At 73.2% G+C, this 113391-nt stretch carries 99 protein-coding genes, 2 pseudogenes and 1 riboswitch (1 of these 102 only partly in view); of the genes and pseudogenes, 49 read left to right on the plus strand and 52 right to left on the minus strand.

Features of this window, described 5'->3' with window-relative positions; all coding sequences use genetic code 11:
• Nucleotides 1-821 (minus strand): MGDG synthase family glycosyltransferase (locus tag ACWDAK_RS19455; protein WP_427394082.1); only part of this gene is annotated, 821 nt, incomplete at its 3' end.
• Between the two features lie 58 nt (nt 822-879).
• Here ACWDAK_RS19455 and ACWDAK_RS19460 point away from each other — a divergent pair.
• A pseudogene (locus ACWDAK_RS19460) lies at nt 880-1709 on the plus strand (IS5 family transposase).
• An 86-nt stretch (nt 1710-1795) separates the two neighbouring features.
• On the opposite strand, the gene ACWDAK_RS19465 reads toward ACWDAK_RS19460, so the two are convergent.
• Nucleotides 1796-2407, minus strand: a complete 612-nt coding sequence (locus ACWDAK_RS19465) for a class I SAM-dependent methyltransferase (protein WP_344635956.1) — start codon at nt 2405-2407, stop codon at nt 1796-1798.
• A 213-nt stretch (nt 2408-2620) separates the two neighbouring features.
• Nucleotides 2621-3115, minus strand: coding sequence for a hypothetical protein (locus ACWDAK_RS19470; protein WP_344635955.1), 495 nt, complete (start codon nt 3113-3115; stop codon nt 2621-2623).
• Between the two features lie 218 nt (nt 3116-3333).
• Here ACWDAK_RS19470 and ACWDAK_RS19475 point away from each other — a divergent pair, with 218 nt between their 5' ends.
• Nucleotides 3334-3570 (plus strand): LysE family translocator, encoded by a 237-nt coding sequence (locus ACWDAK_RS19475; protein WP_427394083.1) that lies wholly within the window; start codon nt 3334-3336, stop codon nt 3568-3570.
• 68 nt (nt 3571-3638) lie between these two features.
• On the opposite strand, the gene ACWDAK_RS19480 is transcribed toward ACWDAK_RS19475, so the two are convergent.
• The 5 genes from ACWDAK_RS19480 to ACWDAK_RS19500 form a co-directional block, all read right to left on the minus strand.
• Entirely contained in the window at nt 3639-4823 is a 1185-nt protein-coding gene (locus ACWDAK_RS19480; RefSeq protein WP_427394084.1) for an XdhC family protein, read from the minus strand.
• A 110-nt stretch (nt 4824-4933) separates the two neighbouring features.
• Nucleotides 4934-5161 (minus strand): hypothetical protein, encoded by a 228-nt coding sequence (locus ACWDAK_RS19485; protein WP_425557570.1) that lies wholly within the window; start codon nt 5159-5161, stop codon nt 4934-4936.
• 289 nt (nt 5162-5450) lie between these two features.
• Entirely contained in the window at nt 5451-7880 is a 2430-nt protein-coding gene (gene pucD, locus ACWDAK_RS19490; RefSeq protein ID WP_344635952.1) for a xanthine dehydrogenase subunit D, read from the minus strand.
• A complete protein-coding gene (locus ACWDAK_RS19495; RefSeq protein ID WP_344635951.1) occupies nt 7877-8362 on the minus strand; it encodes a (2Fe-2S)-binding protein in 486 nt (161 codons plus the stop codon). Before ACWDAK_RS19495 ends, pucD begins: the two co-directional genes overlap by 4 nt.
• Nucleotides 8359-9246, minus strand: coding sequence for an FAD binding domain-containing protein (locus ACWDAK_RS19500; protein ID WP_344635950.1), 888 nt, complete (start codon nt 9244-9246; stop codon nt 8359-8361). Before ACWDAK_RS19500 ends, ACWDAK_RS19495 begins: the two co-directional genes overlap by 4 nt.
• A gap of 397 nt (nt 9247-9643) precedes the next feature.
• Here ACWDAK_RS19500 and ACWDAK_RS19505 point away from each other — a divergent pair, with 397 nt between their 5' ends.
• The gene (locus tag ACWDAK_RS19505; protein ID WP_427394085.1) at nt 9644-11236 is read left to right on the plus strand and encodes a PucR family transcriptional regulator; all 1593 of its coding nucleotides are present in this window, start codon (nt 9644-9646) and stop codon (nt 11234-11236) included.
• A gap of 48 nt (nt 11237-11284) precedes the next feature.
• On the opposite strand, the gene ACWDAK_RS19510 is transcribed toward ACWDAK_RS19505, so the two are convergent.
• Nucleotides 11285-12331: a glycoside hydrolase family 26 protein gene (locus ACWDAK_RS19510; protein ID WP_427394086.1), complete on the minus strand. Its 1047-nt coding sequence runs from the start codon at nt 12329-12331 to the stop codon at nt 11285-11287.
• Between the two features lie 243 nt (nt 12332-12574).
• Here ACWDAK_RS19510 and ACWDAK_RS19515 point away from each other — a divergent pair, with 243 nt between their 5' ends.
• The 3 genes from ACWDAK_RS19515 to ACWDAK_RS19525 are packed head-to-tail and all read left to right on the plus strand — an operon-like array spanning nt 12575 to nt 16648.
• The gene (locus ACWDAK_RS19515; RefSeq protein ID WP_344635947.1) at nt 12575-13120 is read left to right on the plus strand and encodes a hypothetical protein; all 546 of its coding nucleotides are present in this window, start codon (nt 12575-12577) and stop codon (nt 13118-13120) included.
• A 46-nt stretch (nt 13121-13166) separates the two neighbouring features.
• Complete coding sequence (locus ACWDAK_RS19520) at nt 13167-15377, plus strand: bifunctional polysaccharide deacetylase/glycosyltransferase family 2 protein (protein WP_425557569.1); 2211 nt, start codon at nt 13167-13169, stop codon at nt 15375-15377.
• A gap of 2 nt (nt 15378-15379) precedes the next feature.
• Entirely contained in the window at nt 15380-16648 is a 1269-nt protein-coding gene (locus ACWDAK_RS19525; RefSeq protein WP_427394087.1) for an acyltransferase family protein, read from the plus strand.
• Between the two features lie 111 nt (nt 16649-16759).
• On the opposite strand, the gene ACWDAK_RS19530 is transcribed toward ACWDAK_RS19525, so the two are convergent.
• Entirely contained in the window at nt 16760-17839 is a 1080-nt protein-coding gene (locus ACWDAK_RS19530; protein WP_344635944.1) for an alpha/beta hydrolase, read from the minus strand.
• A 341-nt stretch (nt 17840-18180) separates the two neighbouring features.
• Between ACWDAK_RS19530 and ACWDAK_RS19535 the strand changes: the two genes are divergently transcribed.
• From ACWDAK_RS19535 to ACWDAK_RS19560, 6 genes are all read left to right on the plus strand, one after another.
• A complete protein-coding gene (locus tag ACWDAK_RS19535; protein ID WP_427394088.1) occupies nt 18181-19179 on the plus strand; it encodes a substrate-binding domain-containing protein in 999 nt (332 codons plus the stop codon).
• A complete protein-coding gene (locus tag ACWDAK_RS19540; protein ID WP_344635942.1) occupies nt 19176-20210 on the plus strand; it encodes an ABC transporter permease in 1035 nt (344 codons plus the stop codon). Before ACWDAK_RS19535 ends, ACWDAK_RS19540 begins: the two co-directional genes overlap by 4 nt.
• Complete coding sequence (locus tag ACWDAK_RS19545; RefSeq protein WP_344635941.1) at nt 20207-20986, plus strand: ATP-binding cassette domain-containing protein; 780 nt, start codon at nt 20207-20209, stop codon at nt 20984-20986. The genes ACWDAK_RS19540 and ACWDAK_RS19545 overlap by 4 nt, the downstream gene beginning before the upstream one ends.
• A 5-nt stretch (nt 20987-20991) precedes the next feature.
• Nucleotides 20992-22098, plus strand: coding sequence for an ROK family glucokinase (locus ACWDAK_RS19550; protein ID WP_427394137.1), 1107 nt, complete (start codon nt 20992-20994; stop codon nt 22096-22098).
• A gap of 360 nt (nt 22099-22458) precedes the next feature.
• The gene (locus ACWDAK_RS19555) at nt 22459-23262 is read left to right on the plus strand and encodes an exodeoxyribonuclease III (protein ID WP_427394089.1); all 804 of its coding nucleotides are present in this window, start codon (nt 22459-22461) and stop codon (nt 23260-23262) included.
• A gap of 166 nt (nt 23263-23428) precedes the next feature.
• Nucleotides 23429-24412 (plus strand): hypothetical protein, encoded by a 984-nt coding sequence (locus ACWDAK_RS19560; protein WP_427394090.1) that lies wholly within the window; start codon nt 23429-23431, stop codon nt 24410-24412.
• A gap of 88 nt (nt 24413-24500) precedes the next feature.
• Here the strand turns inward: ACWDAK_RS19560 and ACWDAK_RS19565 are convergent, their stop codons facing one another.
• Complete coding sequence (locus ACWDAK_RS19565; protein ID WP_427394091.1) at nt 24501-25247, minus strand: lysoplasmalogenase; 747 nt, start codon at nt 25245-25247, stop codon at nt 24501-24503.
• Nucleotides 25244-25417, minus strand: coding sequence for a hypothetical protein (locus ACWDAK_RS19570; protein ID WP_427394092.1), 174 nt, complete (start codon nt 25415-25417; stop codon nt 25244-25246). Before ACWDAK_RS19570 ends, ACWDAK_RS19565 begins: the two co-directional genes overlap by 4 nt.
• Nucleotides 25418-25901: 484 nt before the next feature.
• On the opposite strand from ACWDAK_RS19570, the gene ACWDAK_RS19575 reads away from it, so the two are divergent.
• A complete protein-coding gene (locus ACWDAK_RS19575; protein ID WP_427394093.1) occupies nt 25902-27386 on the plus strand; it encodes a DUF2398 family protein in 1485 nt (494 codons plus the stop codon).
• 240 nt (nt 27387-27626) lie between these two features.
• On the opposite strand, the gene ACWDAK_RS19580 is transcribed toward ACWDAK_RS19575, so the two are convergent.
• The 4 genes from ACWDAK_RS19580 to ACWDAK_RS19595 form a co-directional block, all read right to left on the minus strand.
• Nucleotides 27627-27815, minus strand: coding sequence for a hypothetical protein (locus tag ACWDAK_RS19580; RefSeq protein WP_344635934.1), 189 nt, complete (start codon nt 27813-27815; stop codon nt 27627-27629).
• Between the two features lie 35 nt (nt 27816-27850).
• On the minus strand, nt 27851-28351 hold the full coding sequence (locus ACWDAK_RS19585; protein WP_344635933.1) for a hypothetical protein: 501 nt from the start codon (nt 28349-28351) through the stop codon (nt 27851-27853).
• A 373-nt stretch (nt 28352-28724) separates the two neighbouring features.
• The gene (locus ACWDAK_RS19590; protein ID WP_344635932.1) at nt 28725-29096 is read right to left on the minus strand and encodes a MerR family transcriptional regulator; all 372 of its coding nucleotides are present in this window, start codon (nt 29094-29096) and stop codon (nt 28725-28727) included.
• A gap of 65 nt (nt 29097-29161) precedes the next feature.
• The gene (locus ACWDAK_RS19595; RefSeq protein ID WP_427394094.1) at nt 29162-29938 is read right to left on the minus strand and encodes an alpha/beta fold hydrolase; all 777 of its coding nucleotides are present in this window, start codon (nt 29936-29938) and stop codon (nt 29162-29164) included.
• A 235-nt stretch (nt 29939-30173) separates the two neighbouring features.
• On the opposite strand from ACWDAK_RS19595, the gene ACWDAK_RS19600 reads away from it, so the two are divergent.
• Nucleotides 30174-31346, plus strand: coding sequence for a sulfite oxidase (locus ACWDAK_RS19600; RefSeq protein WP_344635930.1), 1173 nt, complete (start codon nt 30174-30176; stop codon nt 31344-31346).
• A 223-nt stretch (nt 31347-31569) separates the two neighbouring features.
• The gene (locus tag ACWDAK_RS19605) at nt 31570-35610 is read left to right on the plus strand and encodes a Pls/PosA family non-ribosomal peptide synthetase (protein WP_427394095.1); all 4041 of its coding nucleotides are present in this window, start codon (nt 31570-31572) and stop codon (nt 35608-35610) included.
• A gap of 116 nt (nt 35611-35726) precedes the next feature.
• Here the strand turns inward: ACWDAK_RS19605 and ACWDAK_RS19610 are convergent, their stop codons facing one another.
• The 4 genes from ACWDAK_RS19610 to ACWDAK_RS19625 all read right to left on the minus strand — a co-directional run bounded on the left by ACWDAK_RS19610 (nt 35727) and on the right by ACWDAK_RS19625 (nt 39734).
• Nucleotides 35727-36344, minus strand: coding sequence for a TetR/AcrR family transcriptional regulator (locus ACWDAK_RS19610; protein WP_344635928.1), 618 nt, complete (start codon nt 36342-36344; stop codon nt 35727-35729).
• A gap of 87 nt (nt 36345-36431) precedes the next feature.
• Nucleotides 36432-37346 carry an acyl-CoA thioesterase gene (locus ACWDAK_RS19615; RefSeq protein ID WP_344635927.1) on the minus strand — a complete coding sequence of 305 codons (915 nt, stop codon included), beginning with the start codon at nt 37344-37346 and terminating at the stop codon, nt 36432-36434.
• Between the two features lie 135 nt (nt 37347-37481).
• The gene (locus tag ACWDAK_RS19620) at nt 37482-38642 is read right to left on the minus strand and encodes an MBL fold metallo-hydrolase (RefSeq protein WP_344635971.1); all 1161 of its coding nucleotides are present in this window, start codon (nt 38640-38642) and stop codon (nt 37482-37484) included.
• A gap of 636 nt (nt 38643-39278) precedes the next feature.
• Nucleotides 39279-39734, minus strand: a complete 456-nt coding sequence (locus tag ACWDAK_RS19625) for a MaoC family dehydratase (RefSeq protein WP_344635926.1) — start codon at nt 39732-39734, stop codon at nt 39279-39281.
• A gap of 672 nt (nt 39735-40406) precedes the next feature.
• Between ACWDAK_RS19625 and ACWDAK_RS19630 the strand changes: the two genes are divergently transcribed.
• The 13 genes from ACWDAK_RS19630 to ACWDAK_RS19690 all read left to right on the plus strand — a co-directional run bounded on the left by ACWDAK_RS19630 (nt 40407) and on the right by ACWDAK_RS19690 (nt 54015).
• A complete protein-coding gene (locus ACWDAK_RS19630; protein WP_427394096.1) occupies nt 40407-41243 on the plus strand; it encodes a hypothetical protein in 837 nt (278 codons plus the stop codon).
• A 320-nt stretch (nt 41244-41563) separates the two neighbouring features.
• Nucleotides 41564-42001 (plus strand): hypothetical protein, encoded by a 438-nt coding sequence (locus ACWDAK_RS19635; protein ID WP_427394097.1) that lies wholly within the window; start codon nt 41564-41566, stop codon nt 41999-42001.
• Nucleotides 41995-42939, plus strand: coding sequence for a hypothetical protein (locus ACWDAK_RS19640; RefSeq protein ID WP_449806484.1), 945 nt, complete (start codon nt 41995-41997; stop codon nt 42937-42939). Before ACWDAK_RS19635 ends, ACWDAK_RS19640 begins: the two co-directional genes overlap by 7 nt.
• 52 nt (nt 42940-42991) lie before the next feature.
• Entirely contained in the window at nt 42992-43822 is an 831-nt protein-coding gene (locus tag ACWDAK_RS19645; protein WP_427394099.1) for an SAF domain-containing protein, read from the plus strand.
• Nucleotides 43822-44973, plus strand: a complete 1152-nt coding sequence (locus ACWDAK_RS19650) for a hypothetical protein (protein ID WP_427394100.1) — start codon at nt 43822-43824, stop codon at nt 44971-44973. The genes ACWDAK_RS19645 and ACWDAK_RS19650 overlap by 1 nt, the downstream gene beginning before the upstream one ends.
• The gene (locus tag ACWDAK_RS19655; protein ID WP_427394101.1) at nt 44963-46567 is read left to right on the plus strand and encodes a CpaF family protein; all 1605 of its coding nucleotides are present in this window, start codon (nt 44963-44965) and stop codon (nt 46565-46567) included. The genes ACWDAK_RS19650 and ACWDAK_RS19655 overlap by 11 nt, the downstream gene beginning before the upstream one ends.
• A complete protein-coding gene (locus tag ACWDAK_RS19660; RefSeq protein WP_344635919.1) occupies nt 46567-47514 on the plus strand; it encodes a type II secretion system F family protein in 948 nt (315 codons plus the stop codon). The genes ACWDAK_RS19655 and ACWDAK_RS19660 overlap by 1 nt, the downstream gene beginning before the upstream one ends.
• Nucleotides 47511-48395 (plus strand): hypothetical protein, encoded by an 885-nt coding sequence (locus tag ACWDAK_RS19665; RefSeq protein ID WP_344635918.1) that lies wholly within the window; start codon nt 47511-47513, stop codon nt 48393-48395. Before ACWDAK_RS19660 ends, ACWDAK_RS19665 begins: the two co-directional genes overlap by 4 nt.
• 32 nt (nt 48396-48427) lie before the next feature.
• On the plus strand, nt 48428-48700 hold the full coding sequence (locus tag ACWDAK_RS19670) for a hypothetical protein (protein ID WP_344635917.1): 273 nt from the start codon (nt 48428-48430) through the stop codon (nt 48698-48700).
• A 218-nt stretch (nt 48701-48918) separates the two neighbouring features.
• Entirely contained in the window at nt 48919-49281 is a 363-nt protein-coding gene (locus ACWDAK_RS19675) for a TadE/TadG family type IV pilus assembly protein (RefSeq protein ID WP_344635916.1), read from the plus strand.
• Nucleotides 49278-49706 carry a TadE family protein gene (locus ACWDAK_RS19680; RefSeq protein WP_344635915.1) on the plus strand — a complete coding sequence of 143 codons (429 nt, stop codon included), beginning with the start codon at nt 49278-49280 and terminating at the stop codon, nt 49704-49706. Before ACWDAK_RS19675 ends, ACWDAK_RS19680 begins: the two co-directional genes overlap by 4 nt.
• A gap of 62 nt (nt 49707-49768) precedes the next feature.
• Nucleotides 49769-50233, plus strand: coding sequence for a hypothetical protein (locus tag ACWDAK_RS19685; RefSeq protein ID WP_427394102.1), 465 nt, complete (start codon nt 49769-49771; stop codon nt 50231-50233).
• Complete coding sequence (locus ACWDAK_RS19690; protein ID WP_427394103.1) at nt 50233-54015, plus strand: LysM peptidoglycan-binding domain-containing protein; 3783 nt, start codon at nt 50233-50235, stop codon at nt 54013-54015. The genes ACWDAK_RS19685 and ACWDAK_RS19690 overlap by 1 nt, the downstream gene beginning before the upstream one ends.
• Before the next feature lie 25 nt (nt 54016-54040).
• On the opposite strand, the gene ACWDAK_RS19695 is transcribed toward ACWDAK_RS19690, so the two are convergent.
• Nucleotides 54041-54691 carry a DUF4232 domain-containing protein gene (locus tag ACWDAK_RS19695; RefSeq protein ID WP_427394104.1) on the minus strand — a complete coding sequence of 217 codons (651 nt, stop codon included), beginning with the start codon at nt 54689-54691 and terminating at the stop codon, nt 54041-54043.
• A gap of 502 nt (nt 54692-55193) precedes the next feature.
• On the opposite strand from ACWDAK_RS19695, the gene ACWDAK_RS19700 reads away from it, so the two are divergent.
• Nucleotides 55194-57146, plus strand: a complete 1953-nt coding sequence (locus tag ACWDAK_RS19700; RefSeq protein ID WP_427394105.1) for a hypothetical protein — start codon at nt 55194-55196, stop codon at nt 57144-57146.
• Between the two features lie 95 nt (nt 57147-57241).
• Here the strand turns inward: ACWDAK_RS19700 and fabG are convergent, their stop codons facing one another.
• The 3 genes from fabG to ACWDAK_RS19715 all read right to left on the minus strand — a co-directional run bounded on the left by fabG (nt 57242) and on the right by ACWDAK_RS19715 (nt 60578).
• Complete coding sequence (gene fabG / locus ACWDAK_RS19705; RefSeq protein WP_344635910.1) at nt 57242-58000, minus strand: 3-oxoacyl-ACP reductase FabG; 759 nt, start codon at nt 57998-58000, stop codon at nt 57242-57244.
• A gap of 114 nt (nt 58001-58114) precedes the next feature.
• Nucleotides 58115-59302: a thiolase family protein gene (locus tag ACWDAK_RS19710; RefSeq protein WP_344635909.1), complete on the minus strand. Its 1188-nt coding sequence runs from the start codon at nt 59300-59302 to the stop codon at nt 58115-58117.
• Between the two features lie 112 nt (nt 59303-59414).
• A complete protein-coding gene (locus ACWDAK_RS19715) occupies nt 59415-60578 on the minus strand; it encodes an acyl-CoA dehydrogenase family protein (RefSeq protein WP_427394106.1) in 1164 nt (387 codons plus the stop codon).
• A gap of 176 nt (nt 60579-60754) precedes the next feature.
• Here ACWDAK_RS19715 and ACWDAK_RS19720 point away from each other — a divergent pair, with 176 nt between their 5' ends.
• Nucleotides 60755-61399: a TetR/AcrR family transcriptional regulator gene (locus ACWDAK_RS19720; protein WP_344635907.1), complete on the plus strand. Its 645-nt coding sequence runs from the start codon at nt 60755-60757 to the stop codon at nt 61397-61399.
• A 46-nt stretch (nt 61400-61445) separates the two neighbouring features.
• Here ACWDAK_RS19720 and ACWDAK_RS19725 read toward each other — a convergent pair whose 3' ends face one another.
• From ACWDAK_RS19725 to ACWDAK_RS19735, 3 genes are all read right to left on the minus strand, one after another.
• A complete protein-coding gene (locus ACWDAK_RS19725) occupies nt 61446-62684 on the minus strand; it encodes a phosphotransferase family protein (RefSeq protein WP_427394107.1) in 1239 nt (412 codons plus the stop codon).
• 40 nt (nt 62685-62724) lie between these two features.
• Nucleotides 62725-63003 (minus strand): hypothetical protein, encoded by a 279-nt coding sequence (locus ACWDAK_RS19730; RefSeq protein ID WP_427394108.1) that lies wholly within the window; start codon nt 63001-63003, stop codon nt 62725-62727.
• A 133-nt stretch (nt 63004-63136) separates the two neighbouring features.
• Nucleotides 63137-63496, minus strand: coding sequence for an ATP-binding protein (locus ACWDAK_RS19735; protein ID WP_427394109.1), 360 nt, complete (start codon nt 63494-63496; stop codon nt 63137-63139).
• Between the two features lie 220 nt (nt 63497-63716).
• On the opposite strand from ACWDAK_RS19735, the gene ACWDAK_RS19740 reads away from it, so the two are divergent.
• A complete protein-coding gene (locus ACWDAK_RS19740; protein ID WP_427394110.1) occupies nt 63717-64544 on the plus strand; it encodes a helix-turn-helix domain-containing protein in 828 nt (275 codons plus the stop codon).
• Nucleotides 64541-64756: a DUF397 domain-containing protein gene (locus tag ACWDAK_RS19745; protein ID WP_427394111.1), complete on the plus strand. Its 216-nt coding sequence runs from the start codon at nt 64541-64543 to the stop codon at nt 64754-64756. The genes ACWDAK_RS19740 and ACWDAK_RS19745 overlap by 4 nt, the downstream gene beginning before the upstream one ends.
• Nucleotides 64757-64915: 159 nt before the next feature.
• Here the strand turns inward: ACWDAK_RS19745 and ACWDAK_RS19750 are convergent, their stop codons facing one another.
• The 6 genes from ACWDAK_RS19750 to ACWDAK_RS19775 all read right to left on the minus strand — a co-directional run bounded on the left by ACWDAK_RS19750 (nt 64916) and on the right by ACWDAK_RS19775 (nt 72641).
• On the minus strand, nt 64916-66340 hold the full coding sequence (locus ACWDAK_RS19750; protein WP_425557573.1) for a sugar porter family MFS transporter: 1425 nt from the start codon (nt 66338-66340) through the stop codon (nt 64916-64918).
• A 152-nt stretch (nt 66341-66492) separates the two neighbouring features.
• A complete protein-coding gene (egtD, locus tag ACWDAK_RS19755) occupies nt 66493-67476 on the minus strand; it encodes an L-histidine N(alpha)-methyltransferase (protein ID WP_427394112.1) in 984 nt (327 codons plus the stop codon).
• A gap of 163 nt (nt 67477-67639) precedes the next feature.
• Nucleotides 67640-68380 carry an ergothioneine biosynthesis protein EgtC gene (egtC, locus tag ACWDAK_RS19760; RefSeq protein WP_344635899.1) on the minus strand — a complete coding sequence of 247 codons (741 nt, stop codon included), beginning with the start codon at nt 68378-68380 and terminating at the stop codon, nt 67640-67642.
• Nucleotides 68380-69726 carry an ergothioneine biosynthesis protein EgtB gene (gene egtB / locus ACWDAK_RS19765; protein ID WP_344635898.1) on the minus strand — a complete coding sequence of 449 codons (1347 nt, stop codon included), beginning with the start codon at nt 69724-69726 and terminating at the stop codon, nt 68380-68382. The genes egtC and egtB overlap by 1 nt, the downstream gene beginning before the upstream one ends.
• Nucleotides 69720-71054: an ergothioneine biosynthesis glutamate--cysteine ligase EgtA gene (gene egtA, locus ACWDAK_RS19770; RefSeq protein WP_427394113.1), complete on the minus strand. Its 1335-nt coding sequence runs from the start codon at nt 71052-71054 to the stop codon at nt 69720-69722. The genes egtB and egtA overlap by 7 nt, the downstream gene beginning before the upstream one ends.
• 390 nt (nt 71055-71444) lie before the next feature.
• Complete coding sequence (locus ACWDAK_RS19775) at nt 71445-72641, minus strand: winged helix DNA-binding domain-containing protein (protein ID WP_427394114.1); 1197 nt, start codon at nt 72639-72641, stop codon at nt 71445-71447.
• A 223-nt stretch (nt 72642-72864) separates the two neighbouring features.
• Here ACWDAK_RS19775 and ACWDAK_RS19780 point away from each other — a divergent pair, with 223 nt between their 5' ends.
• Together ACWDAK_RS19780 and ACWDAK_RS19785 are read left to right on the plus strand one after the other, a co-directional pair.
• Nucleotides 72865-73671, plus strand: a complete 807-nt coding sequence (locus ACWDAK_RS19780; RefSeq protein WP_427394115.1) for an SAM-dependent methyltransferase — start codon at nt 72865-72867, stop codon at nt 73669-73671.
• A complete protein-coding gene (locus tag ACWDAK_RS19785) occupies nt 73668-75824 on the plus strand; it encodes a putative bifunctional diguanylate cyclase/phosphodiesterase (protein WP_344635894.1) in 2157 nt (718 codons plus the stop codon). Before ACWDAK_RS19780 ends, ACWDAK_RS19785 begins: the two co-directional genes overlap by 4 nt.
• A 381-nt stretch (nt 75825-76205) precedes the next feature.
• Here the strand turns inward: ACWDAK_RS19785 and ACWDAK_RS19790 are convergent, their stop codons facing one another.
• Entirely contained in the window at nt 76206-76868 is a 663-nt protein-coding gene (locus ACWDAK_RS19790; protein ID WP_344635893.1) for a GTP cyclohydrolase II, read from the minus strand.
• A gap of 236 nt (nt 76869-77104) precedes the next feature.
• Here ACWDAK_RS19790 and ACWDAK_RS19795 point away from each other — a divergent pair, with 236 nt between their 5' ends.
• Entirely contained in the window at nt 77105-78013 is a 909-nt protein-coding gene (locus ACWDAK_RS19795) for an NADP-dependent oxidoreductase (RefSeq protein ID WP_427394116.1), read from the plus strand.
• A gap of 14 nt (nt 78014-78027) precedes the next feature.
• On the plus strand, nt 78028-78792 hold the full coding sequence (locus ACWDAK_RS19800; RefSeq protein WP_344635891.1) for a VOC family protein: 765 nt from the start codon (nt 78028-78030) through the stop codon (nt 78790-78792).
• 117 nt (nt 78793-78909) lie between these two features.
• Here ACWDAK_RS19800 and lnt read toward each other — a convergent pair whose 3' ends face one another.
• Nucleotides 78910-80445 carry an apolipoprotein N-acyltransferase gene (gene lnt / locus ACWDAK_RS19805; protein ID WP_427394117.1) on the minus strand — a complete coding sequence of 512 codons (1536 nt, stop codon included), beginning with the start codon at nt 80443-80445 and terminating at the stop codon, nt 78910-78912.
• Between the two features lie 183 nt (nt 80446-80628).
• On the minus strand, nt 80629-84360 hold the full coding sequence (gene cobN / locus ACWDAK_RS19810; protein WP_427394118.1) for a cobaltochelatase subunit CobN: 3732 nt from the start codon (nt 84358-84360) through the stop codon (nt 80629-80631).
• A gap of 230 nt (nt 84361-84590) precedes the next feature.
• Nucleotides 84591-84742: riboswitch (cobalamin riboswitch) on the minus strand.
• Nucleotides 84743-84817: 75 nt separating this feature from the next.
• Here cobN and ACWDAK_RS19815 point away from each other — a divergent pair.
• The 4 genes from ACWDAK_RS19815 (at nt 84818) to ACWDAK_RS19830 (ending at nt 89306) form a co-directional block, all read left to right on the plus strand.
• Nucleotides 84818-86059 carry a cobalamin biosynthesis protein CobG gene (locus ACWDAK_RS19815; RefSeq protein ID WP_427394119.1) on the plus strand — a complete coding sequence of 414 codons (1242 nt, stop codon included), beginning with the start codon at nt 84818-84820 and terminating at the stop codon, nt 86057-86059.
• The gene (locus ACWDAK_RS19820; protein ID WP_344635887.1) at nt 86056-86682 is read left to right on the plus strand and encodes a precorrin-8X methylmutase; all 627 of its coding nucleotides are present in this window, start codon (nt 86056-86058) and stop codon (nt 86680-86682) included. Before ACWDAK_RS19815 ends, ACWDAK_RS19820 begins: the two co-directional genes overlap by 4 nt.
• Nucleotides 86679-88238, plus strand: coding sequence for a precorrin-2 C(20)-methyltransferase (locus ACWDAK_RS19825; protein WP_427394120.1), 1560 nt, complete (start codon nt 86679-86681; stop codon nt 88236-88238). The genes ACWDAK_RS19820 and ACWDAK_RS19825 overlap by 4 nt, the downstream gene beginning before the upstream one ends.
• Nucleotides 88239-88400: 162 nt before the next feature.
• The gene (locus tag ACWDAK_RS19830) at nt 88401-89306 is read left to right on the plus strand and encodes a S41 family peptidase (protein WP_427394121.1); all 906 of its coding nucleotides are present in this window, start codon (nt 88401-88403) and stop codon (nt 89304-89306) included.
• Nucleotides 89307-89390: 84 nt separating this feature from the next.
• Here ACWDAK_RS19830 and ACWDAK_RS19835 read toward each other — a convergent pair whose 3' ends face one another.
• Both ACWDAK_RS19835 and ACWDAK_RS19840 read right to left on the minus strand, forming a co-directional pair.
• A complete protein-coding gene (locus ACWDAK_RS19835; RefSeq protein WP_344635884.1) occupies nt 89391-89798 on the minus strand; it encodes a DUF3224 domain-containing protein in 408 nt (135 codons plus the stop codon).
• A gap of 96 nt (nt 89799-89894) precedes the next feature.
• Complete coding sequence (locus ACWDAK_RS19840) at nt 89895-90644, minus strand: cobalt-precorrin-6A reductase (protein WP_427394122.1); 750 nt, start codon at nt 90642-90644, stop codon at nt 89895-89897.
• Nucleotides 90645-90664: 20 nt separating this feature from the next.
• Here ACWDAK_RS19840 and ACWDAK_RS19845 point away from each other — a divergent pair, with 20 nt between their 5' ends.
• The 3 genes and pseudogenes from ACWDAK_RS19845 (at nt 90665) to ACWDAK_RS19855 (ending at nt 92902) form a co-directional block, all read left to right on the plus strand.
• Nucleotides 90665-91810 carry a cobalt-precorrin-5B (C(1))-methyltransferase gene (locus ACWDAK_RS19845; protein ID WP_427394123.1) on the plus strand — a complete coding sequence of 382 codons (1146 nt, stop codon included), beginning with the start codon at nt 90665-90667 and terminating at the stop codon, nt 91808-91810.
• 19 nt (nt 91811-91829) lie between these two features.
• Nucleotides 91830-91985 (plus strand): annotated as a pseudogene (locus ACWDAK_RS19850) (IS30 family transposase); the annotation flags it as partial.
• Nucleotides 91986-92086: 101 nt separating this feature from the next.
• Complete coding sequence (locus ACWDAK_RS19855; RefSeq protein WP_427394124.1) at nt 92087-92902, plus strand: alpha/beta hydrolase family protein; 816 nt, start codon at nt 92087-92089, stop codon at nt 92900-92902.
• Nucleotides 92903-93180: 278 nt separating this feature from the next.
• On the opposite strand, the gene cyaB is transcribed toward ACWDAK_RS19855, so the two are convergent.
• From cyaB to cbiE, 4 genes are all read right to left on the minus strand, one after another.
• Nucleotides 93181-93741 carry a class IV adenylate cyclase gene (gene cyaB / locus ACWDAK_RS19860; RefSeq protein WP_427394125.1) on the minus strand — a complete coding sequence of 187 codons (561 nt, stop codon included), beginning with the start codon at nt 93739-93741 and terminating at the stop codon, nt 93181-93183.
• A 110-nt stretch (nt 93742-93851) separates the two neighbouring features.
• Nucleotides 93852-94370, minus strand: coding sequence for a GNAT family N-acetyltransferase (locus tag ACWDAK_RS19865; RefSeq protein ID WP_344635879.1), 519 nt, complete (start codon nt 94368-94370; stop codon nt 93852-93854).
• A 215-nt stretch (nt 94371-94585) separates the two neighbouring features.
• Nucleotides 94586-95347 (minus strand): precorrin-4 C(11)-methyltransferase, encoded by a 762-nt coding sequence (gene cobM, locus ACWDAK_RS19870; protein ID WP_344635878.1) that lies wholly within the window; start codon nt 95345-95347, stop codon nt 94586-94588.
• Nucleotides 95344-96675 (minus strand): precorrin-6y C5,15-methyltransferase (decarboxylating) subunit CbiE, encoded by a 1332-nt coding sequence (gene cbiE / locus ACWDAK_RS19875; protein WP_427394126.1) that lies wholly within the window; start codon nt 96673-96675, stop codon nt 95344-95346. The genes cobM and cbiE overlap by 4 nt, the downstream gene beginning before the upstream one ends.
• Before the next feature lie 509 nt (nt 96676-97184).
• Between cbiE and ACWDAK_RS19880 the strand changes: the two genes are divergently transcribed.
• Nucleotides 97185-97658, plus strand: coding sequence for a hypothetical protein (locus ACWDAK_RS19880; protein WP_427394127.1), 474 nt, complete (start codon nt 97185-97187; stop codon nt 97656-97658).
• 74 nt (nt 97659-97732) lie between these two features.
• Entirely contained in the window at nt 97733-98758 is a 1026-nt protein-coding gene (locus ACWDAK_RS19885) for a zinc-binding alcohol dehydrogenase family protein (RefSeq protein ID WP_344635876.1), read from the plus strand.
• Between the two features lie 66 nt (nt 98759-98824).
• On the opposite strand, the gene ACWDAK_RS19890 is transcribed toward ACWDAK_RS19885, so the two are convergent.
• Nucleotides 98825-99265: a MarR family winged helix-turn-helix transcriptional regulator gene (locus tag ACWDAK_RS19890; RefSeq protein WP_344635875.1), complete on the minus strand. Its 441-nt coding sequence runs from the start codon at nt 99263-99265 to the stop codon at nt 98825-98827.
• A 151-nt stretch (nt 99266-99416) separates the two neighbouring features.
• On the opposite strand from ACWDAK_RS19890, the gene ACWDAK_RS19895 reads away from it, so the two are divergent.
• The gene (locus ACWDAK_RS19895) at nt 99417-100559 is read left to right on the plus strand and encodes a hypothetical protein (RefSeq protein ID WP_427394128.1); all 1143 of its coding nucleotides are present in this window, start codon (nt 99417-99419) and stop codon (nt 100557-100559) included.
• Between the two features lie 82 nt (nt 100560-100641).
• Here ACWDAK_RS19895 and ACWDAK_RS19900 read toward each other — a convergent pair whose 3' ends face one another.
• Nucleotides 100642-102054, minus strand: a complete 1413-nt coding sequence (locus tag ACWDAK_RS19900) for a sensor histidine kinase (protein ID WP_427394129.1) — start codon at nt 102052-102054, stop codon at nt 100642-100644.
• A 194-nt stretch (nt 102055-102248) separates the two neighbouring features.
• Nucleotides 102249-102926 (minus strand): response regulator transcription factor, encoded by a 678-nt coding sequence (locus ACWDAK_RS19905; RefSeq protein ID WP_344635872.1) that lies wholly within the window; start codon nt 102924-102926, stop codon nt 102249-102251.
• A gap of 140 nt (nt 102927-103066) precedes the next feature.
• Here ACWDAK_RS19905 and ACWDAK_RS19910 point away from each other — a divergent pair, with 140 nt between their 5' ends.
• Nucleotides 103067-103708, plus strand: coding sequence for a hypothetical protein (locus ACWDAK_RS19910; protein WP_427394130.1), 642 nt, complete (start codon nt 103067-103069; stop codon nt 103706-103708).
• A 216-nt stretch (nt 103709-103924) separates the two neighbouring features.
• Here the strand turns inward: ACWDAK_RS19910 and ACWDAK_RS19915 are convergent, their stop codons facing one another.
• A complete protein-coding gene (locus ACWDAK_RS19915; RefSeq protein ID WP_344635870.1) occupies nt 103925-104743 on the minus strand; it encodes an alpha/beta fold hydrolase in 819 nt (272 codons plus the stop codon).
• Nucleotides 104744-104877: 134 nt separating this feature from the next.
• Between ACWDAK_RS19915 and ACWDAK_RS19920 the strand changes: the two genes are divergently transcribed.
• The gene (locus ACWDAK_RS19920; RefSeq protein ID WP_427394131.1) at nt 104878-105480 is read left to right on the plus strand and encodes a TetR/AcrR family transcriptional regulator; all 603 of its coding nucleotides are present in this window, start codon (nt 104878-104880) and stop codon (nt 105478-105480) included.
• On the opposite strand, the gene ACWDAK_RS19925 is transcribed toward ACWDAK_RS19920, so the two are convergent.
• From ACWDAK_RS19925 to ACWDAK_RS19950, 6 genes are all read right to left on the minus strand, one after another.
• On the minus strand, nt 105427-105801 hold the full coding sequence (locus ACWDAK_RS19925) for a hypothetical protein (RefSeq protein ID WP_427394132.1): 375 nt from the start codon (nt 105799-105801) through the stop codon (nt 105427-105429). The genes ACWDAK_RS19920 and ACWDAK_RS19925 overlap by 54 nt on opposite strands.
• Nucleotides 105798-106283 carry a GNAT family N-acetyltransferase gene (locus ACWDAK_RS19930; RefSeq protein WP_427394133.1) on the minus strand — a complete coding sequence of 162 codons (486 nt, stop codon included), beginning with the start codon at nt 106281-106283 and terminating at the stop codon, nt 105798-105800. The genes ACWDAK_RS19925 and ACWDAK_RS19930 overlap by 4 nt, the downstream gene beginning before the upstream one ends.
• A gap of 232 nt (nt 106284-106515) precedes the next feature.
• Nucleotides 106516-107847 carry a bifunctional folylpolyglutamate synthase/dihydrofolate synthase gene (locus ACWDAK_RS19935; RefSeq protein ID WP_427394134.1) on the minus strand — a complete coding sequence of 444 codons (1332 nt, stop codon included), beginning with the start codon at nt 107845-107847 and terminating at the stop codon, nt 106516-106518.
• Between the two features lie 163 nt (nt 107848-108010).
• A complete protein-coding gene (locus ACWDAK_RS19940) occupies nt 108011-109255 on the minus strand; it encodes an MFS transporter (protein ID WP_344635865.1) in 1245 nt (414 codons plus the stop codon).
• Nucleotides 109256-109385: 130 nt separating this feature from the next.
• On the minus strand, nt 109386-111035 hold the full coding sequence (locus tag ACWDAK_RS19945; RefSeq protein ID WP_427394135.1) for a phosphodiester glycosidase family protein: 1650 nt from the start codon (nt 111033-111035) through the stop codon (nt 109386-109388).
• A gap of 132 nt (nt 111036-111167) precedes the next feature.
• A complete protein-coding gene (locus ACWDAK_RS19950; RefSeq protein ID WP_344635863.1) occupies nt 111168-112697 on the minus strand; it encodes an MFS transporter in 1530 nt (509 codons plus the stop codon).
• A gap of 257 nt (nt 112698-112954) precedes the next feature.
• Between ACWDAK_RS19950 and ACWDAK_RS19955 the strand changes: the two genes are divergently transcribed.
• Nucleotides 112955-113391 carry the 5' portion of a TetR-like C-terminal domain-containing protein gene (locus tag ACWDAK_RS19955; protein ID WP_344635862.1) on the plus strand. 178 nt of this gene lie beyond the right edge of the window, so only the first 437 of its 615 coding nucleotides appear in the window; the start codon lies at nt 112955-112957; the stop codon falls past the right edge of the window.

Consider the following 113391-nt stretch of genomic DNA (forward strand, 5'->3'; position numbering starts at 1 on the left):
GCGATCTCCCGGGCGGCGAGTTCCACCTCGCCCACGCCCCAGGAGCCGGCCACCACCAGTGCGACGGGACGGTCGGTGGGCAGGCCGAACCGCAGGCGCTCGCAGAGCCGTTCGTCCGTCGAGGCCGCCGGGCGGAACTCCGGCCCGACCAGCGGGCCGCTGACCAGCACGCCCCGGGCCCGGTGCCCGCGCGCCTGGGCGGCGGCGACCGGATGCAGCGCGAGGTGCAGATCGACGCCTCGTGCCACCCAGAGCGGGTGCACCGACATGTCGGTGAGGAAGGTGACCAGTGGGGCGGCGAGCCGGCCGTGTCGGCGGAGCCGGCCCAGGGCCTGGCTGGCCAGCGGGTAGGTGGACACCACGGCGCCGGTGTCGGGGCCGAGCAGCGTCCGGGTCCGGCGGGCGGCGGCGCGGGCCGCGAGCGCGCTGACCAGCGCCGCTGACCAGCGGTGCCGCTGCAGGCCCTCCAGCAGCCGGCCCCAGGCCCAGGGCGCGACCCGCAGCTCCAGTGCGTAGCTCGCGCGCAGCAGCCGGCCCCAGCCGGGCGGCAGCAGGTCCAGGAAGTCATGGCAGTCCACGGTGAGTCCGAACTGCCGCAGTCGGTCCACCAGTTCGCGGGCCGCGCCGTCGTGGCCGGCGCCGATGCTCGCGGACACCACCGTGACCCGGCCAGGCGGGGTGCGCTCCGCCGCCGACCGGCCGCCGCCCCGCGGGGCGCGCCTGCCGCCGACCAGGGCCAGGTGGCGGACCTCGTCCCCGAGCGCCGCCGCGCCGCCCGCCGTACCGCTCTCGGACGGCTCCGGGGCATGGGACTCGGGCATCTGGGGCTCCTAGGTAGTGTCGTCAAAGTGATCTTGGATAGTGGATCATGGTGCGGTGATACGTCGTCATGAGCTCTCCGATGCCGAGTGGGACCTGGTGCAGCCGCTGCTTCCCAGGCCCGGCACGGGTCGTCCGCGCCTGGACGACCGGACGGTGCTGAACGGGATCGTGTGGAAGTTCCGGACCGGGGTGGCCTGGCGGGATGTGCCGCCGCGGTACGGCTCCTGGGCCACCCTGCACACCCGATTCCGGCGCTGGGCCGAGGACGGAACCTTCGACCGGATGTTGCGGGCCGCGCAAGCGCAGGCGGACGCGGCCGGCGACATCGACTGGCTCGTATCGGTCGACTCCACCGTCGTGCGAGCCCGCCAGAGTGCCGCCGGGGCACGAAAAGGGGGACCCAAAACCAGGCGCTCGGTCGCTCCCGAGGCGGGCTGACCAGCAAACTCCACCTGGCCGTCGACGGACTTGGTCGACCGCTGGCCCTGGTTCTGACCGGCGGGAACACCAACGACTGCACCCAGTTCACCACCGTCATGGACGCGATACGAGTACCCAGAACCGGGCTGGGACGGCCCCGCACCCGTCCCAACCACGTCCTCGGCGACAAGGGCTACAGCTCCAAGGCGATCCGCGTCTGGCTGCGAAAGCGCGGCATCAGCCACACCATCCCCGAGCGGGCCGACCAGATCGCCAACCGCCTGCGGCGCGGAAGCCTCGGCGGTCGACCCGTGGCCTTCGACCGCCAGCTCTACAAGCATCGCAACGTCGTCGAACGCTGCTTCAATCGCCTGAAGCAGTGGCGAGGCCTCGCCACCAGATACGACAAAACCGCCGTCTCGTACCAAGCCGCAGCCACCCTCGCCTCACTCCTCATGTGGGCCTGACCCTTTGAGGACACTGCCTACGGCTACGGCTACGGCTACGGCCGTCCAGCCTACGGTTCGGCCGGGCGGGAACCGCCCGAGCGGCGTCAGGCGGCGATCGGACGCAGCACCGCGTAGTACGCGAACGGCGGACCGTACAGCCGGGCGACCCGCAGCCCGGCTCCCTCCGCCAGGCTGATCAGCGAGGACGGCCGGATCTGATGCCGGTCGAAGAACTCGCCGACCACCAGCCGCCCGAACGGCTTCAGCGCCCGGCGCAGCTCGGCCAGCGAACGCGCCGGATCCGGGATCTCGCCCAGCGCCGTCACCAGGTAAGCCGCATCGAACGAGCCATCCGCAAAAGGAAGTTCATGTGCGTCGGCGCAGTTCGGCACGATGTTGTCGACACCCTGCTCCTTGGCCCGGCGGCCCACATGGTCGAGCATCTCCTGCTGGATGTCCACGATGTCCAGCTGGCCGTTCGGGCCCAGCTGCGGTGCGACGTGCAGCGACTGCAGGCCGGTTCCGGGGCCTATCTCCAGGATCCTCTCGCCCTCCCGGGCCTGCAGCACGTGGTCCAGACGCTTCAGAGTCAGGAACGGCAGCGGCAGGTCGAGCAGCCAGTGCTGAGAGTACGGGTACGGCGCGGAGTCGGTGAACCACCAGGTGGCGACGGCGGCGGCAGCGCCCGCGCCGATCAATGCCCGCGAATGCCTCATAATTCCTCCCCAAATGTCCGATTGAGCCATCGAAGCATCTCTGATGGTCAATCAGTTGTGTTTGTGTGCAATCTGCTTGCGCCAGCGCCGACTTTGTCGGCAGTCGACCCGAGCGGGCCGAACGAACCGCCCGTGGACCGCCGTTGCGGCAGGCCGGGAACTTCCTGAAACGGACCGGACCGCAAGCGCCGATCACGTCACGAGCTCTTCCGTTCAGCGGCCCGGCCGAGGGAAGGTCCGGGTCGCGAGAACCGCGCAGGCCACCGCCAGCGGCAACTCGGCGAAGACCGCCATCAGCACCGCCAGCTTGAAGTCCGAACCCGGGGCAGCCGTCATGGTGTCGAACCAGGCGTCGACCAGCAGCAGGGCCGAGGTCGCGGCGGAGGTCAGGCAGGCCCGGCGGTCGCCGCGCCTGAGGAGCAGTCCGGTGGAGAGCAGGCCGAGCGCCTCAAAGCTGTCCAGACCCGTCCACGTCCAGGCCCAGTGAGAGGCCTGAGCGGTGGCCGGCAGCCCGGCGTGCAGGAAGACCAGCCAGGGAATCATCGCCAGCCCGAGCACGGTGAGGACCGTGGCCGCCCGGCGAAGCAGCAGGGGGAACGTCGAAGCGGCCGCGGCCTTCGGAAGGATCCGCGGGACACCGGAGCCCGAACCGGCGTCCACGCTGACCAGACGGAGCGAATGAACGCCGGTCAGCTGAGTGCTCGCCATGACACCTGACTCCCTCCCGTGCCCGCCCCTCGGGCACAACATCAGCATGTCGTTCGCGCGCGCCCGAGGCAGTAGCGCTCCTATCCGACTTGATGGTGGTGCTAGGTACACCTTCCGCATCCGGCGACACTGCGAGGAGATCCGGCCTGCCTCCGCCGGAACCAGTTGGGGCTGGGGTTCAGCACCTCGCCGGAACACGTCTCGGCCTCGGTCGGGGGGTGTTCTACGTGGCGGTGCTGCCGCAGTTCATCACGGCCGGGGCACCGCACCTCGCGACAGGTGTGCTGCTCACCTGCGTGCACGTGGTCGAGGGGATGCTCTGGTCGGTGGTCCTGGTCGGGTTCGCCCAGGACCTCCGCGGCTGGCTGAGCCGGCCGAGTGCCCGCAAGGTCATGGACCGGATCACCGGGGTGGTGATCCTCGGCTTCCGCGTCCGCCTCGCGTCCGCCGACTGAGGGCGGGTTTGAGGCAACTGTCAGACGCCCCCGGGGAGTTTCGACGCGCAACACTCGGTGGGCTCCCGTCAGGCCGCGTGCGGCCGGGGTACGGACTCGGGGCTGCCGTCAGGGTGGGGCAGGTGGTGGTGGATGGGCCCGGTGCCGGCGGAGAGGGGCAGGCAGCTGCCGCCCCGGCGGTGGGCGACGATCTCGGCGGCGACCGAGACGGCCGTCTCCTCGGGCGTGCGGGCACCGAGGTCCAGCCCGATCGGTGAGCGCAGCCGGGCGATCTCGGCCTCGGTGAGCCCGACCTCGCGCAGCCTGGCGTTGCGGTCCCGGTGCGTGCGCCGCGAGCCCATCGCACCCACGTACCCGACCGGCAGCCGCAGCGCGCGCTCCAGCAGGGGGATGTCGAACTTGGCGTCATGGGTGAGCACGCACAGCACGGTACGTCCGTCGATCCTCTCCAGTTGGGTGTCCAGATAGCGGTGCGGCCAGTCGACCACCACCTCGTCGGCCTCCGGGAAGCGCCGCTCGGTGGCGAAGACCGGCCGGGCGTCGCAGACGGTCACGTGGTACCCGAGGAACTTGCCGATCCGTACCACCGCTGCCGCGAAGTCGATCGCCCCGAACACGATCATCCGGGGCGCGGGCACGTAGGACTCGACGAAGAGGACGGCGACGCCGTGCCGCTCCTCGTCGCAGGGGCGCCCGTCCAGCCCGAGGACGAGCTTCCCGGACCGCCCGGCGTCCAGCATGGCGCGGGCCTCGGCGACCACGGCGCGCTCCAGCGCGGCGGTGGTGGAGGGCGCGGTGGAGAGCGAGCCGTGGTGGGCGTCGGCGGTGACGGCGACGGTGGCACCGTGCAGTCCGGCGGGACCGTCGATCACCCGGGCGAGTGCGACCGGCGTACCGGACGCGATGCATTCGATACCGACGTCCAGCCCGGGATCGGCGCCCGGCACGATCGGCTGGACGAAGACATCCAGGACGCCGCCGCAGGTCAGGCCGACCGCGAAGGCGTCCTCGTCGCTGTATCCGAAGCGTTCGAGGACCGGCCGGCCGGAGGCGAGGGCCTCCTGGCAGAGCTCGTACACCGCGCCCTCGACGCAGCCGCCGGACACCGAGCCGATCGCCTCGCCGGCGGTGTCCACCGCGAGCGCGGCGCCGGGGTCGCGCGGGGCGCTGCCGGAGACCCCGACCACGGTGGCCACGGCGAAGGAGCGCCCGGATGCGTGCCAGCTCCGCAGCTGCTCGGCGATGTCCTGCATGTCCGGGCTCCTCACGGCGGTCGGGGATAAGAGCAGAGGATGGGAACGGATGAGCGGATCACGGATCGCCGTGGCGCGGGAACCCGTCTCCCGCACCACGGCGACTGTTGCTAGTTGACGCCCAGCAGGATCGGGTTGAGCAGGACGATGTAAGCCATCGCCATGAAGGTGGTCAGACCGCCGCGGAGCTCGTTGCCGAAGGTGGAACCGCGGGCGGAGACCCTGAAGTAGGCGTCCAGCGCGTTCTTCGGCGCCCTCGCCGCGGACGACGTGGGGGAGGCGCCGGCGGCGGGTCTGTCGTCCTCGGTGGTACCGGTTTCCGTGGGGATCCGGGTCATGTCCACTCCCAAGTGTCATAGGGGGTTGGGGTGGGCGAGCCGACCTGGCCGCCGGCTGGCGGTGCGGCGCAGGGGGACTGTTCGACTCACGAGGCGCACTCGACGGCGCCTGCGGTGCGAGGTGGTGCGCACCGCTGCGGAACCCCGGCGTGGGAGAGGCAGCGGAGGGTGGGTGTGGCGGGCGCCGCGGGTTCCTGGCGCAGGGTGGTGCCCCCGGGGCTGCTGAGCCGGGCCCGATGTCCCCTCGCCCTGCTCGGGGAAGGGCCTGCCGTCGCCCCGGGGCGGTCGGTCAGAGCGTCCCGGTCAGGTGCTCCGGCCGGACCGGGATCCGGTTGAGCGCCAGGCCGGTCGCATTGCGGATCGCGGCGACGATGGACGGGGTGGCGGAGACGGTGGGGGCCTCGCCGACACCGCGCAGCCCGTACGGCGCGTTCGGGTCCGGGAGCTCCAGGATCTCCACCGGGATCGGCGGGGTGTCCAGGATGGTGGGGATCAAGTAGTCGGTGAAGGAGGCGTTCCGCACCTTCCCGTCCTTGAGGATGATCTCCTCCATGACGGCCAGGCCGAGCGCCTGGGTGCAGCCGCCCTGGATCTGGCCGATGACCGAGAGCGGGTTGAGCGCCTTGCCGACGTCCTGGACGGCGGTCAGCTCCACCACCTTGACCAGGCCGAGCTCCACGTCCACGTCGACCACGGCGCGGTTGGCGCAGAAGGAGTACTGGACGTGGCCGAAGCCCTGTCCGGTCTCCTTGTCGAACGGCTGGGTGGGACGGTGATGGTGCTCCCGGGTGAGGTCGATCGCGTCGTCGCCGAGGAGGTCGACGATGGAGATCAGCGCGCCCCGGGCCTGCGAGACCACCTTGCCGCCGAGCAGCGTCAGGTCCTTGTGGGTCCAGCCGTAGCGACGCCGGCCCTTCTCGAACAGCGCCTGCCTGACCGCCTCGGCGGCCAGCTTCACCGCGCCGCCGGTCATGTACGTCTGGCGCGAGGCGGAGGTGGAGCCGGCCGAGCCGACCTCGGTGTTGGCCGGGTGGATGGTGACGTGCTCCACGCCGAGCTCGGTGCGGACGATCTGGGCGTGCACGGTGACGCCGCCCTGGCCGACCTCGGCCATCGCGGTGTGCACCATGGCGACCGGCTCGCCGCCGATCACCTCCAGCCGCACCCGGGCGGTGGAGTAGTCGTCGAAGCCCTCGGAGAAGCCGACGTTCTTGATGCCGACCGAGTAGCCGACGCCGCGGACGATGCCCTCACCGTGCGAGGTGTTGGACAGCGCGCCCGGCAGTTGCCGGATGTCCAGGTCGTCCAGGTCCAGCGGCGGGGGCAGCGGCATGTCCTTGACCCGGCGCAGCAGTTCGGCGACCGGGGCGGGGGAGTCGATCTGCTGGCCGGTGGGCATGGAGTCGCCCTCGGACACCGCGTTCAGCTGCCGGAACTCGACCGGGTCCATGCCCAGTTCGGCGGCGAGCTTGTCCATCTGGGACTCGTAGCCGAAAGCCGCCTGCACCGCGCCGAAGCCGCGCATCGCGCCGCAGCTCGGGTTGTTGCTGTAGAGGGCGACGGCCTCCATCCGCACGTTCGGGATGACGTACGGGCCGTGGCCCAGCGAGGCGGCGTTGCCGACGACGGCGGGGGAGGCGGAGGCGTACGCGCCGCCGTCCAGCACGATCCGGGCGTCCGCGAAGACCAGCTTGCCGTCCCGGGTGGCACCGTGCTCGTAGTGCATCTTCGCCGGGTGGCGGTGCACATGGCCGAAGAAGGACTCGTCCCGGGAGTAGACGATCTTGACCGGTTTGCCGGTGTGCTGGGCCAGCAGGCAGGCGTGGATCTGCATCGACAGGTCCTCGCGGCCGCCGAAGGCGCCGCCGACACCGGCCAGGGTGAGGCGGACCTTCTCCTGCGGCAGGGCCAGCACGGGCGCCATCTGCTGGCGGTCCACGTGCAGCCACTGGGTGGCGATGTAGAGGTCGATGCCGCCGTCCTCGGCGGGGACGGCGAGGCCGGACTCCGGGCCGAGGAAGGCCTGGTCCTGCATGCCGACCTCGTAGTCACCGCTGACGATGACGTCCGCCATGGCACGGACCTCGTCACTCACGCCGAGTCCCGAGACCAGCTTCTGCGAGTGCACGATGTTGCCGGAGGCGTGCGACTTGTACTCGTGCGGCTCGTGGACGTACCCGTACTTCTCCGGGTGGAGGCACTGCTCCTCGGTGACGATCGGGGTGTGTACCCGGTACTCGACCTTGATCTTCCTCACCGCGCGGCGGGCCGTCTCCGGATGGTCGGCCGCGACCAGCGCGATCGCCTCGCCGTGGTAGCGGACCTTGTCGATGGCCAGGGCCGGCTGGTCCTGGATCTCCAAGCCGTAGTACTTGGAACCCGGGATGTCCTGGTGGGTCAGCACCGCGTAGACGCCGGGGACCTTGAGGGCCTCGGAGACGTCCACGCTCAGGATGTCGGCCCGGGGGTGCGGCGAGCGCAGCGCCATGCCCCAGAGCATGTCCTCGTGCCACAGGTCGGAGGAGTACGCGAACTCGCCCTTGACCTTGAGCGTGCCGTCAGGGCGCAGCGGCGAGCCGCCGATGCCGTCCTTGCTCGCCTGGCGGATGTCCTGGAGGTTCTTCTGACCCTGGATCGTGCGGGTGCTCGGTCCACCCGCCCCTGCTTCGCTCGTGCGGTGGCTTCGCCGGGCGCTGTGCCGAATGATCCGCTCGCTCATGCCCCGGAACCCTTCGCGCACTTGCGGGCGGAGGCGAGCCGCACCGCATCCATGATCTTCTCGTAACCGGTGCAGCGGCACAGGTTGCCCGACAGCGCCTCGCGGATGTCGGCGTCGCTCGGCTGCGGGTCCTGCTCCAGCAGCGCGTCGGTCTGCACCAGCAGCCCCGGGGTGCAGAAGCCGCACTGCACGGCGCCGGCGTCGACGAAGGCCTGCTGGACCAGGCCCAGTTCGCCGTTCTCACCGGTCAGGCCCTCGACGGTGCGGACCTCGCGGTCCTGCACCTGGCCGGCTGCGACCAGGCACGAGCAGACCGGGACGCCGTCCAGGTAGACCGTGCAGGAACCGCACTCGCCCTGCTCGCAGGCGTTCTTCGAGCCCGGCAGGCCGACTCGCTCGCGCAGCACGTACAGCAGGCTCTCGCCCTCCCAGACGTCGTCCGCCTCCACCGGCTTGCCGTTGGCGGTGAAAGTGACCCTCATGCCGCGCTCCTGATCTGCTTGCCGTAGTCGTTCCAGGTCCAGGTGAGGGTGCGGCGGGCCATCACGGCCAGCGCGTGCCGCCGGTAGTCGGCGGTGCCCCGGACGTCGTCGATCGGGGAGGCGGCGGCCTTGACCAGCTCGCCGAACTCCTGGATCACCTCGGCGCCGAGCAACTCGCCCGACTCCCACAGGCCCCGCCGGGCCAGCACGCCCTGCAGGTACTCCTCGGCTTCGACGGCGCGGCGCGGGGTGGGGGCGGCCGAGCCGATGCCGGTTCCGACGGTGCGGGTCCTGGGGTGCAGAGCGAACCCGAAGGCGCAGACGGCGATCACCATCGCGTTGCGGGTGCCGATCTTCGAGAACTGCTGCGGGCCGTCGGCGACCGGGATGTGCACCGCGCGGATCAGCTCGTCGGCCTCCAGGCAGTTGCGCTTCACCCCGACGTAGAAGTCGTCGATCGGGATCATCCGGGTGCCGCGCACCGAGGCCGCCTCGACGAACACGTCGCGTCCGGCCGCCAGCAGTGCGGGGTGCGAGTCGCCGGCGGGCGAGGCCGCGCCGAGGTTGCCGCCGACCCCGCCGCGGTTGCGGATCTGCGGGGAGCCGACCGTGTGCGCAGCCAGGGCGAGGCCCGGCAGCGGACCGGACAGCTCGTTGATGATCCGGGTGTACGGGACCGAGGCGCCGAGCCGCACCACGTCGCCGTCGATCGACCATTCGGTGAGCTCGGTGATGCGGTTCAGGTCGAGAATCGCGGACGGCCGGTGCACGTCGAAGTTCAGCTCGACCATGACGTCCGTACCACCCGAGATGGGCAGCGCGGTCGGGTGCTCGGCCTTCGCCGCGAGCGCCTCGTCCCAGGTGGCGGGCCGAAGGAACTCCATGCGGGTGTCTCCTCAAGTCGTCGCCGACCGGACCGTGGGCACAGTTCCCAGAACCCGGTGTTCGGACCGTGCCGCCGCCTCGTTGCCGGGTGGTCGCGGCCTGGTCACCGGGTGTGTCCGGCGGCGTGTGGCCAGTGAACCGCTGTGACCGGGCCCACTGGCAGTCACCGATGGCATGAAGCCCTTGCCCTGCTCCTGCCGGACATCCTGTACGTTCCTCTAAGGCGGACAATCGCCCTGTAGAGCGGACCGTCCACCGCTATCTACGACCGTAATCCGGCCGTGATTCCGAAGCTACGGGTCCGTGACCCGGATGCCGACCGGTACGTGACACCGACCGATCGGCCCCGGGCACACCGCGACCCGCTCACCCTCACTCAGACGAAGGAGTCTGCGGATGCGCGTCCGTGACCTGCTCGCCCCCGGTGCCCCTCGGCTGCGCCTGCTCGCCGCCGAGGAAGAGCTCGACCGGCAGGTCAGCGGTGTCATGACCACGGACCTGCAGGACCCGGGCCGCTACCTGCACGGCGGCGAGCTGGTGCTCACCGGGATGCTCTGGCGAGGCGGACCCGAGGACTCCGAACGGTTCGTGCGGACCCTCGTGGCCGGCGGCGCGGTCGCGCTCGCGGCCGGCGAGGCCGAGGTCGGCCCGGTGCCCGATGACCTGGTGGAGGCCTGCCGCCGGCACCGGCTGCCGCTGCTCGCCGTCCCCGACGACATCGCCTTCTCCACCCTCACCGAGTTCATCGGCCGCCAGGTCTCCGCCGACCGGGCCGCCGACCTCGCCGCCCTGGTCGACCGGCACCGGCTGCTGGTCTCCGCCGCGGGCGGCGGCGGCCTGGACGCCGTGCTGGACCTGCTCGGCGGCGACCTCGACCTGGACTGCTGGGTGCTCGCCCCCACCGGACGGGTGGTCGCCGGACCGGCCGACCGGCTCCCGGCCGCGGACCGGGACCAGCTGGTCCGCGCCCACCTCAGCGCCGAGCGGCAGCGCCGCCGCCCCCCGCACCGGGCCCGGCTGGACTCCGGCTCGTACTCGCTGCTACCCGCCTCCGCCACCCCCGAGAGCGAATCGCCGCTGGCCGACTGGGTGCTCGTGGTGGCCGGCGACATCACCGAGTGGACCGCCAAACGCCAGCAGCTGGCCGAGAACCTGGCCCGGCTGGTCGCCGCCGAGCGCACCCGGCGCGACGAGGGCCGCCGGCTGCGCCGCCGGCTGGCCGACGAGGTGCTGACACTGCTTCAGCGCGACGCCGACCCGACCGAGATCAGCAGGACGCTGTACGCCTCCGCGGCCATGGCCGCCCGGTTCGAGGGACCGGAGCAGAAGTCGCTCACCGCGGGCGGCAGTTGGCTGGTGCTCAGCGCCGAAGGTACAGGTCTACCCGAGGGGGTGGTGCGCTCAATCCTGGAGGAAGCCCTCACCGATGCCACCGACCGCGCGCTGGTGGCCGGCGCCGGCACCGGCGCCGTGGTGGTGCTGCCCGCCTTCGAATCCGGCGTCCCCGCCGAGGCGTTGCGCGAACTGCTCGCCCCGTTGGAGGCCGGACTCGGCTCCGAGAGCCGGATCACCCTCGGTGTCTCCGCTCCCGCATCGGAGGCCGGTGGACTGCGCGGCGCCCTGGAGGAGGCCAGGCACGCCCGCCGGATCGCCGCAGCCAGGATCGGCCGGGTCTGCGTCGCCGGTCCCGAGGAACTCGCCTCGCACGTGCTGCTGCTGGCCGCCGTCCCGGACGAGGTCAGGCGCGCCTTCCGAAGCCGCCTGCTGGACAAGGTGATCGCCTACGACCTCGAGCACCAGGCCGACCTGGTCCGCACCCTGGAGGCCTTCCTGCGCTCGGACGGCTCCTGGACCCGCTGCGCGGCCGGGCTCCACGTCCACGTCAACACCCTGCGCTACCGGATCGGCCGGATCGAGGAGCTGACCGGCCGCGACCTCTCCCGCCTGGAGGACCGGGTCGACTTCTACCTGGCCCTCGAACTGGCCTGAGCGGCGCGGGTACCCGGGCGGGCCCCGTGCCGCCGGGCGCGCGCCGGGTCAGGGAGCGACCCGGAAACCGAACTTCTGCGCGGCGGCCGCCTTGGCGACCTCGGCGGCCGCCGCCGGCGAGCTGTCCACCCGCCAGTCGGTGGGCTGCTTGCTGCCCGGCCACTGCCTGCTCAGGTCGTACCAGACCAGGCCGACCATGCCGTCGCTGGCCGCCGCGCCCGCGAACAGGTCGTCGATCTGGGCCACCTTGCGCGGGCCCTCGGCGACGCCGGTCTCGGCGATCAGCAGGGGCTTGGCGGAGAAGGACCTGACGGAACGGATGGTCGGGGCGAACAGGGTGCGGTAGTCGCTGCCGTCCTGCGGGCCGTAGTAGCCGATCAGCCCGACCCAGTCGAGGTAGTCGTCGCCGGGGTAGTACGGGCGCAGCGCCGCCGGGGTGCCGGAGTCGCTGACGTGCGGGGTCCAGACCCAGATCACGTTGGTGGTGGCCTGGGCCCGGAAGACGTCGTGGATGTGCCGCCAGGCGCTGACGAAGTCCGCCGCCGTCGCGTGGCCCGGTCCCCAGGCGGTCCAGCCGCCGTTCATCTCCGGCGCGAAGCTGATCACCAGCGGTCCCCGGTACGAGCGGACCTGCTGGGCGAACCTGGTGAGGTAGGCGTCCTCGCCGCCGGAGGTGATCCTGGCGAGCGGGGCCTGCTCGGGGACCCAGCTGAGCATCGGCACCTGGCCGTTGCCCCACAGCTTGGCGTTGCCCGCGGGATCGAAGTCGTCGCCCCACTCCTGGTAGTACTCGCGGATGTCCGGCTGGTGCCCGGCCTTGGCACCGAACGCGTTGACCGGCGCGAGATCGCCGACCGCCCCGTCGGACGCCACGCCGAACAGCCGGCCGCCCGGCTTGCGCAGGGCGGAGACGTCGTAGGGCGGGGCCGACGGCGAGGCCGTCGGGGCGGCGGAAGCCGCGCCGCTCGCCGGAACCGCGGCGGTGTCACCGGGAGAACTGCAGGCCGTGAGGAGCAGCGGCACGGCTACGGCCAGGGCGGCCGCACGGTGGGTCCGGAGCCGGGATCCACGGGCGGCGGGAGCGGTTCTGATCAAGGGTGGCCGTTCCTGAGCGGGATGGTTCGGGCCGGTTGCATCGGCCGGCTTCCGCGCATCCTATGAGGTCATCGCACGGGTGCATGAAGTGTCATGTTCCAGGAGGAATTGCAATCAGGTCACAAGGGATGCACAGATCCACCCAAATCGAACATTGACGCTGATTTATCTAATGAGCGTGCATTACCGTCCCCCCTTGCGTTAGACGCCGCAGCTCCACCCCTTCGGAAAGGCCCGCCCTCGGTGGCACCCACTCTTCTTCGGTCCGAGCACCCAGACTCCGGACCGATCCCCCCGCCGACGGACCACTCACCGGTCTTCGTCGACCAGTCCGGTGCCCGCGGCCGCAGGCTGCGCGGCTTCGGCTGGGTGGTCGGGCTGGCCAGCGCGATGGTCGCGGCGGCGCTCAGCAGCAGTCTGATCGGCATGCAGTCCCAGGCCCCGGCCCTGCAGGTGCCGCCCCAGCCGTCCAGCACCATCGCGAGCCCCGGACCGAGCGGCACCGGCCTGCCAACCGCGCTCGGTTCACCGATGGGGAGCCCGCCGCCGGCCACCGGTTCGGCCCCGGCCGCCGGCCCGTCGGCCTCCCACGGCGCGGCCACCGGCCCGTCGGCTTCCCACAGCGCGGCCGCCGGCAGCGCGAAGCCCTCGGCGAGCGCCTCGCACCCGGCGGGCCCTGCGGGAGGCACGCCGACCGCGGTGACGGCGCACAGCACCCACTCACCCACGCCACAGGCCGGCAACCACCCGGCGAAGCCGCAGCCCACGGCCCAGGCCAGCCACCACTGACCCACCCCGCCCGGCGGCCGGAAGCCGCCCGGCGAGGCCGCGGCCCATGGTCCGGCCCAGCCACCACCTACCTCACCCACGTCCCGGATCCAGGTACCCCATGTCCCGCCATCAGCGCCGACGGCAGTCCGTCCTTCGGCCGCGCCGGCTAGCCGCCCCACCTCTGCGCTTCTTCCTGCCGGTGTCACTGCTGGTCTGCCTGCTCGCCATGCTGGTGCTGCGCGGCATGGCCACCAACGAGGTCTTCCACGACGAGCGGATCGCCGTCTCGGTCGACAAGACCACGGTGCCGCCGAACCTGCTGACCGGCGGGCCGATCATCGACGCCCGCGGGGACAAGAACGATCACCCGGTCAGCTACTCCGTCCCCGACCACACCGTGGTGCTGAGCTTCGACGACGGCCCGGACCCGAAGTGGACGCCGAAGATCCTCGATCTGCTGGCGGCCCACCACATCCACGCCACCTTCTTCGTCACCGGTTCGATGACCGCGCACAACCCGGACCTGATCCGGAGGATCGTGGCCGGCGGTCACGAGATCGGGGTGCACACCTTCACCCACCCCGACCTGGCGCTGCAGTCCAGGACCAGGCTCGGCTGGGAGCTCGGTCAGACCCAGCTGGCACTGGCCGGGGTCGCGGGCGTGCACTCCTCGCTCTTCCGCCCGCCGTACTCCTCCACCGCGGACGCGCTGGACGACTGGACCTGGCCGGTGACCAAGGACGTCGGCAGGCGCGGCTACCTCACCGCCTTCATCGACTCGGACACCGACGACTGGAAGCGCCCCGGCGTGGACGCGATCGTCAAGGCCGCGATGCCCAAGGTGCCCGGCAAGGGCGAACTGGTCCTGCTGCACGACGCCGGCGGCGACCGCTCGCAGACGGTGGCGGCGCTCGGCCAGATCATCGACAAGCTCCAGACCGAGAACTACCGCTTCGCCAGCATCGGCGAGGCGCTCGGCGCCTCCGCCACCATGGTCCCGGTGCACGGCTACCAGCTCTGGGCGGGGAAGGCGTTCATCCTCTGCACCCAGTTCTCCGTCCAGGTGCTGCCCTGGCTGGTCGGGCTGTTGGCGGTGGTCGGCGCACTGGTCTTCGCCCGGTTCGCGCTGATGCTGGTGCTGGCCACCCGCCACGCCCGCCGCTCGCGCCGCCCGGACTTCTCCTGGGGGCCGCCGTTGACCGCGCCCGCGACGGTGCTGGTACCCGCCTACAACGAGCGCGAGTGCATCGCCAACACCCTCAACTCACTGGCGGCCAGCGACCATCCGATCGAGATCATCGTCATCGACGACGGGTCCACCGACGGCACCTCGGAGATCGTCGAGGAACTCGCCCTGCCAGGCGTCAGGTTGATCCGGCAGCCCAACGGCGGCAAGTCCACCGCCCTCAACAACGGCATCGCCAACGCCTCCCACGACATCGTGGTGATGATGGACGGCGACACCGTCTTCGAGCCGTCCACCGTACGGGAGTTGATCCAGCCGTTCGCCGATCCGGGCGTCGGCGCGGTCGCCGGCAACGCCAAGGTCGGCAACCGGAACACCCTGATCGGCGCCTGGCAGCACATCGAGTACGTGATGGGCTTCAACCTCGACCGCCGGATGTACGACTCGCTCAACATCATGCCGACCATCCCCGGGGCGATCGGCGCGTTCCGCCGCAGCGCCCTGGTCCAGGTCGGCGGCATGAGCGACGACACCCTGGCCGAGGACACCGACATCACCATGGCCATGCTCTGCGAGGGCTGGCGGGTGGTCTACGCCGAGCGGGCCAGGGCCTGGACCGAGGCTCCGGCCAGCATGCAGCAACTGTGGTCGCAGCGGTACCGGTGGAGCTACGGCACCATGCAGGCGATGTGGAAGCACCGCCGAGCCGTCCTCGACCGGGGCCCGGCGGGCCGCTTCGGCCGGGTCGGCCTGCCGCTGGTGGTGCTCTTCGGCGTGCTGGCTCCGCTGCTCGCCCCGCTGATCGACCTGTTCCTCCTCTACGGGGTGCTCTTCGTGGACGCCCCGGCCACCCTCGGCGCCTGGGCGGCCGTGCTGCTGGTCCAGGGCGGCCTCGCCTGGTACGCCTTCCGGCTGGACGGCGAGAAGCCCTGGCACCTGGTCACCCTGCCGGTCCAGCAGGTGGTCTACCGGCAGCTGATGTACCTGGTGCTGCTCCAGTCCTCGATCACGGCGGTGACCGGCGGCCGGCTCCGCTGGCAGAAACTACGGCGCACCGGCGAGGTCGCCGCGCCGATCGTGGAGGTCTGAGCATGTCCGAGTCCTACGCCTTCGTCCCGGACCTGCACACCGAGACCCTCCAGCTGCGGATCCCCCGGCCGGCCCCCGAGAGCCTGTCGGCCGAGCAGGCCGCCGAGGACGTGCCCGCGCCCCGCAAGGGCGGGCGCGACCGCTACCTCGACCTGCTGCGGGCCCTGGCCCTGGGCCGAGTGGTGCTGTACCACAACTTCGGCTGGGCCTGGCTGCCACTGGTCTTCCCGTCGATGGGCGTGATGTTCGCGCTGGCCGGATCGCTGATGGCCCGTTCGCTCAGCCGTCCGGCGCTCAGCGTCATCCGCGGCCGACTGCGCCGGCTGCTGCCGCCGATGTGGCTGTTCGGCGCGATCCTGATCACCGCGATGGTGCTGGACGGCTGGGGCCCGAACTCCGACGGGCACCCGGCCGTCTGGTGGGGCGAGCTGGCGTTCTGGGTGCTGCCGGTGAGCACCCCGCCGTTCGGCGACAACCTGCACGGCTTCCACGGCATCGTCGAGCCGACCTGGGCCGAGCAGATCGCGGTGCCGCTGTGGTACCTGCGGGCCTACCTCTGGTACGTGCTGCTCTCGCCGCTGATGCTGAAGGCGCTGCGCAGGCAGCCGTGGATCACGGTGTTCACCCCGCTCGCGCTGTCGATCCTGATCAACTCCGGCCTGTTCGACCAGGAGGGGAGGATCTGGGAGACCGTCACCGACTTCACCACCTTCGGCTCCTGCTGGATCCTCGGCATGGCCCACCAGGAGGGCCTGCTGCGCAAGCTGCCGCAGTACCTGGCCCCGTCGGTGGCGCCGCTGATCATGGTGGCGGGCCTGTGGTGGCTGCTCAGCCGGCCGGTGGACGACCCGACCGTCCCCAGCGACCTGGACAGCGTCCCGATCGCCCAGGCCGTCTGGTCCTTCGGGTACGTCCTGCTGCTGCTCCACCTCAGCCCGTCCTGGGAGCGCTGGCCGCGGCCGCTGGAACGGTGGAACGGTCTGATCAGCCTGCTGAACGCACGGGCGGTCAGCGTCTACCTGTGGCACAACACCGCGCTGGTGCTGGCCATCCCGATCATCGACCGGCTCTGGGACGTCGACTTCATGTTCCAGCACGGCCAGTGGCTGCTTCGCAGCCACTGGTTCCCGCTGATGATCGCAATCCCGCTGATCGCCCTGTTCGTCCTCTGCTTCGGCTGGATGGAGGACCTGGCGGCGAAACGTTCACTCAGGCTGTTCCCGTGGCCGCGCCGACAGCTCGGCAAGCGCCGGGCCGCACTCGCCGCCTGACCGGGGGCTGGGAGAGCCCTGGGCGGCGGGTGAACCGCTCCCGAGTGCCGCCTGGGAATACGAGAGGGGCCCGCCGAATCGTTTCGGCGGGCCCCTCGGGCTGTGTCCGGGTCAGTGCTGGACCGGGATGATCCCCGTCAGCCACTTGAACGCCTCGGGGAGCGCGTTGCTCCAGACGTCCGTGGTGTGCGCGCCGTTGAGCTCCTGGACGGTGACCGTGGTCGGCGCCTTGGCGGCGGCCTTCACGGCGAGGGCGCCCTCGTAGCCGTCGCCCTTGGCACCGGCCATGAAGAGCGCGACCTTCGGCGGGGTGGCGGCGGTCTTCAGGATGTTCAGCGGGTTGGAGATCTCCCGCAGGTGCGGGTCCTTCGCGGTGAGCGAGGCCGACTCCGCGGACGGGTCGTTGTAGCCGGAGAGGCTGATGCCGGCCCGGTAGCGGTTGGGGTGCGAGACGGCGAGCTTCTCGGCGCAGTGGCCACCGGCGGAGTAGCCGGCCACGGCCCAGCGGTCGGCGGAGTCGTCCACCCGGAAGTTGTCCATGATCATCTGCGGCACGTCACGGGTGAGCCAGGTCTCCGCGTTGACCTTGCCGGGGACGTCGGCGCAGCCGGTGTCGGTGGTGTTGCCCAGCAGCTCGGTGCGCGGCGAGACCAGGACGAACGGGGCGACCTGGCCGTTCTCCATCAGCGGCTTGAGCTTCTTGGTGACGTACAGCGACCCGAACCAGGTGGAGGAGGAGCCCGGCCAGCCCGGCAGCAGCTCGACGACCGGGAACTTCTTGTCCTTGTACGCCGGGTCGTCGTACTGCGGCGGCGTCCAGACCACGACCTCGCCGTCCACGCCGGAGAGCTGGCCCTTCAGGTCGGTGGTCTTGACGTCCTTGGGGACCTTGGGGTCGTCGACCGACTTGAACTGCTGGATGACCTTGGGCCGGTCCGAGGCGCCCTGGCCGGGAGCCGCGTTCGGGTCCTCCTTCGGCACCTCGGGCACGGCCCGGATGTGGTTGCCGGTACCCAGCAGGTCGTCCCAGTTGCCGTAGATCAGGTTGGCGTTGTTGACGAGTACGAAGACCATCAGGACGGCTGTGATCTGCGTGAACAGGATCATGATCAGCCGGGTCAGGAACTGCAGCGGCTTGGGACCGCGAACCCGCCCCCAGAGCAGCATGGCAACCGCGATCGAGATCGGCACGAGGACGATCGTGAGGATCAGAAATGGTTTACCTGTCAGTTGCATCTAACTTCTCGTATCCGGGTCGCAGGCCGCCCGGGCGCCACTCGCCCGGCACGCGCACCGATGGGATCAGACGGTCTCGAACGGGAGATCAGTTGCTCTTGAAGCTGACGGAAAGCTGAGAGGAACGTCACATGTTGCTGGGAACCGGCTAAGTGCGGGGACAAGTTTGCCACCTGCCCCCGGAGGCGCGTCCAACGGCCCTGGCTCTGCTGCGGAGTTTGCGGACCTGCCGTGCCGTCACCCGCGCGGCGGTGCGGCGCGGGGCCCGTGCTGACCTGGGGGAGAACGCACCGACAATGGGAGGTATGCCAAGAACCGTAACGATGCTCCTCGCCCTTGCCCTGCTGACGGCAGGCTGCAGCAGTACCGGCGGCCTCCGCGCCGAGCAGGCCCGCAGCCGGGCGGCGAGCACGGCGGGCGGCGCGGTCGACACCCCCCGCTGGAAGATCGCCATGATCACCCACGCCGGGGCGGGCGACGCCTTCTGGGACACCGTCCGCAAGGGCGCCGAACAGGCCGCGGCCAAGGACAACATCACCTTCCTCTACTCCAACGACGCGCAGACCCAGGGCCAGGTCCAGCTGGTCGACGCCGCCATCGACCAGAAGGTCGACGGGATCCTGGTCACGCTGGCCAAGGGCGAGGCGATGGCCGCCCCGCTGGCCCGGGCCAAGGCCGCCGGCATCCCGGTGATCAGCATCAACTCCGGCCAGGAGTTCTCCGCCCGCTTCGGCGCGCTCACCCACATCGGGCAGGACGAGACCACCGCCGGACAGGCGGCCGGTACGGCCCTGGGCACCCGGGGCCGCAAGGACGTCCTGTGCGTGATCCACGAGCAGGGCAACATCGGCCAGGAGCAGCGCTGCTCCGGCGCCAAGGGCGCGTTCAACGGGCAGCTGGAGACCCTCTACGTGAACGGGGTCAACCTGCCCGACGCCCGGTCGGCGATCGCCGCCAAGCTCCAGGCCGACCCCGGCCTGGACACCGTCCTCACCCTCAGCGCCCCGCTCGCCGCCACCGGACTGCAGGCCGTCAAGGACGCGGGGCGCAGTGTCGAGGTGGACACCTTCGACCTCAACACCCAGGTGGTGGACGGACTGAAGTCGGGCGCCGTCGGCTTCGCCGTGGACCAGCAGCCCTACCTGCAGGGCTACGAGGGCGTGGACCTGCTCTGGCTCTACCGCTACAACCTGGACGCCCTCGGCGGCGGCAAGCCGGTGCTCACCGGACCCCAGGTGCTCACCAAGGACGACGCCCCCGCGCTCGCCCAGTACGTCGCGCGGGGTACCCGATGAGCGGCACCGACCTACTCGCCCAGGAGCGGCCGCTGCGCCGCCGGCACCACCACTCCCGCCCGGAACTCGGCGCGCTGCTCGCCGCCGTCGCGGTCTTCGTCTTCTTCTCCCTGGCGGCTGAGAGCTTCCTGCGGCCCTCCTCGATCGGCACCGTGCTCTACACCGCCTCCACCATCGGGATCATGGCGGTGCCGGTGGCGCTGCTGATGATCGGCGGCGAGTTCGACCTCTCGGCCGGGGTCGCGGTCACCACCGCCGCGCTGACCTCCTCGATGATCTCGTACCAGTTCACCGCGATCACCTGGGTCGGGGCGCTGGTCTCGCTGGCGGTCGCGCTGGGGATCGGCGCGCTGAACGGCTGGCTGCTGGCCCGGACCGGCCTGCCCAGCTTCATCGTGACGCTGGGCACCTTCCTGATGCTCACCGGCGCCAACCTGGGCGTCACCAAGGTGATCTCCGGCACGGTCTCCACCAAGTCGATCGCCGACATGCAGGGCTTCGCCTCCTGCCACTGGCTGTTCGCCTCCGAGGTCACCATCGGCGGGCTGACCCTGAAGGCCACGGTGTGGTGGTGGCTCGGCCTGATGCTGCTCGGCAGCTGGATCCTGCTGCGCACCCGCTTCGGCAACTGGATCTTCGCGGTCGGCGGCGATGCCGCGGCCGCCCGCGCGGTCGGGGTCCCGGTGGCCCGGACCAAGACCTTCCTGTACCTCGGCGTCGGCTTCTGCGCCTGGGTGCTCGGGCAGCACCTGCTGTTCTCCTTCGACACCGTGCAGTCGGGGGAGGGCGTCGGCAACGAGCTGATCTACATCGTGGCGGCGGTGATCGGCGGCTGCCTGATCACCGGCGGCTACGGTTCGGTGGTCGGCTCCGCGCTCGGCGCACTGATCTTCGGCATGACCAGCAAGGGCATCGTCTATGCCGAGTGGAATCCGGACTGGTTCAAGTTCTTCCTCGGCGCGATGCTGCTGCTGGCCGCGCTGTTGAACCACTGGGTCAAGCGACGGGCGGAGCGGGGGCCGGGCAAGTGACACTGCTGGAACTCAACGAGGTCGGCAAGGCCTACGGGGCCGTCCGGGCGCTGGAGGGCGTCTCGCTGACGGTCGAGCAGGGGCGGATCAGCTGCGTGCTGGGCGACAACGGCGCGGGCAAGTCCACCCTGATCAAGATCATCGCCGGACTGCACCAGCACGACGAGGGCAGCTACGCCATCGCCGGTGAACAGGTCCGGCTCAGCTCGCCCCGGCAGGCGCTGGACCGCGGCATCGCCACGGTCTACCAGGACCTGGCCGTGGTTCCGCTGATGCCGGTCTGGCGGAACTTCTTCCTCGGCGCCGAACTCGGCCGCTTCCGCCTCGACGTACCCCGGATGCGCCGCATCACCCAGGAGGCCCTGGAGAAGATGGGCATCGACCTGCATGACGTGGACCAGCCGATCGGCACGCTCTCCGGCGGTCAGCGTCAGTGCGTGGCGATCGCCCGGGCCGTCCACTTCGGCGCCAAGGCGCTGATCCTGGACGAGCCGACGGCCGCACTCGGCGTCAAGCAGTCCGGCGTGGTGCTCAAGTACGTCGCCGCCGCCCGGGACGCCGGGCTCGGCGTGGTGCTGATCACTCACAACCCGCACCACGCCTATCTGGTGGGCGACCACTTCACCCTGCTCAAACGAGGGAGGATGGCGGGTAGCCATCCGCGCTCGGAGATCAACCTGGAACGGCTCACCACCGAGATGGCGGGCGGCTCCGACCTGGCCGAACTCTCCCACGAGCTCGGCCGCACCGACCCGAAGGAGCATCCGCCGACGTGACCGTCATCCCGAGCGGCACCGCCAGGCCGCCAGTGCTGCCCACCCTGTTCGGCCTCGGCCCGCGCAATGCCGACCGGCGCCGGCGCGCACTGCCCCCGAGCGTGCTGCGGCTGCCCACCATCGGCGTGGACATCGGCGGCACCAAGGTGGTCGCCGGAGTGGTCGACGGCGAGGGCAAGGTGCTCGACCGGCTGCGGACCGAGACCCCGGACAAGAGCAAGAGCGCCAAGGTGGTCGAGGACGTCATCGTCGAACTGGTGCTGGAGCTGGCCGACCGGCACGACGTCCACGCGGTCGGCATCGGCGCGGCTGGCTGGGTGGACGCGGACCGCTCGCGGGTGCTCTTCGCACCGCACCTGAACTGGCGCAACGAACCGCTGCAGGAGGCCCTGAGCGAGCGGTTCCGCTTCCCGGTGGTGGTGGAGAACGACGCCAACGCCGCCGCCTGGGCCGAGTGGCGCTTCGGGGCCGGCCGGGGCGAGGACCACATGGTCATGATCACCCTCGGCACGGGCATCGGCGGCGCGGTGGTCCGGGACGGCTTCGTGGACCGCGGCAAGTACGGCCTGGCGGGCGAGTTCGGCCATATGCAGGTGGTCCCGGGCGGACACCGCTGCCCCTGCGGCAACCGGGGCTGCTGGGAGCAGTACTCCTCCGGCAACGCACTGGTCCGGGAGGCACGCTCGCTGGTCGAGGAGGAGTCGCCGGTGGTCGAGCCGCTGCTCGCCCGCGCGGGCGGTGGTCGGGAGGGCATCACCGGCCCGCTGGTCACCGAGGCCGCCCGGGCGGGCGACCCGGTCGCCGTCGAACTCCTCTACGACATCGGCCACTGGCTCGGCGTCGGCATCGCCAACCTGGCCGCCGCCCTCGACCCCGGACGGTTCGTCATCGGCGGCGGCGTCTCGGACGCGGGCGACCTGCTGCTCGGCCCGGCCCAGGAGGCTTTCAAACGCACCCTCACCGGCCGCGGCTTCCGCCCCGAGGCGCAGATCGTGCACGCAGCCCTCGGCAACGAGGCCGGCCTGGTCGGCGCAGCCGACCTGGCCCGCCAGGTCGCCCGGCGCTTCCGCACCATCAAGCGCCGGCGCTCCGAACGGGCCCACCTGGCCTGAGCCGGGCGCCTCGACCGCGTCGGGTGTGGTGGGCAAGGGGCCGGGCAGGTCCCGGCCGGGCAGAAGATCCGTCAGGCGGCGTGCCAGCGGTCGCGGCCGTCGGAGGTGCGGCCGCAGACCATGGGCGTGCCCTTCGAGGTGATACCGGTGGCGCCCTCGGGGGAGCAGAACGCGCCCGGGTGGACGACCGGGCCCGAGCCGCCGCCCGTGGCGCTGCCTCCGGAGCCGGTTCCTCCGGACGAGTGGCCGCCGGAGCCTCGATGGGTTGTCGGCGGCGGGCGGTATGTTCGGGGTGGGAGCCCTGCCGAGGGGTTTCCGTCCCTTGTCCGCACCAGCTCCGCACGCCCGGGAAGGCCGCCCGTGACCGTCCGAATCGCCACCTGGAACATCAACTCCGTGACCGCCCGGCTCCCCAAGCTGCTGGAGTGGCTCGACGGCGCCAAGCCGGACGTGCTCTGCCTCCAGGAGCTCAAGTGCGCCACCGACTCCTTCCCCTTCGAGGCGGTCAAGGAGCTCGGGTACGAGGCGGCCGCCCACGGCACCGGCCGGTGGAACGGCGTGGCGATCCTCTCCAAGCTCGGCCTCACCGACGTCGTCCGTGGCCTGCCCGAGCAGCCCGGCTACCTGGCCGACGACGCACTGCTGCCCGAGACCGAGCCGCGCGCCATCGCGGCCACCTGCGGACCGGTCCGGGTCTGGTCGGTGTACGTGCCCAACGGCCGCGAGGTCGACCACGCCCACTACCGCTACAAGCTGGAGTGGCTGGAGGCGCTGCGCCGGTCCGTCCTGGAGGACGCCGCCGGGGCCCGTCCGTTCGCCGTGCTCGGTGACTTCAACGTCGCCCCGACCGATGAGGACGTCTACGACCGCGCGGCCTTCGAGGGCCTTACCCATGTCACCGAGCGTGAGCGGGCCGCCCTCGCCGCCCTTCAGACGGCCGGCCTGCAGGACGTCGTGCCCCGCCCGCTGAAGTACGACCGCCCGTACACCTACTGGGATTACCGCGCCCTCTGCTTCCCCAAGAACCGCGGCATGCGGATCGACCTCACCTACGGCAACAAGCCCTTCGTCGAGGCCGTCAGCGACAGCTACGTCGACCGCGAGGCCCGCAAGGGCAAGGGCACCTCGGACCACGCGCCCGTGGTGGTCGACCTGGCTCTGTAGCCCGTATGGCCCGGCGGGCCGCGCCGGGTGGGTGGTCTACCCGAACGGGCCCGTGCGGTGGCCGCCGGTGTCGGCGCTGCCTAGCGTCATGGGCGACAGGGCGTAGTCGTTCGATCACGTGGACGACCAAGTCCCCGGCTGCGCCCGAGAACCTGGAGGTACGGGCATGCGCATCACGCGTACGGCCGCAGCTCTGCTAGGTGGCTCGGCTCTGGTCGCGGTCGCGGTCCCGGCGGCAATCGGTTCAGCGACGCCCGAGACGGCGGTCAAGGCCGCTGAACCGATCCTGGTCAGCCCGGCCGCGGCGACTCCCGGACAGTCGGTCACGGTCAGCGTGGCCTGCGGGAACAACGCGGAGCGGAGTGTGACCGCCAACTCGCAGGCATTCTCCACAGGCAAGGCCGCGCTCAGCGCGGACTCGGACGGGAAGTACCGCGGCACGGTGCTGCTGGCGGCCAAGGAGGAACTGGCCAGGCTGGCAGGCGGCAAGTCCGGCAGTAACGACAACAAGTGGGGCGTTGACGGCAAGTGCCCGGACGGGAGGAGCTTCGCCGGGGCCGTCGAGGTGGCACTGGCCACTGCCGCGGGGGCCGTGATGAACGCCGCACCCGCAGCTGACCCCGGTGGCGGGGACTCCGGGAACAAAGCGGGCGGGCAAGGCCGGGACAACGGCTCGGGTCGTGACAACAATGGTGCTGGCCGAGACACCGGTGCCGGTCGCGACAACGGCTCCGGCCATGACGGCGGTGGGAACGGCTCCGGCCACGACAACGGCTCGGGGCGGGACAGCGGCTCCGGCCATGACAACGGCTCGGGTCGGGACAGCGGCCGAGGGCAGAGCGGGAACGGCCACGACGGCGGTTCGGGCCGCGACAACGGCTCCGGCCATGACAACAATTCCGGCCGCGACAACGGCTCGGGCCGCGACAACGGCTCGGGTCGGGACAGCGGCCGAGGGCAGAGTGGGAACGGCCACGACGGTTCCTCCGGCCGGTACCCCCACGGTGGTATGGGCACCGGCCTCGGCGGTTCGATCGCCAGTGACCCGAAGCAGCTGACCACCGGCGCCGCCCTCGTCGCGGCCGGGATCGGCGGCGTCTGGCTGTTGCGCCGCCGCAGCGGCTCCGGCGGGAACTCGGGGAGGTACTGAAGGACCGACGGCGAACCTGGGCCGGACCGGCGCGGCTCGCGCCCGGCACAGGTGCACCGCCGGCCTCCGGCCGACGGGACCGTTCGGCTCAGCGCCCCGGGAAGTGCACCGGGGCGCTGAGCCGCGTCCGGGCCCGGTAGGGCGTGCCCTTCGTGGTGCCGGCCGTGTCGGCGGGCTCCGGCGAGTCGGCGGCCTGGGCGTGCAGGGTGCCGACGGCCAGCAGGTACTGGGCCGCGATATAGGTCGCCATGATCCAGAACTCGTGTCCGGGCAGCTCCCGCCAGCCCGCCAGCTGAGTGGCGATCAGGCTGTCCGAGAGCAGGAACAGGGCCCCGCCCAGACCAGTCCGCCAGTTGAGGCCGGCGGAGGTCACCGCGGTGGAGGCCAGCAGCAGGCTGTAGACCGCGACCGGGATTCTCAGCTCGCCCAGGCCGGGCCAGAGCTGACTCACCATGGTCGCCCAGGCCGCCGCGTAGGCTCCCGCGATCAGCACCGTGCGCCGACGGTCGTTCAGCGCGCCCTGCTTGACGAACATCGTGACGTAGCAGACATGGGCGGCCGCGAAGGAGCCCATTCCGGCCAGGAAGGCGGTGTCGTTGCCGACCTGGAGCAGTACGTCGCCGCCGGTGCTGGCGACCAGCGCCGAGGTGAGCAGTCGCGGGGTCCGCTCGGCCCGGGCCAGCGTGTGCGCGGCGAGCAGCGGCATCAGCGCGGGTTTGGTGGCGAGCCGCAGCGTGTTCGCGCCGGTGGCGATGGCGCCGAGGTGGGTGGCCGAGGTGGCGGCGAGGGTGCCGAGCAGGCCGTGGGCGGAGCGCAGGCGTCGAATGATGGTCATACGGGGGTGGCCTCCAGGTGGTCGGTCGGGGTCGGCTTCCAGCCGGGACCCTTGGTGGGATGGCGGGCGTGGCCGCCCCGGCAGCCGGCTGCGGCGGCGTCCCGGGCGGTCGGGGCACTCCGGCGGACGGCTGCCCGGAGCGGGGCGGAGCCGTCCGGACTGCCCGTCATCCCGGGGAGCGGTCCGACGGGAGCCGAGGCCGATGTGCCAGTTGTCCTGAGCCGCAGGGTACGGCTGCCGTCGAGTCCGCTGTCCGGGTGGCTGCCCCGGGCGGTGTGTCGCTCCTGGCGGCGGCCGACGGCGTGCGTGCGCGGTGGGCGGCCGGACCGCCGGGCGAGGGGTCGAAGCCGGACCAGCGGCGCCGTCGGGGAGCAGCAGCTCGGCGCGGCGGGACCGACGCCGTCCGGGCGGGGTCGCGGCGAGGCGTCCCGCGCGACGGTGAGCAGGGCAGATGTCGATATCGACCACGGGAGCACACGGGGCGGATTCGGCACGTCCTGGACGATAGGCGACGGCGGGCGGCCTGCGGAAGGGGTTGTTACCGGCGCGTAGGATATTGCCGCGTCCCGGCCACCCGGCGTCGGGGTCGAATCGTCCGGCCTGGCCGGATGGTGCCACGAGGGGCCTCACCCACCGTCTAGTCTTGTGTGCGACATGGAGCAGCGCGAGTACACGACCGGCGTCGAAGAGGCGTCCGGTGGTCTGGCAGGCGGGCGCGGGGTGGGAGCGGGGCAGCTCATCGCCGACGCGCCTGCCGACATACCCGGCCCGGTATCCGTGGTGACGGCTGCTCCGGCTGACGCGGCCGGGGCCGGCGGCAGGGCGGAGCGGCTTGCGGCGCAGTTGGCGGTGGCCGACCCGGTTGCGGCGCATGATCTGTTCACGGCGGCCTACGGGCTTTACGGCGCGCGGCACTTCGGTGGTGTACTGGAGAGCGGGCGGGCCGCGGGGGCGGGGACGAGCTGGTGGCACGGGCCGAGTGTGCGGCTCCCGGTCGGGCTCAGGTCCCGTGCGGGGCGGCCGGCCCAGGGGCCGCGCCGGGCGAGGCGGATCGCCGCCGACGCGCTGCCGCCCGCCGTCCCGGCGAGGCGCGGCCGGCACCGCAAGCCCGAGCATTCGCCTGGTAGCACCCCGCAGGAGGTGGCGGTCGAACGGCGCACCGCTGCCCGGCTGTTGGCGGCACATCCGCTGGTGACGGCGAACGGCCCGCACGCGGCGGGATTTCCGCTGGTCCGCCGTCATGCGGACTGGCTGGCGGAACGATTCCTCACGGTGCTCGGTTACCCCCTGACCATCGGTCACTCCTACGCCCGGCTGCACAAGGCCGGGCTGCCGGGGCGCGGACTGCCGGGTTTCGGACCGGCCGGGTACGCCGCTCTGGTACGGGCGCTCGACGCGCTCGCCGACGGCAGGCCGGCCCAGGTGGAGCAGCCCGAGGTTCGCCAACTGCTCGATGGCTGGCGGGTTTTGACCTGGGGTGAGGACGACGCTCCGCTGGCCGACCGGGGACTTGCTCGTGCCCTCGGTCCGTTGGCCGCACCGCCCGCCGACGGTCCGGCCCTCGCCGTGCGGCGGCGGCTCGCCGAGACCCCGGTGGTGCTGCTGGACGAGCTCGGCGCCGAGGAGCGGGCCTGGCTGCTGGAGCACCAGTGGGCGGAGGCCGAGCTGTTCGCCGACTTCCTCGGCCTGGAGGCGGAGGTCAGGGCCGAGGGCGTCGCCCTGCTGGATCCGGCCGACGAGCTCACCGACCTCGCCCTTCCGGGCAGCGGGACGCTGGCGCAGGCCGCCCTGCTGCTGGTCGAGCGCCTGGTGGAGGAGCTGCGTCCGCTGCCGGAGGAGTCGGCGCCCCCGGCGGTACTGATCCCCGACGCGCTGATAGACGGTGCGCTGGGCGACATCACGGACGAGTACGGCCTGGCGGCGGGATGGCATCGCGACTACCTGGCCGACCTGGCGGGTTTCCGGCGGGACGCGCTCGATCTGCTGTACCGGATGCAGCTGATCGCTCCGGCCGGGCGGGCCTGGCTGCTGCGGGCGCCGGCCGCGCGCTATGCCCCTCCCCTGGAGGTCCAGTGGGGGCCGGGGTCGGGGCGGCACTCCCGGCCGGCGTCGGAGGCCCAGCAGGAGCTGACCGTCTGACGGCGGCGCCGTCCAGATGACGTGGCGGGCCGTGGCGTGATCTGCGGTGCGGCGGATCGGAGCGTGGTGGTGCGGGGGCCGCCCCGCGCCCGTTGGGAGGGATCCCACGGGCCGGAGGCCGGGAGCAGCCCGCAGGCGGCGGGGCCGGGATGGGTTGCGCCGGTCGGCCGGCGCGCCCCGGGGCCGGTTGGGCCTGCTGTGTGGAGGGCCCGCTCGAGGCCGTTGCCGGGAAGGGCGGGTTCAGCGGGCCGGGGCGCTGATGGCGAGGGTGTCCTGGCGGACGGTCTCGACGGTGGCGGCCACCCCGAGGCTGCCCAGGGCGATCGAGGCGGCGACGGCGGCGCAGGCGAGGATCCGGCGGTGCCGCTGGGGGAGCGGGAAGCGGTCCGGGGAGAGGGCCTGGGAGGCCGAGGTCGGCTGAGCGTTCATGTCGGAGAGCATTCCAGGGAGGTGTTAAACGGTGACTACGGCCGGGTGAAGTCTGGGCGGGGGCTCGGCGTCGGGACATCTGGGCAGGTGACGGGTGGGTGAGTGGCCTGCGGGCGACGGCTGCGGCGCCGCCGGCCGGGGTCGCGGAAGCCGTGCCGACCGTTCGGAGGGTGAAGGCGGCGCACTCGCCGGTGGCCGTCCCGCCCGCCCGGACCGTGCGGTGCGCGGGCGCGGCGCCGGCGGCCGCGCAGCAGCCGTGGGACACAGGCGGCCAGCAACTGCTGGGTCATGCCGAGCGGCGGCGGTTTGACCCAGGGCACCGGGTGGCAGTGCCGGAGCGCGGCGGCCGCCTCGGGCAGGGCCTGGCCGAGGGCGCAGGCCGCGACGGTGGCGAGGGCCAGGTGGGCGCGGACGGCCCGGTCGGCGGCGACTGCCGCGCGGCCGGGGAGGCGGGTGGGGGCGGGTGGCTGTTCGGCTGTTCGCGAGGGGCCCGGCAGGCGGGTCGAGCGCGGCAGTACGGACGCTCGTAAGGACACGGACGCTCGTAAGGACATCGTGCGGGCCTTCTCGGCAGCTCGGACGGGTGGTGCGCGTCGGCCAGCATGCCACTGATCTGACTGTCTGTAATGCTGGATTGCGTTGTGTGACCAGCCCTGGTGGGCGCCGTCCGGCCTGGCGGGGTACGGGAGTTGTGGTGCCCGGCGGTCCGGTGCCGGGTGCGCGTAGTTCACCCGGACGGATGAGCTCCCCTTTCACTCGGACGGATGAGGCGCCCCACCCGAGCCGTCCGGCTCACTGTCATGCGCCGTCCGGCACACCGCCCGCCGACCGCGCCCCGCGGGCGGCGTGCCGGGGCGTGCGCCGAGGGCCCCGCATCGAGTGAGGCAGGAGCCCACTCGGCGGGTGGGCTCAGGCCGCGTACGGGACGGCGGCTGGGCGGGCGGTGGCCAGGTAGGCGGCCAGGGCCTCGCGGCTCTGCGTCAGGGTCTCGATCCGGCCGTCGAGGTCGGCGAGTTCGACTCGCAGGGTGGCCAGCAGGTCGGGGCAGGCCTCCAGGGCGGGCAGCGGGCCGGTGGCACACGGGAGGATCTCGGCGATGACCTTGGTGGAGAGGCCGGCCGCCAGCAGGCCCCGGATCTGACGGACCCGCACCTGGGCGTCCGCCCCGTACTCCCGGTACCCGCCCGGAGTCCGCTCGGAGTGGAGCAGCCCCTGCTGCTCGTAGTACCGCAGCAGCCGGGTCGAGACCTCGGTCAGGCGGGAGAGTTCTCCGATGCGCATACCGGGTGCAACGCGGCCCCGGGACCGGTTGTTCCGGGTGGTCGGCGGGGTCGCCGGTGCTGCGGTCACCGGTGTCGTGCGGCGAGGAAGTCCTGGACGGCGGCCAGCAGTTCGGGTCCGCGTTCGACGGTGACCAGGTGGCCGGAGGCGAGTTCGAGGAGCCGGGCGCCCGGTATCCGCTCGGCGAACCTCCGGTGCTGCGCCGGGACGGAGAGGGTGTCCGCGGTGGCACTGATCACCAGGGTCGGCACGGTGATCCCGGCCAGGTCGCCGCTGACGTCCACGGTGGTGACCAGTTCGAACTGCTGCCGCAGGCCGGCCGGAGTGCCCGCGGCCACCGCCTTTGCCAGGAGGGTGAGTTCGGCCGGCGAGTGCCGGTTGATCCATTCCGAGCCGAACGCGAAGGCGAGGTTGAACCTGCCCCACAGTTCCGGGCTGAGCCGCTCCGCCGCCAGCAACGCGTCGACCACCAGGCGGATGTGCGACGTCGCCTCCGCCACGCCGGCCACCAGTACCAGCGAACGCACGCGCCCGGGGTGCCGGGCGGCGGCCCGGACCGAGACCGCCGCGCCGAGTGAGAATCCGACCAGGTCGAAGGAGTCGTGCCCCTCCTCGACGGCCGTCGCGACCACCCGGTCGGCGAGGTCGTCCAGGTCGAGCGGGCCCTCCTCGACCGGGCTGCCGCCGGAGCCCGGGTAGTCCGGGGCGATCACGGAGTAGTGCTCGGCGAGCGGGCCGATGAGGGTGCCCCAGTTCGCCTCGGCGCCGCCGCCCGCGCCGTGTGCGAGGACGAGTGCGGGGCCGGTGCCCCGGGTGATCCTGGAGAGCGTGTTTGCTGCCATGGAGTGTTCCTTGATGGTCCGTCGGGCGTGGCGCCCGGGGCTGCCGGTGAGTGGTGCCGTCACTGGGGACGGTAGAGGTTGACACCTGTGTCAAGGTCAAGCCGACCGCTGTCCGGGTCGTTCGGCGCCGCCCTATCATCCGGAGCATGACACGGCGCTAACAGGCGCCCGGACACCCCGCGGGCGCTTGCGGACACGCCTCCTCTCCTCCCATCCGACCGGAAGGAAGCGACCGATGGACCGGTTCGAGAACGATCGTGTGCGACAGGGCCACTGCGGCGAGGAACTCCCGCAGGGCGAACGGGAGTCGGCCGCCGGGCTGCCCGGGATCGTCAAGCCGCTGCCGCCCGAGTGGTTCGTCCTGCACGAGACCAACGCCGAGATGCGCTGGGACGCCCTGCGCGAGGGCGGTACCGGCTTCCACACCCCCACCGGGCGGTTCTTCGTCCGCAACCACACCGGCACCCCGCTCATCGACCCCGACCGGTGGCGGCTCACCCTCACCGGCAGCGGACTGGACGGGCCCGCCGTCGAGTTCGACCTCGCCGCACTCCGGCGGCTGCCGGCCACCTCGTACACCGCGGCGATCGAGTGCGCGGGCAACGGCCGCAGCTTCTTCACCGCCCAGCAGCACCAGGCCGTCCCCGGTACCCCCTGGAGGCTCGGCGGCATCGGGGTCGCCCGCTGGCGCGGGGTGCGGCTCTCAGAGGTGCTGCGGCTGGCCGGGCTGCGCCCCGAAGCGGTCGACGTGATGCCGATCGGACTCGACCCCGACTACGTCACCTCCGACGGCCGGAACCTGGGCCGGGTCCGCCGGCCGCTGCCGGTCGCCAAGGCACTCGACGACGTCCTGCTGGCGTACGAGATGAACGGCGCGCCGCTCACCCCCGACCACGGCGCACCGCTGCGGCTGGTGGTGCCGGGCTGGGTCGGGATCGCCTCGATCAAGTGGGTCGGCACCATCGAGGTCTCGGCCGAACCGCTGTACTCGCCGTGGAACACCGAGATCTACCGGATGTTCGGCCCCGGCCATCCGCCGGAGGGCGGGGAGCCGCTCACCGGACAGGTGGTCAAGAGCGCATTCGAGCTGGCCCGGGGCGCGATGCTCGCGCTGGGGGAACGTCACCGGCTCTACGGGCGCTCCTGGTCCGGCGAAGCACCGGTCGAGTGGGTCGAGGTGAGCTGTGACGGCGGCCTGAACTGGCGCCGCGCCAGGCTGCTGGACGGGCCCGAGAGCACCGCCTGGACGCGCTGGAGCTTCGACTGGCGGCCCGAATACCCGGGCCGGTACACGCTGGTGGCGCGCGCCGGTGACCGAAGGGGAAACAGTCAGCCCCGCGCGGCCGCCGCCAACCGGGAGGGCTACCTCTTCGGCGCCGTCGTGCGCCACCCCGTGATCATTGTCTAGACCACGTGCCGTGACCTGCCCATAACGACTGGTAAGGTGCCTCGCCTCGCCGGTCGCAATCTGTGAGTAGTCCTTAACGTCCATGAGACTTTGATGAACAGACGGCCTCGGCGAACGGTTCGGCATGACGGTGCGTCTAGCCTCATGAAACGGGGCACTGGCCGTGTACGGTCCGTAGCCGCCGTTGGAAGAGCCGCAGTCCACGAGACCGAAGAGCAGGTTGATGGAATCACGTGAAGTAGCGGACTTGAGTCTGCCGCCGTCCGGGACCACACCCGGACTGGCGGGCGGGGCGCTGTGGCCGGTGATCCCGGCCGCCCCCGCACGGACCCTGATCGAGGTGATCGAGGCCGCCGCCCAGGCGTACCCGGACGCACCCGCGCTGGACGCGGGTGCCGCGGTACTCGACTACCGGTCGCTGCTGGAGCAGGTTGACGCGCTGGCAGGCCGCCTGGCGTCCCTCGGCATCGGCCGAGGAGACCGGGTCGGCGTGCGCGTCCCCTCGGGAACGGCCGATCTCTACATCGCGATCCTCGCGACGCTGCGCACCGGCGCGGCCTACGTACCCGTCGACGCGGACGACCCGGACGAGCGCGCCGAGATGGTCTGGGCGGACGCCGGGGTCTGCGCCGTGCTGGGCGAGGGTCTGGCGATCACCACCGACGCACGCAGACGCCCCGGCGGACGCCCCGGCAGACCGACCCCGGAGGACGACGCCTGGATCATATTCACCTCCGGGACCACCGGGCGCCCCAAGGGCGTTGCGGTCACCCACCGCTCGGCCGCGGCCTTCGTCGACGCGGAGGCCAGGCTGTTCCTGCGAGGCCGCCCGCTCACCCCCGGCGACCGGGTGCTCGCCGGGCTCTCGGTCGCCTTCGACGCCTCCTGCGAGGAGATGTGGCTCGCGTGGCGTCATGCCGCCTGCCTGGTGCCCGCACCGCGGGCGCTGGTGCGGGCCGGTGCCGACCTCGGCCCCTGGCTGGTCGAACGTCAGATCACCGTGGTCTCCACCGTGCCCACCCTGGTCGCGCTCTGGCCGACCGAGTACCTGGAGCGGGTCCGGCTGCTGATCCTGGGCGGCGAGGCGTGCCCGGAGGAACTGGTCCACCGGCTGGCCGCCCCGCACCGCGAGCTGTGGAACACCTACGGCCCCACCGAAACCACCGTGGTCGCCTGTGCCGCACTGATGACCCCCGGTCAGCCGGTGCGCATCGGCGCCCCGCTGGACGGCTGGGAACTCGCGGTCGTGGACGAACAGGGCAAGCCGGTCGCCTGGAACGAGACCGGTGAACTGCTGATCGGCGGCGTCGGCACCGCCCGCTACCTGGATCCGGCCAAGGACGCCGAGAAGTTCGTCGACAGCCCCTACCTGCACAGCTCCCGGGTCTACCGCAGCGGCGACCTGGTCCGCGCCGACCCCGAGGGACTGGTCTTCGTCGGCCGGGCCGACGAGCAGGTCAAGCTGTCCGGACGCCGGATCGAACTCGGCGAGGTCGACGCCGCGCTGCAGGCGCTGCCCGGCGTACGCGCCGCCGCCGCGGCCGTCCGCAACACCCCGGCCGGCGGCCAGGTGCTGGTCGGCTACCTCGTCCCCGACGGCGGCCCCGGCACCCCGTTCGACACCGCCGCCGCCCGGGTGGCACTGCTGGACCGGCTGCCCCAGGCACTGGTCCCGCTACTCGCCCTGGTGGACGACCTGCCGACCAAGACCTCCGGCAAGGTCGACCGCAACGCCCTGCCCTGGCCGCTGGCCGGCGTCACCCAGACCGCCGCGCCCACCGGGCCCGCCCCGACCGGCACGGCCGGCTGGCTGGCCCAGCAGTGGCAGGACCTGCTCGGCCTGCCGGTCTCCGGGGACAGCGACTTCTTCTCCCTCGGCGGCACCAGCATCGCGGCCGCCAAGCTGGTCTCGGTGCTGCGCACCCGCTACCCGGCGGTGTCCGTCGCCGACATCTACGCCCAGCCCACGCTGCTCGCCCAGGCCGCCAGGCTGGACGAGCTCGGCGGCCCGCCGCGCGAGGAACGCACCGTCCGGCCGACCCCGCGCCGCGCCGGAGTGGTCCAACTGGCCGTCCTCACCCTGCTGTTCACCGTCAGCGGCCTTCGCTGGGTGCTGGCCCTGGCCGCGCTCGACAACCTCGCCGGGCTCACCAGCCTGGCCGGACACAAGCTCGCCTGGGCACCCCACACGCCGTGGTGGCTGATCATCACCGGCTGGGTGGTGCTCTACAGCGCGGCCGGACGGCTGGTGACCGGGGCGAGTGCCGCCCGGCTGCTCACCGCCGGACTGCGGCCCGGCAGCTACCCCCGGGGCGGCTCGGTCCACCTGCGGCTGTGGACCGCCGAACGGGTGGTGGCCTCCTTCAACGTCGCCTCGGTGATCGGCACCCCGTGGGCCGGCCGGTACGCGCGGCTGCTCGGCTGCCGGGTCGGCGAGGACGTGCACCTGCACACCATGCCGCCGGTGACCGGCCTCGCCCGGTTCGGCTCCGGCGCCAGCATCGAGCCGGAGGTCGACCTGGCCGGCTGGTGGCTGGACGGCGACGTGCTGCACCTGGGCGGGGTCGAGATCGGCCGTGGTGCCCGGGTCGGCACCCGCAGCACGCTGATGCCCGGTGCCGTGGTGGGCGACCACGCGGACGTCGCGCCCGGCAGCTGCGTCGTCGGCGAGGTCGCCGCGAACCAGCAGTGGCACGGCTCCCCGGCCCGTCCGATGACCGACGCGGGCCCGGCCGGCACCGGCTGGCCGCTGCCCGTGCACCGCCGCTCCCGGCTGTGGAACGCGGTGTACGCGGTGAGTCTGATCGGCTTCGGTCTGATGCCGCTGGTCGCCGCGCTGCCCGCGCTGGCCCTGGTGCTGTCCATGCTCGACAAGGACCGCACCCTCTACGCGGCGATGATCCAGCTGATGCTGGTGACCCCGCTCGCGGTGCTGATCTCGCTGCTCTGCTACTCGCTGCTGCTGATCGGTGCGGTCCGGCTGTGCGGTCTGATGATCAAGCCGGGACACCACCCGTCACTCGGCCGGGTGGCGTGGGCCTCATGGGTCGTCACCCGTTTGATGGACACCGCGCGCAGGTCGCTGTTCCCCTTCTACGCCTCGCTCTTCACCCCGGTCTGGCTCCGGCTGCTCGGCGCCCGGATCGGCCGGCGGGTGGAGGCGTCCACGGTGCTGGCGCTTCCCGGCCTGATGCGGGTGGACGACGGGGCCTTCCTCGCCGACGACACCCTGGTCGCGCCGTTCGAGGTACGCGGCGGCTGGCTGCGGGTCGGACCCTCGAAGGTCGGCCGGCGCAGCTTCGTCGGCAACTCCGGCATCGTCGGCCCGGGCCGCACGCTGCCCGACAACTCGCTGGTCGGCGTGCTCTCCGACACGCCGGCGCACGCCGAACCCGGCTCCTCCTGGCTGGGGCGCCCCGGCTTCTCGCTGCCCCGGGTGGCCCGCACCGGTGACCTGGCGCACACCTACGACCCGCCGCGGCGGCTGATGCTCGCCCGCGGCGCGGTGGAACTGTGCCGACTGGTGCCGGTGCTGTTGGTCGCCTTCCTCGGCGACCTGGCCTTCGGCGCGCTCCAGGAGGTGATCGACCGGGACGGCCGGGCTGCGGCCGCCGCGTGCGGCGGACTGGTGCTGATAGGAGCCGGGATCGCGGCGCTGATCACCACCACGCTGGCCAAGTGGGTGCTGGTGGGCCGGTTCAGGACGGGTGAACACCCGCTCTGGTCGCACTTCGTGTGGCGCAACGAGCTGTACGACACCTTCGTCGAGGAGCTGGCGATGCCCTGGCTGGGCCAGGCGATCATCGGTACGCCGTTCCTCAACGTGTGGCTGCGCTCGCTGGGCACCCGGATCGGGCGCGGGGTCTGGTGCGAGACGCACTGGCTGCCGGAGACCGACCTGATCGCGATCGAGGACGGCGCGAGCATCAACCGCGGGACGGTGCTGCAGACGCACCTGTTCCACGACCGGGTGATGCGCCTGGACACCGTGCACGTCGGCGCCGGGGCCACCACCGGCCCGCACTCCATCACGCTGCCCGGCTCCAGCCTGGGGAGCGGGGTCTCGGTCGGCGCCGCCTCGCTGGTGATGAGCGGTGAGTCGATGCCGGACGGTACCCGGTGGATCGGCAACCCGGTCGCCGCCTGGCCGGCGGAGCTGCCCGTCGGGGCCGGTCCGCACGTGGTGAGCGGGTCCGACCGGCGGCACGCGCGGTCCCGGGGGCACCTGGGCGGCGGGCGGAGGCAGGTGGGCAGCGGCGTCTGACGCCGCGGGCCGCTGACGGCGGGTGGGGCTTCGGCCCTGCCCGCCGTTCCGCGTCGGGCGTGGAGCGCGGACGGTGGCGAGGCGGCCGGCCGGGCGGTTCCCCGAGCCGGTCGGTCTCAGGCCGCTTCGTAGGGTGTGAGGACCAGACGGACGACGTCCTCCAACCGGCGGCGGGCGTCGTCGAGGGTGGTGCGGCCGGTCACCCAGGCCGTCAGCTCGCCCTGCCAGGCGTGGCCGACGATGTGCCGGACCACATCGCCCGCACCGGGCGGGACCTGGGCCATCACCGCGTTCAGCGCCGCGTCGTCGGCCCGGACCAGGCTCTGCAGCGCCTCGCTCGCGAACGGGTCGGTGGAGGCCGCGACCGACACCCGCAGCCGGGCCAGCTGGGGCTGGCGCTGGTACGCCCGCATGCCGTGCCGGACGAACCGGACCACCCGGTCGGTGCCGGTGAGCCCGGCCCTGGGGCCGCGCAGTTCGGCCACCAGGTCGGCGAGCAGCATGCGGTGCCAGTCGGCGATCGCGGCGGCGAGCAGGTGGTCCTTGGAGGAGAAGTACCGGTAGGCGGTGCCGAGCGCGACCCCCGAGCGTTCGGAGACCTGCTTCATCTGCAGGCGCTCGACGCCGGTCTCGTTCACCAGCGCGAGGGCCGCCGAGAGCAGATTCCGGCGGCGTTCGAGCTGACGGGGCGACATCGCTTCGATCGGCCGTGGTGACAGGTCAACCTTGGTCACCCGCACCATGATACGGGGCGGCCACCCGGGAGCGAACGACGCCTGATCAGCGCACTGCCGGTCCGGGAGGTGCGCCCGGGGCGGCCGCTACGGCCGTGGGGGCTGCGGCTGCAGTTCGCGGAGCAGGGCCTCCTGCACCGCGGAGGCGACCAGTTCGCCGTCCCGGTTGTAGAACTCGCCGAGGCTGAGCCCGCGTCCGTCCGAGGCGGACGGGCTGCGCTGCGCGAACAGCAGCCAGTCGTCCGCGCGGAACGGCCGGTGGAACCACATCGCGTGGTCCAGCGAGGCGAGCATGACCCGGGGCGGGCCGGAGCGCTGCAGCCGGTGCGGCTGGACGTGCAGTGCCGCGGTCGGGGCGAGCGTCAGGTCGGACAGGTAGGTGAGCGCGCAGACCTGGACCAGCGGGTCGTCGGCCGGGAGCGGGGTGCCCGCCCGGAGCCAGACGAACTGCTGCGGCACACCGGGGAGTTCGGGCGGTACGCCGGGGGCGTCGGCCGGGACGAAGCGCATGTCGAGCGAGCGGAAGCCGCTGCGGGCGTAGTCCTCGGGGGCCTGTTCGGCCCAGAGCGGGAAGGGGTCCGGCAGTTCCTCGGGGCCCGGAACCGGAGGCATGGTGCGCTGCCGGGTGCCCGCCTCCTCGGGGAGTTTGAAGGAGGCGGAGAGCGTGAAGATCGCCTCGCCCTGCTGGATCGCCGTCACCCGCCGGGTGGCGTAAGAGAACCCGTCGCGGACCCGGTCCACCTCGTACTCGATCGGGCGCTGCGGGTCGCCGGGCCGCAGGAAGTACCCGTGCAGGGAGTGCACCGCCCGGGCCGGGTTCACCGTCCGTCCGGCAGCGGTGAGCGCCTGCGCCGCCACCTGGCCGCCGAAGGTGCGGGTGGGCGCCCCGGCGTGGCAGCTGCCCCGGAACAGGTTCTTGTCCAGCTGCTCAATCCGGAGCAGCTCGATGAACGAACCCGGCGTGCCCGGGTCCGGAGAGTCCTGTGAGATGGCGTCGGTCACCCGCACATAGTGGCAGACCGGGGCCGGTTGGCGGTGTGACCTGGGTTACCGGGAGCCTGCCACATCAGGTGGAACGAGTTACAGAAATGTTCGCCGATCGTGGCAGCCACCGGGCGGTGCGGCGGGGAGCGGGGGTCAGACGGCGACTTCGTCGCCCTCGGCGGTCCGGCCGCCGACCGGGGTGCCGGGTTCGGGGAGCAGCGGTTCGGCCCCCCTGGGCATCGCCGCGACCGCCCGCCACCACAGCCTCAGCGGCGGGGCCTCGGCGGGTTCGAAGGGGCGGCCGGGGACGGGGACGGCGAGCCGGGCGCCGAGGGCGTGGGCCGCGGCGACCGTGCGTTCGGCGGGCTCCTCCCAGGGGTGCGGGGCGAGGTTGAAGGTGCACCAGTGGATCGGGAGCATCAGCCGTCCGCCCAGGTCGAGGTGGGCCCGGACGCCCTCCTCGGGCGTCATGTGCACCTCAGGCCAGAAGTCGCTGTACGCGCCGATCTGCACCATCGTCGCGTCGAACGGTCCGAGTCGGCGGCCGATCTCGGCGAAGCCGGGGAAGGAGCCGGTGTCGCCGCTGTGGAAGACCCGGTGCCCGGGACCGGCCACCGCCCAGGAGGCCCAGAGCAGGTATGGGCTGGTCTTCGGGCCGCGGCTGCAGTAGTGGCGGGCGGGCACGGCGGTGAGGGCGAGGCCGGCCACCTCGGCCGACTCCCACCAGTCCAGCTCCACGATCCGGTCGGCCGGCACCCCCCAGTGCTCCAGGTGCGCGCCGACGCCGAGCGGGGCGGCGAAGACCGCGCTGGAGCGGCTCAGGGCCCGGACGGTGTCCATGTCCAGGTGGTCGTAGTGGTCGTGCGAGATGACCACCACGTCCACCGGGCCGAGCCCGGCCAGCGGGACGGGCACCGGGTGCAGCCGCCGGGGGCCGGTCCAGCTGAACGGTGAACAGCGCTCGCCCCAGACCGGGTCGAACAGCACCCGGCGGCCGTCCAGCTCGGCCAGCACGGTGGCGTGGCCCAGCCAGGTCAGCCGCAGCCCGGAGGCGGGTGGCTCGGCCAGTTCGGCCGGCCGCAGCCGGTGCAGCGGCACGGCGGCGGCCGGGACCCGGCGCGGGCGGTTGGCGGTCAGCTGGGAGTGGGTGATCTCCAGGGGGGAGCGGTCGTAGACCAGCCGCCTGGTCGGTACGGGGTTCCGGAAGGCGCCGTCGGTGAAGTTCGGTGAGGCGAGGATCCTGGCCAGCCGCTCGCCGGCGGGTTCTGCGCCGAAGGCGTCGGTGCGGAGCCTGCGCCAGGCGGTGCGGGGCAGTTCGCGGAGTGGGGAGAGGCCGGGGCCGAGGCCGGTGCCGGTGCCGGTGCCGGTGCCGAGCTGCGTGGTCAGAGTGGTGAACCGGGAGATCCAGGAGACGGAGCTGGGCACAGCACCTCCATGGGCACGCAACAACGCGCGCTCGCGGCGGCGCGGACGCGCGGGAGGAGCCGTACGGCAGGGGCTCGGGTGCCCGCTGCCGTACGACAGGCATCTGACCGGACCTTACCGTTCCGGCGGCCGTCGAACCCGGTGAACGGGGGAGTGAGCACGCCGTTCGGTGGACCTGGTCCGGATCCGAGCGGATGCGCCAACTGCCGCCTCGGGATGGGCCGGGAGCGCCCGTGGCGAGGGCGGGCGCCGGGGGTGTGCGCGGATGGGTGTGGGGCGGGTGCGTGTGCGCTGGTTACGCGGTGGTACGGCAGGTGCGCGGGTACTGCAGGTGTGCGGGTGCGGCGCGTGTGCTGGTGCGCGCGGGACGCTTTGGGGAACCGGGCGCTGCGGGTACGCCGGCGCTTTGGGCCTCGGGGGGTTGCGGGCGCTGCGGGTATGGGGCACGCGGGCGCGTGTGGGCAGAGTTGTGCGCGGGGCGCGTGGGCCCGGACGGCGTACGCGGATCCGGGTCGCGCGCCTGGCTCAGGCCGTGTAGAAGCGGGTGATGGCCTCGGCCACGCAGTGCGGCTTGGCGCTGGTCTCGCTGCTGATGGTGTAGCGGACCACCGCCTGGACACCGCCGGGGACCTCGGCGGCCGAGAGCAGCTGGGCCGTCGCCCGGACCGCCGTGCCGACGGGCAGCGGCGCGGGGAAACGCACCTTCTCCGAACCGTAGTTGAGCGCCATCCGGACGCCGTCGACGCTGTAGCACTCCTTCGCCAGCACCGGGATCAGCGAGAGCGTCAGGTAGCCGTGTGCGATGGTGCCGCCGAACGGGCTGTCCTTGGCTCGGTCGGGGTCGACGTGGATCCACTGGTGGTCGCCGGTCGCCTCCGCGAACAGGTTCACCCGGTCCTGGTCGATGATGTGCCACTCGCTGGTGCCGAGTTCGGTGCCGACGGCCGCGGTCAGGTCGGCGAGCGAGGCGAAGGTCGTCACAACGTGCTCCTGTGGGGGTGCTGCTGGCTGGACTCCGGTTCCGCAGAGTATGCCTACTCGGAAGTCACCTGTCAGGAGTCGGTCGGAAGTGGGCCTGCGACGGGCCTGTGGTGAGGCCGCGGCACGCGGCTTCAGGAGGTGTCGGGAGGCCGCGGGGAGCGCGGTGGGCGGCGCGCGCCCGGTATGCACCACCAGTCCGGCGGGCACAGGTGCCGGGCGGGCGCGGGTACCGGACCGTCCGGGAGTCGTCAGGTCGTTGCGGCGCAAGGCGCCTCCGCTGCCGCCGCGGCTCTCGGTCTCACCGGTGCCGTGGTGGCTGAGCTGCGTCGATTCCCGGTCGCAAGCGGCGGGGCCGGTCCGCGCGGGCGACGCCGCCGGTGTGCGGGGAGCGGCAGCGATAGCTTGTCGGCGGTGGCCCGGCCGTCGGCGGCGGCCCTGGTGATCGTCCGTGGTCGGCGCTGATCGGCGGTCGTCGGCGGTGGTCCTGGCGGTCGGTGGTGGTCCAAGCTGGTGCGGTCCGGGGCAGGCACGCGGTGGTCGCGGGGCGGCTCGGCGCCGACCGGTCGTGGCGACGGCGGGTGCACCGGCCGGTCCGTTGGACGGCCGGTCGACTGAGCGGATGCGGTGGCTGGTCGGTGTGCGGGCGGCGTCAGGGGGGAGGGGGCGGTGCGAATGGGCGGCGGCATCGAACTGGTGGTGATCGGAGCGAACGGAGGGCCCGAACGGGCCCACGGCGCCTCGGCACGGGCGGCGGAGGGGGCCAGGCTGCTCGCCGAGACGTTGCCCGGGCGCTGCTTCGACGCCGGTACCCGGGGCTGCCGGGTGACCCTGGTGCCGCCGGACGCGGACGCCAACGCCATGCTCACTGCGCTGCGGGTGGCGGCGCTCAGACCCTCGCGCTGGCTGCTGGTCTGCCTGGTCGGCCAGTTGGTGGCCGATCCGCGCGGCCGGCGGCTGGCGCTGGTCACGGCTGGAAGCACGTCGGACAACGCCTACCGGCGCGGGCTGGCCTGGGACTGGGTGGTCAGCACCATGGTCCACGGCGAGGCCGCGGACACCATGCTGCTGGTGGACGTGGTCGCCGACCGGGAGGCGTGGGCGGCACTGGAGCGCGACGGGGACGACGGCGTGGGTGAGCTGTTCGCGCACTCCCGGGTGCCGCTGTGGGGGCGGGTCGGACGGTTCGCCGGCGGACGGCGCGGGCGGGACGCCGTACTCCCCGGGGGGGAGGGCTCCTTCGCGTGGGCGCTGGCGGGGGTACTGGAGCACGGTGTACCCGGCGCGCCCGCCGCCGTCGGGCCCGCCGAGCTCCAGCCTGCGGTGGAGGCCGAGTTGGGGCCGGGGGCGGGACCGGCGGGTGTTCGACTGCTTGTTCCTGGCCAGAACGGACGCCTGCTGATGCGCAATCGGGCCGCGGTGCGGGGCGCATTGGCCGGATTGTCGCTTTCCGAAGAACTGTTGGCGGTTCTGTGGCGAGAAAGTGGCCCAACGGATCCGCCTTCCGCGTAAGGTCAGAGGGCCCGAGGTGTTGCCGCGAAGGGGCGGGTGGCGAAGAATCGATGCCCCGGAGCAGCAGTGCGGGACAGCGGATGTCTTCTGGCGGCCAAGGCAACGTGTGGGGCCGGTCGCGATGAGGTGGGGCGATGCGGCAGCACGGAAATGTCTTGCGCCCTGGGGTTGTTGGGGTCGGTGGCGTGGTTCTGCTGGCGGTTCTAGCCGCGTGCGGCGGTAGCGGCTCGGCGGGTTCCGTCGATCGGCTCGCCAATCCTGGGGCCAGTGTTGCGACTGTGGCGCCGGTAGCTCCTTCGAGTGGTTCGAATCCGGACTCGGTGGCGCCCACCGAGGGGCCGGAAGGGGCGGTCGGCCGGGTGGTTCTGAGGGCGTATCAGGACTGGTGGGCCGCGCAGACCGCGGCTTTCGCGCAGTCCGGTTCCGACGGTTCCCAGCTGCAGGTCTATTCCACCGGACTCGCGCTGAGTGAGGCGGTCGCCAGCCTTCACCAACTGCACGAAACCAAACTGGTGATGATCGGAAGTCCGCACAACTCGCCGGTGGTGAAGGCGATCGACCTCGCCTCCGATCCGCAGACCGCGTCGATCGAGGACTGCCTCGACGTCAGCGACTGGCATCAGGCGGACGCGGCGACGAAGGCGCTGAGGGATCCGAAACAGCGGTTTTCGCGCTACCCCGCCACGGCTGGTCTCCGTAGAACGAACGGGCGTTGGATGATCGTCGACTTCAAGCGAGAGGTGGACCGAACATGCTGAAGTCCGCTCGGAGAACGGTGGTTCGGATCGCCGCATTACTCGGAATGATCGCCGCGACGATCTCCCCGGCGTTCGCGGACGATCCGGGCGGCGTCGTCGGACCTTGTGCCTCGCGTGACATCTGCATCGTCATCACCGAGCCCGGTGGCGGTACCACCGGCGGTGGCGGGAGCGGCGGCAGCACCGGCAGCGGCGGCAGCGGGGAGCAGATGTGCAGCTGGAACGGGCAGCAGTGGCCGTGCTGGGACGACATGCTGGGCTGGTTCAGCTCCTCGGACGGGTGCTACTACCACCGGATGAGCCCGCAGCCGCCCGCCGGTGACGCGTCGTGGGGCGGCCGCGATCCGTCCCAGGGCGCGGTCTACGAGGTCAACTGCCGTGGCACGGACGGGAACCTGACGCCCAAGCCGCCGATGTTCTTCGCGCAGCCGCCCGGCGGCGAGCCCCCGCCGGACCGGCCGTACGACCTTGGGCTGAAGGCGCTGAAGGAGGTCCGGCTGGCCGCGCCGCAACTGCGCGCCGCGCCGACCGGCACCGCCGTGGTCGGGGTTCCGGTGTGGCTCTGGTACGACCGCAACGACGCCACCGTCGGGCCGTTGAGCGCCACGGCCAAGGGGCGGCAGACCAGTGTCACCGTCACCGTCACGCTGGACAGCGTGACCTGGGACACCGGTGACGGCTCGACCGTGTCCTGCGCGTCGGCCGGGACCCCGTACCACGCGGATGCCGGGGGCTCGCCCTCGCCCGACTGCGGCCATGTGTACCGGACCGGCTCGGCCACCCAGCAGGATGGCCGGTACTACCTGACCGCCACCCTGAACTGGAAGGTGAACGCCCAGATCAGCGGTACCGGCGAGAAGGTGTTCGCGTTCGACTACCCGGTCACCGGCGACCAGCCGCTCCCGTTGCGGGTCGGCGAGGTCCAGGTCCTCAACTGACCAGCCGGCCGCAGAGTGCCGCACAGACCCCCGTACGAAAGGCCGTAGTCCGGTGGAGAACCGAACCTTCGCGGCGCCGAGCCCCGGCACCGCCGCCCTCGTGCCCGAACCGGCGCGCGCGGTGCCGCACACGCCGCCGCGCACCCTGCGCGCCCGGCGGCGCAGGCCGGCCGTGCTCGCCATGGCGGTGGCGCTGATCGCAGCGGGCGGACTCGGCGGCGCGGTGCTCTACAACAGCACCGGCCAGCGGATCGCCGTACTGGCCCTGGCACATGACGTTCCGATGGGGCAGGCGCTGACCGCCGACGACGTGGTGGTCGCCAGGATCGCCGGGGACCCGGCGCTGCGCCCGCTGGACGCCAGGGATCGGGCGCGCACCATCGGGCTGCGCGCCACCACCGATCTGCGCAGGGGCGCGTTGCTGCTCAAGGCCGACGTCACCGCCGACCCGGCGGTGGAGCCCGGTCAGCAGATCGTCGGCGTGGCGGCCAAGCGCTCCCAGCTGCCCGCCACCAGGCTGGAGCCCGGTCTGCGGGTGCTGGTCGTCGCCACCGTGGACCAGGCGAACCAGGGCGGGACCACCCGGACCCCGGACACCCTGGCGGCCACCGTGGTCACGGTCGGCCGGGTGGACTCGGACGGCGGCCAGGTGGTCGACGTCGCCGTACCGCCCGCCGACGGGCCGCGGCTGGCCGCCTGGGTGGCCGGCGGCAAGTTCCAGGTCATCCTGGCGCCGCGGGCGGCCGCACCCGCCGCGCAGGCGCCGTCCGACGGCTCGTCCAACGGTCCGTCCACGGGCTCGTCCACCGGCCCGTCCGCAGCCCTGTCCGGCGCGCCGTCCACCGGCGGCACGGCACCGAACGCGGCCGGGGGTGGCAACTGATGGCCGTCGTCGCCGTGGCCGGCGGCCCCGGCGCGCCGGGCGCCACCACCGGTGCGCTCGCCCTGCTGCTGGCCTGGCCGCTGCAGCCCGGCCGGCGGATCATGCTGGTCGAGTGCGACCCGGACGGCGGTGCGGTGCTGGCCGGCGCGCTGGAGGGCCGGGTGGAGGCCGTGTACGGGCTGCGCAACCTCGCCGTCGCCGACCGGCGCGGACTGCTCGCCCAGAGCCTGTGGGAGCAGCTGATCGACCTCTCCCCGGCCGGCACCGGCGAGCGGCTGCTGCTGCCCGGACTGACCGACCCCGCGCAGGCGCCCGGCCTCGCCTACACCTGGGAACCGCTGGTCGAGATGCTGCACGGGCTGGAGCCGCAGGGCTACGACGTGATCCTGGACCTCGGCCGTTCCGGTGCGTCCGGGGCCGGAGCGGTGCTCGCCCGGCGGGCCGACGTGGTCGCCGTGACGATGCGCACCACCCTGCGCGGCCTGAGCGCCGCCCGCCCCCGGCTGGCGGCGCTGCGTGAGGATCTGGACACCTCCGGCACCGGAGCTGACGCGCTGGGACTGCTGCTGGTGGCCGAGGGCCCGTACCCGGAGACCGAAGTCTCCCGGCAGTTCGCGCTCCCCTCGCTCGGGCTGCTCCCGTACGCGCCGCGGATCGCGCGGGTGCTCTCCGACGGTGGTGACGCCACCGACCGGCGGTTCATCCGCTCGGAGCTGATGCGCACCGCCAGGTCGGCGGCCGACCGGATCCAGCAGCTGATCCGCCGTCGGCGCGCACGGCTCGCCCCGGCGCCCGCCCCGCTCGGCCCGACGGACCGGCCGACCCCACCGATGCAGCCCTTCCCGCTCGGGCAGTCGGCGCAGCCCGTCCCTCCCGGTCAGCCAGTGCAGCAGCCCTTCCCGCTCGCGCAGCCGGCGCAGCCCTTCCCGCCCGGGCAACCCCGCCAGTACGGCGGGCAGTTCCAGCCGGCCGGGCAGCCGCCGGCACCGGTCCAGGACCCGGCCGCCCCCGAAGCGCGCCCGGCGGCCTGCCTCGGGCCCGTCCCGGGGCCTGCGCCCGCACCGTACGTGCCGCAGCCGCCCGCCCCCGCGCCGTTCCAGCCGCAGCCCCCGCAGCAGTCGGCGTACGGGGAGGTGCTCCGTGCGCGGTAGCCCGCTGCACCAGAGCCCGGGCGGTGCGGTGGACCCGGCTGCGCTGCCCTGGACCGCCGCCACCGCCCAGCCGGTGACGACGCCTCCGCCCGTGGCGCGTCCCCCCGTGGTGCCTCAGCCCGTGGCGCCGAGCGCGGCGCCCGCCGGCCGGTTCACCCCCGGGCCGGTCCGCGGATCGGGCGCGCCCGCGCTGGAGCCGGTCGCCGCACGGCCCGCGATCGATCCGCAGGTCGCCCGCGAGCTCAAACGCCAGGTCGCCGCCGAACTGCACCAGCAGCTCTCCCGGCTGGCCGACGGCTCGGGCCTGGAGGCGGACCGGGCGACCCGGCGCCAGCGCGGGCGTGCGCTGATCGAGGAGGCGGTTGCCCGCTGGTCCGACGCGTACGCCCAGACCCACGGCATCCCGCCGACCCGGGAGCAGGACCGGGCGCTCGCCGAGGCCGTCTACGACCTGCTGTTCCGGGCCGGCCGGCTGCAGCCCTACCTGGACGACCCCGAGATCGAGAACATCCTGATCAACGGCTGCGACGACGTCTGGGTCTCGAGGGTCCACCAACCCCTGCGCCAGGTGCCACCGGTGGCCGACACCGACGAGGAACTCGTCGAGCTGCTGCAGGACCTGGCCCGCCAGCACGGCGGTGGCGAGCGCAGCCTCTCCACCGCCAGCCCGACGCTGGCGCTGCGTCTGGAGGGCGGGATGCGCCTGCAGGCGATGACCGGGGTCACGCCGCGCCCGTACGTTGCGATCCGGCGCCACCGGGTGGCCTCCGCCACCCTCGCCGACCTGGTCCAACTCGGCACCCTGGACAACACTTTGGCCGCCTTCCTGGCCGCCGCGATCCGGGCCAGGAAGAACGTGATGATCACCGGCACCCAGGGCGTGGGCAAGACCAGCCTGCTGCGCGCGATGGCCGCCGAGATCCCGCCGGACGAGCGGATCGGCACCCTGGAGACGGAGTTCGAGCTCTGGCTGCACACCCTCGGCCATCTGCGCCAGGTGGTCCCGATGGAGGCCCGCGAGGGCAACGGCGAGCGGGTGGACGGCCGGATCGCGGGCGAGCTGACCATCGGTGAACTGATCCCGGCCGCACTGCGGATGACGCTGTCGCGGATCATCGTCGGCGAGGTCCGCTCCGGCGAGGTGGTCCCGATGCTGCGGGTGATGACCAATGGCGAGGGCGGCTCGATGTGCACCCTGCACGCCCGCGGGCCGCACATGGTGGTGGACCGGATCGCCGAACTCTGCCTGGAGTACGGCGCACACATGACCGACAGCCTCGCCTACCGCCTCACCGCCAACGCCGTGGACCTGATCGTGCACGTCGCCATGGTCGACGAGACCGCCGTCGGCGGCCGCAGGCACCGCTTCGTCTCCCACGTCCTAGAGGTCACCGGCCTCGGCGAGAACGGCCGCCCCGCGATGAACACCGTCTTCGGACCCCGGCCCGAGCACGGCGAGCCCCGCGCCGTGCCGCACACCCCGCCCGCTTGCGTCGACGACCTGCGGCGGGCCGGCTTCGACGCCGCACTGCTCCAGAACCCCTACGGGAGTTGGGGCGCCCCGCTGGCGCTGCGGATCGGGGGCCTGCGGTGATGCTGCTCTTCGTCCTCTGCGGCCTGCTGGTGGCGGGCGGCGCGGTCGCACTGGTGGCCGGTCTGCTGGGCGGCGCTCCCGAGGAGGTGGACCGCAACCCGCTGGGCGGGCGGCTGCACACCTTCTGGTACGGCGCGCCGGGCAGCCCGAGCGCCCAGGTCGCCAGGCTGCGCCGGATCCAGACCGCACTCTCCCTGATCGGCGCGCCGTGCGCCTGGCTGTTCACCGGGATCCCGCTCACCGCCCTGCTGGTGCCGCTCGCCGTCTTCGGCCTGCCCTGGCTCTTCGACGCCACCCGCTCGGACACCCGCCGGATCGAGCGGCTGGAGGCGCTCTCCGAGTGGACCCAGCGGCTGGCCGACGTGCTGCTGCTCGGGGTCGGGCTGAACCAGGCGATCCTGACCAGCCGTCGTACCGCGCCGCCCGCCCTGGAGAGCGAGATCGCCGAGCTGGCGGCCCGGCTGCAGTCCCGATGGCGTCCGGAGGACGCGCTGCGGGCCTTCGCCGACAGCCTCGCCGACGCCACCGCCGACAAGGTGCTGGCCGCGCTGGTGCTGCGCTCCGGGGACAGCGGCCCGGGGCTGGCCCGGGCGCTGGCCGACCTGGCCGAGTCGGTCCGCGAGGAGGTCCGCCAGCGGCGGGCGATCGAGGCGGACCGGGCCAAGCACCGCACCACCATCCGCTGGCTGGTCGCCATCATCGTGGGCGTCCTGGCGGCCGGCTCCTTCAACACCGACTACACCGCGCCGTACGGGACCTTCGTCGGCCAGCTGGTGCTCGGGGTGGTCTCGGCCGTCTTCGTCCTGGTGATCGGCTGGATGCGTTCGCTCGCCCGGCACACCCCGCCGCCCCGCCTGCTGGAGGCGGACCGGCGCAGCAAGGCGGGCCGACTGCCCGGCGGCGAACCCGAGGAGCTCGCCGACCCGTTGCTGAAGGAGGCACGGTGATCTCGCCCTGGGCCGTCCTCGCCGGTGCCGCGGCGGCCGGCGGCATCGCCCTGCTCGTCGCCGAACTCCGGCCCGCCCCACCGGATCTGGGGCAGGCCCTGGACCGGCTGCACCGGGTGCCGGCCGAGCAGGCGGTGCGCGGCGAGGACCAGCGCTCCTGGTACGACCGGGTCGGTGAGCGCTCGCTCGGCCTGCCCGGCACCCGGATCCCGCGCCAGCAACTGGCGCTGATCGGCCGCACGCCGGCCCGCTTCATGGCGCACAAGCTGCTGTTCGCGCTGATCGGGCTGCTGCTGCCCGGGTACTTCTCGGCGATGGCGCTGGTGCTCGGGATCGACCTGCCGGTGGCCGCGCCGCTGCTGCTCGGCCCGGCGCTCGCACTGCTCGGCTGGTTGGTGCCGGACGCCATCGTGGCGGGTGAGGCCAAGGAGGCCAGGACCGAGTACCTGCACGGCCTGGTCGCCTACCTGGAGCTGGTCGCCCTGGAGCGGGCCGCCGACTGCGGCCCCGCCGAGGCGCTGCGGCGGGCCGCCGCGGTGGGCCGGGGCACCGTCTTCCGCCGGATCCGGGACGCGCTGGAGCGCGCCACCACCGACCGACTGCCGCCCTGGGAGGGGCTGGACGCGCTCGCGGTCGAACTCGGCCTCACCGCCATGCAGGACGTCGCCGACATCATGCGCATCTCGGGCACCGACGGCGCCGCCGTGTACGACACCCTGCGCGCCCGGGCGAAGAGCCTGCGCGGCGAACTGCTGGCGGAGGAACTGGCCGCCGCCAACACCGACAGCGAACGGATGGTCGCGCCCGGCTCGGTGCTCACCCTGCTGATGACGGCGCTGATCGTCTTCCCCGCCCTCTACCAGATGCTCAACGTTGTCTAGCCGCCCGCCACTTCCCTGGGAGACCAGCGACCATGAACCGAATCCGGAACCTACTCGCGGCACTGCTGCTGCCCATGCTGCTGCCGGTGCAACTCGCCATGTCCGTGCTCGTCCACTACCGGCTGGGCCGGGCCCGCGCCGCCCGCGCGGCCGGCGACCGGGGAGCGATCACCATCGAACTGGCCCTGGCGGTGGTCGGGTTGGTGGTGGTCGCGGGGATCATCGTGGGCGTGCTCTACAGCCTCGCCGGGAAGGTCAAGAACAAGGTCAACGACACCCCGATCGATGTGCCGAACCCGACGTGACTTCTCACTCGCCTCCGGGCGATCCGACCCGGCGCCGACAGTCTCCCCCAGCCTTGCCGGCTGGGAGGTGCCCCCTGCTCCCGCACTCCCTCCTCCGTCGGTCGCTTCCTCGCTCCTCCCTCACGGCACCGGCACGCCGCCCCCAGCCTCCGGCCGGGGGGACCCCCTCGGTTCGCAAGGCCCCGCCTGGGCGCCGTACTCGCTCCGACCTGGGGGCGATGACGCTCAGCCTGGCCATCGTCTTCCCCGCGGTGCTGGCGACGGTGGTGCTCGTGGTGCAGGCCGCCCTGTGGTGGTACGCGAGCCAGGCCGCGCTCACCGCCGCCAGGGAGGGCGCGGAGGCGGGCCGGATCACGGGGGGTACGCCGACCCTGGCCGTCCGGCGGGCCACGGACTTCCTGGACCGGCAGGGCGCGCTGGCCGAGCCGGTGGAGGTGGTCCCCGGCGGGGACGCGCAGATGTTCAGCCTGCGCGTCTCCGTCCGGGCGCAGAGCCTGCTGCCCGGGATGTCCGGGATGACCATCGACCGCCAGGTCACCGCCCCGCGGGAGAAGTTCGTCCCGCAGGGGGGCCGGCCGTGAGCCGGGGAACGGACCGGGGGAGCGTCGCGGTCGAGGCGGCCCTGATCATCCCAGCGGTGGTGCTCTTCGTGATGATCGCCGTGGTGGCCGGGCGTATTCAGACCACCGGCGGGGTAGTGGATGCGGCAGCGCGTTCCGGCGCCCGCGCGGCCTCGCTCGCCCGGAGCCCCGAGGGCGCGCGGCAGGCGGCGCAGGACGCGGCACAGGAGGTGTTCCGGGACCAGCGGGTGCCGTGTAGCGACGCCGAAACAGCCCCGGTCGAGTACGGCACGATCGACACTCCGACGGGCCAACTCACCACCGTGAGCGTGACGGTGAGCTGCAAGGTCGCGCTGGACTACCTGTCGTTCGGGGGAGTGCCGGGCAGCCGGACGATGACCGGCCGGTTCACCTCGGTGATCGACCGGTACCGGGGCACCGACTGACCGGGCTCCGGTCGGCAGGGAGCAGGTGCCGGGTTCAACCACCGGATGGGGGAGGGGAATTGATGCCACGCCGTAGCGGACGTGGGAGGGGAGCGGCGCCGGACGCCGGTGCGGTCTCCACCTTTGTGGCGATCTGCGCCGCCGGACTGGTCGTGGTGATCGGCATAGTGCTCGACTGCGGCGGACGGCTGCGCGAGATCGAGAACACCGACGCCCGCGCTCAGGAGGCCGCCCGCGTGGTCGGCCAGCAGCTCGACCAGGCGGCGGTGCTGCGCGGCGACGGCTACCCGGTGATCGGCGCCCGCGAGCACGACCTCGACGTGGCCACCCGTGCCGCGGACGCGTACCTCGACCAGTACCACCTGAGCGCCGACGTCACCTTCAAGGACGACCACACCGTCCAGGTGAGCATCGACACCACGTACCGCACCGCGCTGCTCGGTGCGATCAACGTCAACATCCTCCCGGTGCACGGCCAAGGCACGGCCACCCTGGTGCACGGGGTCACGGAAGCGGAGAACGGCTGATGGCCGCGCCACGAGCCAGGCACCACGCCCACGGCACCCCTACCGACTCGCCCGCGCACCGCGGCGCCCCGGGTGCACCCGGAGCAGACCGGCGGCGGCCGGTGCCGCTGCGCGCCGCCGGCCCCGGCCGGAGCGCCGGTTCGGTGGCCGCCGCGCTCGGTTCGCTGATCACGCTGCTCGGGCTGCTGGCGGGCCTGCCCGCGCTGCTGCTCTACGGCACCCTGGCGGTCGCCGGGATGGGCGAGGTGGCGAGCGGCGGGTTCGTCTCGATGCTCACCGGCCCGGACGACGGGCGGCTGTTCCTCTGGGCGCTGGTCGTCATCGGCTGGGCCGCCTGGCTGTGCTTCGCGTTCTCCGTGCTGCTGGAGATCCCGGCCCAGCTGCGCGGCCGGATCGCCCGCCGGATCCCCGCCTTCGGCTGGAGCCAGCGGCTGGCGGCCGGACTGGTCGGCTCGGTCCTGGCCGTACTGCCGGTCGCCGGCGGCGCCTTCGCGGCCACCCCGGAGAAGGCTCCGGCGGCCCTCGCCCCGGCGCAGTTGACCGCCCGCGCCCCGTACGCGGCGCTGCCCGCCGCCCCCGTCGCACCGGCGCTCGCGCCCGCCGCCGAGCAGCATCCGACCTACACCGTCAGGGACACCCGGCCGGCGGACAGCCTCTGGTCCATCGCCGAGCGCCAACTCGGCTCCGGTGAACGATGGGTGGAGATCGCGAAGCTCAACGACCACCGGGTGATGGACGATTCGGGTGCCCGCTTCGACGCAGACCGGCCGATCCAGCCCGGCTGGAAGCTCTTCATGCCGAACGACGCCAAACCGGACGGGAGTTCGGCGACGTCCGGCTCGCCGCAGGGCGGCACCGTCCCAGTGACGCCGCCCGCGAGCACGTGGCGTTCCAGCGTCACCGTGCGGTCCGGCGACACGCTCTCGGCCATCGCCGAACGGGAACTGGGCGCCGCGGATGCCTGGCCGAAGCTCTTCGAGGCGAACAAGGGCATCAGCGCGCCCGACGGGGAACGGCTGACCGATCCCGACGTCCTGGCCCCGGGCATGGTGCTCGCCGTCCCCGGTGCGCAGGCCCAGCCGCAGCCGCCGGCCCAGTCCCCGACCCCCGCGCCCGGTACCGGCGGCGCGACCTCGTCCGCCCCGGCCCCCGGCACCCCGAGCGCCACCCCGAGCCCGGCCCCGGCCGGCGCGCACCCGTCCGTACCCGCCGGGCACAAGCCGCCCACCGCGAAACCGGCTCCGGCCGCGAAGGCGGCGGCGCCCAGCGACGACTACAGCGTGGCACTCGCCGCCTCCACGGTCGGCGTCCTGCTCGCGGCGGTGATGATCGGAACGGTGTCCCGCCGCCGGGGCGACCAGCAGTGCACCCGCCGCCCCCGGCACCGGATCGCCCTACCGGCCGCGCCCGCGGCCGAGTTCGAGGCCGAACTGAAGGTGCGCCAGAACGACACCGCCCTCGACCTGCTGAACCGGGCACTGCGCACACTGGCCCGCAACACCGTGCGCGGCAGCAAGCGCCTGCCCGCCCTGGCCGCGGTCCGGGTGACCCCGGGGCGTACCGTCGAACTGCACCTCGGCGCCCCCGCCGCGCCGGTCGCGCCCTTCCGGGCGGCCCACGCGCCGAACGTCTGGTGGTGCCCCGAGGACTCCACGGAACTGCTGTCCGCCGCGCAGGCGGCCAAGACCGCGGCGCCCTACCCGGCCCTGGTCACCCTGGGCACCGCGCCCGACGGGGCCGTGGTGCTCGCCGACCTGGAGACCGTACGGCTGATGCACCTGTCCGGGCACCCGGACGACGCGCGGGACGTACTGCGCACGCTGGCGGTCGAGTTGGCGCACAGCCCGCTCGCCGACCGGCTGCACCTGCACTTGGTGGGGCTCGCCGAGGACCTGCCGCTCACCGGTACGGCGGCGGACCGGGTGCACCGCTACGACAGCCTGGAGGCGGCGATCAGCGCGCTCGGCCCGCGGACGGTCAAGGCCAGGGCCACCCTGGTGGCCGCCGACGCGGCCAGTCCGCGGGACGCCCGCGGCCGGGGCCACGCGGACGAGTCCTGGGTGCCCGAGATCGTGCTCTCCGCCCAGCCGCCCGGCGGAAACCTGCCCGCCGAACTGGGACGCCTGCTCGACGGCACCCCCCGCACCTGCCTCGCCGTGGTCACCCGCGCGCCCGAACGCGGCAGCGGTCCGGTCGCCCGCTGGACCCTACCCAGCAGCGGCACCGCCACCATCCCGGGACTGCACCTCACCGTCGAACTCCAGAAGCTCGACCCGCAGCAGTACGGCCACATCGGCGAGCTGCTGCGGGCCGCATCCGACACCACCCAGCACCCCGCTCCCGACTGGACCCTGGACGGCCCGGGCGGTGACCGCGACGCGGAGGAGATCCCGTTGCCGCCCGTGCCGGTGCTGGCCGGGGTGGGCGCCCCGCTGGGCGCGCCCCTGGCGCTGCCGGCGGACCTGACCGGGGCGCAGCTGGTGAGCCGGATGATCGGCACCGGAGCCAGCCCGTTCGCGGGTACCGACCCGACCGTGACCCCGGCCCCGCGCCTCGCCGGGCCCGCCGCTCCGGCCGGCGCCGACACCGCTGCCGCTGCCGCCGCCGGCGTCGAGGAGGTCCAGGCGGGACCGGTCGCCCCGCCGCGGCCGCCGTCCCGGCACAGCGCCAACAGCCGCGGACTGCGCAGCAAGGGCCCGGCGCCCGCCGGCCCGCCCGTGCTGACGAAGTCCGGCACTCCGTCCACCGCCGAACCGCCGGCGGCCGCCACGCCCGAGCCGGACCGCCCCGGCGCCCCGGCGGCGCCCCCCGAGCCCGCGCCGATGCACGACCCGGCTCCCCCGGCGGACGCCTTCGCCGACCCGGCCGGGCAGGCGCGCCCGGCCCCGGCGGGCGTGGTGCACGCGGTCACGCCGGTGCACCCGGTACCGCCGGTGCCCAGCTCCACCCGCAGCGACAGCGACGACCTGCTGGCCATTCTGCGCTCCCCGGAGGCGCACGCCGCCCGTACCGCACCCCGGATCCGGCTGCTCGGCCCGGTGGACGTGCTGTGCGCGGTCGGGCCCGCCGAGCCCTCGGTGCTCTCCCGGCTGACCGAACTGGCCGCCCTGCTGGTGCTGCGCCCGGGCCTCGAACACGGCGAACTCGACCGGGCCCTGCACCCGGGCGCCGCGCACCTGGCCCCCGGACCGCACGGCGCGGGGCCGGCGGCCGACCGGGCCGCCACCCCGCTGCAGGCCAAACTCGCCGAACTGGCGGCCTGGTTCGGCACCTCGGCCGAGGGCCGGGCCTTCCTCCACCTGGACACCCCGGACGGCTACGCCTTCGCCCCGACCGTGACCTGCGACTGGGACGAGTTCCGCAGCCTGTACCGGCGCGGCATGCGCAGCACCAGCAGCACCGCCGACGCCGCGCTGGCACACGCGCTCGCCCTGGTCCGCGGCGCTCCGTTCGCCGAGGCCCCGACCACCGCCTACACCTGGGCCGAGGCCGAACGCCAGGACATGATCGCCGCGATCGTCGACACCGCCCACGAACTCGCCGCCCGCCGCCTGCAGTACGGCGACCACCGCAGCGCCGAGGCCGCCATCTTCCGCGGCCTCGCCGTCGCCCCGGACGTCGAACTGCTGCACCGCGACCTCTTCTACACCTACGCCTCCGCCGGAGCCCGCGACCAACTGGTCCGCGCGGTCAACCGGCTTGACGCCCTCAGCCGCCGGACCGGCCGCGACCTGGACGCCGACACGGTCGCCCTGCTCCGTGACCTGCTCGCGGGCAACTGACGGCGAGGCACCGCCCGACGGCAACTCACCGGGAAGACGGGGACCAGGCGCTGATCCCCAGTTTCCCGGTGGTGCCGAGGTCGAGGAAGGCCGGCACGCTCTGCGCCGGATCCCCGGGGCGGGGTGTGACGGACAGGTAACTGCCGTTGACAGGGGCGTCGTTGCCGTCGGTCACGGTGTTCCGCCAGACCAGCCCGAACCGCGCGCTCTCGCCCGGCTGCAGGCTCAGCGGCGCGGGACCGGCGTCGAAGCGGTCGATGACGGCGATGTCGGAGGTGCCGTGCCCGACCGCGATGTCGAGCGGTTCCCGGTTCTCGTCCAGTACGCGGACGGCCGGGTAGCCGTTCAGGGCGTACAGCCGGTTGCCGCAGTTGACCAACTCGACGGTCAGGACGCGCAGTCCCATCGCCGCGTCGGCCTCCCCGGCCCGGAGGTCGACTCCCGAAGCGGGGCAGGGAACCGAGCTGCCCGGGGAGTTGCTCGGAACGGCATCGGAAGGAGCGGGATCGAGTGCGACGGCGCGTGCGGCGGTGGGTGTGACGGCGTGCGCTGCGGCGCCCGGCCCGGACTCGGTCGCCGGCCGCGTGCCGCAGGCGGTGAGCAGTAAGCTCGCCGAGAGCAGCAGGCCCGTGCCGGCGAGCGGCATCCAACGGTGTCCGGCAGTGGTCGTCTTCATTCACGCATCCTGCCACAGCTCTTGACCGGTGCTTTGCCGTATCGAGGCGGCGGACCGCGATCGAGACCGGGTTCCTGACGGTGTGCAAGGTGGGTGGTCGCCGCCGCCCCTCCACCGCCGCCACCTTTCGACACCGCCTCCCCTTCGCCGCCGTCGGCCGTAGCCGCCCGGTGGCAGGCGGGCTCCGGCATCCGGTACGTCGGGCCGGCGCGCGGCAACGGCGGGGGTACCGACCGGCGGCCACGCGATCGAGGGACCGGCCTGGCTCGCCCGAGGCATCACACCGTAAGGTTGCGTGGTCGCGCGTGGTGAAGGACACCACGGTAGGAAAGAAGGACCCCGCGGAAGTAGCGGGGCGGGGCGGGAGAGACCGGCGTTGGCTGACCTCACATCGACCTCCGGGAGTGGCAACCGTCCACCCGGCGCCGACGACACGGCTGCACCGTCCCCGTACCCGGTGGCCCCGCCCACCGCGCCGCCGGTCCCTCCGAACCCCCCGGCGATGCCCAGCACCCCGCCGAGCCCGACCGGCCCCGCGGGCGGCTACGGCGAGTCGCAGCCGTACCCCGGTGACGCCGTGCCGGCCGTCGAGCGCACCACCGTGCCGCCACTTCCCGACACCCCGGACGGCCGGATGCCCGTCACCGGCTGGACCGGCATGATGCCCGCGATCCGGCCCCAGCCGGCCCCCGCGCCCGTGGCGGCGAGCCCCGGACTCGGCGGCGGGCCGCGCGGCCGGATCCTGGTGATCGAGGGCGGTTACGGCGGGTCAGGCCGCCGTCTGTTGGGGCGCAGCGGCTCGACCCAGGCGCCGGTGCTCTCGGCCATGCTGGCCGCAGTCTCGCCGTCGATCCTGCTGGCGGCCGACGCCGTGGACGCCGTCCATCTGCCCGGCGCCAGCGACCCGCAGAGCGTCCTGGCCCATCTGCGGGCCGCCGCCCGGCACGCCGGACCACTGATCATCCACCTGGGTGGCCACCTGATCGCCGACCGGCGCGGCGGCCAGCTCTACCTGACGCTGCGTGACTCCAAAGCGGGTTCGATCCGCCAGGACGGGCTGCCCTGGTCGGCCGTCGCGGCCGAGCTGCAGCACCGCCCGGCCGAGTGGGACACCCTGGTGATCGCCGACCTGAGCGCCGACCAGGCCGTCTGGCCGCAGCTCCAGAGCACCATCTCCCCGCTGACGGACGGAGTGCCGCTCTGGGCGGTCGTCGCTCCGGACCCGGAGCAGATCGGCACCTTCACCCGCGCGTTGATAGAGGCACTGCACGGCGGCCGCCCGGGCGCCGAGCCCGTCCTGACGCCGGAACAGCTGCGCCAGCAGGTGCACTCGGTGCTGCGCCCCGACGTGATCATCCACACCTCCCACCCGGCCGACCGGCCGCTGTTCCGCAACACCTCCCGCCAGGTGGGCGATGCGGAGCCCCGGCCGCACGACGGGCGACTTCCGTCCGCCGTGATGCCGAAGCCGCCCGCGAGAGCGGCGCGGCCGCGCAAGGCTCAGGCCGACCGGGTACGGCTGGACAAGGGCACGGCCGGGCCGACGCCGGAGCCGACGCTGCCGGTGGTCCCACGGCGGCCGGTCTCGCTGCTCAAGCCCGGTGTGCCGCCGACGCCGCCGCGTCCGGTGCGCCCGGTCTCGCTGCTGAAGGCGGCGCCGCAGCCGGTCCGGCAGGCGCCCGGGGACGGGCCCGCGGAGGCGGGAGTGCCTTTGGTGAACCTGTTCAAGGACCTTCCCGCCACCGTCGTGGAGCACCCGGAGCCGCGGACCGAGCCGAAGACCGAGCCGCTCCCGGCGCCGGAACCGCAGCCGTACGAGTCCGCGGTGACCGCCGCCGTGGTCAGCCTGGACAAGGAGCCGGCCACGGCCCCCGAGGCACCTGCCGCCGAGCCGTCGGACCGTGAGCCGTCCGGCGCCGAGCTGTCGAGCCCGGCCCCGGAGCCCGCCGCCGAGCCCGACCCGGAGCCCGCCGCCGAGCCCGACCCGGAGTCCGCTCCAGCGGATCCGATCGCCCTGTACCGCGAGACGATCGGCCGGATCGTGCGCAGCGCCGACGCTGGCGAGCACGAGAGCGCCATGGAGCTGGCCCTCGATCTGGAGCGGCAGGCGGTGTCCGAGCACGGACCCGTCGCCCCGGCCGTGCTGCAGGTCCGCCAGGTCCGCGCCCATGTCATGCGGCTGGCGGGCCGTCCGGAGCAGGCCGCCGAGCTGTACCGCGAGGTGGCTCTGACGCTGATCCGCTCGGTGGGACCCGAGCACCCGGAGGCCCAGCAGGCGACCACCAATGCGGAGGCGTGCTGGCGCTCGATCAAGGACAAGGCCGAGGCGATCAGGGTGGCACCGGAGATCATCGAACTCCGCGCCTACCTGCCAGGCCCGGACGGCCGCAAGCTCCGCGCGGCCGAGCGCTACCTCAAGCAGCTGGTGACCGCGGAGATCGAGACCCAGCTCTGAGCCCGGCCGGGGGCCACCCGGATGGGCAGCGGGCGACCCCGGAGCAGGTGACGACGCTCCGGGATCGGCCGACTGACGGACAGCCGTCACCTGTTCTAGCGCGCGCCGCCGTTCACGTACAGGGTCTGGCCGCTCACGTACGAGGCGTCCTCGCTCGCCAGGAAGGCCACCACGGAGGCGATCTCCTCCGGCCGGCCGACCCGGCGCAGCGGGGTGCGCTCGGCGACCTCGGCCTGGTGCGCCTCGGGCGTGGCGCCGACCCGCTCGGCGGTGGCGGCGGTCATCGCGGTGGCGATGTAGCCGGGGGCCACCGCGTTGACGTTGATGTTGTACGGACCGAGCTCGATCGCCAGCGTCGCCGTCAGCCCCTGGATCCCCGCCTTGGCGGCCGCGTAGTTGGCCTGGCCCCGGTTGCCGAGCGCGGAGCGCGAGCTGAGCGAGACGATCTTGCCGTACCGCTGCTCCACCATGTACTTCTGCGCCACGTGGCTGCAGTTGTAGGCGCTGGTCAGGTTGATCGTCAGGACGGCGTCCCAGTCCGCCTTCGGCATCTTGAAGAAGAGGTTGTCCCGGGTGATCCCGGCGTTGTTCACCAGGATGTGGATCCCGCCCAACTCCGCAGCCACGGTGGCGAACACGGCCTCCACCGCGTCGTAGTCGGCCACGTCGCAGCCGTAGGCCCGCGCCGTGCCGCCCTTGGCGGTGATCGCCTCCACCGTGCCCTGTGCCCGCTCGGCCGTCAGGTCCACCACGGCGACCGCCGCGCCCTCCTCGGCCAGCCGCAGCGCGGTTGCCGCGCCGATGCCCTGCGCGGCGCCGGTGACCACGGCGACCTTGCCCACGAAACGTGCCATTGCCAATCCTCCTGGGTAACTGGGTACTTCCTGGGGCGCGGCCGATCTGGCGCGCGCCCCGCACAGCCGTGCCGGGTGCTCGCGGCCGATCGCCGCAGCGGGGCCTGTCCGCCGTCAGACCCGTTCGACCACCACCGCGCTGCCCTGGCCGACGCCCACGCACATGGTGGCCAGTCCGCGCCGGGCACCTGTCCGCCGCATCCGGTGCAACAGCGTGGTCAGGATCCGGGCGCCGGAACCGCCGAGCGGGTGGCCGAGCGCGATCGCGCCGCCGCTCGGGTTCACCAGTTCCGGGTCGAAGCCCAACTCCCGTACACAGGCCAGCGCCTGGGCCGCGAACGCCTCGTTGAACTCGGCCTCCTCGACATCCGCGACCTGCCAGCCGACCCGGCCGAGCAGCTTGCGGGTCGCCGGCACCGGGCCGATCCCCATCACATCCGGGTGCACCCCGGCAGAGGCCCCGCCGACGTAGCGGCCGAGCGGCTCCAACTCCAGCTCCCGCAGCGCCTCCTCGCTCACCAGCAGCAGCCCGGCCGCCCCGTCGTTCATCGGCGAGGCGTTGCCCGCGGTCACCGTGCCGCCCTCCCGGAAGACCGGCTTCAGCCGGGCCAGCTTCTCCAGCGTGGTGTCCTCCCGGATGCCCTCGTCCTGGCCGACCTCCAGCCCGTCCGGGCGGACCACGGGCAGGAGTTCGGCGTCGAAGTGCCCCTCCTTGCGGGCGAGCGCGGCCAGCTGGTGGCTGCGCAGCGCGAACTCGTCCTGCTGCTCCCTGGTGACGCCGTACCGGGCGGCGACCTCCTCGGCGGTCTCGCCCATCGAGAGCACGCCGTGCAGCTCGGGCATCCTGGGGTTGGTGAGCCGCCAGCCGAGCCGGGTGTCGAAGGTCTCGATCCGGTGCGGCAGTGCCTCGTCCGGGCGGGGGAGGACGAACGGGGCGCGGCTCATCGACTCGCAGCCGCCCGCGATCACGATCTCAGCCTCGCCGGAGCCGATCGCGCGGGCCGCCGTGGTGACGGCCTCCATGCCCGAGGCGCAGAGCCGGTTGAGGGTGGCGCCGGGCACGCTCTCCGGCAGCCCGGCGAGCAGCACCGCCATCCGGGCGGCGTTGCGGTTGTCCTCGCCGGCCTGGTTGGCGGCACCCCAGTAGACGTCGTCGATCCTGGCCGGATCCAACTGCGGTACCTGGTCGAGCAGTCCGCGCAGTACGGCGGCCGAGAGGTCGTCGGGCCGTACGCTGGACAGCGCGCCGCGCAGCCGCCCGATCGGGGTGCGGCGGGCGGCGGCGAAGTAGACGGGACGCACTTCTTCGGGCTCCTCTACTGACGTGCTGATTTCCTGCTGGTGGCTTCGGGGGCCGGATGCGGGCGGTTCGGGAGTGCCGCCGGATGCCGGTGGTTTCGGGGACTTCGCTGGATCAGAACGCGCTGACACCGGTCAGGGCACGTCCGATGAGCAGCTTGTGGATCTGGCTGGTGCCCTCGTACAGGGTCATCACCCGCGCGTCGCGCAGGTACTTGCCGACGGGGTACTCGTCGATGAACCCGTAGCCGCCGAACACCTGCAGGGCGTTGTTGGCGGCCCGGACCGCCGCCTCACTGGCGTACAGCTTGGCGACGGAGGACTCGGTGGCGAACGGCAGGCCGCGCTCGATGTGGTCGGCCACCCGCCAGGTCAGCAGCCGGGCCGCCTCGATGTCGACCGATATGTCGGCGAGCAGCTCCTGCACCAACTGGTGGGAGGCGATGGGCTTCCCGAACTGCTCGCGCTCCCCGGCGTACTTCACCGCCGCGTCCAGGCAGGCCCGGGCGATACCGACGCAGCCGGCCGCGACCGACATCCGCCCCTTGGCCAGTGCGGCCATCGCCACCGTGAAGCCCTTGCCCTCGGCGCCGAGCCGGGCGCTGTCGGGCACCCGTACGTTGTCCAGGACCAGTTCGGCGGTCGCCTGGCCGCGCAGGCCCAGTTTGCCGTGGATCTCCCGGCGCTCGAAGCCAGGCAGGCCGGTGGGGACGAGGAAGGCGGTGATGCCGCGATGGCCCTGGCGCTCCGGATCGCCGCCGCCGGTGCGGGCGAAGACCAGCGCCACCTCGGCCCAGGTGCCGTTGGTGATGAACATCTTGGTGCCGGTGATCAGCCAGTTGTCGCCGTCCCTGACCGCCCGGGTGGTGAGGTTGGCGGCGTCCGAGCCGGTGCCGGGCTCGGTCAGCGCGAAGCAGCCCAGCGCCTCGCCCGAGGTCAGCCTCGGCAGCCAGTACCGCTTCTGCTCCTCGGTGCCGAAGCCGTTGACGGACTTGGCCACCAGCCCCAGCGACACCGAGACGATCCCGCGCACCGCCGAGTCGCCCCGGCCCAGCTCCTCCAGCACCAGGCAGTACGCCAGGTGGTCGCCGCCGCTGCCGCCGTACTCCTCGGGAATGGTCAGCCCCAGGAAGCCGACCTCGGCCAGCTTGCCGACGATCCCCCGGTCCACCGACTCCGCCCGGTCCCAGTCGGCGGCGTACGGCGCGATCTCGCGGTCGGTGAAGTCGGCGGCCAGCGCGCGCACGGCGGCCTGTTCCTCGGAGAGCTCCAGGTTCATCGCGGCGGATCCCTCGTCCTCGTCCGGCTCCTTGCCCCAGGAGCCGGGGTCGTTAAACTAGCGGTGCAAGTTTTCCTGGACTGTAGCCCGCCGGGTCCGGATCTGGGAAGAGGCGCCCGGAGGCAGGCTGCGAGAATGACCGGCGGACATCCGGAACCCCCGCCGAGGAGGCGATGATGGCGCGCCCGCGCACCCCGCTGCTCAGTCGCGACCGCATCGTCATGGCCGCTCTCGAGCTGGTCGACGCCGAGGGCCTGGAGGCGCTCTCCACCCGTCGGCTGGCCGCCGGGCTCTCGGTCAGCGGCCCCTCGCTCTACAACCACTTCGCCACCAAGGACGAGCTGCTGGACGCGGTGGTGGACAGCGTAATGGGCGAGGTCGACCTCGGCATGTTCGGCCCGGAGGGCGGTGCGGACTGGCGAGGTGCCCTGCGTGACTGGGCCCGCTCCTACCGCGCCGCGCTCTCGGCCCACCCCAACATCGTCCCGGTCCTCGCCCAGGGCCCGGGCCGCCGGCCCAACGCGCTGCGGCTGGCCGACGCGGTCTTCGGCTTCCTGGTGGACGCCGGCTGGCCGCGCGGTCAGGCGACCCGGATCGGCGCGCTGATGCGCTACTTCATCACCGGCTCGGCGCTGGCCTCCTTCGCCGCCGGCTTCCCCGAGGACGCCCAGCTCTACGCCGCCGAGTACCCGCACCTCGGCGAAGCCCACCTGCTCGCCGAGCACCGCCGCGCCATCGACGACGGCGCCTTCGAAACCGGCCTGGAGGCCCTGCTGGACGGGCTCGCGCTCAGGTTCCCCGCCCCGGAGTCCAGGGGCTGAGGCGGTCCCGGGGCGGGCAGGTCACGGCTCGCGCCGTCCCGGAGGCTCACCCGCCGATCGCCCGCTGCGAGCCGACCGCGCGGTACGAGGCGATCGCGCGGCGCAGCTCCGCGGCCGGATCCCCCTCGTGGTAGATCCGCTCGCCGGCCTCGATGTTGTCCAGGAAGGTCTGGTACCGCACCGCGTAGGCCAGGTGCATCAGCGGTCCGGCGACCTCCAGTGCCCGTGCGGGATCGGAGCCGGGCACGTGGGCGGACCAGGCGGCGATCCAGCGCTCGCGGACCTGCGCCCAGCGCTCCTCGGACAGGAAGGCCCGGGGTCGAAGTCCGTCGAAGGCCGGATTGCCGAGGCAGGCGTCGGAGAAGTCCACCAGCACCGAACACCAGCCGTCGAAGCGCCAGTTGCCGGGGTGGAAGTCGCCGTGCAGGACCGTCTCCGGCAGCCCGCAGGCAGCCAACTCGATAGCCAGATATGGGAGTTCGTTGCTGAGGTGTTCGGCCTGAGCCAACTCGGCTGAAGTGAGCCCTAGTTCGTCCGTGCGCAGCAGCAGCTCCCGGTACATGCTGACCAGCCGCCCCGGCGTCCGGTCGTCCAGGCCCGAAGCGGCCGCCCGCCCGGCCAGTGCGGCCTGCGCGGCGACCAGCCGCTCGATCGCGGAGAGCATCGAGTCGTCCGGCAGGCCCCAGCAGTCCTCGCCCGGTACGTGGTCGAGCAGCAGCCGGCGCCCGACGCCGTCCGCCGCCAGCACCACCGGGACCAACTGGGGGTCCATGGAACCGAACAGGTCGATCACCCGGGCCTCGGCAGCCCCGAAGGAGGGTGTGGTCTTCAGCCAGGCCGGGCCTTTCGCGGTCGGTATTCGGTACAGCCCCGACAGGTTCCAGCTCTTCACCTGCTCGACCGGGCCGGTCGCCGGCCGCCCGGACGCCCGCAGGGCGTCGTCGGCCCAGTCCAGTGCGGCCCGCAGCCCCTCGGCGGTGGCCCAATCTGACCGCAGCGGATCCTTGCCCAACTCATCGCCGAAGGCAGCGAGTTCACCCAACGGCCGGGCAGTGGCCTCCGCGTGGTAGGTGGCCAGCCCGCCTCGCCCGCCCTCGCCGCCCGCGACCGAGACCAGCCGCAGCACCAGCACAGGCACCCCGAGCACGGCCTCGGCGCCGGCGGCCACCGGCGCCACATCGTGCCACCAGCCGCTCTCAACCGGGAACGGCCCGAGGACGCCGATCCGTTCACCCCGCCAGGTCACCAGGACCCGGACCGTCCGCCGCAGCACCGCTTCCGCCATCCGAGCAGTCTCGAACCCACCGGACCGCCGGGCAAGCGAATTACGCATCGCGGCGCGGCTGGACCTGCTGCCGCTTCCCTGCCGGGCGGATGTAGATCGGGTGGGCATCGATCCCGACGAACGCGATGGAGCGCACCATGCCGACCTCGGCCAGCTGGCGGCCGATGCGGTCGACCGCTTCCGGCGCGAACTGCTCGGCGAGGTAGGCGGCGTGGGCGTCGTCCAGCGACAGCGTGGCAAGGGTGGTCCGCACCGCCGCGACCGCGTCGGCGAGCCGGGTGAACGTGGCCGTCCGTGTCAGGCCCTTGATCTCGACCATGACCGGGTGTGGAAAGGTCGTCTCCGTCTCCGGCGTCCTGCCGGCCTTCGCAGCTCCGGTCATGACTCACCCGTCCTCGACGTGCCGCTTGCTTCCCGTTCCTGCTTCGCGCGCCCCGGGGGCGAGAGCTCCGTCACCGCTTACCTCCGGCCGCCGGAGCGCACTCCGCCCACACCGCCTTGCCAACGCCGCCGGAACGCGGATGCCAACCCCACCGCACCGACAGCTGCTCGACCAGCCACAGCCCCCGGCCCGACTCGTCCTCCACGCCCGGCGTACGGGCCGTCGGCCGGTCACTGCTCGCGTCGTGCACCTCGACCCGCAGCAACCCCACTCGCAGCTCCAGCCGGACCCACAGCAGCCGTCCCGGCACACGCCCGTGTCTGACAGCATTGGTCACCAGCTCGGAGACCAGCAGTTCGCCCGTCTCCGCGTACAGGTGGCCGTCCTCCACATCGGCCAGCAGTTCCCGGAGCAGCTGGCGGGCCCACACGGGCGCCTTGGGACTGTAGGGCAGCCAGCATGAGTCTTCACTCGCGATGGCGGGCGGTCGATCGAGCATTCTGGACAAGGGCAGATCCCCCTCAGGGCAAGGCATCCAGTGGGACGGGTCGAATTGGCTTTCCGCCCTCTCAGAGTCGACACACCGGGCTACGCTCACCAGGGGAGACGGTCCAACCAGAGCCCCAGTCGGACAGGGGGATTGCACACCGATGCCACCCGCACGCGAACTTGACCCATCGTCATCCGTTCTCGCCTACTTCGGATCAGAACTGCGCCGCTACCGATCGGCGGCTGGGATCACGCAGGAGAGGCTGGGCGAGATCATCAGCTACACGGGTGCGCTGGTCGGGTTAGTGGAGACCGCCCGCCGGTCGCCCACGCAGGATTTTGCCGAGCGCTGCGATGCCGCCCTGAACACGGACGGCGCCTTGTCTCGACTATGGCCGCTGGTCAACCGGGGGGCGTTCCCGTCTTGGTTCCGGGGATACGTGGAACTCGAAGCGGCAGCCATCTCGATCCGTAAGTTCGAAGTCCAGGCTGTTCCCGGGCTGCTCCAGACCGAGGCGTACGCACGCGCGATCATCACCGCCGGTCGGCCGCGAGACAGCGAGGAACAGATCGAGGAGCGCGTAGCCGCCCGACTTGGCCGACAGGCACTGCTCAAGTCGGTGTCTCCGCCTCTCGTCTGGGCAGTGCTGGATGAGGCCATCATCCGGCGGCCAGTCGGCGGAGCTGCCGTGATGCGGGAGCAATTGGCCTACCTGATCAAGCTGGCGAACACGCCGCATGTCGTCCTACAGGTGCTGCCGTTTGATGCTGGCGAGCACGCCGCAATGGACGGCTCCCTGACCGTCATTTCGTTCAACGAAGGGGCTGACGTGGTCTACGTTGAGGGGCCGCGTACCGGGCACCTGGTCGAGCGGCCGGAAGACGTGCGCGAGTGCGTCATGGCCTACGATCTTGCCCGGGCTGAGGCACTACCACCGGCCGCGTCCGTGGCCATGATCCGCTCGACTATGGAAGGACTAGGCACATGAGCAACTCACTCGATCTCTCGTCGGCAGCGTGGCGCAAGAGCTCGTTCAGTGGCGGCCAGGGTGGCGACTGCATCGAGGTTGCCGACGGCTTTCCCGGCGTGATGCCGGTCCGTGACTCCAAGGATCCCGACGGCCCCGCGCTGGTCTTCCCCGCAGAAGCGTGGTCGGCCTTCGTCACCGGGGTAAAGGCGGGGGACTTCCCGACTGTCTGACCGGCTCGACCGCAGCAACGGACAGCCCCAGCGCGGACCGCTCGCGCTGGGGCTGTGACATGCCTGGGGTGCGACATGGCTGCTGACCCGCGCACGAGGGCCCCGCACCTCCGCTCGACGGCAGGAGGATGCGGGGCCCGGCGTGCGGGAGGGCTCAGGTCAGCCCATGTCCTCCAGGCGGACGCCCTTGGTCTCCTTCATGAACCGGGCCACGAAGAGGATCGACAGCGCCGCGAACGCCGCGTAGATCGCGTACGTCGCCGAGAGGTTCCAGCGGGACATCGACGGGAACGACACCGTGATCAGCCAGTTGGCGACCCACTGGGCCGAGGCCGCGACAGACAGGGCGGCCGCGCGGATCCGGTTCGGGAACATCTCGCCGAGCATCACCCAGACCACCACGCCCCAGGACAGGGCGAAGAAGAGGACGAAGGCGTTGGCGGCGACCAGGGCCACCGTGCCCTGCAGGTCCGGGATCTTGACGTCGCTGCCGCTGCCGGTGGCCGAGCTGAACGCCCAGGCGGCCGCGGCCAGCGAGGCGGCCATGCCGACCGAGCCGATGACCGCCAGCGGCTTGCGGCCGATCCGGTCGACCAGCAGGATCGCGATCACGGTGCCGACGATGTTGATGATCGAGCTGGAGAAGCTGATCAGCAGCGAGCTGCTCTGGTCGATGCCGACCGACTGCCAGAGGATCGACGAGTAGTAGAAGATCACGTTGATGCCGACGAGCTGCTGGAAGACCGAGAGGCCGATACCGACCCAGACGATCGGCAGCAGGCCGAAGCGGCCGCCGAGCAGGTCCTTGAAGCGCGGCTGGTGGTCGGAGGCGATCAGGCCCTGGATCTCGGCGATCCGCTCCTCGGTGTCGACGCCCTCGCCCTCGACCTCGCGCAGCACCTTGCGGGCGTCGTCCAGCCGCTCGACCGAGATCAGGTAGCGGGGCGACTCCGGGATCATCGAGGAGAGCACGAAGTAGACCACGGCCGGGATCACGCAGATCCCGAGCATCCACTGCCACGCCTCCAGACCGAGCAGGTGGCCGCGGGTGTCACCGCCGGCCGACTCGGCCAGCACCCAGTTCACCAGCTGCGAGATGGCGATGCCGAGCACGATCGCGGCCTGCTGGAAGGAGGCCAGCCGGCCCCGGTACTTGGTGGGCGCGACCTCGGCGATGTAGGTCGGGGCGATCACCGAGGCGATACCGATCGCGGCACCGCCGAGCACCCGCCAGCACGCCAGGTCCCAAGCGGCGAACGGCAGCATCGAGCCGACCGCGCTGATGGCGAACAGGACGGCCGCCACCTTCATGACTCGAATGCGGCCATAGCGGTCGGCGAAGCGGCCCGCCAGGGCGGCGCCGACCGCCGAGCCCAGCAGCGCGGAGGAGACGATCAGGCCGGTGACGCCGTCGCCGATCCCGAACCGGTCCTGGATGCCGGACACCGCGCCGTTGATCACGGAGCTGTCGTAGCCGAACAGGAAGCCGCCGAGGGCGGCGGCTGCGGTGATGAAGACGACGAAGCCGAGCCGGTCCGGGGCCGTGGCCCCGGACCTTACGGGCTGCTGGGTGACGCTCACGATCTGACTCCTGTACTCAACGCTGAGGCGCTGAGATAGTAACCACATCGTTTAAACCTTGTACATCAGAGCATCGGTGATCACCCAGACTCTTCAAGAGTTGAACATCGCGCGAACGCATCCCACCGGGGCGCTCCCCGGTGGGCCCGGGGGCCTCAGCCGTTCCTGCCGACCGGCTCCGCCAGGGACAGCCCGAACCGCCCCTGGTCGTCGGTCCACCATTCGGTCAGCCTGAACCCGGCGGCGGTCAGCTCGTCGGCCACCCGGGCGTGCCGGAACTTCGCCGAGATCTCCGTCCGCAGCTCCTCGCCCTCGGCGAAGTGCACCGGCAGGCTGAGCGCCTCCACCTTCACCGTCTGCGACCTGCGGGAACGCAGCCGCATCTCGATCCACTCGGCCGCCGGGTCCCAGAGCGCGACATGCTCGAAGGCCGCCGGGTCGAAGTCCGCCGACAGCTCCCGGTTCACCACGGAGAGCACGTTCCGGTTGAAGGCGGCCGTCACCCCGGCCGCGTCGTCGTACGCGGCGACCAGCACGGCCGGCTCCTTGACCAGATCGGTGCCGAGCAGCAGTGCGTCGCCCGGCTCCAGTTCCCGGCGCAGCGTGGCCAGGAACTCGGCCCGCTCGGCCGGGGGCATGTTGCCCACGGTCCCGCCGAGGAAGGCGACCAGCCGGGGGCCGCCGTCCGGGGGCAGGCCGAGGCCCCGGGTGAAGTCGGAGACGATGGCGTGCACAGCGATCTCCGGGTACTCCCCGGTCAGTGCCCGCCCGGCCGAGGTCAGCGCGCTCTCGCTGACGTCCACGGGTATGTAGGACCGCAGGCTGCCGACCTCGCGGAGCGCGTCCAGCAGCAGCCGGGTCTTCTCGGAGGAGCCGGAGCCAAGCTCCACCAAGGTGCGGGCCTTCGTCACGGCGGCGATCTCGCGGGAGCGGGCGATCAGGATCTCCCGCTCGGCCCTGGTCGGGTAGTACTCGGGTAGCCGGGTGATCTCCTCGAACAGCTCGCTGCCCCGGGCGTCGTAGAACCACTTGGGTGGCAGCCACTTGGGATTCGCGGTCAGACCGTGCCGGACGTCGTGCCGTAGCGCGCTGCTGAAGTGGTCAGCCGGGAGCAGTCGGGTGAGGTCGAAGGTGCCCATGGTGCGGAGTTCCTCTCACGGTGCGGCGAGTTCACGGTGCGGTGAGTTCTCGGTGCGGTGAAGTCCGGTGCGGTGAAGTCCGGTGCGGTGAAGCCCGGTTGGGTGGAGTCCGGTGCGGTGAAGCCCCTGCGCTCCGCAGGAGGCCGTGCGGTGCGGGGGACGGTCAGCCGAGCGGTCGGACGGTCGCGCCGTCGGGGCCGGCGAGCAGCAGTGAGCGGTCGGGCGGGTGCACCCAGCCGGGCAGGTCGTCGTACGGCTCCGAGGCGAGTACCACCGAGCCGGGGCCCAGCCGGTAGCAGAGGGTGTCGCCCCAGCTGGTGGCGGCGATCGAAGTCCCGTCGGTGAGCAGCAGGTTGAGCCGGGCCTCGGCACTGTGGTCCGCGGCCTCCAGGACGGTCCGGGCGAGCGCGACGTCCAGCGGGGCGCCCGCGCGCAGCCGGTGCAGGGTGAGTGCCCACAGCAGGGCGGAGTCGCTGGCGGCCTCCAGACCGAGCAGCTCCTCGGGTGGCAGGGTGGCGGCCAGCTTGCCCAGTTGCCGCGGCCAGCCGGGCACCGCGCCGTTGTGGCTGAAGAGCCACCGCTCGGCGCCGAACGGTGCCGCCGCCGCCTCGCCCGGCGCGCAGCCGTCGGTGGCGGAGCGCACGGCGGCGAGTAGGGCGCCGGTCCGTACCACCCGGGCGAGGTCGGTGAAGGAGGGGTCGGCCCAGATCGGCCCGGCCCGCCGGTAGCGGGCCGGAACCGGGTCGTGCGCGGCGTACCAGCCGACGCCGAAGCCGTCCGCGTTCATGCTGCCGTACTGCTGCAGTCGCGGGGCCCAGGACTGCCGGTAAAGGCTCGCGGGCGGGTCAACGAGCAGCTGCCGTATGGCCAACGCACGCCCTACATAGGCGAGGTGACGACACATCAGGCTTCCTCGACCGAGGCGGCGGTGCGGAAGCCGGAGAAGATCTGCCGCCGGATCGGGTAGTCCCAGTTGCGGAAGGTGCCCCGGCAGGCCACCGGCGCGACGGCGAACGAGCCGCCGCGCAGCACCTTGTACTCGGGGCCGAAGAACACCTCGGAGTACTCCCGGTAGGGCCAGGCCCCGAAGCCGGGGTACGGCCGGAAGTCGCTGGCCGTCCACTCCCACACGTCGCCGATCAACTGCCGCGCCCCGTACGGCGACCGGCCGGCCGGGTAGCTGCCGACGGGGGCCGGCTGCAGGTGGCGCTGGCCCAGGTTGGCCAGCTCCGGGGTCGGTTCGGCGTCGCCCCACGGGAAGCGGCGGGAACGGCCGGTGGCGGGGTCGTGCCGGGCGGCCTTCTCCCACTCGGCCTCGGTCGGCAGCCGCCGCCCGGCCCAGCGGGCGTACGCGTCGGCCTCGTACCAGCACACGTGGAGTACCGGCTCGTCGCCCGGCACCGGCTCGGTCACCCCGAAGCGGCGACGCAGCCACTGGCCGCCGTCGCGGTGCCAGAACAGCGGGGCCCCGAGGCCGGCGCGCTGCCGGTGCGTCCAGCCCTCCGCCGTCCACCAGCGCGGGTCACGGTAGCCGCCGTCCGCGATGAACTCCTGGTAGGCGGCGTTGCTCACCGGGGTGGTGTCCAGTCGGAAGGCCGGCAGGTCGACCCGGTGGGCGGGCCGCTCGTTGTCCAGGGACCAGGGCTCGGTGTCGGTGCCCATGGTGAACGGGCCCGCCGGGACCAGGACTTCGGCCGGCAGCGGATCGGGATCGAGGGCCGGTGGCGGGGGAGCGGTGAGCGCGGCCGGGCCCTGCCGGAGCTGGTGGGTGATCAGCATCGTCTCGTCGTGCTGCTGCTCGTGCTGGGCGATCATCCCGAAGGCGAAGCCACCGTCCAGCAGCGGCGCCCCTTCGAGGGGGCTGGCCGCGAGCAGGTCCAGCACCCGGCCGCGCACCTCGTACGAGTAGGCGCGGGCCTCGGCCGGGGCGAGCAGTGGCAGCGCGGGGCGCTTCGCGCGCGGGTGCTCGAAGGCGTCGTAGAGCGGGTCGATCTCCGGGTGCATCGCCTCTCGACCGCCGACATTGCGAAGCAGCCAGAGCTCCTCCTGGTTGCCGATGTGGGCGAGGTCCCAGACCAGCGGCGACATCAGCGGGGAGTGCTGGGCGGTCAGGTCGCGGTCGTCCACGCAGTCGGTGAGCGCGGCGGTCCGCTCGCGGGCGGCCAGCAGCTCGGCGGCGATCCGCTCGCGCAGCGGCTCGGCGCCGGTGGGCTCCGGCGCGGCCTGGGGGAGACGGTCGGCGTTCAGCATGGTGCGCTCTCCTGGAGGACGGGGTGGACGCCGGCCCGCAGGGCGTCCAGCTGGTCGTCGGCGGGACATCGGCCCCGCGCGGGGTAGCGCTCGGCGAACTCGGTCAGGGCCCGGCTCAGCCGTCCGCTGCCGGTACGGCGGGCGAGGGCCTGTTCGGCGGCACCGAAGCAGGCCAGCGCGGCCCGGCGCAGCGTCGGATCGGCCATCGCCAAAGTGGCTGCCCGGCGCCAGAGTTCGGAGCGCGGAGGTAGCCGGTCGAGGGTGCCGAGGGGTTCCAGCGCGGCGAGTGCGGTGTCGGCGGCCACCGGGTCGTCGAGCAGTCCGCTGACCAGCGCCAGCGGGACCAGCCAGCCGCTGTCGGGCTGAGCGTCGATCATGCGCAGTTCCAGGTGGCCGCGCGGGCGGACCGGCGGGAACAGCGTGGTGCAGTGGTAGTGCAGGTCGGCCAGGGTGGGCGGCCGTTCGCCGCCCTCGCGCAGCCAGTCGCGGAAGGTGCGCCCGGCCGGTGCGGCCCAGGAGCGGCCGTCGCCGCGCTGGATGCACATCAGCTCGGCGTCCAGGACGTAGCGGGCCCAGTTCTCGCCCGGGTCGCCGTCGGCGAGCCGCGGCGCCAGGGTGCGGGTCGGGTCCACCCTGGACCAGACCATCTGCCGGGTGGAGCGGTGGCCGGCCGGCCGGCCGTCCAGTAACGGAGAGTTGGCGAAGGCGGCGACCAGCACCGGGCCGAGCAGATGGAGCAGCCGCCACCGTGCCGCGTACGACTGCGGGCCGCTCGCGGTGCCGGCGTCCACGCAGACCTGCAGGGACGCGGTGCCGCACATCATCGTCCGGCCCCAGGGCCCGGTGCGGTCGAAGTGCCGTTCCATCGCCCGGTAGCGGGGGTGGGAGAGCTGCATCCGGCGTTCGCGGGCCAGCGGGTCGGTGCCGGAGCCGGTGAGACGCAGGCCCTGGGCGGCGAGTGCGGCCCGCAGGGCGCCCTGGTCGAGCAGCAGACCCTCGGCGCAGTCGCCGGGGCTGTCGGCGGGCGGGGAGCTGAGCTCGACCTGCCCGCCCGGTTCGCGGGTGAGAAGGGAACCCGCCGGGAACAGCGGGCCGGGAGGACTGCCGGCGGGGTCGGCGGGCAGCGCCGCGAGGGCCTGGGTCACCCGTTCCGGCTGCACCTGGGCGCCGGGGGACCGGACATCGTGGACGAACCACTCCGCCTCCACGCCGACCAGTCGGGGAGGGCCGATCTTGAAGCAGATGGCGGCCAGATGCCCCTCGGCGTTCGCCTCGGTCAGTGGCTGCACTTCTGCGCTCGGGGATATGTCGGTCAGCGTCTCGGTCACCGGACTCACCTCGGTCGGTGGCGGGGGCGGTGCTGTCGGGTGCGCATGGTTCGGTCGTACGGCTGTCACCGGACTCACCATCCTCGGGCCGCGGTCGCGGCCCGGGTTCTTTTGCTCAGTCTGCAACGAATCAAACCTCCCCGCCGACCGGCCGAAGACCCGCCGCCGCGCGACGAGGGGCCGCCGCTGAGGCGCCGCAGCCGTCCCGTCCCGGGGAAGGGCGCAGGTCGGCGCGGTGCCGACGGAAGGCGGCAGACGGGTGAGTTCTCGCTCCGGCGAGGGCGGCGGCAGGGCGGAACCGAGAGAGGGATCACAACCCGTCCGGGCGGCCCGTGCCGCTACCGCTGACGGGTTCCGTGCCCCGCCCGGCCGGACCGGGCGCCGCTCGCGCTAGCGGCTGCTCAGGCGGCGCTCCAGCGGGGTGCGGAAGCGGGGTGTCACCCGGACCGGACCCAGCCAGACGGCGAGGCGGGCCGACTCGGCGTCGATCGCGGCCTCGGCCTCGGCGCCCACCGGCTCCAGCAGTTCCCGGACGATCTCGCCGTCGGCCCGCTGCGCCCAGCCGCCGACGATCCGCCCGTTCCACCACACCGTGGGGCCGATGTTGCCGGAGCGGTCGAAGAGGTCCGCCCGGTGCTCGGCGGGCAGGAACCAGTCGCGCTGCCGCCAGCCCATCGGCGTCGGATCGAGCCCCGGCAGAAGTGCGGCCCACGGCTCCGGCTCCGGACCGTCCGTCGCACCGTCCGCATCCTCGGGCAGCGCGTACCCCTCGACGTCCCCCGCCCCGTCGCCGACGTCCAGTCGGACCGGGGCCGCCGCGCAGGCGGTGAGGGCGGCGCGTACCTCCCGCACACCCCAGCCCGTCCACCACCTGACGTCCTCGGCGGTGGCGGGTCCGTACGCCGCGAGCCAGCGCCGCACCAGCTCCGCCTGGGCTTCGGCGACCGGCAGTTCGGCCAGCGGCGCCCGCAGCGCCCACCGGTACTGCCCGCTGGTCCAGCCGCCCAGCGGGCGGCCGCGGACGATCCCGCCCTCCATGCCGAGCACCCGCAGCAGACGGGTGCCGATGGTGTGGGTCGACTGGTACGGCTTGCCCACCGCGACCGGGACGGCCTCGCGCAACTCCGGTACCAGCTCGGCCAGCCGGGAGGCGGAAGCCTGCTCGCAGTCGGCCAGCGCGGCCAGGGTGAGTCTCTCCACCTTCGCCAGCCAGTCGGGGGAGAAGCCGCCGCCGGCCGCGAAGGCGGTGAACATCCGGCGCTCCTTCTCGGCCACCTTCCGGGTGGTCGAGGACTGCACCACGGACGCCAGCTCCTCGGGCAGGACGAACAGGGTGTGCCGCATGCCGTGCATCCGCACCAGGGTCTGCCGCTCGTACAGCGCGCTCTCAAGCGCGGCGGTGTCCGAGTGCTCGAGGCGGGCGGCGGCGGAGAGGAAGACCGTCGCGGGGTCGCTGGAGTGCAGGGCCACCACCGCCCCGGCGACCTGCTCCGGAGTACGGGCGCGGTGCGGCGGCGAGAGCAGGTGACGGGCGGCCAGCAGGGCCCGGCGCCGACTGCTGTCGATCAGAGGGCGGGCGGTGCTCATGGGAACCTCCGGTCGGTCGGGGCGCCGAGCATAGAGGCAGGGTCTGACACCGGTGCCGGACTTCCGACCGGTGCGTTCCCCCTGCCGCCGGTCCCGGCTCCCTGACCGGCACCTTCCGCCCGCCGCCGTGACCGCGTCCCGAGGCCACCCGGCTTGCAGGTAATGAATGATGATAGGAAGATCTTGACGTTTTACTGTCCACAGCTCCGGAAGGGTTGCCGCCATGGGACGACCGCACTGGGTCCCCGCCGGAACTGATCTCGACAAGCCGAACGCCGCCCGGGTCTACGACTACTACCTCGGCGGTTCCCACAACTTCGAGGCCGACCGCGAGATGGCCCGCAAGGCCATCGAACTCTGGCCCGACCTGCCCGCCATCATGCGCTCCAACCGGGCCTTCCTGCGCCGGGCGGTCCGGCGCGTCGCCGAGCGGGGCATCACCCGCTTCCTGGACATCGGCTCGGGAATCCCGACCTTCGGCGCCGTCCACGAGGTGGCCAGGGGCATCCGCCCCGAGTCCCGGGTGGTCTACGTGGACCGCGACCCGGTCGCGGTCGCGCACAGCCGCCTGCTGCTGAAGGACGACCCGCTGAGCCAGGTGGTGGAGGCCGACCTGCGCTCGGTCGAGGACCTGCTCTCCCGCCCCGAGGTCACCGAACTGCTGGACGAGGGCCGGCCGGTCGCGGTGCTGCTGGTCGCGGTGCTGCACTTCATCACCGACGAGGACGACCCCGCCAGGCTGGTGTCCGTGCTGCGCGACGCCCTGCCGCCGGGCAGCGCGCTGGTCCTCAGCCACGCCTCCACCGAGGGTCGCCCGGACCAGGCGGGACCGCACCAGGACCTCTACAAGAGCACCCCGACCCCGCTCACCATGCGCGGCCGGGACCGGATCACGGCACTGTTCGAGGGGTTCGAGCTGGTCGAGCCCGGTGTCGTCTTCCTGCCGGAGTGGCATCCGGAGAACCCCGACGGGGTCGGCCCGCACCCGGAGTGGATGTCCGGTCTGGCCGGAGTCGGGTTCCTCCGGTGAGCTGGGCCCCGCCGGAGGAGGCCGCCTGGCCCGAAAGACAGGACCGCACCGGCGGGCAGCACACCACCACCTCCCGGCACGACGCCGCGTCCCGGTTCCACCAGGAGTGGGCCAGGCTGCTCCAGGACGGCCACGGGGTGGCCGTCGACCCGGACATCCTGGGCCGGCTGATCTCCCGGACCGCCGGGCTGCTGCACCGCGCGCAGCTGGAGCACCCCTTCCAGCCCGACTTCGCCGCCCAGGCCGGCGCCCTGCTGGTGGACGCCCAGTTCACCGACCCGGCGGTGCTCTCCCGCGCGGTCGAGCTGCTGCAGATCCAGCCGCTGGACGGCCGCGCCCCGGAGCTCTGCGGCGCTTTCGCGGCGGGCTGGGCGGCGGCGCTGCGCGAGCGGACCCTGCGCGAGCAGGAGTCCATCCGGTTGGCGGCCGACACCGCGCGCCAGGAGATCGAGAAGGCGCTGCGCGCCTCCGAGGCCCGGTTCAGGGCCCTGTTCGAGAGCGCGGCCATCGGGATCGGCCTCGGCGACGTGGACGGCAACATACTGGCGGTCAACCGCGCCCTGCTGGAGCTGTTCGGGGCCCGCCCCGAGGATCTCCAGGGCCGCCGGGTCGGTGACCTGGTCCACCCCGAGGACACCCCGGAGGTCTGGGAGGCGTACGAGGAGCTGATCTCCGGCAAACGGGACTACTTCCAGTTCGACAAGCCGTACTACCGGCAGGACGGCGAGGTGGTCTGGACCCATCTGACCGTCTCGCTGATCCGCGACGACGACGGCAAGCCGGTCTACCAGGTGGCGATGCTGGAGGACATCACCGACCGCTACCGCCTCCAGGAACGGCTGCGCCACCAGGCCACCCACGACCCGCTCACCGGGCTGCCGAACCGGGTGGCCTTCTTCGAGCGCCTGGAGAAGCTGTTCGAGGAGCCCGAGCCGGGGGCCCGCTTCGGCCTGTGCTACGTGGATCTGGACGGGTTCAAGGTCGTCAACGACAGTCTCGGCCACGACACCGGCGACCAGCTGCTGTCGGCGGTGGCCGGCCGCCTGGAGGCCGCACTCACCCCGCTCGGCCACCTGGTGGCCCGGCTCGGCGGCGACGAGTTCGTGGTCCTGCTGGAGAACTGCCGGGGAGAGCAGGAGGCGGTCGCGGCGGCCAAGACGGTACTGGCGGCGCTCACCAAGCCGGTGCTGATCGGCGACCACCGGCTGGCCGTCGGGGCCAGCGTCGGCGTACTGGAGCGCCGGGTCGCCAGCACCACGCCGGGCGCGGCGGTCCGGGCCGCCGACCTGACGCTCTACCGGGCCAAGGAGGCCGGGCGCGGCCGCTGGATCCTCTTCGACCCGGAGGAGAACGCCCGGGCGGTCAGCCGCTACACGGTCTCGGTCAGGATGCCCGCGGCCCTGGACCGGGGCGAGTTCTACATCGACTACCAGCCGCTGTGCTCGCTGCGCGACGGTTCGCTGGTCTCGGTCGAGGCACTGGTGCGCTGGCGGCACCCGGAGCTGGGCGTGCTCGGCCCGGAGGAGTTCATCGGGATCGCCGAGGAGACCGGCCTGATCATGCCGCTCGGCCGCTGGGTGCTGGAGCAGGCGTGCTCCCAGGCCGCCGACTGGGTACGGCGGTTCGGCGACGCCGCGCCGCAGCTGAACGTCAACCTGGCCGTCCGTCAGGCCCGCAGCGCCAGCCTGGTCGGCGACCTGGAGCGGATCCTGAACTCCACCGGACTCAGCCCGGAGAAGCTCCAGTTGGAGATCACCGAGTCCACCGTGGTCGGCCCCGAGGACGAGGCCCTGAAGTACCTGCACGCGCTGGTGGACATGGGAGTCTCGCTGGCCGTAGACGACTTCGGCACCGGCTGGTCCAACCTGGCCTATCTGCGCGACCTTCCGGTCTCCGGGCTGAAGATCGCCGGCTCCTTCGTCGGCGACCTGCACGACCCCGGCAAGGACGCCGCACTGGGTTGGCGGATCATCAGTGGACTGGTCTCGCTCGCCCACACCCTGGGCCTGACCGTCACCGCCGAGGGCGTCGAGAGCGGCGACGACGCCGAGCGGCTGCGGCAGATGGGCTGCGACTGGGCCCAGGGCTGGCACTTCGGCCGCCCGGCCCGCCCGGCCGACATCGCCCGCCGCATCGCCCGGAGCGGCCGGTAGGGCTGCCCGGCGGTACGGTGCGTACACCGCCGCTCAGCCGTACGTATCGGTAAAACCGGGACAAACGCCCTTGACGGGGTGTGAGTCGCCTGCCGATGATGGAGCTCTGGTGCCGCTCCGGAGCACGTCGCACCGAGAAGAGCGCCGGTGTCAGTCAGCCGTCCACCGTGGACCTGCCGCCGGGGCAGTGTGCCGTCCTCCCGCCGCACCGTCCGTGGTCAGGGCGCGCCGGCGGGGTCGAGCGTGCCCGTCGTGAGGTGCCCGCATGCCACCGCGACGCCCGGTGCGCTTCCTCATCGGGTCGGCAGCGCACCGGCGTCAGCGGGTCGATGCCATCGAAGGTCGGGGTAGTGGGCCGACTCCCTTGGCAGCGGAGGAAGTTCAGGCGCCGAGTGGGAGCAGCGGGATGCCGTGACCGAGGGTCAGCTCGGTGCCGGCCGCCTTGGTGCTGAGGTAGTGCACATTGCTCTCGGAGAGGTGGACGCCGGTGGGGACGCGTTCGGTGACGGTGATTCCGAGCGCGGTGAGTTGGGCGGCCTTGTCGGGGTTGTTGCTGAGCAGGCGGATGCCGGTGGCGTCGAGGGTGGTGAGCATCTGGGCGGCGGCGGTGTAGTCGCGGCCGTCCTCGGGCAAGCCCAGGGCGGTGTTGGCCTGGTAGGTGTCGAGGCCGGAGTCCTGCAGGGCGTAGGCGTCGAGCTTGTTGTAGAGGCCGATGCCCCGGCCCTCCTGGCGGAGGTAGAGCAGGTAGCCGCCGCTCTCGGCGATCCGTTCGACGGCCTCGCGCAGCTGGGGTCCGCAGTCGCAGCGGTCCGAGCCGAAGACGTCGCCGGTCAGGCACTCCGAGTGCAGTCGGACCAGCGGAGTTCGACCGGGCCCGCCGAGCCGCAGGGCGAGGTGCTCGGCGCCGTCGGCCAGGCCGTGGAAGGTGTGCGCCTCGGCCTCGACGCGGTAGCCGTCACCGAAGGTGAGCGGTATGCGCACCCGGGAACGGACGGTGGCCGGGCCCGGCTCCAGGCGGTGCTGCGCGTGCTCGGGCTGGGGCATGCCGGGCCTCCGGGGCGGTCGCCGGGCGGCTGGTCGCGGCCCGGGAGTGCGGGTGCTTCGAATTCGAAACGGCTGGTCGGGCTCGACCGTACACTGTAGTTCGAATTTGAACAAATATGTTTTCCGTCGGAATCGGCTGCCGGATCGGGCGCCCCGTTCGGCTCAGCATTCCCGTCCGCCCGTGCGGCCCCGCACGCAAGCTGGTGAAGGGGGTGCCGCCGAGCGTTAGGAAGAGCATGTCCAAGGCATTCGGATTCGTGGCCTACGGCGGGCCGGAGAACCAGGAGTTCCTCGACCGCCCCATCCCATCGCCAGGACCGGGCCAGCTGCTGATCGCCGTCCGGGCCGCCGGAGTGAACCCGGTGGACTGGAAGATCCGGCAGGGCTACCTGGCCACCGGGCGGCCGCTTCCCGCCGTGCTCGGCTGCGAGGTCTCCGGGGTGGTCGAGGTCGTGGGTCAGGGGGTCGAGGGCTTCTCGGCCGGGGACGAGGTCTTCGGCCCCACCGTCGCCGGGGGCTACGCCGAGCACACCCTGCTGGACGCCGCGACCTGCGCCCACAAGCGGCCCGATGTCAGCTTCACGCAGGCGGCGACGCTGCCGGTGGCCGCGGCGACCGCGTACGACGCGGTGCAGCAGCTGGACCTCGGGAGCGGGCGGACGCTGCTGATCCTCGGCATCGCGGGCGGGGTCGGCACGGCCGCCGCCCAGCTCGCCAAGGGGCACGGGCTCACCGTGCTCGGCACGGCCGGCGACGGCAACCAGGCCTACGTGGAGTCGCTCGGCGCCACCCGGATCCGGTACGGCGCGGGCGTGGCCGACCGGATCAGGGCCGTCGCGCCGGACGGCGTGGACGGGCTCCTGGACCTGGTCGGCGGCGACGACCTGCGGGCCGCCGCCGTCACCCTAAATGACCCGGCCAAGCTGGTCTCCACCGTCGACCCGGCCACGGCCGCCGAGCTCGGCGGGGCGTTCGTCCGGCGCAGCGGCGGCGCCGACACCCTGGAGGCGCTGGCCAAGCTGGTCGCCTTCGACGCGCTCGATCCGCACATCGCCGCCACCTACACCCTGGAACACGCCGCGCACGCCCTCTCCGAGGTGGAGTCGGGTCACGTCCGCGGCAAGCTCGTCCTCGACCTCGGCTGATTGGACGCCCCACCGTGAAGATCACCACGCCTGTCGTCAACGCGCCCTGCTGGGTCGAACTCGGCACCTCGGACCCCGAGGCCGCGAGGGCCTTCTACCTCGAACTCTTCGGCTGGAAAACCAGGACCGACGCCCGCCCCGAGGCCGCCGACTACACCCAACTCCTGGTCGGCGACGCCCCGGTGGCCGCGATCAGCCCCATCGTCTCCCCCCGGCAGCGGACCGCCTGGCTGATCGGCTTCGCTTCGGCGGACGCCGACGCCACCGCCGCCGCGGCGGTCGAGAACGGGGGCAGGGTGCTGAAGGAGCCCACGGACATCTACGAGGAGGGGCGCTTCGCGGTACTCGCGGACCCGGGCGACGCGGTCTTCACCGTCTGGCAGCCCAAGGCGTTCAAGGGGGCGGGCCTGCTCAACGAACCCGGCTCGCTGGGCTGGGTGGAACTGGCCACCCGGGACACCGCCGGGGCCAAGGAGTTCTACAGCCGGGTCTTCGGCTGGAGCGTGACCGTCGGCGAGACGTACACCCAGTGGGGCCTGGCGGGCGAGGACTTCGGCGGGATGCTCGACATGACCGAGCAGTTCCCGCCGGACGTCCCGCCGTACTGGATGCCGTACTTCGCGGTCGCGGACGTCGACCTGGTCGCCGAGCGGGCCGCCGCCCTCGGCGCCACGGTCATGCTGCCTCCCACGGAAGTACCGGGCGGGCCCCGGTTGGCGGTGCTCCACGACGCCCAGGGAGCCAGGTTCGGGATCCACGTGGTGGGCACGGAGGACTGAGACCGACCGGGGGTGCCCCCTTCTTCCGCGCTCCCTCTCGCCGGTCGGTCCGACTTCCCGGGGGCTGCGGCCCGGCCGTTCCCGGCGGCGACCGGACGGAACACCGTTCGCCGCGGTTCAGAGCGCCCGGGAGGGCTTGGCGCCCTCGGCGGTCCTGAGGGCCGTCGGCGCGGCCGGGCGGGGCCGGAGCAGGGCGAGGCCGCCGGCGGTCAGGGTGATGGTGACGGCGGAGAGAGGGGTCCAGTCGCCGAGGCGGTCGTACCAGGTGCGGGCGGCGGGGTCGGCGAGGGGGACGCGGACGGTGAGGGCGCCGCGGGCGGAGGTGTCCAGGTGGGCCAGGCGGCGGCCCTGGCGGTCGTAGGCCACGGACTCGCCGGTGAGAGCGGCCTGGACGACGGGGCGGCCGGTCTCGGCGGCGCGGAGGGCGCCGAGCGAGGCGTGCTGGGCGGGGGCCCAGGTGTTCTGGAAGGTCGAGGTCGCCGACTGGTAGACCAGCAGCCCGGCACCGTCGTTCGCCGCCGTGCGGGACATGTCGGGGAAGGCGGACTCGAAGCAGATCATGGTGCCGAGCGGAAGCGGGTGGCCGTCGCGGGTGCTCGCCTGGATCAGGTGGAAGCCGGTGCCCGGCACCCGGTTCTCGCCCGCCGCCTTGCTGATCCCGGCAACCCAGCCGAGGAGGGGCCGCAGCGGGATGTACTCGCCGAACGGCACCAGGCGGATCTTGCGGTAGCGGGCGGTGATGCCCCCGGGGGTGACCAGGACGGCGTCCTTGGAGATCCTGCCGTCGCCCTTGCGGGCGTCCTCGCCGACCAGCAGCTGGGCGCCGGTCGTGGTGGCGAGGCCGCGGAGGCGGTCCAGCGCGGCGGTGTCGCGGTCCAGGTCGGCGGCAGTGCTGCTCTCGCCCCAGACCACCAGGTCGATCGGCTGCCCGAGCAGACGGGTGGTGATCGTGGCGCTGGCGTCGAACCTGGATCCGGGGCTCCGGGTGACGCCCGGCTGGACCAGTGCCACGGTGGCCTGGTCACCCGGCGACGGCTGGGTGCGCAGCGCGAACAGCACGGGGCCGGAGACCACCGCGAGTGCGGCCACCGCGGCGGACAGCACCCGGAGCGAGGTCTGACGGTCCGTCAGCGCAATCACCACCCCGGTGTTGGCCGCCACCACGGCGGCGCTCACCAGCCACGCCCCGCCGACCGAGGCCAGCGCCAGGACGGCCGGGTGCTGCCACTGGCTGGCACCCAGCAGCGCCCACGGCCCGCCGAGCGCCTGCCAGGAGCGCGCGTACTCGGTGCTCACCCAGACCGACGGCACGACCACCAGCGCACCGAGCGCCCGGGCGAGGGTGAGCGGCGGGTGCAGCAGGCGCCACACCGCCAGCCCGAGCGCGGTCTGCAGCGCCCCGAAGACCACGGCCAGCGGGAGCAGTGCCGGTCCGATCGAGGGGAACAGCCAGTACAGCGCGGCCAGCAGGAAGCCGGTACCGAACCACCAGCCGCGAACTGCCGCCTCCCGTCCGCTCGGTGAGTACCGCATCAGCAGCAGCCCGGGCACCAGGGCGACCCAGGCCAGCGGGGCCAGGCTCGGCGCGGGGAAGGCGAGGACGGGTAGTGCGCCGGCGAGGAGCGCCGCGAGACGGGCGAGGCGGGGCGTCATGTCCTGATTGTCCGCCCGAACGGCGCGACTGCCCAGGTCACGGACGCCGGTGTGTCACCCAGGCCCTGGAAGGGAGGTGGGACGGGCCCTGCGCCCTTGGCAGTTCATGGGAACGGGGAGCCCGGGACCGGCCAGTACGGCCGGATCTCGGGCTCCCCGCGGGTGAGTTGCAGCCCCGGGGTGCTACGCGTCGCCCTCCAGGTCGCCCTCGGTCTCCAGGAAGGCGGTGCGCAGGGCGTCGATCAGCTCCGGGTCCGGCTCGGCCCACAGACCGCGTTCGGCGGCCTCCAACAGGCGCTCGCTGATGCCGTGCAGCGCCCAGGGGTTGGCCGCGCCGAGGAACTCGCGGTTGGTGGGGTCGAGGACGTACTCCTGGGTGAGCCGCTCGTACATCCAGTCCGCGACCACGCCCGTGGTGGCGTCGTAGCCGAACAGGTAGTCCACGGTGGCGGCCATCTCGAAGGCGCCCTTGTAGCCGTGCCGGCGCATCGCCTCCAGCCAGCGCGGGTTGACCACGCGGGCGCGGAAGACCCGGGCGGCCTCCTCGGTCAAGGTGCGGGTGCGGACCGTCTCGGGCCGGGTCGAATCGCCGATGTAGGCGGTCGGGGCCTTGCCGGTGAGGGCGCGGACGGTGGCCACCATGCCGCCGTGGTACTGGAAGTAGTCGTCCGAGTCCGCGATGTCGTGCTCGCGGGTGTCGGTGTTCTTGGCGGCGACGGTGATCCGCCGGTACGCGGTCTCCATCTCCTCGCGCGCCGGGCGGCCGTCCAGGTCGCGGCCGTAGGCGTAGCCGCCCCACACCGTGTAGACCTCGGCCAGATCGGCGTCGGTGCGCCAGTCGCGGCTGTCGATCAGCTGGAGCAGGCCCGCGCCGTAGGTACCCGGACGGGAGCCGAAGACCCGGACGGTCGCCTTGCGCTCGTCGCCGTGCACGGCCAGGTCGGCCTGGACGTGGGCGCGGACGAAGTTCTGCTCGTCCGCCTCCTCCTGCCGGGCGGCGAGCCGGACCGCGTCGTCCAGAAGCGCGACCACGTGTGGGAAGGCGTCCCGGAAGAAGCCGGAGATGCGCAGGGTCACGTCGATGCGCGGGCGGCCCAGTTCCTCCAGGCTGATCGCCTCCAGGCCGGTGACCCGGCGGGAGGCGTCGTCCCAGACGGGGCGGACGCCCAGCAGGGCGAAGGCCTCGGCGATGTCGTCGCCCGCCGTGCGCATCGCGCTGGTGCCCCACAGCGAGAGGCCGACCGAGGGCGGGAAGGCGCCGTCGTTGTCCGCCCGGTAGCGCTCGATCAGCGAGGCGGCCAGCGCCTGGCCGGTCTCCCAGGCGAGCTTGCTGGGTACGGCCTTCGGGTCGACCGAGTAGAAGTTGCGGCCGGTCGGCAGCACGTTGACCAGCCCGCGCAGCGGCGAGCCGGACGGGCCGGCCGGGACGAAGCCGCCGTTGAGCGCGTGCAGCACGGCGTCCAGCTCGTCGGTGGTCCGCGCCAGGCGCGGGACGACCTGGCGGGCGGCGAAGTCCAACACCTCCCGGACCGGCTCGGGGTGGCCGGCCGCGACCTTCTCCACCGCCTCCGGCGCCCAGTCCTCGGCCTCCATCGCCTCGACCAGGGCTCGCGCCCGGGCCTCGGCCGCGTCCGTGGCACCGAGGGTGAGCGCCGCCTCGTCCAGTCCGAGGGCCTCGCGCAGGCCGGGCAGCGCGCTCACACCGCCCCAGATCTGCCGGGCGCGCAGGATGGCGAGCACGATGTTGACCCGGTCCTCGCCGGCCGGCGCCTGGCCGAGGACGTGCAGGCCGTCCCGGATCTGGGCGTCCTTGACCTCGCACAGCCAGCCGTCGACGTGCAGCAGGAAGTCGTCGAAGCCGTCGTCCTCCGGGCGCTCGTCCAGGCCCAGGTCGTGGTCGAGCCGCGCGGCCTGGATCAGGGTCCAGATCTGGGCGCGGATCGCGGGCAGCTTGGCGGGGTCCATCGCGGCGATGTTGGAGTGCTCGTCGAGCAGCTGCTCCAGGCGCGCGATGTCGCCGTAGGAGTCGGCCCGGGCCATCGGCGGGACCAGGTGGTCGACCAGGGTGGCGTGGGCGCGGCGCTTGGCCTGGGTGCCCTCGCCCGGGTCGTTGACCAGGAAGGGGTAGACCAGCGGCAGGTCGCCGAGTACCGCGTCCGGGCCGCAGGCGGCCGACAGCGCGGCCGTCTTGCCCGGCAGCCACTCGAGGTTTCCGTGCTTGCCGAGGTGGATCACGGCGTGGGCACCGAAGCCGCCGTCCTCCCGGGACGCCGCGATCCAGCGGTAGGCCGCGAGGTAGTGGTGCGAGGGCGGCAGGTCGGGGTCGTGGTAGATGGCGACCGGGTTCTCGCCGAAGCCGCGCGGCGGCTGGATCAGCACCAGCAGGTTGCCGGAGCGGATCGCGGCCAGCACGATGTCGCCCTCAGGGTTGCGGCTGCGGTCCACGTACAGCTCGCCGGGCGCCGGACCCCAGTGCTCCTCGACCTGCTCGCGCAGCTCGGCGGGCAGCTCGGCGTACCAGCGGCGGTAGTCGGCGGCCGGGATGCGGACGGGGTTGCGGGCGAGCTGGTCCTCCGTCAGCCAGTCCTGGTCGTAGCCGCCGGCCGCGATCAGGGCGTGGATCAGCGCGTCACCCTCGTGTGCTGCTACTCGCCCGCTCGCCTCCGGGCCCTCTGACCCGGCGCCGACGCTCTTCGCTCCGGCACTCCCTCGTTCCTCGGTCGCTTGTCGCTCATCCCTTTCGGCACCGGCGGGCCCTTCGGCTCGGGGCGGGGAGGAGTCCAGCCCCGGCAGGTCGTCGCCGAGGTCCATGCCCTCCTCGCGCAGCCGGTGCAGCAGGCGGACCGCGCTGGCCGGGGTGTCCAGGCCGACCGCGTTGCCGACCCGAGCGTGCTTGGTCGGGTACGCGGAGAGCACCAGCGCCAACCGCCGCTCGGCGGGCGGGACATGGCGCAGCCGGGCGTGCCGGACCGCGATGCCCGCGACCCGGGCGGCGCGCTCGGGGTCGGCGGTGTAGACGGTCAGACCGTCCTCGTCCAGCTCCTTGAAGGAGAACGGGACGGTGATCAGGCGGCCGTCGAACTCGGGCACGGCGACCTGGGTGGCGGTGTCCAGCGGGGAGAGGCCGTCGTCGCTGTCCTCCCACTGGGCACGCGACCAGGTCAGGCAGAGCGCCTGCAGGATCGGGCGGTCGAGCGCGGCGAGCGCGCCCGCGTCCCAGGCCTCCTCGTCCCCGCCCGCCTGCGCGTCGGCCGGCCGGGTGCCGCCGGCCGCCAGCACGGTGGTGACGATCGCGTCGGCCTGGCCGAGTTCGGCGAGCAGTTCGGGCTCGGCGCCGCGCAGCGAGGCGCAGTACAGCGGCTTCGGGCGGCCGCCCTGGTCCTCGATCGCCTGGCACAGGGCCTCGACGAAGGCGGTGTTGCCGCTCATGTGGTGGGCGCGGTAGTAGAGCACCGCGACGACGGGGCCCTCGGCGGTCCGCGGGGTGCGCTCCAGGGGGCCCCAGGCCGGGGCCGAGACGGGCGGGGTGAAACCGTGGCCGGTCAGCAGCACGGTGTCGGAGAGGAAGGCGCCGAGCTCGGCCAGGTTGGCCGCGCCGCCGTGCGCCAGGTAGGCGTGCGCCTCGGCTGCGATCCCGGCGGGGACGGTGGACAGCTCCATCAACTGGGCGTCCGGCGCCTGCTCACCCGTCAGCACGACCACCGGGCGCGGGCCGGCCAGCAGCGCGTCCAGGCCCTCCTGCCAGGCGCGGCGGCCGCCGAGCAGCCGGACGACCACCAGGTCGGTGCCCTCCAGCAGCGCGGGCAGGTCCTCGGCGGTCAGCCGGGCCGGGTTCCCGAGGCGGTAGCGGACCGGGCCCGCACAGGCGCGGGCGCTCAGCAGGTCGGTGTCGGAGGTGGAAAGCAGCAGGATCACGCGACGGCCCTCCCGGCCAGGTCGGCGCCCCGTGCCGAAAGGTGTGCCGCGCGCGGCCGAGCCGCTGGTTGGTGCTCTGAGAGCGCTGAGCGACAGCCGGCCGGCGATGGAGGGAGCGCAGGAGTGATGGGTGCCAGCGGCTCAGCCCGCCCGTCGAGCGGGCGGGACGCAGCAGCGCGTGCGGGCATGCGGCAGCGCACAGGTCTCAGGCCTTCCTCGGGGTCCGCGCCCCGGGCTAAGGGAGGACGGCAGGAGTTCCTGGCTCCCACGGCGGTGAACCGTGGTCACAGTGGCGGGACCGCACCGGGTTTGCACCGGTTTCCTCCCCTTGGCGCCGTCGCTGGCGTGGACGGCCCACAGGACCGCCCGGGAGCATCGTACGGGGTGCGGCTGGGCTGGGGGAGTGTGATCTGTTCCGGGCGGTGCATCCGGAACGGCAATCTGTATGCTCGCCGCCATGCCACCCGTACCCGACTCCGTCGCACCGGGCCCCGGTACGCCCGACCGCGGGCGTTCGGACGTCTGTCCGGGGGCCCTTCGTCTGCACACCGCCGACGACGGTTCCCTCGCCAGGATCCGCATACCCGGCGGGTTGCTGACGAACAGTCAGGCAATGGTGCTGGCCGACGCGGCCGAGGAGCTGGGCGACGGCGCACTCGAGACCACCTCGCGCGGCAACGTCCAACTGCGCGGCCTGCCTTCGGACTCCGGTGGCGAACTCGGCCGCCGCCTGCGCGACGCCGGCCTGCTGCCCTCAAAGACCCATGAGCGGGTCCGCAACATCGTCGCCTCCCCGGCCACCGGGCTGGACGGCCTCGGCCACGCCGACGTCCAGGACTGGGTGCGGGAACTCGACCGGCGGCTGTGCGCGAGCGAGAGCGCGGCCCGCCTCTCCGGCAAGTTCCTCTTCGCCCTGGACGACGGGCGCGGTGACGTCGCCGCACTGGACGCCGATGTGACATTGATCGCAACCGCAGGCGGCGGCGCCCTGCTGCGCCTCGGCCGCGCCGCCACCGCCCGCCCGGTGCCGCCCGGCGGGGCCGCCGAGCACGCGGTCCGCGCCGCCGAGGAGTTCCTGGAAATGCTGCGCACCAGTGGCGCCAAGGCCTGGCACCTGCGCGAGGTTCCCGGACTGCTCGACCCGGGCGCCGAACCGCTGCCCGCGCTGCCGGCCGCCACTTTGGCCCCGGGCGCACTGCCCGGCGGACTCTCCGTGGGCCTGCGCTTCGGCCGGGTGAGCGCCGCACGGTGGCGGCGGCTGGCCGCAGCCTCGGCCGGCGAGCTGCGGCTGACCCCCTGGCGCGGGATCGTCCTGCCGGGGGCGCCGGTCGACCGGCTGCCCGAACTGGCCGCGGCCGGCTTCCGCACCGCCCCCGGCTCGGTCTGGGAACGGGCCAGCGCCTGCACCGGACTGCCCGGCTGCGCCAAGTCGCGCGCCGACGTACGGGACGACGCCGCACGGGCGTTGGACGCGGCGCAGACCCCGGCCGCTGCCGGCCCACTGCCCGTGCACTGGTCCGGCTGCGAGCGGCGCTGCGGGCATCCGGCTGGGGAGTGGGTGGACGTCCTGGCCACCGGGCAGGGCTACCGGGTGACCCGCGTCGGCCCCGGGGTCGAGGCCCCGGGGGCGGGAGTGTCAGTGGATGTGTCGACGGAACAGATGGCGGAGGCGGTAGCCGAAGCCCGGAGGACCAAGTGATCGAGTACGAGAAGGACGGCGCGGCCATCTACCGCCAGTCCTTTGCCACCATCCGGGCCGAGGCCGAACTGGCCCACCTGCCCGCCGACGTGGCGCAGGTCGCCGTGCGGATGATCCACGCGTGCGGCATGACCGACCTGGTCGACGACCTGCTCTGGTCGCCCGGCGTGGTCGCGAGCGCGCGCGCCGCGCTGCACGCCGGTGCGCCGATCCTGTGCGACGTTTCGATGGTCGCGAGCGGAGTGACCCGCAAGCGGCTGCCCGCCGACAACGAGGTGGTCTGCACCCTCTCCGACCCCTCGGTGCCCGAGCTGGCCAAGAAGATGGGCAACACCCGCAGCGCCGCCGCGATGGAGCTCTGGCTGCCCCGGTTGGAGGGCGCCGTGGTCGCCGTCGGCAACGCGCCGACCTCGCTGTTCCGGCTGCTGGAGATGGTCGAGGCCGGTGCGCCGCGCCCCGCCGCCGTGATCGGCGTACCGGTCGGCTTCATCGGTGCCGCCGAGTCCAAGGAGGCGCTGGCCGCGCACCCGTCCGGCCTGGACCACCTGGTGGTACGCGGCCGGCGCGGCGGCAGTGCGATCGCCGCGGCGGCCATCAACGCGATTGCGAGTGAGGAAGAGTGACGGAACATCAGGAGAACGGGGCCGGGCGGCTGTACGGCGTCGGCCTCGGCCCCGGCGACCCGGAGCTGGTGACCGTCAGAGCCGCCGCGCTGATCGGCCGGGCGGACGTGGTGGCGTACCACAGCGCCCGGCACGGCCGTTCCATCGCCCGCTCGATAGCCGGGCCCTACCTGCGCGGCGACCAGATCGAGGAGCAGCTGGTCTACCCGGTCACGGTCGAGTCCACCGACCACCCCGGCGGCTACCGGGGCGCACTGGACGAGTTCTACGAGGAGGCCGCCGCCCGGCTGGCCGTCCACCTGGACGCGGGCCGGACCGTCGTCGTACTGGCCGAGGGTGACCCGCTGTTCTACGGCTCGTACCAACACATGCACAAGCGGCTGGCACACCGCTACCCCACCGAGGTGGTGCCCGGGGTGACCTCGGTGAGCGCCGCCGCCGCACGGCTGGGCACGCCGCTGGTCGAGGCCGACGAGGTGCTGACCATCCTGCCCGGCACCCTCCCCGAGGAGGAGCTGACCGCGCGTCTGGCCGCCACCGACTCCGCCGTGGTGATGAAGCTGGGCCGCACCTTTCCGACCGTACGGCGGGCGCTGGAGCGGTCCGGTCGGCTGGCCGAGGCCCGTTACGTCGAGCGGGCCACCATGGCCGGGGAGCGCACCGCGCCGCTGGACGAGGTCGACCCCGAGACGGTTCCGTACTTCTCGGTCGCCGTGCTGCCCAGTCGGATCGGGCGTACGTCCGCCGAGTCCGGGCAGCCCGCCGAGTCCGGGAAGTCCGTCGCGGGCGAGGACACGGGCGAGGACGCGGGCGAGGTCGTGGTGGTCGGTCTCGGACCGGCCGGGCCGCTCTGGCTGACCCCCGAGGCGCGCGGTGAACTCGCCGCCGCCACCGACCTGGTGGGCTACACCACGTACCTCGACCGGGTGCCGGTGCGAAGTGGCCAGCGGCGGCACGGCTCGGACAACAAGGTCGAGGCCGAGCGCGCCGAGTTCGCCCTGGACCTGGCCCGGCGCGGACACCGGGTGGCCGTGGTCTCCTCCGGCGACCCGGGCGTCTTCGCGATGGCCACCGCCGTACTCGAGGCCGCCTGCGAGGAGCCGTACCGCTCGGTCCCGGTGCGGATCGTGCCGGGGATGACGGCCGCGCACGCCGCCGCCTCCCGGGCCGGCGCCCCGCTCGGCCACGACTACGCGGTGGTCTCGCTCTCCGACCGGCTCAAGCCCTGGGAGGCGGTGGCCGGGCGGCTGCGCGCCGCCGCCGAGGCCGACCTCGTCCTCGCCCTCTACAACCCCGGCTCGCAGAGCCGCACCACCCAGGTCGGCCTGGCCCGCGACCTGCTGCTGGAGCACCGCGCCCCCGACACCCCCGTGGTGATGGCCCGCGACGTGGGCGGCCCGACCGAGCGGGTGCGGACCGTCCGGCTCGCCGACCTCGACCCCGCCCAGGTCGACATGCGGACCATCCTGCTGGTCGGCTCCTCGCAGACCCAGGCGGTCCGGCGGGACGACGGCACCGAGGTGGTCTGGACCCCGCGCCGCTACCCGTCGGCCTGAAATGCCTGGGCGGAGCGCCGGGCCGTCCCCCGGTGCTCCGCCCGACCACCGTTCGAGCCGGGTGCGCTCGCGGGCCTGCCCTGACCGCGTGAGATCCCGGCCCGTTCATGCAATCTGATAACCATTCGGATCGCCGGGGGTTGGGCGCTAGCATCCCGGCCCATGACGATCAACGCCGACACCGCCGCGATACTCGACAGCGCCCTCGCCCGGATCACCGCCGGGTACGTCTTCCCCGAACACACCACCGCCATCGAGACCGCGATCCGGGGACACCTCGCCGCCGGGGCCTACGAGGGCCTCGCGGCACCCGAGTTGTGCGCGGCGGTAACCGCGCACCTCCAGGAGGCCTGCCCCGACAAGCACCTGCGGCTGCTGTACGAGCAGGAGCCGCAGTCGATGGAGGAGGAGCCGGAGGAGGTCGCCTCGGCGCGCTTCGAGGCGAGGTGCGTGGCGGCCAACTTCGGTGTCGAGCGGGTCGAACGGCTCGACGGCAACATCGGCTACCTGGACCTGCGCCTGATCGCGGACCCTGCCACGGCCGCCCGCACCTTCGCCGCCGCCATGGAGCTCCTCGCCTTGACCTCGGCCCTGGTCCTGGATCTCCGGAAGAACATCGGCGGCCTGCCCGAGGGTGTTGCCCTGTGGTGCAGCTACTTCTTCCCGGACGGCGACACCCACCTCAACGATGTCTACGACCGCAAGACCGACTCCACCCGGCAGTACTGGACCTCCACCCACCTGCCCGCCCCGCGCTACCTGGACCGGCCGGTCTACGTACTGACCAGCGCTTCGACCTTCTCCGCCGGCGAGGAACTCGCCTACAACCTGCAGGCCAACAAGCGCGCCACCCTGGTCGGCGAGACCACCCGCGGCGGAGCCCACCCCACCGCCCGGATCGCGGTCACCCCGCACATCACCGTCACCGTGCCGACCGCCCGCGCGGTCAACCCGGTCACCGGCACCAACTGGGAGGGCGTGGGCGTCGTCCCGGACATCGCCGTCCCCGCCGACCGGGCGCTGGACGCCGCCGGCGAGGACGCGCTGCGCGGGAGCGCCGCGGCGTAGCGCCGCCGTATCGCGGGCCTGTTGCCAGGCGTCCCGCCGGCGACGGTCTCCGGCGGGACGCCCAGGCTGTGGACCCGGTGCGGTTCAGTCGAGCTGGTACTCGAACCAGATCCGGTGCGTGCCGTCGGCCTCGACCACCAGCCCGCCCGAGCCGGAGATGCCGGCCAGTTCGCCGGTGCCGCTCGACGGCACGATGGTGAAGAACTCCGCGCTGCGGTTGCTGCCGGAAGTCGACGTCGAGTGCGCGAAGTTGAAGGTGCCGGCCCGGCCGTGCAGCGATCCCTCGAACGACTCCATGGCCAGATAGGTGCCGACGCCCGCGGCATGGTCGAACGCGGAGGTGAACAGGGTCGCGGAGTGGCCGACCACCTCGCCCCGGTAGTGCTTCTCCATCGTCGCGACACCCGCCGGGGTTGCGGTGGACACGGCCAGGGGCGATGCCAGCTCGGCCGGAGCGAAGTTCTTCACGGTGAACGTTCCGTCAGCTCTCATGACCTGATCGTATCGGCCGGGGCCGCCCTGGGGCGGTAAGTCGCGGCTCAGCGTGGGCGGTTCGCCGGGTACGCGGCCGAGCCGCGTGCGGAGCGCTCAGGACGGGAGGTCCGCCAGCCAGGCGAGGGCACCCGGGACGTCCGGCGCGGCCTGTACGCCCCGGGGGAGTTCCGGGCGGCGGACGATCACGACCGGGATGCCCAGTTCGCGGGCGGCCTTCAGCTTCGGGGCGGTGGCCGCGCCGCCGCTGTCCTTGGTGACCAGGACGTCGATCCGGTACTCGCGGCAGACGGCCCGTTCGCCGTCCAGGGTGAACGGGCCCCGGTCCAGCAGGACTTCGGTCCGCGGGGGCATCGGCGCCTCGGGGGCGTCCACCGAACGGGCGAGGAAGAAGTGGTCGGTGAGGTGCGTGAAGGCGGCCAGCCCCTGGCGCCCGGTGGTCAGGAACACCCGGCGGCCGAGGCCCGGCAGCGCGTCGGCCGCCTCGGCCAGCGAGTCCACCGGGTGCCAGCGATCCCCCGGAACCGGCACCCAGCTGGGACGACGCAGAGCGAGCAGGGGAACATGTACCTCGGCGGCTGCCTCGGCCGCGTTGCGGCTGATGGTTCCGGCGAAGGGATGGGTGGCGTCGATGAGCGCGTCCACGCGCTGCTCGCGCAGCCAGGCGGCGAGCCCGGACGGCCCGCCGAACCCGCCGATCCGCACCTGCCCGGCGGGCAGCCGGGGCTCGGCCACCCGGCCCGCCAGCGAACTGGTCACCCGCAGCGACGGGGCGGCGTCCAGCTGCTCGGCCAGCCGCCGGGCCTCCGTGGTGCCACCGAGGATCAGGACGTGCCGCACAGACATGGGAACTCCAGGGGACGTACGTGGCTGAGACGGGAGGCCGGGCCGCACAGCTGAAGAGCAGCGGGCTGCGGCACGGGTGGACGACGGGCGCGTGCGCGACGGCGGCGACCGCCGCAGCGTACACGGCACTGCTGACCGGGGACTTCCCCGACCCGGTGACGATCACCCTGCCCAAGGGTCAGCAACCGGCCTTCTCCCTCGCGGACGAGAAACTGACGGAGTGTCAGGGTAATGGCCGAGAGCAGGCGATGGCCGGGGTGGTGAAGGACGCCGGGGATGACCCGGACGTCACCCATGGCGCGCTGGTCCGCTCCACCGTCCGGCCCGCGCCGCCCGGCAGCGGAGTGGTGTTCCGGGCCGGACCCGGCGTCGGCACCGTGACCAAGGCCGGACTGCCGCTGCCCGTCGGCGAACCCGCGATCAACCCCGTGCCCCGGCAGATGATCCGGGACACCGTCGCCGAGATCGCCGCCCGGTACGGCGGCAGCGGGGACGTGGAGGTGGAGATCTCCGTCGACAACGGCGAGGAGATCGCCCGCTCCACCTGGAACCCCCGGCTCGGCATCCTCGGCGGTCTGTCCATCCTCGGCACCACCGGCATCGTGGTGCCCTACTCCTGCTCCGCCTGGATCGACTCCATCCGGCGCGGCGTGGACGTCGCCCGCGCCGCCGGGCGCACCCATGTCGCCGGCTGCACCGGATCGACCTCCGAGCGGGTCGCCGTGGCCGTGCACGGGCTGCCCGAGGATGCCCTGCTCGACATGGGCGACTTCGCCGGGGCGGTGCTGAAGTACCTCAAGCGCCATCCGGTGCCCAGGCTGACGGTCGCCGGAGGCTTCGCCAAACTCTCCAAACTCGCCGCCGGCCATCTCGACCTGCACTCGGCCCGCTCCCAGGTCGACAAGGGCTACCTGGCCGAACTGGCCCAGCGGGGCGGCGCGGACCCGGCGCTGACCGCCGCCGTCGCCGCCGCCAACACCGGCCTCGAAGCCGTCCAGCTCTGCTCGGCCGCCGGCGTCCCGCTCGGCGACCTGGTCGCCGAGGCCGCCCGTGCCACCGCCCTCGGGGTCCTGACCGGCTCGCCGGTCGCCGTCGACGTCATCTGCATCGACCGCGCCGGCACCATCGTCGGCCGGGCCGAACCGGCGGGTCCGGGTTACCCCTGACACCGCAACCGCAGTCGTGAACGGCCTGCTGCGGCAGTACTTCCCCAAGGGCACCGACTTGTCGGTCCACAGCAGCGATGACCTGGACGCTGTGGCCGCTGAACTCAATGACAGCCACCGCAGGACGCTCGACTGGGAGACCCCGGCCGAGCGCATGCAGAAGCTGCTCGGGTCTTGGGTTCAGAAGTCAGGGCGCGCCCGGAGCGCCGCGAGGGCGGCGGGCCAACGTGAAGCGGATCTACTGACCGGGGCGCTCCATCTGGCTACGATTTGCACATGGCTGATCACGACACGGAATTCCGGTCTCTCGACGGCACCCAGCTCCTTGGCACGATCAGCACCCCGCCGACCCCCTTCCGGAGCGGCTTCGCCGTCCTTGTACACGGCTCCGGCGTCACTCGAGAGGAGGGCGGGTTCTTCACCCGCCTCGCCGGCGGCCTTGCCGAACACGGCATCACCAGCTTGCGGTTCGACCTGCGGGCCCACGGGGCCAGCGCGGGCCGGGAGTCTGAGCTGACGATCGCGTCTGTCACCAACGACATCCGCGCCGCCGCCGATCACCTGCGCGCGCACACGAGCAACACGGGGTCGGTGCACGTCATCGCCGCGTCGTTCTCCGGTGGTGCCGCCTGCCTCCACGCCGCGCACCGGCCGGGCGGGGTCGGGAAGTTGGTGCTTCTGAACCCTCGCTTGGACTACCGGGAGCGGTACGTCACCACCCGACCGGGCTGGCAGGACGACTATCTGTCTCCCGAAACGGCGAGTCTGCTGGACACGCAGGGCTTCACCGAGAAGTCCCCGTTCGAGCTGAACCGGGCCCTGCTGAACGAGGTATTCTACCTGGACACCCCGTCCATCCTTGCTTCGGTGAAGGCGCCGGTGCTGCTGGTTCACGGCACGAAGGACACCTTCGTGCCGATCGAGTCCACCTACCGGCATCGACCGATGTTCGGCGGTCCGACCGAGCTACTGGAATTGGCAGGCGCACAGCACGGCTTCGCGGTCCACGACGACCCGAAGTACCTCAACCCGCAGTCGCAGGCGTGGCAGGCCGAGGTCGTCTCCCGTGTGAGCACGTTCCTTTCGTCCTAGCCTGCCGCCAGTACGAACAGTTGGTACCGCAGTTCCCTCACCGCCTGGCGCTCGCCGTAGGGGCTCAGTGCCAGCGCGGTGCGGCGCAGCTCGGAGAGGGCCTGCCCGAACCGAGCCGGCCGCAGCCAGGTTCAGGGCCTCCAGGGCAACGATGGCCTGTCCAGCTTCCGGGGTCTCGGCGCGCCGGTCCTCTCCGCAGTCACCCTCATACGCCCGTGAACACGGCGCTCCCTGCCCGGCCGTAGCGGGGCAGAGGGCTCTTGGTCGTTCGCGGCTGGTCAGCGGAGCGCGGCAACAGCATCCGTGTACTGCTCGGTGGTCAGGTCGTCGTCGGCGATTCCGAGCGCGTCGAGCACCGACCGCACGACAGCAAGGGACGCCGGGAGATCGTCAGCTGTTGCTGCAACCGTCTCCACCTCAATGAACGTGCCGTCGATCTCCGGCACTCGAACGAGCGTGGCCAGGAGGTCACGGCCGTCTGCCTTGATGCTGTAGTTCCGGCACCGCTTCTCGAAGGCGATCGCAGGCACATAGCCCAGGCCCCGCACAATGGCGTGGGCCGCGGCGGCGTCGTCAACGCGCGTCTCCGCTTCGGGCTTGGAACCGGACGCCTCGTCTACTCGGGTGCCCTTGTACGTCATCACGGTTCGGGTGTCGTCGGTGCTGTGCACCGTTCTGATCCGTAGTTCCCGATCGCCGCCCATCAGGCCACCTGCCGGATCGTCATAGTAGGTGTCCTGGTACACCTCTGGACGTCCCGGGCCATAAGCATCCTCCAGGCGCGTCATGACGCTCTCCGGGTCGCGCACGCGCGCCTTGAGTTCGGCCTCGATCGCCACTTTGTCCCTCCGTCAGATCACCTGTTGAGCATCTTCGAGCATGCGCCCCCAACCCGATGTTCACCCTCAACCGGGCGATCGCACTTGATGGCTCCCCGGCGTAGGCGTGGCTAGCTCCGGAAGTCCGGGTAGCCCAGGATGAGGAGCTTCTCGGACGGATTGAGGACGTAGGGGACGATCTTGCCGGTGTCCTCGAAGCCGAGCCGCCGGTAGAAGGCCAGCGCACGCCCGTTGCTCTCGTGCACACCCAGGGTCAACCAGCGTACGTCGGTGTGGTCCTGGGCGTGGCGGATGCTTGCCCTGATCAGGCCGGCGGCGGGGCCGTCAGGGCCACGGTACTTCGGGGAGACGTAGACCGAGTGGACGTGAACGTGATCCGGGATGTCCGGGAGAGGCCCGACACCGGCGAGCCCGACCCAGTTTCCGGCTTCGTCGGCGGCGATGAAGGTGGCGCGCTCCTCGGAGGTGGCCTCGACGGCGGCCTGCTCCTGCCAGACGCCGTCGGGGAGGGCGGCGGTGTCGTCGTAGGAGGAACTGAAGGCCGTCGGTGCATCGCGCAGCGCCTCCAGCCTGATCGTGCGGAGTTCCCGCCACTCCGTGCCGGTCATCCGGCGTATGAAGTAGTGCATGGGTCCGACCTTCGCAGAGTCGGGTGGCGGCATCACCACCGGGATGGATCAGCTGCCGCCTACCGGGGCCGCTCGGCGACGGTTCTGGTCGCGTCGGACAGGCTCATTGTCCTGATCGTCATACACCCAGCATCCTCGGGCGGCGCCGGGCCGAAATCGCGCCCGTGGATGATCTACCTCCCCCGTGCGGGGGAGGTAGATCATCGGTCACAGCACTAGCCGCCGCAGGGCTCGTGCGGCCGCTCGCGCTCCGGGGAGTAGAGGTGGCTGTCGCGGAACTGCTCCGCGCCGAGGGTGCGGCCGACCAGGATGACGGCGGTGCGCAGGACTCCGGCCGCCTTGACCTGGGCCGCGATGTCGCCGAGGGTGCCGCGGAGCACCAGCTCATCCGGGCGGCTGGCCATGGCCACCACCGCTGCCGGGCAGTCGGCGCCGTAGTGCGGCAGCAACTCGTCCACCACGCTGTCCACGTACCGCGCCGCCAGGTGCAGCACCAGCAGGGCGCCGCTGCGCCCGAGGGTGGCGAGGTCCTCGCCCTCCGGCATCGGGGTGGCCTGCCGGGCGACCCGGGTGAGGATCACCGTCTGGCCGACCGTCGGTACCGTCAGTTCGCGCTTGAGGGCGGCCGCAGCGGCCGCGAACGCCGGTACGCCGGGCACGACTTCGTACGGGATGCCCGCCGCGTCCAGGCGCCGCATCTGCTCGGCCACCGCGCTGAACACCGACGGGTCGCCCGAGTGCAGCCGCGCCACGTCCAGGCCCTCCTCGTGGGCGCGGACCATCTCGGCGACGATCTGGTCCAGGTTCAGGTTGGCGGTGTCGACCAGCCGGGCGTCCGACGGGCATTCGGCGAGCAGTTCGCGCGGCACCAGGCTGCCCGCGTACAGGCACACCCCGCTGGCGGCGAGGATCCGCTGGCCGCGCAGGGTGATCAGGTCGGCGGCGCCGGGACCGGCTCCGATGAAGTGGACGGTCATGGCGTGGGCTCTCCCTGCTTCTCGGGGTGGGTTTCGGGCTGCTCCGTGGCGGGTTTGACCACCGACCAGTGCGTCACCGGCATCGCCTGCCGCCAGCCGGTGAAGGAGCCGACGGGTACGGCGTGGGCGACCGCCAGCCGCAGCAGCTCGCCGCCGTGCCTGCGGTACCACTCGGTCAGCAGGGCCTCCGACTCCAGCGTGACGGTGTTGGCGACCAGCCGCCCGCCCGGCGGCAGCGCGTTCCAGCAGGTCTCCAGCAGACCGGGCGCGGTGAGCCCGCCGCCGATGAACACCGCGTCGGGGGTGGGTAGTTGGTCCAGCGCCTCGGGTGCGCGGCCGGTCACCACCCTGAGCCCGGGCACCCCGAGCACGGCCGCGTTGCGGGCGATCCGCTCCGCCCGCACCGGGTCGCGCTCCACGCTGACGGCCCGGCAGGACCGGTGCGCGCGCAGCCATTCGATCGCGATGCTGCCCGACCCGCCGCCGACGTCCCACAGCAACTCGCCCGGCAGTGGAGCGAGCGAGGCCAGGGTCGCCGCCCTGACGTGACGCTTCGTCAACTGTCCGTCGGATTCGTACGAGTCGTCCGGCAGTCCGGGCACCAGTGAACCGCGGGGCGCGCCGGGTGCGGGCGCGCACTCGACGGCGATCAGGTTGAGCGCGGCGCCCGGCTGGTGCGGCCAGTCCTCGGCGCGGCCGTCCAACTGCCGCTCCTGCGGCCCGCCCAGCTGCTCCAGCACGCGCAACCGGCTGGGGCCGTAGCCGCGTTCGGTGAGCAGCGCGGCGACGGCGGCGGGCGTACCGGCGTCCGCGCTGAGCACCAGCAGCCGGCGGCCCGGGTGCAGGGCGAGGCCGAGCGAGTCCAGCGGCCGACCGACCAGGCTGACCACCTCGGTGTCCTCCAGCGGCCAGCCGAGCCGGGCACAGGCGTGCGAGACGGAGGAGGGGTGCGGCAGCACCCGCAGACGCTCGGGGCCGACCGTCTCGGCGAGGGCGCGGCCGATGCCGTAGAACATCGGATCGCCGCTGGCCAGTACCGTCAGGCGCCGCTTCGAGTGCTCGGCGAGCAGCCCGGGGACGGCCGGACGCAGCGGCGAGGGCCAGGGCAGGCGGACGGCGGTGACCTCGGCCGGGAGCAGGTCCAGTTGGCGAGGGCCGCCGATCACGGTGTCCGCCGCGCGCAGTGCCGCACGGGCCGGCTCGGCCAGCCCGGCCCAGCCGTCCGCGCCGATCCCGACCACGGTCACCGGCTGGTCGCCGTTCGCGGGGTCCGCGGGGTTGGCGGGGTCCGTCGGTCCGGGCGGCACGGGGGGCGTGGCGGTGGCCAACGGGCTGCTCCTCTGGTGGTGGTGGTCCGGCGCGGCGGTCCGTGCAGGTCGCACGGGCAGCCCGCAGCCTACCGGGGCCGGTCCGGCCCGCTCACGGGCACCCGGATCACCGGAAGCCGGAAGCCGGACGCCGCGTCCGGGACGGGTGGGCCGGGCGGATCCTGCGGGGACGGCCGTTCCCGTCGGTCGTCCGGGCCCGGTTCGACGGCCGGGAACGCGGCGTCGCCCCCGCATCCGATCGGCGCCCACGGGTGGAACCGGGTGCACCGCTCCGACGTCTGTGCAGGGGTTTGCGCGAGATTACGAACAACCGGGGGAGCACCGATGGCGGATTTCACCATGGACCGGAGGGCCTCGAGGGCCCGTGGCCGGCACCTCGACCAGGCCGGTCACGGGCCGGAGACGGCGGGCGGCGAGCTCCGGAATCCGCCGGGATCCGGCCCCGAGGAACCGTTCGCCCGCCGGGCCGCCGATGTGGCGGGCGGGCTCCGGCGGCGACGGAGAGCGCGATGAGCGGCCTGACCCGGAACGCGACGGCCACGGCGGCCGCTGCCGTGCTCCTGCTGGCGGCAACGGCCTGTGGCTCGTCCTCCGCGCACCGGCCGGCGATCGTCGTCAACCTGCCCGAGGCCCAGATCGCGGACCACCGGGCGGTGTTTCCGGAGAGCGAGATGCAACTCTCCGTCGGGCAGGCCTTCACGGTGTCGGAGACGCGCGGGGCCGTTTCGCACGCCTGGTACTTCACCGGCCCGGGCGACGCGCACGTCATCCGGAACGGCGCCGAGGTGGCCAGGAGCACCTGCTCCGGCCCGCCGCCAGCGGCCGGCTGCCCCGCGCAGGTCACCACCGCCCATACCGCCGTCGGTGCCGGCACCACCACGCTGACCTGGACCTATCGCGACACTGTGGCCTGCGAACGGCCGCAGGAGCCGGGAGAGCGCTGCGTCCTGGCCACCAAGACCGTCCGCGTCACCGTGCGCTGAACCGCTTCCCGCTTGCGACGGATCCGGGAGCGGTATGACGGAGGTGAGGGGCCGTCGAGCGGGAGGAGCGGTAGATGAGCGGCGCGGGCCGGACGGGGGCATGGGTGATGGACCGGGGGCTGCGGTGGGTGGCACGCGAGGTGCCGGAGCCGGGGCCGTACGGAGTGGTGGTGGAGGTCTCGGTGTGCGGGGTGTGCCGGACCGACCTCCACCTGGTCGAGTGGGACTTGCCGACGCACCTGCCGGAGTGCACGCCGGGCCACGAGATCGTCGGCCGGGTGGTCCGGGCCGGGCCCCGGGTGACGGGGGTGGTGCCGGGGGACAAGGTCGGGGTCGCCTGGCTGGCGCGGACCTGCGGGTTGTGCCGGTTCTGCCGCACCGGGCGGGAGAACCTGTGCCCGCACTCCCGGTACACCGGCTGGGACCTGCACGGCGGGTACGCCGGTCTCACCGTGGCCGACAGCCGTTACGTCTACCGGCTGCCGCCCGGCATCCCGGACGAGGAGTTCGCGCCGCTGCTCTGCGCCGGCATCATCGGGTACCGCGCGCTGGAGCGGGCCGAACTGCCGCCAGGGGGACGGCTCGGCATCTACGGCTTCGGCGCCTCCGCGCATCTGACCGCGCAGCTCGCGCTGGCCCGGGGTGCGAGGGTCCACGTCTTCACCCGGGGCGAGGAGGCGCGGCGGCTGGCGCTGGAGCTCGGCGCGGCGTCGGCACAGGAGGCGTACGCGGGCTCGCCCGAGCCGCTGGACTCGGCGATCCTGTTCGCGCCGGTCGGGGCGCTGGTGCCGGTCGCGCTGGAGGCGCTGGATCGGGGCGGGACCCTGTCGATCGCCGGGATCCACCTCACGGACGTACCCGTGCTCAACTACCGGCGGCACCTGTTCCAGGAGCGGACGGTGCGCAGCGTCACCGCCAACACCAGGGCGGACGGCCGGGCCTACCTGGCCGAGGTGGCCGCCCACCCGCCGGTGGTGCACCTCCAGCGGTACGCCATGGCCGAGGCGGCCGAGGCGCTCGAGGACCTGGCGGCCGGCCGGTTCACGGGTGCGGCGGTGCTGCTGAACGACGGCCGGGCCGGGGCGGGTCGCGAGTCGTGACGTCTGAACGGCCGCCGGGGCGGGTCGGATGGCCGGGTTGCGGTGCTTGAACGGCGGCCGGGCCGGTCAGAAGGCGGAGTTGTAGCGCTCCAGGTAGGCGGCGAACTGGGCGATGTCCGCGTCGTCCCAGTCTGCGAGGCGGTCGAAGAAGGCGGCGCGGCGGCGTTCGTAGGCCACGCGCATGGCCTCCAGGCCGGTGGGGGAGGGGCGCAGGATCTGGCCGCGGTGGTCCTCGGGGTCGGTCTCGCGGACCAGGTAGCCGAGCTTCTCCAGGGCGCCGACCTGGCGGCTGACCGTCGACTTGTCGAGCATGAAGTACGCGGCCAGATCGGCACCCCGGCAGCCGCCGCGCTCGGTCATCAGGTCGAGCATGCTGAAGGCGACCAGGGACAGCTCGGGGTGCAGCTCCGCAGCCCGGCTGCGGGCGCGCCGGGCGAACGCGGTGAGCTCGCGCTGGATCGACCGGAGGGATTCCTCGCGGGAGGAGGACTGGGATTTCTCGTTCACGGTTGTATAGTACATCCAGATGGGTTGCATTTACCAACCTATTTGCCCTGATAGTTGCATTTACCAACTTGGTTCCCTGGCTTGGCCCACCGACTTGGTTTCCCGACTTGACGGGTCGCTTGTGAGACGGACGAGAAGGACCGCACGGACCATGACCACTACCCACCGGGCCGCACGCACCGGTCCCACCACCGCGCCGACCGCTGCCGGGCAGAGCACCCCGGGCCTGCGCCGAAGCCTCCAGCACATCGCCGTGCACCTGCTCACCCCGCTGCTGATGTGCCTGGGCATGGCGCTCGCCTACCAGGGCGCCTTCCACCAGCCCGAGCCGCACCATCTGAAGGTCGCCGTGGTCGGCACCACACCGCAGGTCCAGGTGCTGGCCCAGACCGTCAAGGACCGGGCCGGCGACGGCCTCGACGTCACCACGCTGCCCGACCGGCAGAGCGCCGAGCAGCAGCTCCGCGACCGGGAGCTGGCCGGGGCGTTCGTCCCGAGCCCGAGGCACCCTGAACTGCTGGTCGCCAAGGCCGGTTCCGACACCTCCGCGATCGCCGCCGAGACGGTCTTCCAGACCGTCGCGAGCAAGCAGGGCGCACCGCTCGCCGTCACCGACGTGGCGCCGCTCGCCGCCGGCGATCCGACCGGCCAGGGGATCTTCTTCCTGCTGGTCGCGTTGAGCATCGGCTCGTACGGCAGCGTGGCGGTGATCGGCGCGGCGGGCGCGGCGCTGAGCACGTGGGTCCGGGCGCTGGTCGGCCTGGTGGCCTCACTGGCGGTCAGCGTGATCGGGATCGCCACCGCGGGCCCGCTGTTCCACGTCGTCGACCACCACCGTGTCGCGGTCTGGGCGCTCGGCTGGCTGTACTCGGCGGGCATCGTCGCGGTCGGTACCGGCCTGCACACCTTCCTCAAGCGCTGGACCACGCTGACCCTGATGGTGCTCTTCGTGATGCTCAACTTCACCACGTCCGGCGGGATTTACGAGCCCGAGCTGCAGAACGGCTTCTTCGGTGCGCTGCACTCCTTCTGGAACGGCGCCGGGTTCGTGGAGGGCGCGCGCAGCATCCTCTACTTCGACGGCGGCGCGGGACTCGGCGGCCGGGTGCTCTCGCTGGCGCTGTGGTTCGCGGCGGGCCTGGTGATGCTGGCCGTCGCCGGCGTCCACGAGCGTCGGCAGCGGGCGGCGTCGGCCCCGGCGGCCCGGGTGCCGCTGGAGCGGGCGCAGGCCGATGAGCTGGACCCGAAGGTCGCGGAGGAAGAGGAGGAGATGGCGGAGGCGGTCGGCGTCTGAGTTCCGAACCGGCCCGGCAGGCGGCCCTGCCGTCCGGCCGGGCCGGACGGGGTGGCGCGGGCGACCGTCCGGTCGGGGTGCTCTAGCCGAGCGGGAGGCGGGCCACCAGGAGGGCGCCGCGGGGGGAGGGCTCGGCGGTGAGGGTGCCGCAGTGGTGGGCGGCGATGTCGCGGGCGATGGCGAGGCCGAGGCCGGTGCCGCCGTGGTCGCGGCTGCGGGCGTCGTCGAGGCGGGTGAAGCGTTCGAAGACGCGGTCGCGGTCGGCGTCCGGGATGCCGGGGCCGTCGTCGCGCACCTCCAGGACGGCGGTGCCGTCGGGGCCGGTGCGCAGGGTCAGCCGGATCTCTCGCTCGGCGTGGCGCTGGGCGTTGTCCAGCAGGTTGGTGAGCAGCCGGGTGAGCCAACTGCGGTTGCCGGTCACGGTGATGTCCGGCTGGAGCTCGGTCCGGACGGTGATCCGGTCGCCGTGGCGGGCGGCGACGGTCGCCCGGCAGAGTTCGGCCAGGTCGAGTGGGTGGGTCTTGACGGGGTCGGCGGCGTCCATCCGGGCGAGCAGCAGCAGGTCGGAGGCCAGGTCCTGGAGGCGGACGGTGTCCTCGAGCGCGTCCTTGACCAGGTCGGGCCAGAGCGCCGGGTCCGGGTGGGCCATGGCGACCTCGAGCTGGGTGCGCAGCACGGTGATCGGACTGCGGAGTTCGTGTGAGGCGTCCGCTATGAACTGGCGCTGGCGGGCGCCCGCTTCCTCCAGCCGGTCCAGCGTGGCGTTCATGGTGCGGGCCAGGCGTGCGATCTCGTCCTCGGCGGCTGGGACCGGGACCCGGCGGTGCAGCCGGTGCTCGGTGATGTCGGCGACCTCGGCGCGGATCGCCTCGACCGGGCGCAGCGCCCGGCCGGTGACCCACCAGGTGACCCACGCGACGGTGCCGAGCAGCAGTGGCAGGCCGACGGCGAGCGCGGCCTTGGTGATCTCGTCGGCGGCGTCGGCCGCGCGCAGCGAGGTTCCGGTGTAGATGGTGAGCGGGCCGGTGGGGGTGGGGGTGGTGACGGCGACCAGGCGTTGGTCGTGGTCGTCGTCCACCGGTTCGCCGGACCAGGTGGTCCGCAGGGTGCCGTCGGCCGGGCGGAGGTCGGTCACGGGCGGCTTGCCCGCCAGGTTCTGGCTGGCGGCCACCACCCGGCCGCTCGCGTCCACGGCCTGGATGAAGTCGGCTCCGTGGGCCAGCGGCACCAGGTCGGGCAGCCGGCCCTGGGCGGCCAACTGCGCGACGGTGTCGGCCTGTTGGACGGCGGCGCGCTCGGCGTTGCGGCTCAGGTTGGCGTGCAGGATGGCGAGCAGGGCGAAGGCGCCCGCACCGAGCGCGACCGCGACGACCGCGGTGGCGCCGACGGTCGCCCTGGCCCGGACGGAGGCGGGCCACAGGCGGCGGAGGGTGCGCAGGACGCGCAGGACGCGCAGGGCGCGGACGCGCGGGAGGTTCAGGCGGATCCTCGGCACCGGGTCAGCCTCGCGAGCGCGGCGAAGCGTGCGCGCGGTTGTCTGCACGGGTGTGGGCCTCGGCGTGCGGGTCGCCGGAGCGGCTCTCCGTGCGTGTACGGGCCTCGGCGTGCGGGTTGCCGGAGCGGCTCTCCGTGCGGGGTTCGGCCCGGCTGTCCGTGTCCCGGTGGGATGCCTTCCGGCCGGTGAGGAGCTCAGCCACCGTCGGCCGCCAGGCGGTAGCCGGCACCGCGGACGGTCTCCAGGGCCGAGCGCCCGAAGGCCGTGTCGATCTTGCGGCGGACGGCACTGACGTGCACCTCGACGAGATTGAGGTCCGCCTCGAAGGCCGAGTCCCAGACCTGGTCCAGGATCTCGCGCTTGGGCACCACCTCGCCGGCCCGGCGGGCGAGGTACTCGAGTACCGCGAACTCCCGTGCGGTGAGCCGGACGTCGGCCCCGTTCCGGGTGCAGGAACGGCGCGCCGGGTCGATCACCAGGTCGCCGAGGGCGAGCGTCTGCGGGAGGCGGCGGCCGGTCCGGCGGTGCAGCGCCCGCAGCCGGGCGACCAGGACCACGTACGAGAACGGCTTGGAGAGGTAGTCGTCGGCGCCGGTGTCCAGTGCCTCCGCCTCGTCGTACTCGCCGTCCTTGGCGGTGAGCATCAGGATCGGCGTCTCGTTCCCGGCCGCACGCAGGCGGGCGCAGACCCGGTAGCCGTTGAGCCCGGGCAGCATGATGTCGAGCACGATCACGTCGTAGTCGCGTTCGACGGCCAGCCACAGCCCCTGGTTCCCGTCGTGGGCGACGTCCACGGTGAAACCCTCGGCCTGCAGACCCCGCTGCAGGGCCTGGGCCAGCCGCTTCTCGTCCTCCACCACCAGTACGCGCACGCGGTCCAGGGTCGCACACCGGTTTCGGTGGCGGCTGAAGCGGTCTTCAGGATGCTTCAGGCTGGCTTCAGCAATGCGTGGCCATGCTGAGCGCCGTTGCGGCCGGCGAGGGGCCGGCAGCCGTGAGGAGGAATGCCAGTATGTCCCAGTCCGTCCCCCCGGAGTCGTTCGATTCCGCCGAGACCCCCGCGACCGGCGAGGCCGCGACCAAGGCGTCGCTCCGGGACCGGTACCTGCGGCTGCCGAAGCGCCGCCGTCCCCGGCTGGTGGCCCTGGGCGCGGCGGTGGCCGTGCTGGGTGTCGCCGGTGTCGGTGCCGCCGCGGTGGTCCACCACGGGATGGAGCACGAGGGCGGCCGGCACGGCCACTTCGCCGCCGGGCACGAGCACGCGGGGCGTGACGGCGAGGGCAAGGATGGCGAGAGCAAGGGCGGCGAGGGCAAGGGCGGCGGGCGTTCGCACGGCCACGACCACGGGTGGACCGGGCAGGGCGGCCAGGACGGAGCCGGCCGTGACGGCGCCGGCTACGGTGGCGAGCCGGCCGACCTCGCGCCCGCGCCGCTCCCGGCCGTCCCGGCGGACCAGGCACTCGCCAAGGCCGTCGCCGCCGTCCCCGGTGGCAAGGCGGACACGCTTCGGGCGGTCGGCCAGCAGGGCGGCGGCAGCGCCTGGGCGGTCGAGGTGCTCGGTCCCGACGGCGTGCGCCACCTGGTCACGATCGACGGTGCGGCGGGCTCGGTGACCGGCAACACCATCGTCTCCCCGGAGACGGGCAGCCACTGACCTGCCCCCATCAGCCGCCGGGCCCCTACGCCCGGCGACGCCCCAGCCCCCCGGTGCGCGGTACCGGGAGGATCCACCCGGCCCGCCGCACCCCCGAAGCGGCCTCCCCGTCGCTGCGGCGGGCCGGGTGGGTGCGCCCGTCGGGCGACGGGCGCATGTGACCGGCGACCCGTGAGCGCCCGCCGATGCCCTGCACCCATCGGCGGGCGCAGGCGCTCACGCCTGGAGCGACTCCAGGAACTCGCGGACGGCCCCGGCGAAGCCCACCGGGTCGCCGTCGTGGACGAAGTGGTCGGTGTCCAGAGCGACGTGCTGGGTGCCGGGCCGGCGTTCCGCCATGGCTCGCGCCAACTCGCCGTCGACACAAGGCAGTCGGGTTCCGGTGACCAGCAGCGCCGGGCAGTCGCCGGCCAGCCACTCGTCCCAGTGGTCACCGTGCACCTGCTCCTCGGAGGAGACGGTGTCCTGCGGATGGAAGGGCAGGCGCCAGCTGCCGTCGGGGAGTCGGCGCAGATTGCCGCCGATCATCGGCCCCGCCACCGGGCCGAGCGCGTCCAGCAGGGCCTCGCGGGTCGGCGCCGTGTAGGGAAAGCCGAGCACGAAGGCGAGCGGGCTCGGGCCCCCGGTCGGGATGGCGGCCGCACCCTCCTCGTTGATCAGCGCGCTGACCAGGTGCGGGTGCCGGGCGGCGAGCTGGTACGCGGTGATGGCGCCGCCGGAGTGGCCGAGTACGGGGAGCGGTCCGAGCCCGAGGTGTTCGATCAGGGCGACGACATCCGCTATGTAGCCCTCGCGGGAGTAGTCCGCCGTCCGGTCCGAGTCGCCGTGGCCGCGCAGGTCGGGGGCGATGATCCGCCACTGCGGGGCCAGTGCGCGGGCCAGCGCGGCGAAGGTCCGGCCCTCCGACAGATGGCCGTGCAGCGCGAGCAGCGGGCGGCCGGGGCCGCCGAAGTCGAGGTAGGAGAGCCGGCGGCCGGCGAGGTCCAGCTCGGCGCGTACGTGGTCGATCGGCTGCGGTGCTGCGGTGTGGCTCATGATTTCCCCCCGGTGTCCGGTGTCGGTTCCCGTCCGTGCCGCAACCGTAGCGGCGATTTGGGCAAATGCGCAAGGCGCTCGCCTAAGACGAATGTCTGATGCATCTGTGCGACCTCCCGGGTATCATCCGGGCCATGGGAAACCGTGAGGATCTACTCGCCGGGGCCAAGCAGTGTCTGCAGGACAAGGGCTATGCGCGCACGACCGTCCGTGACATCGCGTCGGCCGCCGGGGTCAGCATGGCCGCCATCGGTTACCACTTCGGCTCCCGGGAGGAGCTGCTGAACGCCGCCCTGCTCCAGGCCATCGACGAGTGGGGCATGGAGATCGGCCGCGCGGTGGCCGGAGCGGTGGACCCGGCCGCCACCCCGGCCGAGCAGTACGAGGCCACCTGGGCGCAGATCATCCGGACCTTCGACACCCATCGCGTGCTCTGGGTCGCCAGTGTCGAGGCCTTCGTCCAGGCCGAGCACTCGCCGGGGCTGCGCCGGCAGATCGCCGCCGGCCAGGCCGAGGGGCGGCGGGGCGTGACCGCAGGGTTGCTGGGCACTCCCGAGGACGCCGTCCCGGAGACCGCGACGCGCACCCTCGGGGCGGTGCAGATGGCCCTGCTCTCGGGGGTCATGATGCAGTCGCTCACCGACCCGGACGGCGCACCGTCCGCCGCCGAGATCCTGGCGGGCCTACGCGCTCTGGTCGCCGTCCTCGAGCGGGGCCAGGCGGACCAGGACTCCTGACGGGCTGTCGGAACCGCCTCGGCGCACCCGGAACTCTGCGAGCCAGCAACGCAGTTGGCCGTCGCCGTGCAGATGCCCACCGTCCGGGCCGGCCGGCAGATCGATGCCGTGCAGCAAGTCCAGGGCCCAGTAGGACAGTTCGTCCCAGACGAGACCGTCGTCGGCGAGCCAGCGCCCGGCCCAGCGGTCGGCCTCGTCCCGGCTCAGCCGGCCCTCGACGAGGGCGGTGAAGCGCGCCTCGATCTCGTCCAGGTCCGGCCGGCCGCCGGCACCGGTCGTCGGGGCGGCGGTGCTCCGCGCGGGCCGATCGCCCTCGGTCACCGGGCTCGGAGAGCGGCCAGGTCCAGCTCGCCGACCACCTGGTCGCCGCTGGTCTCCCCGGTCAGGCGGAATCCGAGCCGCCGGTAGAACTCGCCGGGCCCGTGCTCGCCCGGCGCCCAGGTCGTCGTCACCCGGGTCTGCCCGCGCCTGCGGATCTCCTCGCACACCGCCTCCACCGCGAACCGGCCGTATCCGCGGCCCTGTTCACCGGCGGCGATGTTCAGTCGCCAGAGCCCGGACCTGGGCACGTCCTTGGGGTCGTCCGGATCGAAGCGGACGTCGAAGAAGGCCATCACGAAGCCCACCAGCCGCTCGCCGTCGAAGACCAGCCGGGGCCAGGCCGTCTCCGGCTGCGCGTACGCCTCGGCCAGCGACCGGACCACCGGGGCCACCAGCCCCTCCTGGTCGGGGCGCACCCGCAGGCTGCAGGCGGCCTCCACGTCGTCCGGGGTGATCTTCTTCAGACGGAGGGAGGAACTCATGCCCGGCACCCTATCGACCGCCTCCGAGGACTGCGACAAATCAAGCGCCCGCCCGCGAACCGGTGCTTCCCGGCCGTCCCTGAGCGGGTTTCAGCCAGCCCTCCTACTGCGGGGCGGCACCGGCGGCACCTGCGACACCGGCGCTGGACAAGGAACTTCAGGCCGCGCTGGACGGCGCAGTGGTGCGCCGGGCCCCGTCCCACCGTCGGGGACGGGGCTGCTCGCCATCCGGTCAGGCCGGCGGCAGGCCGAGTGCGGTACGGGTCTCACCGACCAGGCGGAGTGAGCCAAGCACCACGATCAGGCCGTCGGGACCGGCGAGTTCGGCGGCCCGGCGCAGTGCGGCGGCGGCGTCCGGGGCGGTGACGGAGGAGGTTCGCCGGCCCGGGGCGAGACGGGCCCGCAGGGCGTCCGGGTCGGCCGCCTCGGCGGCCCCGGTGCGGGTGATGACTACGGGCCAGTGTTCGGGCAGCGGGGCGAGCATGCCGTCCACGTCCTTGCCCCGCATCGCGGCGAAGACCAGCACGGTGCGCCCGCTCCCGCGTTCTGCCTGCCGCAGGATCTCCGGGGCGACGGTGGCGACGCCCTGGGGGTTGGTGGCACCGTCGAGCAGCACCCGGGCCGTCCAGTCGTCCAGCCGGGCCTCGGTGAGGAGTTCGAGCCGGCCGGGCCACCGGGTGGCGGCCAGTGCCCTACGCAGCCGTTCGTCGTCGAGGTCCTGGACGTGCCCGCGGTCGGCCAGCGCGTCCACGGCCGCCACCGCCAGGGCCAGGTTGTGGTGCTGGTGCGCGCCGGGCAGCGGGCAGGGCAGGCCGCGGTGCACGGCGCGCGGGGTGGTGACGTCGACCAGCGGCCCCGAGGCGTCCGGGGCGGGGTGGACGGTGTACCGGATCTCCTGGTCCATCCGCCACACCGACAGGCCCGCCCGCTTGGCGAGCATCCGTTCGGCCGCTTCGGCCGCCTCGGGCGGGATCCGGCCCAGGACGGCGTGTTCACCGTCGCGCACCACTCCGACCTTGGCCTCTGCGATCAGGGCCAGGGAGTCGCCCAGCAACTCGGTGTGGTCGAGTGCGATCCCGGTGACCACCTTGACGTCGAGGTCGAGGAACCTGGCTGCCGCCCAGCGCCCGCCGATGCTCGCCTCGGCGACCGCCAGCTCCACCCCGGCCCGTCGGAAGTGCGCCGCGGCGGTCGCCGAGCACATGCCCGACGCGGTGACGGGAAGGCCGTGCCGGCCGATCGCCTCGCGGACCTCGGTGAACGCCGCCGTGTACTCCTCGCGGGTGACCGGAACGCCGTTCACCCGGATCCGTTCCCGGGGCTCCTGCAGATGCGGGCTCGGCATGCTGCCCGCGCGCGCCCCGGTCGAGGTCAGCGCCGACACCGCGAACGCGCTGGTCGAGCCCTTGCCGTTGGTCCCGACCACCAGCATCCCGCGCAGCTCGCGCTCCGGGTGGCCGAGCGCCCCGAGCAGCGCCGGAAGGTTCCGGAACAGCGCCTCCCGCTCCTCGGGACGGTATCCGTAGAGCTCCGTGAGGCGATCCGCGCAGTCCTGGTAGTCCATGGGCGGAATCATTTCACCGAAGGCCGGGCGGCAGCCGGTGGTTGGCCGATCCACCCGGCAACTGCGCGACGTGCGACCGGTGTTCGAGCGCGGCGCCGACGTGCACCGGGACCGGCCGGCGACAGGGAGCGCGACGCCGCGGGCAGTTGCCGGCCGGTCCAAGCTATCCGTCCGCCGCCCGCTCCAGTCGCAGGCGGCGGATCGGCTTCGAGGCGATCCCCGCAACTCCGGCCGCGCACACGGCGGCTGCGCACAGCGCGGTGGCCGTGACGGCGCCCGCGGTGTCGGCGAGGGCGCCGAGTGCGTTGTTGGCCAGGACCAGTGCCAGGCTCTGTACCAGGGTCAGCAGCGCCTGCACCCGGCTCAGGTGGGTCGCCGGGACGTTGGCCGGTACCAGCGGGCCGATGTGGCAGGCGAACATTCCGGAGCCCGTGCCGACCGCGACCCCTCCGAGCACCGCGACCGCGGCGGTCGGGGCGGTGGCCAGCGCCGCGGTGCCAAGCGCGGCCCCGCACAGACCGAGCGCCGCGCCCACGCCCACCCGGTTCACGGTGCCGCGCCGTGCGACCAGAAGCGCCACGGTGAGCGTTCCGAGGCTCTGGCCGCCGGCGACCAGCCCGGCGCTCCCGGCGCCCCAGCCGTGTTCGCGGGCCAGTAGCGGGTTCAGCAGCGACACCACCGGGAGCAGGAAGCCCGCCGCCACCGCCGTCAGCAGCAGCGCGGGCCGGAGCACCGGGTCCGTGGCGGCGAGCCGTACGCCGTCGACGGCCGCCGTGAGCAGGTTCCCCTCCCGGGACGGGGGTTCGGCGTCGGCGCCCGGCCGGATCCGGAGCAGCACCGCGAGAACGAGCGCGAACGTCACCGCGTCGATCGCGGCGGCCCCGGTCAGCCCGGCGGCCGCGACCAGTACCGCGCCGAGCGGCGCCCCGAGTAGCGAGGCGACCTGGCCGCCGGCCTGCCGCAGGGCCAGCGCCCGAGGCAGCTGCGGCCGCGCCACCAGGCGGGCGGGCATCGACGCGCTGGCCGGGAGGTAGAACGCGTCGACCGTCCCGATCACGGCGGCCACCGCCGTCAGCAGCCAGGGCGACGGAGCAAGGCGCGGGCCAGCCAGTGCAAGCAGCACCGTCACCGCGAGCATCACGGCATCCCCGGCGATCATCACCCGTCGGGCACCGAACCGGTCGCCGACGGCGCCGCCCAGCAGCAGGAGCACGGTGCGCGAAAGCGTGATGCCGGTCAGCACCAGCGCGCCCGTCCCGCCGCCGTGGGCGCTGGCCGCCCAGCCGAGCGCGAAGTACAGGACCGCGTCCCCCACCAGCGAGGCCCGGGTACCGGCCAGCCAGACGAGATACGCACGAGGAAGGGCCGCCCGGTCCGGGGCGGTCCGGGCGGTTTCGAGAGTTACCATGGCCGCCGACCGTAGGGCCCTCGACCTGGTCGAGGGCAACCGCTCCGGCCAGCCGGGGCGGAGCCGGCGGACAAGGGCGCGGAGCCGACCGGTCCCGGACCGGGCGCGGGGCCCGGCTGCGGAGCCGCCGTCAGCGGCGCGCCGCCGACGGCAGGACGAGCAGGGCGTTGCCGACCGGGCGTTCACCGGTCGGGTCGGAGGGACGGCCGACCAGGCCGGTGCGGGCGGTGTACATCGCGGAGGAGCCGCCGCCGTCGAGGTTCATCGCGTCGGTGGCGCCGAAGGCGCGCAGCACCCCGGCCTCCTCGTCCAGGGAGAGACCCTGGCTGTAGCCGGGCCGGCGGCCGTCGGCCTGGAACAGGATGATCCGCCCGGCGCGGTCGGTGCCGATGGCGGTGCGCGGGTTGCGGCGCACGCCCCAGCCGTAGAAGTACGACGGATCACCGGGGTGGACCAGGCCGTCGGCGACCGGGCGGATGTCCGGGGTGCCCCCGGTGAGCAGCTTCGGGCCGCCCGCGATCACGGAGTCGTCCGGGCCGAAGCGGACCTCGTGCCCCTGGCCGTCGGTCACCGTGCCCTCCAGGGAGACGCGGCTGCCCACCGGTAGGTTGCCGGTGAGCCAGTCGGCCTCGGTGCCGATCGACTGCACCACGGTGTCACCGGCCGGGACCGGCCTGCCGTCGCGCGGGCCGACCGAGACCACGGTCCCGGCGGGGTCGAGGACCGCCTGGGCGCCGGGGCCGGCCGGGGGAGCGGAGCCGTACTCGGGGGTGAGGACGACGGTCTCGTCCGGTTTGGTGCAGGTGACGTCCATCAGGGGTGCGGGGCTGGGCCGGTCGCCGGGCTGGCCGCAGTTGGGGATCAGGCCGGGGGAGCGGTTGAGGCCGGCCACGGTGTGGGTACCGCCCCGCAGGCGGAGCAGGAGGGTGGTGCGCAGCCCGGTGAACTCGACCCGTCTGCCGCCGTCGCGCAGGATCGCGGCGATCCGCCCGCCGGTCGCCTCGTGGAGCAGCCTCCCGTGTTCGACCACGGCGCCGATCGGCTGGCCGGGTGCCCCGGCGGCCGGGTCCATGACGAAGTAGCCGCCGTTGACCGCCGCCAGCGCGCCGCCCAGCGCGGCGAGTTCGGAGGTGGTGCGGCGCCCGGTCTGGCTGCCGCCGTGGAACTCCTCGATCCGGCCGGTGAACCGGTGCGGGTCGATCACCAGCTCGTGCAGCACCCAGGGCCCGTCGGTCTGGGTCCGCTCGCCGCCGCTGAACGTTCCGACGCCCTTGAAGCCCAGCGGCTTCAGCTTCTTCACCAGCGCGTTCGCGCCCGCCGGGTCGGGGAAGCGGCCCACCTGGACGGTGAACCCCTGTGTTCCGGCCGGGAGGTCGGCGTAGGCCGGGTTCCTCTCCTCGACCACCGACGGCCGGTAGCCCGCCGCGGTCAGCCGCGCCGCGACGGCGGTGGCCGCGTCCCTGGTGCCGAGCACCGAGGACGGGGCGTCCGGGTCGGGTGAGGGCGGCAGTTCACCGGCCGGGATCGCCACGTCCACCGTCCAGTGGTCGCCCGGCGCGACCCGGCCCCGGACGATCGTGGTCAGCGCCACCCCGGCGGCCAGCCGCTGCGTGCTGCGGGTCTCCGGCAGGTCCTTCGACCCCAGCGGCAGGCTCGCCGCCAGGTCCGCGCGGCCCGTGTCCACCGCTGGGCCGGGCTGCGCCGCACCCATGGTGAACGGCGCCACGGCCACGAGCAGTCCGGCCAGCGCGGCCGCGCGCGGTCGAGTCCGTACGGCCATGTCCTCCCCCTCAAGTGACGCTTCAGTGACGGCCGGCCGCTGCCCTGCCACGGCCTGACCGCAGCCTGACAAGCGGCCGGGTACGCCCACCACCGTGCGGGGATGAACGGCGCCCGAGCACTGGGTGTCGGCTTACCGCCGCCGGGCCGGCGGGCCGGGGTGGGGACGGACCCGGATCGCGAACAGCGCGATCAGTACGGCGAGTACGGCGAAGATCAGCCCCGCGGTGAACGCGCTCGCGATGCCGTGCACCAGGACCTGCTGGGCGTACGGCGCGGGCAGCCGGCCGGTCGCCCGGAACTGCGCCGACTGCAGCGGGGTGCCGTTGCGCAGCAGTTCGACGGCCTGCCGGACGGCCTCGTGGCGGCTTGCCGTGCCGAAGACGGTCACCAGGATGGACAGGCCCAGCGAACCGCCCACCTGCTGGGTGGCGTTGAGGGTGCCGGTGGCCGCCCCGGTCTCGTACGGGGCCACTCCGGAGACGGCGGTCAGCATCATCGGGACGAAGAGCGAGCCCATGCCGAAGCCGAACAGCAGCGTCGGGCCGAGCACCCCGTCGGCGTAGCCGCTGGTGGGGGATATCCGGGTGAGCCAGAGGACCCCGCCCGTCACCAGCAGCGCGCCGGTGACCTGGAACGGCTTGGCGCCGAAGCGCAGTTGGTTGCGGGCCGCGGTCTGCGCGGCGATCACGATCGCCACGCTGATCGGCAGGAAGGCGAAGCCGGCCCGGAGCGGACTGAACCCGAGGACGTCCTGCACGAACAGGGTGATGAAGAAGAACACACTGAACATCGCGGCGGCCAGGGAGAGCATCATCGCGTAACTGCCGGACCGGTTCCGGTCACGGAACAGGTGCAGCGGCGTGATCGGCTGCGCGGTGCGCCGCTCGTGCAGCAGGAAGTACGGCAGCAGCACCAGCGCGGCGGCGAACGCGGTGAGCGTCCAGGCGTTCGTCCAGCCGTGCTCGGAGGCGCGGATGAAGCCGAACACCAGACAGGCCGTGCCCAGGGTGGCGGTGAACGCGCCGACCAGGTCGAAGTGACCTGGGCGCCGCTCGGACTCGTTGATGTAGAGCGGGGCCAGCAGCGCGATGGCGATGGCGATCGGCACGTTGACGAAGAACACCCACCGCCAGGACAGCCAGGTGGTGAGCATGCCGCCCGCCAGCACCCCGATCGCACCACCGCCCGCCGCCACCGCCGAGTACACCCCGAAGGCGCGGTTGCGGGCCTGCCCCTCGGCGAAGTTGGTGGCGATCAGCGCGAGCGCGGTGGGCGAGGCGATGGCGGCGCCCACGCCCTGCAGCGAACGCGCGGCCAGCAGCCAGGTGGCGGAGCCGGCCACACCGCCGAGCAGCGAGGCGAGACCGAAGAGCAGCACGCCGACGGTGAACACCCGGCGGCGGCCGAGGATGTCCCCGGTGCGGCCGCCGAGCAGCAGCAGGCCGCCGAAGGTCAGTGTGTATGCGTTGACCACCCAGGAGAGTTCGGTGGTGGAGAACGCGAGGGCCTGCTGGATGTGCGGCAGCGCGATGTTCACGATGGTGATGTCGAGCACCACCATCAGTTGGGTGGCGGCGATCACGGTGAGGGCGATCCCTGGGTGCCGGCCGCGTCTCGCACGTGCGGGAGGAGCCTTTGCCAGGGCGGCTGAAGAGGCCATGGCGGTCCCCTGGGGACTGGGAGTGAACGACGGCGTTCACTAGAATCGAGAGTAGCCGCCGTGCCGTCGGCGGCACAACGGTTCATTACCGACATCTACCCTGCGGTCCCGGCCCGGATGCCGCAGCCCGCAGAGTCTGCCCCGCGGAGCCCGTCCCGCCTGCGTGCACGGGTGCGCCCGTCCCGGACGGTCGTTGGTGTCCCGGCCCGCACGGGCATCCCGCATGGGTGCTGGGAGTGCTGGGAGGTGCAACCACCGTGCCGCAGCAGGCCGAACCTCATGGGCGGCCGGCCGGCGCCCCGCTCCGGCGGCGCGGCCGCGAGCTGGAGAGCGCCATCTTCGAGGCCGCCCTCGGCCGCCTCACCGCCGCCGGCTACGCCGGGCTCACCATGGAAGGGATCGCCGCCGCCGCGCAGACCGGGAAGGCCGCCCTCTACCGGCGCTGGCCCTCCAAGGAGGAACTCGTCCTGGACGCGCTGCGCGCCTCACTGCCCCCGGTCGGCCCCGCGCCCGACACCGGCAGCCTCCGCGCCGACCTGGTGGAACTGCTCGCCCGGATGCGGGCCGTGATGCTCTCCGAGCCGGGCGCCGCGGTCCGGGCGATCATCGGCGAGGCCGATCGCGAACGGGCGTGCGCCTTCCTGGAGCTGGTGCTCGCCCGGGTGGTGGACCCCACGGTCCGGGCGATCGCAGA

This window comes from Kitasatospora sp. NPDC001175, from assembly GCF_053598215.1.

Excerpts from the sequence above, each read along its gene's own strand:
- ACWDAK_RS19885 (WP_344635876.1), top strand. The coding sequence starts at position 97,733 with ATGAGCGGCGCGGGCCGGACGGGGGCATGGGTGATGGACCGGGGGCTG.
- ACWDAK_RS19835 (WP_344635884.1), bottom strand. The coding sequence starts at position 89,798 with ATGAGAGCTGACGGAACGTTCACCGTGAAGAACTTCGCTCCGGCCGAG.
- ACWDAK_RS19940 (WP_344635865.1), bottom strand. The coding sequence starts at position 109,255 with ATGGTAACTCTCGAAACCGCCCGGACCGCCCCGGACCGGGCGGCCCTT.
- ACWDAK_RS19535 (WP_427394088.1), top strand. The coding sequence starts at position 18,181 with ATGGGAGGTATGCCAAGAACCGTAACGATGCTCCTCGCCCTTGCCCTG.
- ACWDAK_RS19855 (WP_427394124.1), top strand. The coding sequence starts at position 92,087 with ATGGCTGATCACGACACGGAATTCCGGTCTCTCGACGGCACCCAGCTC.
- ACWDAK_RS19930 (WP_427394133.1), bottom strand. The coding sequence starts at position 106,283 with ATGAGTTCCTCCCTCCGTCTGAAGAAGATCACCCCGGACGACGTGGAG.
- ACWDAK_RS19695 (WP_427394104.1), bottom strand. The coding sequence starts at position 54,691 with ATGAAGACGACCACTGCCGGACACCGTTGGATGCCGCTCGCCGGCACG.
- ACWDAK_RS19715 (WP_427394106.1), bottom strand. The coding sequence starts at position 60,578 with ATGAACCTGGAGCTCTCCGAGGAACAGGCCGCCGTGCGCGCGCTGGCC.
- ACWDAK_RS19840 (WP_427394122.1), bottom strand. The coding sequence starts at position 90,644 with ATGTCTGTGCGGCACGTCCTGATCCTCGGTGGCACCACGGAGGCCCGG.
- ACWDAK_RS19505 (WP_427394085.1), top strand. The coding sequence starts at position 9,644 with ATGCGCGTCCGTGACCTGCTCGCCCCCGGTGCCCCTCGGCTGCGCCTG.
- ACWDAK_RS19670 (WP_344635917.1), top strand. The coding sequence starts at position 48,428 with ATGAACCGAATCCGGAACCTACTCGCGGCACTGCTGCTGCCCATGCTG.
- ACWDAK_RS19465 (WP_344635956.1), bottom strand. The coding sequence starts at position 2,407 with ATGAGGCATTCGCGGGCATTGATCGGCGCGGGCGCTGCCGCCGCCGTC.
- pucD (WP_344635952.1), bottom strand. The coding sequence starts at position 7,880 with ATGAGCGAGCGGATCATTCGGCACAGCGCCCGGCGAAGCCACCGCACG.
- ACWDAK_RS19520 (WP_425557569.1), top strand. The coding sequence starts at position 13,167 with ATGGTCCGGCCCAGCCACCACCTACCTCACCCACGTCCCGGATCCAGG.
- ACWDAK_RS19945 (WP_427394135.1), bottom strand. The coding sequence starts at position 111,035 with ATGGCCGTACGGACTCGACCGCGCGCGGCCGCGCTGGCCGGACTGCTC.
- ACWDAK_RS19675 (WP_344635916.1), top strand. The coding sequence starts at position 48,919 with ATGACGCTCAGCCTGGCCATCGTCTTCCCCGCGGTGCTGGCGACGGTG.
- ACWDAK_RS19725 (WP_427394107.1), bottom strand. The coding sequence starts at position 62,684 with ATGGCGGAAGCGGTGCTGCGGCGGACGGTCCGGGTCCTGGTGACCTGG.
- ACWDAK_RS19910 (WP_427394130.1), top strand. The coding sequence starts at position 103,067 with ATGTCCCAGTCCGTCCCCCCGGAGTCGTTCGATTCCGCCGAGACCCCC.
- ACWDAK_RS19740 (WP_427394110.1), top strand. The coding sequence starts at position 63,717 with ATGCCACCCGCACGCGAACTTGACCCATCGTCATCCGTTCTCGCCTAC.
- ACWDAK_RS19790 (WP_344635893.1), bottom strand. The coding sequence starts at position 76,868 with ATGCCCCAGCCCGAGCACGCGCAGCACCGCCTGGAGCCGGGCCCGGCC.
- egtB (WP_344635898.1), bottom strand. The coding sequence starts at position 69,726 with ATGCTGAACGCCGACCGTCTCCCCCAGGCCGCGCCGGAGCCCACCGGC.
- ACWDAK_RS19580 (WP_344635934.1), bottom strand. The coding sequence starts at position 27,815 with ATGAACGCTCAGCCGACCTCGGCCTCCCAGGCCCTCTCCCCGGACCGC.
- ACWDAK_RS19590 (WP_344635932.1), bottom strand. The coding sequence starts at position 29,096 with ATGCGCATCGGAGAACTCTCCCGCCTGACCGAGGTCTCGACCCGGCTG.
- ACWDAK_RS19720 (WP_344635907.1), top strand. The coding sequence starts at position 60,755 with ATGGCGCGCCCGCGCACCCCGCTGCTCAGTCGCGACCGCATCGTCATG.
- ACWDAK_RS19700 (WP_427394105.1), top strand. The coding sequence starts at position 55,194 with ATGCCCAGCACCCCGCCGAGCCCGACCGGCCCCGCGGGCGGCTACGGC.
- lnt (WP_427394117.1), bottom strand. The coding sequence starts at position 80,445 with ATGACGCCCCGCCTCGCCCGTCTCGCGGCGCTCCTCGCCGGCGCACTA.
- ACWDAK_RS19780 (WP_427394115.1), top strand. The coding sequence starts at position 72,865 with ATGGGACGACCGCACTGGGTCCCCGCCGGAACTGATCTCGACAAGCCG.
- ACWDAK_RS19935 (WP_427394134.1), bottom strand. The coding sequence starts at position 107,847 with ATGGACTACCAGGACTGCGCGGATCGCCTCACGGAGCTCTACGGATAC.
- ACWDAK_RS19730 (WP_427394108.1), bottom strand. The coding sequence starts at position 63,003 with ATGGTCGAGATCAAGGGCCTGACACGGACGGCCACGTTCACCCGGCTC.
- ACWDAK_RS19865 (WP_344635879.1), bottom strand. The coding sequence starts at position 94,370 with ATGCACTACTTCATACGCCGGATGACCGGCACGGAGTGGCGGGAACTC.
- ACWDAK_RS19540 (WP_344635942.1), top strand. The coding sequence starts at position 19,176 with ATGAGCGGCACCGACCTACTCGCCCAGGAGCGGCCGCTGCGCCGCCGG.
- ACWDAK_RS19570 (WP_427394092.1), bottom strand. The coding sequence starts at position 25,417 with ATGACGGGCAGTCCGGACGGCTCCGCCCCGCTCCGGGCAGCCGTCCGC.
- egtC (WP_344635899.1), bottom strand. The coding sequence starts at position 68,380 with ATGTGTCGTCACCTCGCCTATGTAGGGCGTGCGTTGGCCATACGGCAG.
- ACWDAK_RS19650 (WP_427394100.1), top strand. The coding sequence starts at position 43,822 with ATGGCCGTCGTCGCCGTGGCCGGCGGCCCCGGCGCGCCGGGCGCCACC.
- ACWDAK_RS19685 (WP_427394102.1), top strand. The coding sequence starts at position 49,769 with ATGCCACGCCGTAGCGGACGTGGGAGGGGAGCGGCGCCGGACGCCGGT.
- ACWDAK_RS19480 (WP_427394084.1), bottom strand. The coding sequence starts at position 4,823 with ATGCAGGACATCGCCGAGCAGCTGCGGAGCTGGCACGCATCCGGGCGC.
- egtD (WP_427394112.1), bottom strand. The coding sequence starts at position 67,476 with ATGGGCACCTTCGACCTCACCCGACTGCTCCCGGCTGACCACTTCAGC.
- ACWDAK_RS19560 (WP_427394090.1), top strand. The coding sequence starts at position 23,429 with ATGCGCATCACGCGTACGGCCGCAGCTCTGCTAGGTGGCTCGGCTCTG.
- ACWDAK_RS19575 (WP_427394093.1), top strand. The coding sequence starts at position 25,902 with ATGGAGCAGCGCGAGTACACGACCGGCGTCGAAGAGGCGTCCGGTGGT.
- ACWDAK_RS19600 (WP_344635930.1), top strand. The coding sequence starts at position 30,174 with ATGGACCGGTTCGAGAACGATCGTGTGCGACAGGGCCACTGCGGCGAG.
- ACWDAK_RS19950 (WP_344635863.1), bottom strand. The coding sequence starts at position 112,697 with ATGGCCTCTTCAGCCGCCCTGGCAAAGGCTCCTCCCGCACGTGCGAGA.
- ACWDAK_RS19595 (WP_427394094.1), bottom strand. The coding sequence starts at position 29,938 with ATGGCAGCAAACACGCTCTCCAGGATCACCCGGGGCACCGGCCCCGCA.
- ACWDAK_RS19915 (WP_344635870.1), bottom strand. The coding sequence starts at position 104,743 with ATGAGCCACACCGCAGCACCGCAGCCGATCGACCACGTACGCGCCGAG.
- ACWDAK_RS19815 (WP_427394119.1), top strand. The coding sequence starts at position 84,818 with ATGCCACCCGTACCCGACTCCGTCGCACCGGGCCCCGGTACGCCCGAC.
- ACWDAK_RS19630 (WP_427394096.1), top strand. The coding sequence starts at position 40,407 with ATGGGCGGCGGCATCGAACTGGTGGTGATCGGAGCGAACGGAGGGCCC.
- ACWDAK_RS19880 (WP_427394127.1), top strand. The coding sequence starts at position 97,185 with ATGAGCGGCCTGACCCGGAACGCGACGGCCACGGCGGCCGCTGCCGTG.
- ACWDAK_RS19495 (WP_344635951.1), bottom strand. The coding sequence starts at position 8,362 with ATGAGGGTCACTTTCACCGCCAACGGCAAGCCGGTGGAGGCGGACGAC.
- ACWDAK_RS19690 (WP_427394103.1), top strand. The coding sequence starts at position 50,233 with ATGGCCGCGCCACGAGCCAGGCACCACGCCCACGGCACCCCTACCGAC.
- ACWDAK_RS19525 (WP_427394087.1), top strand. The coding sequence starts at position 15,380 with ATGTCCGAGTCCTACGCCTTCGTCCCGGACCTGCACACCGAGACCCTC.
- ACWDAK_RS19830 (WP_427394121.1), top strand. The coding sequence starts at position 88,401 with ATGACGATCAACGCCGACACCGCCGCGATACTCGACAGCGCCCTCGCC.
- ACWDAK_RS19660 (WP_344635919.1), top strand. The coding sequence starts at position 46,567 with ATGCTGCTCTTCGTCCTCTGCGGCCTGCTGGTGGCGGGCGGCGCGGTC.
- ACWDAK_RS19775 (WP_427394114.1), bottom strand. The coding sequence starts at position 72,641 with ATGAGCACCGCCCGCCCTCTGATCGACAGCAGTCGGCGCCGGGCCCTG.
- ACWDAK_RS19640 (WP_449806484.1), top strand. The coding sequence starts at position 41,995 with ATGCTGAAGTCCGCTCGGAGAACGGTGGTTCGGATCGCCGCATTACTC.
- ACWDAK_RS19795 (WP_427394116.1), top strand. The coding sequence starts at position 77,105 with ATGTCCAAGGCATTCGGATTCGTGGCCTACGGCGGGCCGGAGAACCAG.
- ACWDAK_RS19470 (WP_344635955.1), bottom strand. The coding sequence starts at position 3,115 with ATGGCGAGCACTCAGCTGACCGGCGTTCATTCGCTCCGTCTGGTCAGC.
- fabG (WP_344635910.1), bottom strand. The coding sequence starts at position 58,000 with ATGGCACGTTTCGTGGGCAAGGTCGCCGTGGTCACCGGCGCCGCGCAG.
- ACWDAK_RS19565 (WP_427394091.1), bottom strand. The coding sequence starts at position 25,247 with ATGACCATCATTCGACGCCTGCGCTCCGCCCACGGCCTGCTCGGCACC.
- ACWDAK_RS19485 (WP_425557570.1), bottom strand. The coding sequence starts at position 5,161 with ATGACCCGGATCCCCACGGAAACCGGTACCACCGAGGACGACAGACCC.
- ACWDAK_RS19605 (WP_427394095.1), top strand. The coding sequence starts at position 31,570 with ATGGAATCACGTGAAGTAGCGGACTTGAGTCTGCCGCCGTCCGGGACC.
- ACWDAK_RS19920 (WP_427394131.1), top strand. The coding sequence starts at position 104,878 with ATGGGAAACCGTGAGGATCTACTCGCCGGGGCCAAGCAGTGTCTGCAG.
- ACWDAK_RS19500 (WP_344635950.1), bottom strand. The coding sequence starts at position 9,246 with ATGGAGTTCCTTCGGCCCGCCACCTGGGACGAGGCGCTCGCGGCGAAG.
- cobM (WP_344635878.1), bottom strand. The coding sequence starts at position 95,347 with ATGACCGTCCACTTCATCGGAGCCGGTCCCGGCGCCGCCGACCTGATC.
- ACWDAK_RS19745 (WP_427394111.1), top strand. The coding sequence starts at position 64,541 with ATGAGCAACTCACTCGATCTCTCGTCGGCAGCGTGGCGCAAGAGCTCG.
- ACWDAK_RS19895 (WP_427394128.1), top strand. The coding sequence starts at position 99,417 with ATGACCACTACCCACCGGGCCGCACGCACCGGTCCCACCACCGCGCCG.